This window comes from Polyangiaceae bacterium (genome assembly GCA_016715885.1).
Lineage (GTDB): Bacteria > Myxococcota_A > Polyangia > Polyangiales > Polyangiaceae > Polyangium.
The window spans coordinates 242438-357780 of the sequence record JADJXL010000016.1 but is presented as its reverse complement, the minus strand read 5'-3'; the positions used below and the strand labels follow the sequence as shown (position 1 = coordinate 357780).

The 115343-nt window shown below is 60.2% G+C and carries 90 protein-coding genes (1 of these 90 cut by a window edge); 44 read left to right on the top strand and 46 right to left on the bottom strand.

What is annotated here, in order from left to right; translation table 11 throughout:
- Window positions 1-658 carry the 3' portion of a hypothetical protein gene (locus tag IPM54_19005; GenBank protein MBK9261879.1) on the top strand. 92 nt of this gene lie to the left of the window's left edge, so 658 of the gene's 750 nt are visible here — the last part of the coding sequence; its start codon lies beyond the left edge, outside the window; its stop codon occupies window positions 656-658.
- Between the two features lie 451 nt (window positions 659-1109).
- Window positions 1110-1643 carry a hypothetical protein gene (locus IPM54_19000; GenBank protein ID MBK9261878.1) on the top strand — a complete coding sequence of 178 codons (534 nt, stop codon included), beginning with the start codon at window positions 1110-1112 and terminating at the stop codon, window positions 1641-1643.
- A 237-nt stretch (window positions 1644-1880) separates the two neighbouring features.
- Here the strand turns inward: IPM54_19000 and IPM54_18995 are convergent, their stop codons facing one another.
- The 3 genes from IPM54_18995 to IPM54_18985 form a co-directional block, all read right to left on the bottom strand.
- Window positions 1881-3473 carry a L,D-transpeptidase gene (locus IPM54_18995; protein ID MBK9261877.1) on the bottom strand — a complete coding sequence of 531 codons (1593 nt, stop codon included), beginning with the start codon at window positions 3471-3473 and terminating at the stop codon, window positions 1881-1883.
- Window positions 3474-3621: 148 nt separating this feature from the next.
- Window positions 3622-4035: a CBS domain-containing protein gene (locus tag IPM54_18990; GenBank protein ID MBK9261876.1), complete on the bottom strand. Its 414-nt coding sequence runs from the start codon at window positions 4033-4035 to the stop codon at window positions 3622-3624.
- Window positions 4036-4100: 65 nt separating this feature from the next.
- Entirely contained in the window at window positions 4101-4943 is an 843-nt protein-coding gene (locus tag IPM54_18985; protein MBK9261875.1) for an SDR family oxidoreductase, read from the bottom strand.
- A gap of 18 nt (window positions 4944-4961) precedes the next feature.
- Between IPM54_18985 and IPM54_18980 the strand changes: the two genes are divergently transcribed.
- Together IPM54_18980 and IPM54_18975 are read left to right on the top strand one after the other, a co-directional pair.
- A complete protein-coding gene (locus tag IPM54_18980) occupies window positions 4962-5468 on the top strand; it encodes a hypothetical protein (protein ID MBK9261874.1) in 507 nt (168 codons plus the stop codon).
- Between the two features lie 113 nt (window positions 5469-5581).
- Window positions 5582-6661: a DUF4215 domain-containing protein gene (locus tag IPM54_18975; GenBank protein MBK9261873.1), complete on the top strand. Its 1080-nt coding sequence runs from the start codon at window positions 5582-5584 to the stop codon at window positions 6659-6661.
- 12 nt (window positions 6662-6673) lie between these two features.
- Here IPM54_18975 and IPM54_18970 read toward each other — a convergent pair whose 3' ends face one another.
- The 6 genes from IPM54_18970 to IPM54_18945 all read right to left on the bottom strand — a co-directional run bounded on the left by IPM54_18970 (window position 6674) and on the right by IPM54_18945 (window position 23457).
- Complete coding sequence (locus IPM54_18970; protein ID MBK9261872.1) at window positions 6674-10087, bottom strand: DUF1998 domain-containing protein; 3414 nt, start codon at window positions 10085-10087, stop codon at window positions 6674-6676.
- The gene (locus tag IPM54_18965) at window positions 10084-12405 is read right to left on the bottom strand and encodes a hypothetical protein (protein MBK9261871.1); all 2322 of its coding nucleotides are present in this window, start codon (window positions 12403-12405) and stop codon (window positions 10084-10086) included. The genes IPM54_18970 and IPM54_18965 overlap by 4 nt, the downstream gene beginning before the upstream one ends.
- A gap of 73 nt (window positions 12406-12478) precedes the next feature.
- Entirely contained in the window at window positions 12479-15697 is a 3219-nt protein-coding gene (locus IPM54_18960) for a hypothetical protein (protein ID MBK9261870.1), read from the bottom strand.
- Between the two features lie 53 nt (window positions 15698-15750).
- A complete protein-coding gene (locus tag IPM54_18955) occupies window positions 15751-17865 on the bottom strand; it encodes a VWA domain-containing protein (protein ID MBK9261869.1) in 2115 nt (704 codons plus the stop codon).
- 21 nt (window positions 17866-17886) lie between these two features.
- Entirely contained in the window at window positions 17887-20127 is a 2241-nt protein-coding gene (locus IPM54_18950; GenBank protein ID MBK9261868.1) for an SLC26A/SulP transporter family protein, read from the bottom strand.
- Between the two features lie 174 nt (window positions 20128-20301).
- Window positions 20302-23457, bottom strand: a complete 3156-nt coding sequence (locus tag IPM54_18945) for a tetratricopeptide repeat protein (protein ID MBK9261867.1) — start codon at window positions 23455-23457, stop codon at window positions 20302-20304.
- 335 nt (window positions 23458-23792) lie between these two features.
- Between IPM54_18945 and IPM54_18940 the strand changes: the two genes are divergently transcribed.
- Window positions 23793-24434, top strand: coding sequence for a hypothetical protein (locus IPM54_18940; protein ID MBK9261866.1), 642 nt, complete (start codon window positions 23793-23795; stop codon window positions 24432-24434).
- Here IPM54_18940 and IPM54_18935 read toward each other — a convergent pair.
- Window positions 24431-25426, bottom strand: coding sequence for an ABC transporter ATP-binding protein (locus tag IPM54_18935; protein MBK9261865.1), 996 nt, complete (start codon window positions 25424-25426; stop codon window positions 24431-24433). The two genes, IPM54_18940 and IPM54_18935, sit on opposite strands and share 4 nt — an antisense overlap.
- The gene (locus tag IPM54_18930; protein ID MBK9261864.1) at window positions 25423-26823 is read right to left on the bottom strand and encodes a sigma-54-dependent Fis family transcriptional regulator; all 1401 of its coding nucleotides are present in this window, start codon (window positions 26821-26823) and stop codon (window positions 25423-25425) included. Before IPM54_18930 ends, IPM54_18935 begins: the two co-directional genes overlap by 4 nt.
- 144 nt (window positions 26824-26967) lie before the next feature.
- Here IPM54_18930 and IPM54_18925 point away from each other — a divergent pair, with 144 nt between their 5' ends.
- The 3 genes from IPM54_18925 (at window position 26968) to IPM54_18915 (ending at window position 31070) form a co-directional block, all read left to right on the top strand.
- The gene (locus IPM54_18925) at window positions 26968-29751 is read left to right on the top strand and encodes an OmpA family protein (GenBank protein MBK9261863.1); all 2784 of its coding nucleotides are present in this window, start codon (window positions 26968-26970) and stop codon (window positions 29749-29751) included.
- Entirely contained in the window at window positions 29748-30512 is a 765-nt protein-coding gene (locus tag IPM54_18920) for a hypothetical protein (protein MBK9261862.1), read from the top strand. Before IPM54_18925 ends, IPM54_18920 begins: the two co-directional genes overlap by 4 nt.
- A 240-nt stretch (window positions 30513-30752) precedes the next feature.
- Window positions 30753-31070 carry a hypothetical protein gene (locus tag IPM54_18915; GenBank protein MBK9261861.1) on the top strand — a complete coding sequence of 106 codons (318 nt, stop codon included), beginning with the start codon at window positions 30753-30755 and terminating at the stop codon, window positions 31068-31070.
- Between the two features lie 93 nt (window positions 31071-31163).
- On the opposite strand, the gene IPM54_18910 is transcribed toward IPM54_18915, so the two are convergent.
- A complete protein-coding gene (locus tag IPM54_18910; protein ID MBK9261860.1) occupies window positions 31164-32438 on the bottom strand; it encodes a hypothetical protein in 1275 nt (424 codons plus the stop codon).
- A 242-nt stretch (window positions 32439-32680) separates the two neighbouring features.
- On the opposite strand from IPM54_18910, the gene IPM54_18905 reads away from it, so the two are divergent.
- Window positions 32681-33400: an alpha/beta hydrolase gene (locus IPM54_18905; GenBank protein ID MBK9261859.1), complete on the top strand. Its 720-nt coding sequence runs from the start codon at window positions 32681-32683 to the stop codon at window positions 33398-33400.
- A gap of 71 nt (window positions 33401-33471) precedes the next feature.
- Window positions 33472-33867, top strand: coding sequence for a hypothetical protein (locus IPM54_18900; GenBank protein MBK9261858.1), 396 nt, complete (start codon window positions 33472-33474; stop codon window positions 33865-33867).
- A 29-nt stretch (window positions 33868-33896) separates the two neighbouring features.
- Here the strand turns inward: IPM54_18900 and IPM54_18895 are convergent, their stop codons facing one another.
- The gene (locus tag IPM54_18895; GenBank protein MBK9261857.1) at window positions 33897-34937 is read right to left on the bottom strand and encodes a DUF2786 domain-containing protein; all 1041 of its coding nucleotides are present in this window, start codon (window positions 34935-34937) and stop codon (window positions 33897-33899) included.
- A 226-nt stretch (window positions 34938-35163) separates the two neighbouring features.
- On the opposite strand from IPM54_18895, the gene IPM54_18890 reads away from it, so the two are divergent.
- The 5 genes from IPM54_18890 (at window position 35164) to IPM54_18870 (ending at window position 44929) form a co-directional block, all read left to right on the top strand.
- Entirely contained in the window at window positions 35164-37125 is a 1962-nt protein-coding gene (locus IPM54_18890) for a sulfatase-like hydrolase/transferase (GenBank protein ID MBK9261856.1), read from the top strand.
- Window positions 37122-39083, top strand: a complete 1962-nt coding sequence (locus IPM54_18885) for a sulfatase-like hydrolase/transferase (GenBank protein ID MBK9261855.1) — start codon at window positions 37122-37124, stop codon at window positions 39081-39083. The genes IPM54_18890 and IPM54_18885 overlap by 4 nt, the downstream gene beginning before the upstream one ends.
- Window positions 39084-39095: 12 nt before the next feature.
- Window positions 39096-40223 (top strand): formimidoylglutamate deiminase, encoded by a 1128-nt coding sequence (locus tag IPM54_18880; GenBank protein MBK9261854.1) that lies wholly within the window; start codon window positions 39096-39098, stop codon window positions 40221-40223.
- Window positions 40224-40356: 133 nt separating this feature from the next.
- Window positions 40357-41277 (top strand): zinc metalloprotease, encoded by a 921-nt coding sequence (locus tag IPM54_18875; GenBank protein MBK9261853.1) that lies wholly within the window; start codon window positions 40357-40359, stop codon window positions 41275-41277.
- A 250-nt stretch (window positions 41278-41527) separates the two neighbouring features.
- Complete coding sequence (locus IPM54_18870) at window positions 41528-44929, top strand: serine/threonine protein kinase (GenBank protein MBK9261852.1); 3402 nt, start codon at window positions 41528-41530, stop codon at window positions 44927-44929.
- 28 nt (window positions 44930-44957) lie between these two features.
- Here IPM54_18870 and IPM54_18865 read toward each other — a convergent pair whose 3' ends face one another.
- From IPM54_18865 to IPM54_18840, 6 genes are all read right to left on the bottom strand, one after another.
- Complete coding sequence (locus IPM54_18865) at window positions 44958-45608, bottom strand: TIGR02646 family protein (GenBank protein MBK9261851.1); 651 nt, start codon at window positions 45606-45608, stop codon at window positions 44958-44960.
- 4 nt (window positions 45609-45612) lie between these two features.
- Window positions 45613-47226 (bottom strand): AAA family ATPase, encoded by a 1614-nt coding sequence (locus IPM54_18860; GenBank protein MBK9261850.1) that lies wholly within the window; start codon window positions 47224-47226, stop codon window positions 45613-45615.
- A 199-nt stretch (window positions 47227-47425) separates the two neighbouring features.
- Window positions 47426-48199, bottom strand: coding sequence for a hypothetical protein (locus tag IPM54_18855; protein MBK9261849.1), 774 nt, complete (start codon window positions 48197-48199; stop codon window positions 47426-47428).
- Between the two features lie 456 nt (window positions 48200-48655).
- Complete coding sequence (locus IPM54_18850; GenBank protein MBK9261848.1) at window positions 48656-50539, bottom strand: DUF262 domain-containing protein; 1884 nt, start codon at window positions 50537-50539, stop codon at window positions 48656-48658.
- A 63-nt stretch (window positions 50540-50602) separates the two neighbouring features.
- On the bottom strand, window positions 50603-52693 hold the full coding sequence (locus IPM54_18845; GenBank protein MBK9261847.1) for a tetratricopeptide repeat protein: 2091 nt from the start codon (window positions 52691-52693) through the stop codon (window positions 50603-50605).
- A 145-nt stretch (window positions 52694-52838) separates the two neighbouring features.
- Window positions 52839-53645 (bottom strand): SDR family oxidoreductase, encoded by an 807-nt coding sequence (locus tag IPM54_18840; GenBank protein MBK9261846.1) that lies wholly within the window; start codon window positions 53643-53645, stop codon window positions 52839-52841.
- Window positions 53646-53740: 95 nt separating this feature from the next.
- Here IPM54_18840 and IPM54_18835 point away from each other — a divergent pair, with 95 nt between their 5' ends.
- The 3 genes from IPM54_18835 to IPM54_18825 are packed head-to-tail and all read left to right on the top strand — an operon-like array spanning window position 53741 to window position 57418.
- Window positions 53741-54490, top strand: coding sequence for a ribonuclease HI (locus IPM54_18835; protein MBK9261845.1), 750 nt, complete (start codon window positions 53741-53743; stop codon window positions 54488-54490).
- A 15-nt stretch (window positions 54491-54505) separates the two neighbouring features.
- Window positions 54506-56068, top strand: coding sequence for a 2,3-bisphosphoglycerate-independent phosphoglycerate mutase (locus IPM54_18830; GenBank protein ID MBK9261844.1), 1563 nt, complete (start codon window positions 54506-54508; stop codon window positions 56066-56068).
- A 12-nt stretch (window positions 56069-56080) separates the two neighbouring features.
- Window positions 56081-57418 (top strand): serine/threonine protein kinase, encoded by a 1338-nt coding sequence (locus IPM54_18825; GenBank protein MBK9261843.1) that lies wholly within the window; start codon window positions 56081-56083, stop codon window positions 57416-57418.
- A gap of 172 nt (window positions 57419-57590) precedes the next feature.
- On the opposite strand, the gene IPM54_18820 is transcribed toward IPM54_18825, so the two are convergent.
- The 3 genes from IPM54_18820 to IPM54_18810 form a co-directional block, all read right to left on the bottom strand.
- Window positions 57591-57941, bottom strand: coding sequence for a YkgJ family cysteine cluster protein (locus IPM54_18820; GenBank protein ID MBK9261842.1), 351 nt, complete (start codon window positions 57939-57941; stop codon window positions 57591-57593).
- An 18-nt stretch (window positions 57942-57959) separates the two neighbouring features.
- Complete coding sequence (locus IPM54_18815) at window positions 57960-58934, bottom strand: hypothetical protein (protein MBK9261841.1); 975 nt, start codon at window positions 58932-58934, stop codon at window positions 57960-57962.
- A 172-nt stretch (window positions 58935-59106) separates the two neighbouring features.
- Window positions 59107-60180: a hypothetical protein gene (locus tag IPM54_18810; protein ID MBK9261840.1), complete on the bottom strand. Its 1074-nt coding sequence runs from the start codon at window positions 60178-60180 to the stop codon at window positions 59107-59109.
- Window positions 60181-60485: 305 nt separating this feature from the next.
- On the opposite strand from IPM54_18810, the gene IPM54_18805 reads away from it, so the two are divergent.
- Window positions 60486-60974: a peroxiredoxin gene (locus IPM54_18805; protein ID MBK9261839.1), complete on the top strand. Its 489-nt coding sequence runs from the start codon at window positions 60486-60488 to the stop codon at window positions 60972-60974.
- A gap of 6 nt (window positions 60975-60980) precedes the next feature.
- On the opposite strand, the gene IPM54_18800 is transcribed toward IPM54_18805, so the two are convergent.
- The gene (locus IPM54_18800) at window positions 60981-61925 is read right to left on the bottom strand and encodes a metallophosphoesterase (protein MBK9261838.1); all 945 of its coding nucleotides are present in this window, start codon (window positions 61923-61925) and stop codon (window positions 60981-60983) included.
- Window positions 61926-62151: 226 nt separating this feature from the next.
- Between IPM54_18800 and IPM54_18795 the strand changes: the two genes are divergently transcribed.
- The 3 genes from IPM54_18795 (at window position 62152) to IPM54_18785 (ending at window position 67291) form a co-directional block, all read left to right on the top strand.
- The gene (locus IPM54_18795; protein ID MBK9261837.1) at window positions 62152-64146 is read left to right on the top strand and encodes a hypothetical protein; all 1995 of its coding nucleotides are present in this window, start codon (window positions 62152-62154) and stop codon (window positions 64144-64146) included.
- A gap of 71 nt (window positions 64147-64217) precedes the next feature.
- Window positions 64218-66260 (top strand): response regulator, encoded by a 2043-nt coding sequence (locus tag IPM54_18790; protein MBK9261836.1) that lies wholly within the window; start codon window positions 64218-64220, stop codon window positions 66258-66260.
- A 44-nt stretch (window positions 66261-66304) separates the two neighbouring features.
- Window positions 66305-67291, top strand: coding sequence for a flippase-like domain-containing protein (locus tag IPM54_18785; GenBank protein MBK9261835.1), 987 nt, complete (start codon window positions 66305-66307; stop codon window positions 67289-67291).
- A 109-nt stretch (window positions 67292-67400) separates the two neighbouring features.
- Here the strand turns inward: IPM54_18785 and IPM54_18780 are convergent, their stop codons facing one another.
- The 3 genes from IPM54_18780 to IPM54_18770 all read right to left on the bottom strand — a co-directional run bounded on the left by IPM54_18780 (window position 67401) and on the right by IPM54_18770 (window position 70014).
- On the bottom strand, window positions 67401-68423 hold the full coding sequence (locus IPM54_18780) for an NAD-dependent epimerase/dehydratase family protein (GenBank protein ID MBK9261834.1): 1023 nt from the start codon (window positions 68421-68423) through the stop codon (window positions 67401-67403).
- 51 nt (window positions 68424-68474) lie between these two features.
- On the bottom strand, window positions 68475-69182 hold the full coding sequence (locus IPM54_18775; protein MBK9261833.1) for a hypothetical protein: 708 nt from the start codon (window positions 69180-69182) through the stop codon (window positions 68475-68477).
- Between the two features lie 172 nt (window positions 69183-69354).
- Window positions 69355-70014, bottom strand: a complete 660-nt coding sequence (locus IPM54_18770; GenBank protein ID MBK9261832.1) for a hypothetical protein — start codon at window positions 70012-70014, stop codon at window positions 69355-69357.
- A 181-nt stretch (window positions 70015-70195) separates the two neighbouring features.
- Here IPM54_18770 and IPM54_18765 point away from each other — a divergent pair, with 181 nt between their 5' ends.
- From IPM54_18765 to IPM54_18755, 3 genes are read left to right on the top strand one after another with little or no spacing between them, the layout of a single operon-like run.
- A complete protein-coding gene (locus tag IPM54_18765; protein ID MBK9261831.1) occupies window positions 70196-70837 on the top strand; it encodes a class I SAM-dependent methyltransferase in 642 nt (213 codons plus the stop codon).
- Window positions 70838-70864: 27 nt separating this feature from the next.
- Window positions 70865-71668, top strand: a complete 804-nt coding sequence (locus IPM54_18760) for a type III pantothenate kinase (protein MBK9261830.1) — start codon at window positions 70865-70867, stop codon at window positions 71666-71668.
- The gene (locus tag IPM54_18755; protein MBK9261829.1) at window positions 71644-72648 is read left to right on the top strand and encodes an iron ABC transporter permease; all 1005 of its coding nucleotides are present in this window, start codon (window positions 71644-71646) and stop codon (window positions 72646-72648) included. Before IPM54_18760 ends, IPM54_18755 begins: the two co-directional genes overlap by 25 nt.
- A gap of 2 nt (window positions 72649-72650) precedes the next feature.
- Here the strand turns inward: IPM54_18755 and IPM54_18750 are convergent, their stop codons facing one another.
- The 7 genes from IPM54_18750 to IPM54_18720 all read right to left on the bottom strand — a co-directional run bounded on the left by IPM54_18750 (window position 72651) and on the right by IPM54_18720 (window position 79301).
- Window positions 72651-73241 (bottom strand): glutathione S-transferase family protein, encoded by a 591-nt coding sequence (locus IPM54_18750; protein ID MBK9261828.1) that lies wholly within the window; start codon window positions 73239-73241, stop codon window positions 72651-72653.
- Between the two features lie 94 nt (window positions 73242-73335).
- The gene (locus tag IPM54_18745; GenBank protein ID MBK9261827.1) at window positions 73336-74232 is read right to left on the bottom strand and encodes a hypothetical protein; all 897 of its coding nucleotides are present in this window, start codon (window positions 74230-74232) and stop codon (window positions 73336-73338) included.
- Complete coding sequence (locus tag IPM54_18740) at window positions 74232-76199, bottom strand: cytochrome C peroxidase (GenBank protein ID MBK9261826.1); 1968 nt, start codon at window positions 76197-76199, stop codon at window positions 74232-74234. Before IPM54_18740 ends, IPM54_18745 begins: the two co-directional genes overlap by 1 nt.
- A gap of 175 nt (window positions 76200-76374) precedes the next feature.
- Window positions 76375-76773 carry a (deoxy)nucleoside triphosphate pyrophosphohydrolase gene (locus tag IPM54_18735; GenBank protein ID MBK9261825.1) on the bottom strand — a complete coding sequence of 133 codons (399 nt, stop codon included), beginning with the start codon at window positions 76771-76773 and terminating at the stop codon, window positions 76375-76377.
- A gap of 61 nt (window positions 76774-76834) precedes the next feature.
- Window positions 76835-77965 (bottom strand): FHA domain-containing protein, encoded by a 1131-nt coding sequence (locus tag IPM54_18730; GenBank protein MBK9261824.1) that lies wholly within the window; start codon window positions 77963-77965, stop codon window positions 76835-76837.
- 188 nt (window positions 77966-78153) lie between these two features.
- The gene (gene ruvA, locus IPM54_18725; protein MBK9261823.1) at window positions 78154-78768 is read right to left on the bottom strand and encodes a Holliday junction branch migration protein RuvA; all 615 of its coding nucleotides are present in this window, start codon (window positions 78766-78768) and stop codon (window positions 78154-78156) included.
- A complete protein-coding gene (locus IPM54_18720) occupies window positions 78765-79301 on the bottom strand; it encodes a hypothetical protein (GenBank protein MBK9261822.1) in 537 nt (178 codons plus the stop codon). Before IPM54_18720 ends, ruvA begins: the two co-directional genes overlap by 4 nt.
- Before the next feature lie 123 nt (window positions 79302-79424).
- On the opposite strand from IPM54_18720, the gene IPM54_18715 reads away from it, so the two are divergent.
- A complete protein-coding gene (locus tag IPM54_18715) occupies window positions 79425-79883 on the top strand; it encodes a hypothetical protein (GenBank protein MBK9261821.1) in 459 nt (152 codons plus the stop codon).
- Window positions 79880-81202 carry a LysM peptidoglycan-binding domain-containing protein gene (locus IPM54_18710; GenBank protein MBK9261820.1) on the top strand — a complete coding sequence of 441 codons (1323 nt, stop codon included), beginning with the start codon at window positions 79880-79882 and terminating at the stop codon, window positions 81200-81202. Before IPM54_18715 ends, IPM54_18710 begins: the two co-directional genes overlap by 4 nt.
- Here IPM54_18710 and IPM54_18705 read toward each other — a convergent pair.
- The 5 genes from IPM54_18705 to lnt are packed head-to-tail and all read right to left on the bottom strand — an operon-like array spanning window position 81196 to window position 85506.
- Complete coding sequence (locus tag IPM54_18705; protein MBK9261819.1) at window positions 81196-81621, bottom strand: hypothetical protein; 426 nt, start codon at window positions 81619-81621, stop codon at window positions 81196-81198. The two genes, IPM54_18710 and IPM54_18705, sit on opposite strands and share 7 nt — an antisense overlap.
- A 10-nt stretch (window positions 81622-81631) precedes the next feature.
- Entirely contained in the window at window positions 81632-82048 is a 417-nt protein-coding gene (locus IPM54_18700; GenBank protein MBK9261818.1) for a hypothetical protein, read from the bottom strand.
- Complete coding sequence (locus IPM54_18695; protein MBK9261817.1) at window positions 82045-82542, bottom strand: hypothetical protein; 498 nt, start codon at window positions 82540-82542, stop codon at window positions 82045-82047. The genes IPM54_18700 and IPM54_18695 overlap by 4 nt, the downstream gene beginning before the upstream one ends.
- Window positions 82539-83750 carry a radical SAM protein gene (locus IPM54_18690; GenBank protein ID MBK9261816.1) on the bottom strand — a complete coding sequence of 404 codons (1212 nt, stop codon included), beginning with the start codon at window positions 83748-83750 and terminating at the stop codon, window positions 82539-82541. Before IPM54_18690 ends, IPM54_18695 begins: the two co-directional genes overlap by 4 nt.
- Window positions 83734-85506, bottom strand: a complete 1773-nt coding sequence (gene lnt, locus IPM54_18685) for an apolipoprotein N-acyltransferase (GenBank protein ID MBK9261815.1) — start codon at window positions 85504-85506, stop codon at window positions 83734-83736. Before lnt ends, IPM54_18690 begins: the two co-directional genes overlap by 17 nt.
- A gap of 120 nt (window positions 85507-85626) precedes the next feature.
- Between lnt and IPM54_18680 the strand changes: the two genes are divergently transcribed.
- The 7 genes from IPM54_18680 to IPM54_18650 all read left to right on the top strand — a co-directional run bounded on the left by IPM54_18680 (window position 85627) and on the right by IPM54_18650 (window position 94048).
- Window positions 85627-86397 carry a 1-acyl-sn-glycerol-3-phosphate acyltransferase gene (locus tag IPM54_18680; GenBank protein ID MBK9261814.1) on the top strand — a complete coding sequence of 257 codons (771 nt, stop codon included), beginning with the start codon at window positions 85627-85629 and terminating at the stop codon, window positions 86395-86397.
- A 690-nt stretch (window positions 86398-87087) separates the two neighbouring features.
- Window positions 87088-88959 carry a lytic transglycosylase domain-containing protein gene (locus IPM54_18675; protein MBK9261813.1) on the top strand — a complete coding sequence of 624 codons (1872 nt, stop codon included), beginning with the start codon at window positions 87088-87090 and terminating at the stop codon, window positions 88957-88959.
- A gap of 36 nt (window positions 88960-88995) precedes the next feature.
- Entirely contained in the window at window positions 88996-90327 is a 1332-nt protein-coding gene (locus tag IPM54_18670; protein MBK9261812.1) for a protein kinase, read from the top strand.
- On the top strand, window positions 90324-91367 hold the full coding sequence (locus IPM54_18665) for a membrane dipeptidase (protein ID MBK9261811.1): 1044 nt from the start codon (window positions 90324-90326) through the stop codon (window positions 91365-91367). Before IPM54_18670 ends, IPM54_18665 begins: the two co-directional genes overlap by 4 nt.
- A gap of 60 nt (window positions 91368-91427) precedes the next feature.
- On the top strand, window positions 91428-91973 hold the full coding sequence (locus IPM54_18660) for a DUF1232 domain-containing protein (protein MBK9261810.1): 546 nt from the start codon (window positions 91428-91430) through the stop codon (window positions 91971-91973).
- Between the two features lie 14 nt (window positions 91974-91987).
- Complete coding sequence (locus tag IPM54_18655; GenBank protein ID MBK9261809.1) at window positions 91988-93037, top strand: aldo/keto reductase; 1050 nt, start codon at window positions 91988-91990, stop codon at window positions 93035-93037.
- Window positions 93038-93055: 18 nt separating this feature from the next.
- On the top strand, window positions 93056-94048 hold the full coding sequence (locus IPM54_18650; GenBank protein ID MBK9261808.1) for a YdcF family protein: 993 nt from the start codon (window positions 93056-93058) through the stop codon (window positions 94046-94048).
- On the opposite strand, the gene IPM54_18645 is transcribed toward IPM54_18650, so the two are convergent.
- Window positions 94042-95526 (bottom strand): glutamate--cysteine ligase, encoded by a 1485-nt coding sequence (locus IPM54_18645; GenBank protein MBK9261807.1) that lies wholly within the window; start codon window positions 95524-95526, stop codon window positions 94042-94044. The genes IPM54_18650 and IPM54_18645 overlap by 7 nt on opposite strands.
- Before the next feature lie 448 nt (window positions 95527-95974).
- On the opposite strand from IPM54_18645, the gene IPM54_18640 reads away from it, so the two are divergent.
- Together IPM54_18640 and IPM54_18635 are read left to right on the top strand one after the other, a co-directional pair.
- Entirely contained in the window at window positions 95975-96970 is a 996-nt protein-coding gene (locus IPM54_18640; GenBank protein MBK9261806.1) for a sterol desaturase family protein, read from the top strand.
- A 16-nt stretch (window positions 96971-96986) separates the two neighbouring features.
- Window positions 96987-97775, top strand: a complete 789-nt coding sequence (locus IPM54_18635) for an SDR family oxidoreductase (protein ID MBK9261805.1) — start codon at window positions 96987-96989, stop codon at window positions 97773-97775.
- A 4-nt stretch (window positions 97776-97779) separates the two neighbouring features.
- Here the strand turns inward: IPM54_18635 and IPM54_18630 are convergent, their stop codons facing one another.
- The 3 genes from IPM54_18630 to IPM54_18620 form a co-directional block, all read right to left on the bottom strand.
- Window positions 97780-98868, bottom strand: coding sequence for an STAS domain-containing protein (locus IPM54_18630; protein ID MBK9261804.1), 1089 nt, complete (start codon window positions 98866-98868; stop codon window positions 97780-97782).
- A 179-nt stretch (window positions 98869-99047) separates the two neighbouring features.
- Window positions 99048-100163, bottom strand: a complete 1116-nt coding sequence (locus IPM54_18625) for a hypothetical protein (GenBank protein ID MBK9261803.1) — start codon at window positions 100161-100163, stop codon at window positions 99048-99050.
- A gap of 51 nt (window positions 100164-100214) precedes the next feature.
- On the bottom strand, window positions 100215-103433 hold the full coding sequence (locus IPM54_18620; protein MBK9261802.1) for a DUF3516 domain-containing protein: 3219 nt from the start codon (window positions 103431-103433) through the stop codon (window positions 100215-100217).
- Here IPM54_18620 and IPM54_18615 point away from each other — a divergent pair.
- The 7 genes from IPM54_18615 (at window position 103424) to IPM54_18585 (ending at window position 109785) form a co-directional block, all read left to right on the top strand.
- Entirely contained in the window at window positions 103424-103888 is a 465-nt protein-coding gene (locus IPM54_18615; protein MBK9261801.1) for a hypothetical protein, read from the top strand. The two genes, IPM54_18620 and IPM54_18615, sit on opposite strands and share 10 nt — an antisense overlap.
- A gap of 12 nt (window positions 103889-103900) precedes the next feature.
- Window positions 103901-104854, top strand: coding sequence for a PEGA domain-containing protein (locus IPM54_18610; protein ID MBK9261800.1), 954 nt, complete (start codon window positions 103901-103903; stop codon window positions 104852-104854).
- 67 nt (window positions 104855-104921) lie between these two features.
- Window positions 104922-106481, top strand: a complete 1560-nt coding sequence (locus tag IPM54_18605; protein MBK9261799.1) for a hypothetical protein — start codon at window positions 104922-104924, stop codon at window positions 106479-106481.
- Window positions 106482-106556: 75 nt separating this feature from the next.
- On the top strand, window positions 106557-107057 hold the full coding sequence (locus IPM54_18600; GenBank protein MBK9261798.1) for a hypothetical protein: 501 nt from the start codon (window positions 106557-106559) through the stop codon (window positions 107055-107057).
- An 18-nt stretch (window positions 107058-107075) separates the two neighbouring features.
- The gene (locus tag IPM54_18595; protein ID MBK9261797.1) at window positions 107076-108278 is read left to right on the top strand and encodes an FIST C-terminal domain-containing protein; all 1203 of its coding nucleotides are present in this window, start codon (window positions 107076-107078) and stop codon (window positions 108276-108278) included.
- Between the two features lie 12 nt (window positions 108279-108290).
- Window positions 108291-108593, top strand: a complete 303-nt coding sequence (locus IPM54_18590) for an antibiotic biosynthesis monooxygenase (GenBank protein MBK9261796.1) — start codon at window positions 108291-108293, stop codon at window positions 108591-108593.
- A gap of 7 nt (window positions 108594-108600) precedes the next feature.
- On the top strand, window positions 108601-109785 hold the full coding sequence (locus tag IPM54_18585) for an iron-containing alcohol dehydrogenase (GenBank protein MBK9261795.1): 1185 nt from the start codon (window positions 108601-108603) through the stop codon (window positions 109783-109785).
- On the opposite strand, the gene IPM54_18580 is transcribed toward IPM54_18585, so the two are convergent.
- Entirely contained in the window at window positions 109777-110826 is a 1050-nt protein-coding gene (locus IPM54_18580; GenBank protein MBK9261794.1) for an agmatinase family protein, read from the bottom strand. The two genes, IPM54_18585 and IPM54_18580, sit on opposite strands and share 9 nt — an antisense overlap.
- Before the next feature lie 93 nt (window positions 110827-110919).
- Between IPM54_18580 and IPM54_18575 the strand changes: the two genes are divergently transcribed.
- The gene (locus tag IPM54_18575) at window positions 110920-111945 is read left to right on the top strand and encodes a hypothetical protein (protein MBK9261793.1); all 1026 of its coding nucleotides are present in this window, start codon (window positions 110920-110922) and stop codon (window positions 111943-111945) included.
- 12 nt (window positions 111946-111957) lie between these two features.
- Here the strand turns inward: IPM54_18575 and IPM54_18570 are convergent, their stop codons facing one another.
- Genes IPM54_18570 through IPM54_18560 form a run of 3 tightly spaced genes read right to left on the bottom strand, consistent with a single transcriptional unit; the run spans window position 111958 to window position 115259 of the window.
- Window positions 111958-112896: a penicillin-insensitive murein endopeptidase gene (locus IPM54_18570; GenBank protein MBK9261792.1), complete on the bottom strand. Its 939-nt coding sequence runs from the start codon at window positions 112894-112896 to the stop codon at window positions 111958-111960.
- A 12-nt stretch (window positions 112897-112908) separates the two neighbouring features.
- Window positions 112909-113649, bottom strand: a complete 741-nt coding sequence (locus IPM54_18565) for an SDR family NAD(P)-dependent oxidoreductase (protein ID MBK9261791.1) — start codon at window positions 113647-113649, stop codon at window positions 112909-112911.
- Window positions 113646-115259 carry a radical SAM protein gene (locus IPM54_18560; protein MBK9261790.1) on the bottom strand — a complete coding sequence of 538 codons (1614 nt, stop codon included), beginning with the start codon at window positions 115257-115259 and terminating at the stop codon, window positions 113646-113648. Before IPM54_18560 ends, IPM54_18565 begins: the two co-directional genes overlap by 4 nt.
- Window positions 115260-115343: the final 84 nt, after the last annotated feature.

Below are 115343 nucleotides of genomic sequence, written 5' to 3'. Positions count from 1 at the left end.
GCTGTATGCCCCCAAGCTTGCCAAGCAGCAAACGCAGCTCGAAGCCGTGCCCGAAGCCATGCGCGGAGGGCGCCCGCTCGCACAAGAGCTCGCTGTCAAAGACGAGCACCACGACGGATTCGGCGAAGCCATTCACTATTATACGGAGGCGATCATTCGTTTGCCGTCGGCACCCCAAGGATTGAAGGACGCGGCAATTCGCGTACGCGACGCTTTCGTCCCGAAGCTCGGCGTGCTGCGCGCTTCGTATGCCAATGAAGCAGCCACCGCCATGCGCAAACGGCCGCTGCTCGATTCGCTCAAAGCCGACCTCCAAGCCATTGCCGTGCCTCATCCCGCCGGCGCGACGATGCTCGATTGGGCCACTGCATTCATCGATGCCGGGGACGATATCGACAAATTGCTGAACGACCGATCGCTCGTGGGTACCGACACGCTTGGCACGCCAGTGCTGAAAATCCGCACGACGACGCTAGGGTTGTTGTCGCGTTTTCGCGCAGCGCTCATCGATGAAATCGAAGAAGACACGTCCCTTCCCCGAGACCTCGAAGCGCGTGTTTTCAGCTACTTCGATCAACTCCAAAAAACGCGCGACGAAGCCGCCGCTCGCCGGAACAAGTCCGAACCTGCGCCCACGGCCGAAACGCCCGGACGCTGACGCTTCGCCAAGGTCGCGACACGCGTCGCCCCTCGCGCTCCACGCTTCGCGCGTCTCCCGATACGGCGACGAGCCTCGCACTCCACGCTTCGCGCGTCTCCCGATACGGCGACGAGCCTCGCGCCCCACGCTTCGTCCGTCTCTCGATACGGCGACGCCCGCGCCCGCGCTCGTCCGTCCCGCCCCGAGCCCTGGCCCCGACCCGGTTGCGGCGGCAAAGGATATCACGGGGTCGCTCGATAAATGGAAAGAGGCAAAACGAATATGTCACGTACACTATGTGGCATGTCTGGAAAGCCCGCTTGCCGATGAGCCCGGAAGCGTGTACGACGCGACGCGATGCGATTGGTGTCGAGAAGCATGCGTACGCAGTGGGGGGATATGGCCACCACGAGCCCCAGCGACAAGGGGCACGGTATCGTGCAAGTATTAGCCAACCGGAAGGTACTGCATGGCGGAAGCAAACATCAAGACGAAAGCAGCCGATATCATGCAAGATGACGGATTGCCGGACTCGAGGAGTCGGGACCTGGCAAAAGCGATAGCCAAAACGCGCGTGGCCACATTCGATAGCGACTTTGGTGCAATCGAAGTCGCATACCGAACGGTCGAGCGCGAATTCATTGCTCGCGCAGGTAACGATGAGATCGCCGTGCTTGAAACGAAACGACGCATCGCGGAAGCTGTTCTCATGGCCGCCGTCGAGAACTGTCAACCGTTCGATACATGTCGAAAGTGCTGGGACGATATGCTTCGTCTGGGGTTCACCAACATCGATCGAACCTGCACCATGACGTGGTATTACGCCGAATGCTGTCGACAAAACGAGCAGCCCAGCATCGGGCTTGGTGTGCTCGAGCCCGTCATCAACGACCTGCACCGACTGCTCGCCGAACCGGGCGTCACGGAAAGCGCCGCCGAATATTATCGACATGAGCTCGACAATCTGGGAGCGCTGCTGGACAAGCTGAAAACGGCCACCTAGCGCCAGCCATGCCAAAGCTACCCGGCGAAGCCACCCCGCCATCGCAAGCAACCTCCACCCCAGCGCACGCATCGGCGCCGCAGGCAGGCTACAGCGTGGAATTGCTAAAGGTCAAGCAGGTAGCGCGAAGCACAGGTACGCTCGCTATTTCGAGGAATGGCCGGGGGTCGAGTGCGACAGGACGTGGGTGAGGACGTGATTTCGTATAAGTCGACGATCACGTCGAATTGGGCACCATCACGGATGAATGTAAATGAGCGTGCCGCCAGCGGGTGTCATGGCGCCATGCCATTCAGCGGGCACGCGAGGATCGGTGAACTCGAAGAGCCACGCAGCATCTGCAGGGGAAACGTTCACGCATCCATTGCTCTTCGTCTTGCCGAATTGATCGTGCCAATAGGCTCCGTGAATCGCGTAATTCTGATGAAAATATTGCACGTACGGCACGTCGTGTAATTCGCGCGCCGTTTCGTCTTGAGGATCGCCATCCATCGTCGCAGACACGTGCTTCGATTGCACGAAAAACGTCCCTTGCACCGTGGCGCTCGTCGTTTGCGGATCCGAAAGGCCACCTCGGCCCGTCGATACGAGCGTCGCAAAGACGGGACGCGTGCCCTCGTACGCAATGAGCATCTGCCGCTCGATGGATACGTCGATCCAACGTTTGCCGCGTTTGGCATGACCCCACAAATCGGTCCCCAATCGGCCAATGCGCAAGCTCGATGCAGGAAGCCAAACCCCTTCGGCCGTCTCCAAAAACGCCGCCAATGCTTCGCCGGGTTTTCCCTGAATACGATGCGTCCCGCCACTCGACGCTCCACCCGTGAGCGAATAACCCGATCGAAATGGAACCAATTCCGCTTCGCGCAGTTTCCCTTCGGGATCCGGGCGCAGCGCATGCAAACCGTGATGCGTGACGAACGCGGGCACGAATTCCTCGCCGGCCATTTTGATGCCACGCATCGATGAAAGACGAACGAGGCGCGTGCGATCGATCGGCACGAGGTCGAGCTCGGTGGTGAGGCCAAAACGGCGGTTCGTCCAATCGAACGTCGCAATGAGGCCGAACGCCGATCGAGGTTTGGCGCGGCCACGGTGCGCTGGAAATCGCATGCGCTCCTGCGCCCCTGCCGGTTTGGGCAAATCTTTTCCGCTTGCAAGAAATGCCGAAAGCGCATCCGGCTCCCCCACGGTCTCTGCGATTTCTCGCAATACCCACGGATTCATCGGTGGCGAATCGACCGGCCTGCCCTCGACATCGTACTGCTCTTGGGGCGTCGGCAAGTGAACATAAAGATGCGGCGTCGGCACGCGTGAAATGACGTAATGGTACGGGAATGGCTCACCTCGACGAGGCCCGCGATAGGCCGCAAGCGCCACGGGATGGTCCACATCGAGCGACGCACCGATGCCCGCGCAGACGTAGCCGCGCGGATGAATTCGATAAAACCCAGCTTTGCAACGTTTGAACCCCGCCGGCACGGCCGCACGATCGACAATGGCGCCCGCTCGCAAATAACCGAGCCGCGTCGATTGATAATCTGGCGCAATGTAGATGTAATTGCGCATCGCAATGCTTGCGAGCTTGTGACCATGCCCGGGCTCGAGATCATGGGCAGTCGGTTCGGTGATTTCAATCTCCGGTAAAGCCGCATCCGGCGGGAGCGGCAGAGAGCTCGCCGAAGGGTGCGTAACGACAAACGCTTGCGGCTCGGTTGCCTCGACGCTGCGTCCAGGAGGTTCTTCAGGCGCGCTGCATGCCGCGACGAGCAGCGCGACGAGCCCGCGCACGACGAACCGACGCGCCAAAGGTCGTATGCATGCGGTCAGTGTGTCGGCAGAACCGTCGCCCACTGACGCGAGAATACCCGATCAGCGAGAGAGCACGAAGAACCTGGCACATTTATGCCAAGGAGCTTCTCGCGCGTTCCGAGACAAACTCGACGTCCGAAACGCGTAGGCGGCGGATGTCAGGGCTTTATTCGGCGCCTTCGAGCTCGTCGAGGACCGACGAGAGGGCACGGAGGGCATTGACGGTGGTGAACATGCCGACGACACGATCGCCTTCGACGACGACGGCCGATCCGTGCTTGTTTTCGGCCATCGCCTGCGTGACTTCGCGCAACGTAGTGTCTGGCGAGACGGCATAGGGCGGGCCGAGGATGAAGTCTTCGACGCACGCCATGCCAGCATCGACGACACGCATGTTCTCGACGATCTTCAGCTCGCGCTCGGACAAACACCCGACGAGCTTTCCGGCGTCGTCGATGATGGGCAGGTGCCTGAAGCCGTGTTCGTCGAGCACTTTCATCGCGCGCGCCATGGTCGTCGTGCGCGTGACGGTGACAGGACTCGGGGTCATGTACTTGCGGATCGTTCGGCGATTCGGCATGGGGGCAACGGGTAGTCGTTCGCGCCGTTTTGTGCAAGCTGTGAAAGCAGCAGGGCGCCTCGCACCTACCAGAGCACACGGCCTTCCATGCCTCCCGCGACGAGAAGCGATTCGCCCGTGACGTGGCGCGACATTGCAGGCGACGCCAAGAACAAGATGGCGCGCGCAACATCCAACGGCGCTGCGAGCTGCCGTAGCGACATGGTGCGCATGGTCCTTTCGAGCACGCCGTGGCGTTCGAGATATTCTTGGATCGTCGGCGTCACGGTCCAACCTGGCTCGACGAGATTGACGCGGCCGTGCGGGTCGAGCAGCACGATCTCGTTTTTGAGCGACGCGGTGAGGCCTCGAAGAGCCGACTTGCTCGCAGCGTATTCGCTGTGTCCACGTTCGCCGAAGTGCCCTGCCGTCGAACCGACGAAGACGATGCTCGAGCCGCGCGCATCCGTACGTGGCCCCGTCCGTTCGAGCGATGCGAGAAATGCGCGCGCGGTCCACATCGATCCGAGTAGGTTCGTCTCGACAACCTCACGCACGCGTGCCGGGTCGATCTGGTGCAGCATGACCGGCTGGGGAGGCCATAATCCGGCGCCCGCGACGCACACATCGACGCGACCGAATCGTTTCTCCGTTTCGCGCATCGCTGCGTCGATGGATTCGACATCGCGCACGTCGCCGATGAGCGACAACGTGCGTTCGCGATCTCCCTCGGGCATGCCGCGCCGGGAGAATGCGGCGACGAGGGCTCCCTCATCGAGAAACGCGCGGCAGATCTCGTTGCCAATGGTGCCCGATGCGCCCGTCACGAAAACGACAGTGCCTTGAAGGTCGAGGTCCACGACGAGACGCATAAGACGAACGCGCGCGGGCGACAAGGGCGCGTGAGGCTTCCCTCGCACGATGCGCATGAGTTACCCTCGCGGCCGATGAACAAGGTGATGGGTACGGCGGCAAGCAAACGCCTCGCATTGGGAGCGGTGCTCAGCGTGGCCCTCGGGCTCGCCTGCGCATGTGGTGGGAGCGCTGCGAGTACAGAAGGACAAACGCCCAAAACGCCCGCAGCGCCGGCTCTGCCTGCTTGCGAGGCGTCCGACGTGTGTACGGATCTCGCGACGTGTCTTTTGACGTCAAAAGAACACCTCGACGCGTTCAACTGTCGCGCATGTTCGGATGAAGCGGTGAAGGCGTGCGAGGATCCGACGACGTGTCCGATCCGCGACGCGAGCTCGGTGGAGGCGCTGGTTTGTCGCGCCATACGCAAAGAGATGGCTTGCAAGGACGCGACGGCCGTGGCGCTCGAAGCGTGGCGGAAAGATGGTGAGCCGCCATTTTTGGACGAAGGTATTCTCCGCAAGGCGGTGAGCGAACGTTATGCGCGCCAAGCGAAGCCGGCGCTTGGTTGTCCTGCCGAACCTGTCAAAGCCAATCCTTGAAACATTCGTCCGGGTGACGTTCGAGTCATCTGATAGGCCGGCACGATTGGGGGATTCGCATGCATCATCCCGCCGTAGCTCATCGCGCTAAACATCGTATACGTTCTTTGTTCATGCTTGCGCTCGTCGCGGGTGCTTGCGGGCGTACGCCACTCGATGTTCCCGAATCAGAATCGCTCGGTCCTGGTTGTGGCGACGGTGTGGTGGACCCCGGGGAAATGTGTGACGACCGCAATTCCATCAGCACGGATGCGTGTCTTTCGGCATGTGTCTTTGCACGATGCGGCGACGGAATCGTGCATGCCGGCGTGGAAGCATGCGACGACAACAATTCCGTGCCCGGTGACGGCTGTACCAACGATTGCGCTTTGCCAAGCTGCGGCAATGGCATTGTCGAAGCGGGCGAGCTGTGTGACGACGGCAATGGCATCGATACGGACGCTTGTCCTTCGCGTTGTTTGCCGGCAATCTGTGGCGACGGCTTCGTTCACGCGGGATTCGAGCAATGCGACGGAGGCGTCTTGAATGCCGATCGCCCTGCGTTTTTGCTCGTGCAAGGAGACCTCGTGCGTCCCATCGAGCCCGTGGAGCGAGACGAATCCGTCAATTCATTTTACAATTACTTCTCGGCGAGCGCACACACGGGTTTCGAAGAGGTAGGTACGAGCAACCTCTTCTTGTATCGTGATATTGGCCCAGAAGGACGATTGGGGCTCGTGACGATTCACGGTGCCGACAAAGGGACGTCACCAGAAACTCAGCCCGATTCCAAGGTGATTCAATCCATGTCGGGATTGCCATCGGGCACGTTCGTTGCCATCACCGACGATGGGAAAAAGGAATTTTTCTTGACGGAGCCTACGGCAGCGCTCGGTGAGTGGACCTTCAACGACAACAGCGACGGTGGGGCTCTTTCGGGTTTGCCGGCCCCCGGGGCGTTCGTCATCGAAATCGCTTCGCAATTTGCATCGGGGATCTCGACGTGGGAATACGTCGACGGAGACGGCGAACGAATCGCGCTCGTCGCGAATCAACCAGCCAAAATCATTTCGCTCGACGTCCCGTCCGAATGCCGTCTCGATTGCACGATACCTCGGTGCGGCGACGACATTTTGGACGCGGGAGAAGTGTGCGACGACGGCAATACATCGAGTGGAGATGGTTGCGCCGCGGATTGTAAAAGCACGAATTGATGTCGATGCACGTCACGTTGCGACAGGTTCCACCTTCAGCATCTTCCGCAATAGTTCCGCGACACCCTGTTTGTCGAGCAATGCCATTTCATGCTGTTCGGCGTGACAATTCACGATCCGCACGCACCGGGAACACCCCGACGCATCCTTGCAACGCATCGGGCACCGCTCGACGATGGCCAATGAAAAACCTACCATCACGCGGAGAACATCCAGCGTAACCGCTTCGGAAAAACCCACGCCGCCCGGATGCGCGTCGACGAATGCAATACCGGATTGTAAAGACGATCCCACGTCTTTTGCCCGCACCACCAGCAGGTCCTCTTCGCGGTGAGCAACGAAAGCCGAGAGCGTGACACGAAATAGATGCGTTAGCGCATGCAATGCCGCGGGGGAAATCTCACCGAAGGTTTCCTTGGGGAATCCAAGAAGCGTTGCTTTCGATGAATATCGGTGCACGATGGGCTCGGCGTACATCGTCGTATCCCGCTCGCGTCCATCCGGACCATATCGACGAACGCCCAAAACGGTCTCTTCGATGTCGACCAATCGCCGCTCGAAGTAAAACGCGGCACCGCCAATCGAGCGTGTTGGCTCTGCGCGCCGTTCGGCATTACCGGCGCGCGCCGCATTGCCACTCACGCGCCTTTCAATGGGTTTGCAATCGACGACGCGAATGGGGCTCGTGACGAGCCATCGTTCTTCGCGCTCGCATGCGACGCGCCCCTGCTCGATGCCGTCCTGCTCCTCCAATGGTTTGACCACATAACGCCCACCCCGCAAAACGAAAATGCGACCAGGGTAAGCCGCGGACAACATACGCGCTCGTTCGACGCCGAAAAGCACGTCCCCTGTATGCCGATCCACGACTTCCGCAGGTTCACCGGCCACGTCGAAGCGCATGGCCTCCGGCGGCTCGCCGAGCGATAGCGAAAACATGGAAACGTCTTGACGCGTTCCTCGCGCTGAATCGAGCACGATACGCGTTTCTTCACGCAAACTCGTCGATGACGCTTCGCCGGCATTGCGCATTGCATCGATTTCGGCTCGAACCACGGGACGCGAGAAATCTTGCACGAGCTCTTCCATGCTCCAAGCTGCCTCGGCGAGCGCCGCATGCAAATGCACGCGCTGAATCGCGTCCGCGAGGGGATCGACGACAATGGTTTGTCCGAGCGCGAAATCGGGATGGTCGAAGGGCGGCCGTTCGTGAGCAAGGAGCGCCGAAAGTGGATCGGGATCGGGCTGCCACAGCACGAGCACTTTACGCTCGACCTCTTGCGCCGCAATGCCTTCCGCGTTGAGCTGACCTTGCAATTCAGTTTGACCTTCGCCAATTTGCGGTTTGTCCGCGGATGGTTCTTCGGCCACGGGCATACGCGGAAGGATCGCTTTGCCAACGCGTTCGCCCGCGCCGAGCGACGCCATGCGCGCATCCGGAATGGTGGCCGCTCGAAACCCCACATGCGCCACGAGCGTTTGGCTGAGCGCATAACGATCGGCGCGCAATCGAGCAATCACGACTTCGGCGCCTGCAAGGGCCGCATTGGCTTCGTCACGTTCCGCGGCAAACGATCGGCCGCGCGTCGCTACCCCGCGACCCAAGCTCCATTCGTTTGCCCGAGCGACATCAGCTCGCGAAAGCACGTCTTCATAGCCGAACAATTCTGCAGAAAACCCATGCGCCAACGCTTCACCCAAAATGCGTACTGCCGGGTGATAATCACGATCCGGTCGCGCCGCGGGCGGAAGGCAATACGATACCGCAGGAGGACGCGGCGCCGCAGAAACTTCGGGGCCAAGCTGCAAGACGGGCCGACCGATGATGCGTTCTGCAAATTGGCCGAGGTCCCGAAATACGGGATCGGCCGTCATCAAACATCGAATGCGTTCCCCCGGAGGCTTGGCTCCGGGCGGAACCGGTGCACAACGGGAAACGGCGCGACGCAAACGACGCAAGAGCAGCGAAAGATGGGCCCCGGAAGGTCCCTGCCATTCATCGAGGTCGGGCACGATGACGAGGCCGAGGCCGCCAAGGAATCCCGACCATTCCTGCTGACGACCACACAGCTCGCGATGAATTCCCGCAGGGTCCGCGAAAATGAGCGCAGGGTTTCCGTGGGTAGGATCGACCGTCCCTTTGCTCACGGCCAGATTGGCCGAATGCACGTTCCATTTCCAGCGCAATGCTTCGGCGCGAGCGAGCACGCGACGCTCGGCAATGGCAGCCTCCGCTGCAGAAGGCGCAATCCACAGAACGGCTTCGGCGTCGACGAGCAGCGAATAGAACAAAAGCAGCTCGAGTGTCGTCGTTTTTCCGGACAAGGGAGGCGTGGACAGAAGAATATTTTTGCGCGCCGCGAATGCATCCCCCGTCAAACCTTGATGCACGTAGAGCCCTCGGAGGGCGCCCAATTCTCGCGCGAGATCGTCGAGCATACGTTTGGCTCGAAGATCGGTTCCTGGAGACAATTGGCCCGGTGCTGCTTCCGGCTGCTTCGGCGGCAAGAGGAGCGGTCCTTCCGCTTCGTGCACGGCCAAAATGAGCGGCTGAATGGGAGGGCGCTGCGTCTTTTCCGGTGCTGCAGGCTCAGCCGGGGGTTTTGCCGGGGGCTTCGTGGGTGTCGCGAGATTGCGCCGAAGGCCATCGAGCAAAATGGCCGAGCCTACCCAAAGCGGCGCCGAGAGATGGCCACCGAGAGCCGACGGCAAGGCGAGAAGCAATAAACCCGTCACCGAAAAGACGAGCGGCCCTTGCCAGCGCAAGAAGCGATCCTCGACGAATTCGACGCTGGTCCAATGCCCGAGCATTTTGAACACTCGCCCGAATCGATCATCGGCCAGCGGAATGCTCGATGCCGGTGCAGTTGGCAATGGCCGGCCTTCCGCAATCGCTTTTTTGATTTTCTTCTCTTCTTCGGCCCGCTCCTTGGCCAGCACATCGTCCGGCTTTTGCTCGATGCTGGCCATTTCCTCGAGCGTCCGAGCCGCCCAAAACACGATGCCGATATACAAGATTCCAGCGAAAAATAACGACAGCGGGACGTGTACGGAGCCGGGAAGAATGAATCGTCCGCCCTCGAGAATACCCAATAAACGCCGCAATTCTTCGTAAGCAGCTTGCCCTTCGCCAGGGGCAAAAAACAACAAAATGCGCTCCTCGACGAGAGGCATGTCTTGCCAAGCCAAAATGGCATCAGCGAGCGCCACGACGGCGCCGAGCGCGAAGACGATGACGCCGGCCAATGCAAAAAGAGGGCCCGTCGATACGCGCATGGCTCGCAGCTCGAATCGTGATCGGGCAATTGCGGCGAGATACGCAATGACGACGAATGCCGCGAGCGCTCCCAAAAGGCCCGAGCGCCAGGGCATCGCGCGGCCCGTGCGAGACCACGCAACGAGGATGTCCAGAATGACGTCCCTCATGGTTCCTCCGGACGCGCCAATGCAATCGCTTCGAGCGGCAAACCGCTACGCGCGACGACCAGCACAATGGCATGACGATCCGGCGACAAACCTCGCACGTCCCAACCGCTCTCGAATCCACCGTCCGAAAGTACGGCATCGATGAGCTTTCGAGCTTCGGGAGGGGCGAAGAGCACGCGCGAGGGCGCAGCAGCCGAAGGCGCATGTTTGGACGCCAATTCCAGCGGCGCAGAGAGCTTCAAAAAGAGCCGGCGCAAGAATCGCCGAACGGTATCGTCCGCCGCTCGATGCAGCGCCGATTCACCTTGCTCGAATGGCGATACGTCCTCGAGCGACGAAAGCTCGCGACGGCAAAATTCGAGCAATGGTGGTACCGCGCCAAACGGCGCTTCGACCCAAGGATGTTCCGACAAACTTTCCTGCACCCACCGTTCGGCCGCCGCACGAGGTTCGGGCGGACGAACATCGGCATACACGTCGTCGACATCGTCCGGGCGAACGATGGCCCCATGCAATGCCGATGAAATGAGCATGCCCCCTGCGGAGAGCGCGCGATGCCCATCGGCTTCCTCGAACCGCAATGAACGATCCGCCTCGGCAAGCACCGCGCGAATTGCTTCGAGTGTGCTAATCGATTCTTCGATGTGACCAATGAGCCGGCTCAAAATGCGCTGCACCCAAAGCAGTCGTGCATGATGAAGTCGCCGCTCGTAATGGCTCATCAAGTCTTCGCGCACGTGACGTTCGAGAGCTTGCGCCAAGTCGTCACGCGCCTGAACGACCCAATTGTGGTGTCGTTTGCGGTGTTTCCACAATCGATAATTCGTCGAAGGTACGCTGACGGCCGCGCCGAGCAAAAATGGAATGGGCGGAACGAGGGCAATCCCCAGCGGTCCATTCGGCACTTCGAGGAGCGGAGCAAAAAATGGCTGATAAGGAAGGGCAAATATGCGTAGTGCCGTGACGATCATTCCACCGATGACGATGGCCGAGACGACGCTTGCCGCTGCGCCCAATACTTTCATTCGCAGCGGCCTGGGCCGAAGACGCGCGGCTTCCGCGAGCGCCGCCAATTTGGCTGATAGCGGTGACGTCGGACGTTCGGACAGCTCCGGCGCTTCGACGGCGCGCACGACGTCGTCATAGTGGCCTCGAGCCCGCGTACGCGCATCACGCAATGCGAGCAACGCGCGCGCGTGGCCGGTTGGTCCTGCTGCAACCAATTGCGCGACGCGTTCGGAGAGCTCGGCAAGGACGCGCTCCATACACGCTTTTCCTCGCTGCTCGAGCGCGGCAGATAGTTTGTCCATCTGAAACCGCTCGACCTCGTCCTCGAACGTGCCAAGTAATGCCTCCGTACGCGCTCGAAAGATGGATCCGAACTTGCGCTCGACGATGCTTTCTGGGTCGTCATCCCAATCGATCGTTGGAACGTCAATTTTGGGTGGCGAAAGAAACTCGACGAGCGGTATGGGCTCCGCCAAATCCGCTTCGAGACGCGCTCGGTCGGGAACGAGCGGCGCGGCGAGCGATGCGATATCGATGGCTGCGGGATCGACCGGAGACCGCATGAGGTCGAGGATTTCGCGGCCGAACCGTGCAGCGGCGAGACGCCCGAGCGCAATGTAATCGAAAGACAAACTTGCGCACGCAAACGTCGAAAAAGCGGGGCTATCCGAATCGTCCTCGACGAGCGTCCGGGCACCGCGATCGTCGTCCCGCATGGCCGGTAAAACCAACGCTGAAAGAAAAGCAGCAAACGATCGCACCAATTCCGCGCGCGACAAAATGTATTTACCGCTTTGATCCTCGACGAGGTAAACGCGGCCGCCCAATCGTGCCGAAGGGCTCCGATTGCGAGCGACATCGGCAAGAGCCGCGAGCGCTCGAGCCATGATGACGCGATCACCGGAACGAGGACAAACCAGTACGGGACAAACCACGAGGGCTCCGTCGCCCGACCGCAAAATGGGGGAAAACGAGCGTCGCAACGACGTTGCCAAGGCGGCCGAAAGAGGCGCGACGATGGGCCCGATGCCAGGTTCGGACAGATCGGCCACGACAAACACATCGCAACGTGGACCTCGAGGATCCGTGGGCGATGAAGATTCCAGGTAACGCGTGACGTCGAGCAGGCTCGATAACTCGCGTTCGCACGCGGATACGATGTCGCGGAACGGTTCTTTGGAATCGGCTGCGGGTTTGGTCTCCGCGTCGACGATTGCATCGACGTGCACGAAACGCGCGCCTGCCGCTGCACGGGCGACGTCCTTGCCAAACGCCCCGACGCTGACGAGAAGCGCGGGGCTCGGCTGCACAATGGGTCGAGCGCGAGGCGCTGCGGCGCTCAGCGAAGCCCCTCCCTAGTCAAATGAACAAACCACCCCCATTTCATCGAGCGAGCTCCTTGCGGAAAGCGATGAAGCATTCGAGCTCACGACGAAGGTGATCGATCTCCGGGCTCGAACCGTCGCCATCGGCAAGTTTGACGAGCTTTTCAATGTCCGTCACGTGAGCGTCGAGCAATGCCACGAGGCTGCCAAATTCGCGATTCTCCAAAAACTCGGAGAGCTTGGTTTGGGCCGCGCGACGAATCCATGTTTTTTGCGCATCGATACGACGGCCGAAATTCTCGAACGCTTGATCGCGGAATTTGCCGAGCTTGCGCTTGTCTTCCGGCAAATCCGGATCCTCGATCAAGTATCCATGTTCGATTCGGCGAATGATTCCGAGCGCCACGGCAACGGTGAAGTCTCGTAAGTCATCGGTTCGAGCTTGTTCTTCGCCCGCCTTTTGCTTCCGTTTGCCCATGCGTTCATTGAACGCAAGCTTGGAATCGTTCTCGCGAACACCCTCGATGGAGACGCGAAAGAGGCGCGTGTCGGGTTCGGGAGCACCTTCCCAATTGCGATCGATGTGCAGCGGAATTTGCGGCACGCCTTTGGGCAAACCCGGCACCTTGGCACCTTCGGCAAGCTCTTTGTCTTTGACGGCGCGATAACGCCTTTCGTACTCTGACAAACTCTTGACCGCGTGCAACGGGCAGCCGAGCCGCGCCAGGTAAAAGATGACCTCGAATGGATTGTCGGCTGAAACGAGCTGTGACCGATCGATGCGGAGCGTCGCGAGATGCGACAAAAACGGCCCCAGCGTTCGCTCGTAATCCGAATGCATCACGGCATACGCCTTGTCGGGCAAAAGCGGCGCGCCCGCACCAAGCGTAATGAACGGAGCGCACTTGGCCGCCGCAAACTCGAGTTTGTCTTTGATGTATGCGTGAATTTCTTCGTCGGACGTGCGACGCGCTTCATCGGCCCATTGCGGATCGGAATCGGGCGGCAGCGGTCCTCCGCGGCGTTCGAGCCTCCGGCGCGCAGACACGAGCGCCGCTTCGAAACGCAATTCTTCATCGACGCGCAAGCCTCGTTCTTCGAGACTTCCACCAATACGCCCTCGCAGCGACGAAGCGGCCAATTGGACGAGATCATCGATGATCCGCCGTTCGATGTCCTGCTCGGCACCACCTTGACTGGCCACTTGCGCAAGGCGCGCCAATGCGCCGGACAAGTGCATGTCGCTCGGACGCACGAGCCGCGTGTATAGGTGTTCCCAAAGCCGTTTTCCCGTGCGGTGGTCCTGTAAAACCTCCACATCGAGCACGTAACGATTCGCATCCCCGCCGTCATTGCGACGACCACCTGCTGCGACGAGACGCGAAGCGCGTTCTTCGAGGCGCCGATGAATGCGATCGACCCGAGCGAAAAAGTGGAAACTCGAAAGCCTGCGCCGATCGATTTCTTGCAAGACGGCCGCAAAAAATTCGATCATGGCATTGGCACGAATGCGCGCACGCAATCCATCGAGGATGTCTCGATACCATCCGGCGAAGCCTGCAGCGACCTCGAAATAATCGTTTTCTCGTCCGGGAAGTTTTTCGAGGAGCGTTTCGGGCGCCGCAATGGCCATTTCTTCGACGCGGCGCTTGAAATCGTCGACGAGCCGCGGATCGGTGAGCACCAATCCGCGTTCGTACGCTTTTCGAGCAGCATCTTGTTCCGCCGCGACGGCTTGCCTGAGCAGCACGAGGAAATACCGAGCTTCCGTCGGCCCTTTGCCTTTTGCAAGCTCGGTCAGCGACAATTCGCCCGCTTCGGCAGCGACACGTTGCGCCGCTTCGCGTGCTTTGTCGCGCGCCGCGTCTTCGCTCTTGCTCACCTGCGACTTCAATGCACCAAACGCTTGCGCCGTCTCCGAACGAACGCGTTCGGGATCGCGCTCGAATGCCGACAGCTCGGCTTCGTCCCAGCCGCGCAATTTGATGGTTTCGTCGACTCGCTTCGCGACGTCTTCACGGCAACGTCGAATGAATGCGCCAATCGCTCCCTCGCCGCCGCTGCCGCCTCCACGCGCCCATTCCACGGTGCGTTTATGAGGTTCGGCATCCTCGTCGCGACTTTCGGCTTTTCCTTCGAGGCCCCGGACGAATGCAAGATCGGCCGCGTCGAGATCCGCGCCGTCTCCAAGTGCCGCGCTTCCGCCGGGAACCGCTGCCAATAGCAATTCAGCACCGAGACGCACGGCGGTATATTCCAAAATATCCGCAACGGGCAAAACGAGCGCGCCGATTCCGAACGAACCGAAGGACTTCGTGAAAGCTTGCTCGTCGAGCTGCATCAGCTCACGCGTGTCGTTGTCGAGCGTCGAACCTTCGCGGTCGAGAATGGACGAGAAGATTTGCGCGTGCGCCGCATCGGCGACCGCCGGATAGATCTCGTTCGAATCGGCGATGACGACGCCCGATTCCGTCTTTTCTTCAACGAGGTAAATTTGGTCGAACGGCGGACGGTCGAAGTAGACTCGTTCCGGATTGCCCGGATCGTAGTGGAATTCGATGGGCAACGCAGGCCCCGCGCTTTGCAGCCATTCCAGCTCCATTAGCGCGGCGTAACCATTCGCCATGATCTTGTCGAATTGATTTGGCGGCAAACCTTTGCTGCGAAATACGTTTGGCAAAACGAACGTGCCGATGATGCGATGCCCTCGTTGACCTCCGAGCAAGCGGCGCACGGTCAAGGCCATCGTGGAAAAACCGCCCGATCCGGTCCCTCCGGCGAGCGAAGCGTAAATGTGAATCTTCGCAGCCTTGTTGGCGCGGAATGGATTGTGAACGTCGTACGCTCGACGAATGGCCTTTTCGAGCGTTTCGACGATTTTTGCGCGATCGTCTTCGAGGTGATGGTACAATGACAAACGGCTCTCGATGCGGATTTGACCGGCGCCCTTGCCGCGTTGCGCTCGCGGGCGATACCAATCGGGCCACCATTGTTGAAAAAGCGGATCGGCCTTGGCGTGGAGATTGCCCTGTTTCAAATCGACGTATTCAGGTTTGTCGAAGTCCGATAGGACGAACTTGTGGGCTGCATCGATCCACACGAGACGCGAGAGATCGTCGGCATCCGTGTCGAGCGCGAAGAAGTGGATGAGGTCCTTGTAAAGTTCGAACGAGTCGTTCTGTTTGACCTTGCGCGCGAGGTCGTCGACGATGGCGCCACCGGCACCTCCAAGACCAATGAAAAATGCGGGCGCAATCTTCTTTTCTCTGAGCGGCATGCCTCGATCCCCTCCCCCGCAACCGCGGGGAGCGCGAGTCTACCAGATCAGCGCTAGCGAATGGACCAGAAAAAAACGAGCCCCGTACCGTCGATTTCGTACTTCACGCCCGGGGACACTCGAAACCAGCCTTTGACGAGCTGCAGCTCGCGAGGTTCCGCCCCACCAAATTCCGTGTCACGCGGCAGTTCCTTTGCTTTGCGGCCCCCAAGCGGCTGCGCAAAAACCGCCCCGCCAGGTCCCGCACGCAGCTCGACCACGCCCGCCTTGCGCACAGGTCCGGCCGGTCCGAGCATGATTTTTGCGGATCGATAGAGGCCAGCGCGCGCCTTGGCACCCAGCGGGAATTTCGCCTCTCGCGGCATGTCGGGATCGCGCCTGTCTTCATAATGCAAAATGGCCGTGCGCCGAAAACGCGCAGGGACGATCAGCCCCAAAAGGAGCACCAAACCGAAGAGCGCGCCCAGTCCGATTTGGATGTTGCGACCATATCGCTCCCAAAACGAGAGCGGCACGACGGAGACCGGAATCGTCACGGAAACGGCACGATCCGCGAAGCCCGATGGATTCAATGGCACGATGCGCACGCCAATTTCCCGCGGGCCCGGCGGTGAGTCTCGACCGACGCCAAGCGATACCTTGAACGTCCTCGGCCCACCAGGAGCAATCTCGAAATTGCGATGGGAAAACGACATGCCATCACCGAGACCGGTGATTTCGAGTCCCGCAATCATCGATTCGCCCACTTCGCTGCCATCGAGGGAAATCGTCGCGCTGCCTTGCTGTTCTTGTTTTACTTGACCAAACGGCGCCGCGACGGACGCCTTCAAATGAATGGGCGGCACCACGCGTACGGTGCGCGAACGAACCTCGCGCGTGAGCACGCCACTTTCCCCCGGCGCCATACGACCAACGAGGCACAATGCGCCCTTTTTCATCGGGATCATCGTGGCTTCGTGCGTTCCATCGGGGCGCATTCGAATGGCCACGGGAACCGCTGCAGCGAATGCAGCATCGTCACACGCTGCGGCGCCTTCGGTCGCCAAAAGGGAAAACGAATGCCTTGCCGAAAATGCAGCCGGGCTCGCTTTTCCGCCGGGCGTCGCCAAACGCAAGGTCACTGGTAATGGCTTGCCTACTTCGACGAGCTCGGGCAGACCAGGAAAGTCGAGCGTAAGATCGAAGTTTTGCAAAACGGCATAACGGCCGCCTTTTCCATCGGCGCCGACATCCAATCGATAAGCACCAGCGGACGGTTTGTCGATGCGGAACATTCTATACGCTGGACCATCCGAAAAGTAGACGGCTTCGGGGCGAGCATTTCCCTTGTCGACTTCGGTGCCAGAGGGATCGAATAGGCGCATGCCGAGCTTGGGAGGGCCAACCAATACGACGTCGACGGACGAAGCGCCTTCGTCGACCGTCACGGAAATGGTCGATGCCGCAGGACCTTCGACGAGGCGTCCACCGAAAAGACGCGCGTAGATATCGGCAAAAAGGTGGGGCAATTCATCGGCACGATCGGTCGCGACACCAATTCCGCCCGTCCGTCGCCCGAGTTCTTCTAGAAAAACGCGCGGTGCGCTCTTCGATAGCCCAACGGCGTAAACGCGCGCTTTGCCCAGACCAGGGATTTGTTCATCGAATACGCGCTGTTGGCACACCTCTTCGACCTTGGATTTGCCACCTCCAAGCGTTTTCGCAGCTTCGACGATGGGACCGCGCGGGTCGGGATCGCAACGACCATCGGTCAAGAAAAGGACGAGATCCTGGTCACCCGGTCCTCGTGGCGTGGCCGCGAGAATGCGACGAGCCCCATCGAATCCAGCCGTGAAGTCTGTCCAGTTTCCGTCATTGCCGACCGCACGAATGGCTCGCTTGACCGCGTCGCGATCAAATGGACCACGAATCGTGACGAGCGCGGGCATTGCATCGCGCGAAGCGCCATCGAATCCGACGACGGCCAGTTGATCGCCATCACGCGTGAGGTCGACGAATAACTCCGCAGCGACTTTGCGCAGTTCCTTCGGATCCGTGGCGCGCATCGACGACGACGCATCGATCACGAGCACCGTGCGCAAAGCTCCATCGGCCAATGCTGAATTGGGCACCGTAGCGATGGCTGCCCCGATTGCTACGCCCGCCAGAAGCCTCGGAATCATTGCCATGACAACCCCGATGCAGCAGCGTCAATTGAAGAGCGACTTGGAAGCTCCCGTCGCGAGCACCAATCGTTCGGCGAGCAGGCGAACGACGAATTGATGGAACGCCGCGGCCAGGTGCGGCGATTCGTGGGTGATGCGTTCGAGCGAATCGATCGACAAGCGATAAAGCACGGCTGGCGTTACGCTGACGACGGTGGCCGAACGCTTGGCTCCCAGATAAAGTCCGGATTCGCCCACCACGGTGCCCGGCCCCATCGTGCGCAAACGCTTCGTCTTGCCGCCGGACAGCTCGAGCCACGCGGCAAGCTCGCCCGTTTCGATGAGATAAAGGTCCTTGGAGACGTCACCCTGGCGATAAATACGATACCCCGAAGGAGCTTCGACTTTTTCCAAGTATTCGAGGAACTTGGAGACGAGCTCGCGCGAACCAAACACGTTTTCCAGCTCGTCGAGCAATTTGGTGGGCGGGAGCATGCTGGGCGGAGCGCCCTGAAGAATCTTGTTTTCGCACCATTCGAGGCCGTGATCGAGGTCGGGGAAAAACCGGACGCGTTTGCTGTCGTCAGAAAAACCGCCACGATCGAGCTGCTTTTTGACGGCCGGAGGCAAATCCGTGAGAACGAGCGTGACGCCATGCGATTCGGCGAGCTTGCGCATGCGCACGAAACTCAAAATAGCGGACGAATCGATGCCGTCGACGTGACGAAAATCAAGGAGCACGAAACGAGTCGGCCCGGAATCCTCGCTGAGCATGCGTTGATGCACGCGCTTCAGCAATGTGTACGACGTGCCGAAGAAAATGTATCCTTGAAGCTGGAGTATGTAGAGCTCTTTGCCTCGATCCTCGAGCGTGAGCTCGTCGCCTGCGCTTCGTTCGACGTTGCTCCTCACTTCGCCGCCGATGAGCGCCCGCTTGATGACATCGATGCGGCTGTAATTGACGGCAAAGAGGACCGAGGAAACGACGATGCCAACACCAATGCCTTCGAGAAAGCCTGCGAGCGCAATGACGACGAGAATGGTGACGACGAGGCCGTACTCGAGACGTGGAAGCCTGAACCAGGAATCATAAAGGGTTTCGACGAGAAACCCGAGGCCAAGAAAAACAAGCAATCCGCCGAGAACCGGCTTGGGGAAATACGAAAATACCGAAGCTCCGAAAAGCAGCGCTGCTCCACAAATGCCGGCGGAAACGATACCCGCCAAACGACTCTCGGCGCCTGCTTTGTGGTTCAACGTGGATTCGCTGAGCGACAAATAGCCGACCATGCCAAACCCGAGGCCCGCTGCCAGATTGGCCACGCCGGTCGCTCGAAGCTCGCGGTCGAGGTCGATTTCACGCTCGGTGGCAATCTCGAGACCGGAAGCATTCAGCAGAATCGAAATGGTCGCGAGCATGATGATGGCAAACAGGTTGCCCGAATTCGCCAAAACTTCGGACCACGCGACCTTCGATATCTCGGAGGTGGCCATCGGCGGCCAAAGCGCGCCTCCGTGAAAAGGCCCAAGAAGCATTCCGCGCGCGCTCGCTTCTTGGATATTTCCAAAACCGAGATAAATGATGGCGTAAAAAAGCCCAATGGCCGCGACGAGCAGCCCCGGAAGAAGCAAAAAGTGATGATAACGGCGAATGAGGAGCGTGAGAACAACGCCGAGCGCGAGACCGGGAAGCCAATTGATCAGCGCGCCCATCTTCAAAAGCGCGCCCAAATTTCCGAGCGTCAATGGCGCGTCGATCATGACGGAGATCGACCCGGTGAGCAATAACCACCCCGTACCCGCCAAAAAGCCACCTACGACGGGATAAGGAATGAAACGAACGATCGTCCCGAGCCTTAGAACGCCGAGGAGAAGAAAAACACCACCGGTCACCAAAGCACTGAGAATGAAAACCGCGACAATGGTGGGAAATGGATCGCCTCCCCCACGCGCAGCCATGTTCGTGCCGATCGCAGACGCGACGAGCGCAAGGACAACCGCGGTGTTTTCTTGCGGCGCGGCAATCGCAGGGCGAAACGAGCTCCCCAGCGAAACGATCACGCCAACGATGGCCGACCCAGCCAAGGCCATGCCGATGCCGCGGCTCAAGTACTGCGTGAGGTTTCCCGAAAAAATGAGCGCGGCAAGCGTGATGCTGAACGTGGCAACGAGCGTGCCCGACATCGCTCCGGCAAAAAGCCCCGAAAGCCAACGCGAACCGCGAATCCCACGCGCAGCGCTGGGCACCGGTATCGAACTCAGCGGCGCACTGTCCTGCCCTTGCATCGTCGTCCGAAAGCCCAGCCTTCACCGCGTCCTGCGGTCGGACCACCCCGAGGACCCGCTTTCACGCGCCCTCTTCAACACGAAAATTTCTTCGCAAGGTGCATCTTCGACCAACTCGACCACCGGAGGCAAGCGTGAGCGGCCAGGAAGGGTCGTAATGCAATTTTTATTACGTCATCCACCAAGATCTCGCGCGATCGCTCGTGCCTGCTCTTTCAGCGCAATGGCCTCGCGAAGGTGGCCTTGTTGTTCGTGTAACCCAGCGAGATCATTGAGGATCATGCTCTCGTCATGACGGTTGCCTACCTTGCGCGAGATGCCCAAGGCCTGCTCGAAAAACGACCGCGCCAAGTCGTAGCGACCTTGATCCTTGTGCAAACCCGCAAGGCTCTTCAGCGCGAGTCCCTCGTTCCACAAACTGCCCGCTTCACGTGCGGTCGTCAGGGCTTGTTCGTAGAACGCACGCGCACTTTCGACGCGACCCGTAGCCCAGTTGACGCGACCAAGACCCAAAAGACCAAGCGCTTCCGAGGCGCGATCGCCGAGCTTTTGCGCTTCGTCGAGCACACGCACGTGCTCCTGCATCGCTTCTTCGTAACGCCCCTGAAGCTCGAGCACATCGCGCGCAAACTCGTAACGAACGACGATGCTCTCATCGGTCGGTTCCGTGGTGAGCTTGAAGTACGCGCGATAGAGACGCTTGGCTTCGCCGTGCGCATATCGTTCGGCAGCCTTGCGAGCGCCTGCGAGGAAGTACCAACGCGCGCGATTCGATTGCCCTGCGCGCTGCCAGTGTCGACCAAGCGCCGTGACCTGACTGCCGAGATCCTCGACGTGAATTTCCTCGATCGCCTCGGCAGCACGACGATGCAGGTCCTGCAGCCGAGCACGCGACTGCATCTCATAGGCGGCGTTGCGCAGAAGAACGTTTCCAAAGCGGTAACGCCCTTTCGTCATGGGAAGCCAAATGCGCTGCTCTTCGCCGACGCGGACAAACTCTTCGAGGCGAATGTCGTCATCCATCATGCGAGAAAGAATGCGCAGGTCGAACTCGCGACCGAGCACCGACGCTGCTTGAACGACGCGTTTGACCTTGGGCTCGAGACGATCGAGGCGTGCGATGAGCAAGCTGTTGACGTCGTTCGGGAGGAGAAAAATGCTCGGTGTCGAAACGCCGGTGTCCTCCTTGTCCTTCTTCTTGCCCGTGAGCTGATTGGCCTCGAGCCAGAACGTCATGATCTCTTGGGCGAAGTAAGGATTGCCGTTCGCATTTTCAGCGAGGAAAACCGCGAGAATGTCAGCGACGGGGCCACCCATGAGCCCTGTCGCAAGCTCGACGATCTTCTCCTTCGGCAGCGGACCGAGCGTGACGGCATGTTCGGGCACGCCTTCGTCGAGCTCGATGCGAAAGGTCGAACCGTCGTCGTTGTTGCGACAAGTGCAGATGATCGCGACGGGGCAGTCGCGCACGGCGCTCGTGACGTGACGGATGGCTTCGAGCGAGTCGCCATCGGCCCAGTGAGCATCTTCGATGTGAAGGATGACGGGCTGCAAGTGGCTCTCGGCTTCGAGCCAGAGCGAGATGGCGCTGAGCGTACTCGCAAAACGAAGCTTGGGATCCATGCGTTCGTACACGGATCCGTCCCAGCGAATGCCGATGATGGCGCCGAACGTGCTGCGGGCAAGCTCGAGCTCGCGAGCGAGCGTCGATGCCGATTCGGGAAGGCGATCGATGAGTTTGTCCAGGGCTTCGTCGAAGGCGGCGTGCTTTTGTTCGCGGGTATTTGCCGACGCTTGGCCGAAGTATTCCTTGAGCGCGTATTCGAACGGATTGAGGCTCGATCGCAGCGTCTGATCGCACCGTGCGTCGATCCAGATGGGGGTTGCTTCGTTGCGGCTGTCCTCGATGCCGCGACGAAATGTTTCGACCAGAAAGCTTTTGCCAAGACCAGGCTCGCCGTCGACGTAGATGATTCCGGCGGCACGTTGATCGATGATGCCTGTGACGTATCGCGAGAGATCGGAGAGCTCTTTTTCGCGGCCGATGAGACCCCGCGCGAGAAATTCGCGCTGCGCGGCGATGCGTTTGCCTTCGAGCAAATACGCATCGACGGGCTGCTCGAAGCCTTTGAACGAATGCTCGCCGAGCCGCTTGAAGTGATGCGTGCCCTGGCCTCGATCGTAAACGCTCGCGTCGACCCAGACTTCGCGCCAAGGCGCTTTCATCATGAGCCGTGCGGCGAGGTTGGTGGCGCGGCCCAGACAAGCGAACTCGCGGCGCTCGGTCCCACCGTTGAAGCCCGCGTAGCGATCGTCGTAGGTGACGCCGCCACGAATGAGCATGCCTTTCGGTGCGGCTTTGCGAAGACCGAGGACGAAGTCGAGCGCGCGCTCGAGATCGTTTTCGTGCGTGATCGGTGCGCCGAAGTGGATCAAGCAGTTGATGCCCTTGTCGCCCGAATCGACGCCCGTGAAGGTGCCGCCGTACTTGTTGGCGTGTTCGTGCAAGAGCTTGATGAGCTCCTCGAAGCTCGGGATCACGTCGAATGCCAAGAAGACACTGGTGACGCGACGGAATTCGCCTTGCGGGGGCATGTCGCGAACGCCGGGCGGGACGAAATGATTGCCATCGCCGGGAGGATTGATGCGAGCGACGGGGGGCAGCGGAATGTCCTGCAAATCGAGCAGCTTGAAGACGCCCTCGGCACCCGCGATGGGCGCGACACGCTTGGTGGGAACGCGCTGGTGAAACGCGGCGTCCATCAAGATGTCGCCTTTCTCGGCGTGGTGCTCGATGCCGCTGCATTTGTCGATCGCAGGGCCGCGGAAATAAAAATAGGCGCGCTCGGCCGAGACGCGAACGATGCCCCATTCGACCGCGCCCCAGGACAAACCCACCTTGTACGAGAAGGGGAATTTGCCAAATCGAGTCGTGAGCTCGGGTTGCTTCAGGAAAAACCTACGCATCCGAAGCGCCGCCGCGAGCGCGTGTTCGCCTGCGTTTCGGCCTGGTGCGTGAGGGAAAACCGCCGTGAAGGCGTCCCCGGCAAACCCGATGACGACGCCACCGAGCTCATGGACGGCTTGGATCAGTGGGTCGAAGTAGAGACGCAGAGCACTGGCGAGAATCTCTTCGGCCGCTTCGTCCACGAGGTTGGGAACGAGCTTGTCGTCCTTGGCGTTTTCGACGCGATCTTCGTGGTGCGCGAGCTGCTCGGTGAGGCGCGTGAAGCCGGGAATGTCGACAAAAAGCGCCGCTGCCGCGAAGTTGCCTTCGGTCCTTCCCCGAGTTTCCTGCATCAGGATGAAGTCGGGGACGAGCGGGTTCATGTCGTGGGTTTCTGACGCTCCGGACGCGCCGATAGCGTGGATCTGCTCGAAGCGAGCACCACATCGAGCGCCCATGGGCATCGACGTGGACGTTGAAAGGCAGATTGAAGGTGATGCTCCGAAAAATCAACGAAAGTCGAACGGCCCGACCGCGTGACGACGGGCGTCTGCGAGCCGACATTCTGCGACGCGCAAATGGCTCGTCTTTCGTCGAAAAAAAGCGCCGCGCCTGATACCCCCTTGGCGCCCCGAACCGCCTACGATACCCCAAGAACGTCGTCCTTACCGAGGGCTCGCTCGGTCCAAGCCCCGGGGCGCACGCTCGGAACTCCGAGTTGAAGCTGCCGTTTCCATCGTGGATCGTAACGGGCAAACCATCCATGAAGCGGAGAAGAAACGGGGATTCCGAGTTCGACGGTGACCTCGTCGATCCATCGCTGGGCAGCGCAGAGCCGCCCAATGCAGCGGCCGCAGATGCGGCTCACGCGAGCTCCCACAGTCAGGTTTTCGTGGGCGGTGGTGAACGAGAAGCTCGGGCTTACGTGCCGCCGACGTCGCTGCCTGCGATCGCGGCACCGAAACAAACAGCGGACAAAGTCGCCATTGCGAGCAGCGTCGATCCGCGACGAATGCAGACCATGCGTCTTGCACCCGGACGACCTCGACCACCACTGACGCCCGAGGAACTGCAAGAGCAACGACCGGATCAACTGGCGGAAGAGGTCGGCGCGCCTTCGAGTCGGTATCCGACGTCGGGTTCGCATGTCAGTCAGCGAGCGCCGAAGTCGGCGATGGCCGCAACGGTCGTTCGTGCACCTCCGTCGGCAGCGCCTCCAACCAGCGGGCCGCCGACGATCGTCTGGGTACTCGCCGTCGCGCTTGCCGCGTTGATTGGCGCAGGAACGGCGCTCTGGCTGCGCAGAAGCACCGCGGCACCACCACAGACGCCCGCACCAACTGCTCCGGCCAATCGTTAAAGAGCGCGACGCAAGAAGAGATCTTCCAGCGTTTCTCGACGCGGCGCGACCTCGATGACCTGTGCGCCTGCATCGAGTGCGGCACGAAGTGCATCACCCACCTGCTTCTCGCCTTCGATCTCGACCACCACGACATCGGCCCGCGGCTCGACTCGGTAACCAGACTCTTCGAAAACACGTCGCAGTGAATCCGATACGCCGGCGAGCGTGATGTCCGTGCGCAAGACGTCGCCACGCAAGAGCTTGCGCAACGCTCCGCTCACGACCGCTTTGCCTTCGCGAAGAATCGTGACGCGATCGCACATCGTTTCGACGTCGCTGAGAATGTGTGTCGAGAAAAAGATGGTGCGTCCGGACGAACGCTCCTCGAGAATGATGTCGCGAACCTCTTTGCGACCCACGGGATCGAGGCCGCTCATCGGTTCGTCGAGGATGAGCAGCTCGGGGTCGGAGACCAGCGCAGCGGCGAGCCCCGTGCGCTGGAGCATGCCTTTCGAGAGGCGACGAACGGGCCTGTCCGCTGCGTAGGCGATGCCGACTTTGCCGAGCATGGACGCAGCGCGATCGGCCAGGGTTTTTCCGGATAGTCCGGACAAACGGCCGCAGAGTGAAACGAATTCGCGCGGCGTCAGGTACGGATACACGTACGGGTTTTCCGGGAGAAACCCTATGCGCCTCCGAGCTTCTGCGCTCGGAACGCGTGCACCGAACAAGAAGGCTTCGCCTGCCGTGGGCTTGATGAGCCCCGTGAGCATCTTGATCGTGGTGGTCTTGCCCGCGCCATTGGGTCCGAGGAAGCCAAAGATTTCGCCCCGACGAACCTCGAACGACACGCCTTTGACCGCCTCGACCCGGCGACCCAAAAGCCCAATCCGAAACGTCTTGCGCAGGTCTCGAACTTGGATGAGCTCCTCGCCGCGGCTCTGCTTGTCATCGCTTGCGACGTCGTCGGAAGCGGATTCTTCGAGCGTGGAATCCTGCACTTCGCTCACACGCTCTCCTCGACGATGGGCTCGCCATCGCGAGCAACGGATCCCGACGAACTGGCGTATTCGTGCAACTTGTACTGGATCTTGCGTGGGCTGATCCCGAGGATCGACGCCGCTTTGGACGTGGAGCCTTTGCAAGCCTCGAGCGTCTTCAAGATGGCGAATCGTTCGAGATCGTAGATCGTGCTTCCGGGAATCGGCGGAGCCGTCACCTGCGATGCCATGGCATCGAGCGATGCAGGCAAGTGTCGAGGTTCGACGCGGGGCGTGTCGCAAAGAACGACCGCACGCTCGATGACGTTTTCGAGCTCGCGGACGTTGCCTGGCCACGTGTGAGCCGTGAGCGCAGAGAGCGCCTCGTCGGTGAAACCTTCGATTCGCTTGCCATTTTCCTCGGCGTACCGGCCCAAGAAGAACATCGCAAGCTCGGGGATGTCGCTCGCGCGCTGCCGAAGCGGCGGGATCTCGAGCGTGACGACGTTGAGTCGATAGTAGAGATCTTCGCGGAATGCGCCGTCGTTGATGCGCTGGCGAAGATCACGGTTTGTCGCAGCGATCACGCGGACATCGACTTTCAGCGTTTCGTTGCCCCCGACGCGCTCGAACGTTCGTTCTTGAAGGAATCGGAGCAGCTTGATCTGGATCGAAGGCGGGATCTCGCTGACTTCGTCGAGGAACAACGTGCCGCCGCTGGCGAGTTCGAAACGTCCTTCGCGTCGTCCGACGGCGCCGGTGAACGCGCCGCGCTCGTGCCCGAAGAGCTCGCTTTCGAGCAGCGATTCGCTGAGCGCGGCGCAGTTGAGCCGAACGAGCGGCGCCTTCGCTCGAGGGCTGTTGCGATGGATCATTTCAGCGATGAGCTCTTTGCCGGTGCCGGTCTCACCGACGATGAGCACGCTTGCGCGGCTCGGGGCGACTTGTTCCACGAGGCGCAGCAGCTTGACCATGCTCGGGTGGTTCGCGATGACGTGACCAAACGCGTTGCGTTCACGCAATTTTTGCCTGAGGCGGGAATTTTCTTGCAGCAGGCGAGCTCGTTCGACGGCGCGCTCGACGACGGCATCGAGCACTTGGAAGTCGAGCGGTTTGGTCAGGTAGTGATAGGCGCCCTTTTTGACGGCTTCGACGGCGCTGGAGATGGTGCCGAACGCGGTCATGACGACGAACGTTGCGGCGATCCGCGCCTCCTGGGCCTTTTCCATGAGGCCTATTCCATCGAGGCCAGGCATCTTGAGGTCCGTCAAGACGACGTCGGGGGCAAACTCTTCGAGCTTGCCGAGAGCTTTGAAGCCATCGGCCGCCGTCTCTGTGGTGTACCCCTCTTCGCGCAGGATCTCGGCTAGAGCCGCCCGCGCGTTCGCCTCGTCGTCGACAATTAGAATTCGGCCGCGCGCCGCCATGGTGAGGCTTTTCCTAGCATGGGGAGAGATCGAACCCTACGGGACGTTGAAGGATAGTTTCTGCTTTTTCGAGCAGAATGATACAAGGACCCTGAGCAAGGTCGGTCCCGTGGGGGGACCCCTTCTTTCGCCGTTCGAGGGTCGATGCGTACGCTTGAGAACCTCCGCTTTGCCGAGCCCACGCGGCTCGTGGCGCTCACCGCGCTTCCTGTGGCCTTTTGCCTCGCGATCTCCGCGGATGCCGCCGCGCAGCAGCCGCCCTTCGGCCCTCAGCCGCCGGGGCCGTTCGGGCAGCAACCAGCGCCAGGAGCGTTCGGGCAGCCTGCGCCTGCACCTGGTCAACCTGCACCTGCGCCGGGTGGATTTCAGCCAGCACCGGGTGGATTCGGTCAACCGGCACCGGGCGGATTCGGTCAACCGGCGCCAGGTGGATTCGGTCAACCCGCACCGGGCGGGTTCGGTCAACCCGCACCAGGTGGATTCGGTCAACCCGCGCCGATGGGACAATTCGGGCAGCAACCAACGGATCCGTTCGGGATGCAGCCGCCGGCGACGACGCCGAATGTCAAACCTGCCGCGCCGATCGACGAAGCAGAGGAACGCGCACGCACGCTCATCAATCAACCGAACACGTTTGGATCGACGGGCCTTTTGCGCACGTCGCATGCAGCATCGGGCGCGGCGGGAACGTTCCGCGTGTCGTTCCTGAGCGACTTCTTCTTCACGAACAACTTCCTGTGTGATCCCGATCTTTCAACGGCTGCAGGGCAACCGATCACGTGCTCACGCGACAACAAGGGAGACTCGGCCAATCACGTCGGAGCGTTCTTCAGCGTGAGCGCTACGCCGGTCTCGTTCCTCGAAGCGTTTGCCACGATTCGTACGTACGCAAATTATAACGATCAGGGCAAACCCAAGCTTTTGCAAGTGCTTGGTGACACAACGTTTGGCCTCAAAGGATTTACGCCCAAGGTCGGCAACTACTTTTCGTTTGGTGCCGAAGCGCATCTGATGTTGCTCAACGGTGCCGGTGCCGTCGGCCCGCTCGGCGCGAGCACGAGCGCCTTTTTCCGAGGCCTCATCACGGCGGATTTCCGCAAGCCCGGTGGCGCCGGCGTTCCGCTGCGCATCAACGTCAACGCGAGCTACAAGCTCGACAATTCAGGTCAGATCGTGAACGAGGTCGAGACCGAGCGTGCGAAGGAGTTCCGTGACGGACGCGACAGGCAACCGATCACGCGCATCGAGCGTTACGGGCTCGGGATCAACCGCGTCGATACGTTCCAACCGGCCATCGGCATCGAAGCTCCCTTCCGATACTTGCAGCCCTACGCCGAATATTCGGTGGACGTGCCGGTCAATCGGCAAGGCTACGAATGCCACACGGGCCGCATTTCACGCGGCGACGTGTGCCTTGGGCTTGCCGACTTCGGCGCGGCAGATCCGCAAACTGCGGGCGGTCCTGGCTACGCAGGCATCCCGTCGCGCGTGAGCCTCGGCGTTCGCGTCACGCCCTTCAGCAACGCGTTCCGAGGTTTGTCGGGGCACGCCGGTGTGGACATCGGTTTGTCGGGAACATCGGTCTTCATCGAAGAGGTCACGCCGCAAGCTCCGTGGACCGTCTACTTGGGCCTCGCGTATGCCTACGACGGCAAGGTTGCCAAGGCCGCGCCTCCGCCGCCTCCACCGCCTCCGCCGCCGGAGAAGATCACGGTGCCCGCACCGCAGACGTTCGTGCGCGGCACGGTGCATGAAACGAACAAGCCCGACGCTGTCGTCGCAGATGCCATCGTGACGCTCGAAGGCAGCGCGGATCCGCCGTACGCGACCAATGCCGCGGGCAAGTTCCTCACGCGACACCTCGAACCCGGGAGCTACACGTTCGCGATCAAGGCGCCCGGCTACAAGCCTGGAACGTGCCAAGCGACGGTCATGGCTGCGGGTTCGCCCATGGCACCGGCGTTCGGCAGGGGAACGACGTTGCCAGGACAAACGCCGTTCGGCGCGCCTGGACAACCTGGTGCAGCGCCTGCACCTGCGCCTGCCGCTCCGCCGCCGGCAGCACCGGCGAATCCGTTCGGAGGTAACCCGTTCGCAGGCAATCCGTTCGCCGGGACGAACCCGTTTGGCCCGCCCGGAGCAGCGCCAGGAGCCGCGCCAGGAACAACGCCGCCCGGACAAACCGCTCCGACGGGCCTGCCAGGCACGTCGCCGGCGCTTCCACCAGCTCCGCAAGGCACGACGTACGTCGATGTCGATTGCAGCGTGGAAGCCTTGCCAAAGGTCGGTTCGGTCCAAGCGAAGGTGAAGGATGCCGAAACGGGCGCCGCGATCCCCGGAGCGATCGTGAAGGCCACCGACTCGGCGGGCAAAGAGCGTTCAGCGACGGCCGATGGCAGCGGCACGGTCACCTTCAAGGATCTCCCGCCCGGTGCGTTGAAGATCCGCGCCGAATCCGGAGGCTTCATGAACACTGTCGGTGAGGCCGACGTGCGCGCGAACGACGAGGCCAAGGTGACGCTCGCCATGAGCAAACGTCCCGCGCCGCGAAACTCGCTCGTGAAGCTGACCAACAACGAAATCAAAATCTTGAAGCAGGTCCACTTCGAGGTCGACTCGGCCAAGATCCTCGGCGACTCGAACGCACTGCTCGAAGAAGTCGCCGACGTGCTCCAGCGCAACCCGAACATCCGCCGCGTGGAAGTGCAAGGCCACACGGACAACACGGGCACGCGCGAGCACAATCAGACGCTGAGCGAGCAGCGCGCACTCGCCGTCCGTAACTGGCTCATCGCGGCCGGTGTCGACGCCTCGCGCCTCATGTCGCGTGGCTACGGTCAAGACAAACCTCTCGCGCCGAACGTCACCGCTTTGCAGAAGGCGAAGAACCGGCGCGTCCAGTTCATCATTCTCGAAAAGACCCGGTGACTCCGATTCCCACGCGTCTCGAGCGTGCAGCGACGGTCGCATCATCGCGCGCCGTCGCTGCACTCCTTCCACTCGTCACGCTCGCTCTTGCGTGTACCAACTCGGCCCCGCACGCCGATCCTGGAGCTCGCTTGACGTCGAGTGCTGCATCGAGCTCGTCCGAGCGAGTTGCGTCGAATGTGCCGGATGCGTCGGCACCACAGGACGCGTCCGATGCATCCGACGCATCTGTGCTGATCGACGCTTCAGCGGACGGCGATGCGGTCGACGCGGCAGTCCCCGAAGCTCGAGCGCCCGCTGCCGCGCGTCCGTTTGCCAAGGACAACAAGATCTTGCCACCGCTCGAAAGCGAAGAGCTCACGGCGCGTGCCAAGCAGTTGTTCGAGGCCATCGTTCACGACGACCCGGCGCTCGGCGAGAGTTTTTGGTTCCCCAAGGAACCGTTCATCCCGCTGAAGGATGTGAAGGGCCCGGACAAGTACTGGAACAACCTGCATGCTACGTATGCGCGAGACATCCACGCCCTGCATCGCAAGCGCAAGTCGTGGGATGGCGCGACGTTCGTCGGATTCAAAGTCGGGTCGACGCCGAAGTGGGTTCCTCCCGGCGACGAAGCGAACAAGATTGGCTACTACCGATCGTTTCGCGGCAAGCTCACGTACCGTATCGACGACAAGAATTCGACGATCGACGTGCACACCATCATCTCGTGGCAGGGAGAGTGGTTCATCACGCATCTGAGCAAGTGGAAGAAGAAGTAATTGTTTGCTTCGGCAGCGTTCGGGCGACGCTCCATGACCACGCTCGAACGATTTGTCGTGCTAAGCTCCGGGCTCGTTCGGGGTTTGGGGCCAAGGACGCCGCAGGCGATCCGTAGCTTCAATGTTCAACCCGGGTCCGGCGGAGGTCACGAGGTGTTCGATATCAGGGTCGACCCCACACATGCGATCATCGAGTTCATCGTCGACGGTGCTGTGGACGAGGGTGACGCTGCCGAGCTTCTGGGAAAGCTCGAGGCTGCGAGGAGTGGTTTGTCGGGGCGCGAGCTTCGGATCAAGGCCGACATCCGCGGGCGCGATCATGCAACTGGCGTCATCGGACCGATGGTGCGCACGTTGCATGCGTTCGCCAAGCAAGCCGGAGTGCAGCGTCTTGCGGAAATCGTGGAGAGTGATGTCGTGGCGCTCGAGTTGAATCGAGCAGCCAAGGAGCTCGGCACGGACAAGATCTTACGGCGCTTCTGGGAAGACGATTCGGCACACGAATGGCTCATCTACGGCGACTTGTCCCCTAGTTCGATCGGCGCTCGCTGGCGTTGACGCGGACACGCGTCGTCCGCTCGAGACAAACCCTGAGCGACACGCGCATCGTGCAGCGCTTGCGACGCGTCGCGTGGGCCTCGTCGGTGCATCTTATGATGCGCGCGCGCGAAGGACGCCGAGCAGGTTGACGTTGCGGAAGCTGAGGCGGCAGGCCTGACCGTCACTGACGACGGTAAAACCCGCGGGAGCAGCGGAAGGTGCAACGAGCTCGGGTGGCGTGTCGACCGTCCATCCAGCGCCCGATAGTCGTTCGATCCAGCGGCCCGTTTCTTCATGCCGTTCGACACGGCGCGGGCCATCGTGCGAGACGACGTTGCGTACTTCCTGCGCGAAAAACTCGCTCCACACGAGTGACGCGTCGCCACGCGACAGCATCGAGTAGAGGCTTCGAGCAAGCGTCCCGTAATGACGATAAGCGTGCAGGAAGCGCAGTGAAAGATCGTCGACGAAGTGGTTCGAGTCTGGTTCCACGAGGACCAGCTTGGAAAAACCCGCCTCGCGGATCATGGCCAAGAGGTCGTCACGGCCTGCACGTGCACCATGGTCGGGCAAACCGACATGGTGCAAGCTCAAGCAACAGTTGGCGAGCATGAGGCCACGGGGCTCGGCTTGTTCGATGTCGTCGATCTGAAGGTCGTCGCCGAGCTTGGGGATACCGCAAAACGTCACGGGAATGCCTACTTCGGCGGCCGTGCGAAGTACGTTTTCCTCGGCAAACTCGAGCGCTCCGCCCACCGCATCCGACGAGTCGGGCTCGACTCCGATCACGTGAAGCGACTTGAAGAGACGTCGCGCGCTTGGATTTTTCAAGAGCGCTCGTAGCTGCCCCGCTCGACCAATGCCGACGTCGAGAAGCGTGACGTCACGAGGCTCTGCAACGGCATCGAGCAGAGCACGGTTTGCCGCGGCGTAACCGAAGGGAATGAGCGGCGTACGAAGGCGCAACAGCTCGAACGCGCGCATCTGCGCACCCGGGGGACGGGCCGTCAGATACAAGTTTCCGCCCGACCCTGCGAGCTTGTAGACGCGAGCGCGCAGAGCTTCTGCAAACGTTCGAACGACGACGGCCCCGTGTCCGTCTTCTTCGTCGGGCATGCTGCGAATGAGCGACTCGGTTTCGATCGCAGCTTCGTCACCTTGATCGTTCACGAGCGCGCGCAGCGCCCCCCACAACCGTCCCAAACGTTGCCGCTCGGTCTCCCCAATGTTGAGGAAAAAGTCTGCAAAACCGGGCGTATGCTTGAGATTGTCGCCATCGGTCTTGATGTAGCGCTCGAGATCCTCCCAAGTGAAGACGAGCAACGCGCCGTAGCTTCGGCGCTTGCGAAGGCTCATCGGACCTTGGGAGTGATAAGACGACGCCATGCAACGGGCCTCCTGTCGATGTCCCGCACATACGCGATTACATTAGGGTTTCGCGCATTGCGGGTCGGTCCGGCGCCATGGCGCCTGAGACACCAGCATTGTCCCTATCAACAACGGGAAGTGACAACTATTGTGATGACCAAATCTCGACAGTACACACGTGTGCACGTCGCTTTTCGAGACTATCGTTTCTTCTTATGATGCCCGAAATAAAGCGAGCGTTGGTTGAGGAGAATTGAAGCATGGGCAAACACTTCGTCTTGATTCACGGGGCTTGGCACGGTGGCTGGGCATGGGAAGGCGTCATCCGCAGCCTAACCGAGGCAGGTCACACCGCAGAGGCTCCCACCTTGCCCGGGCACAGTCCCGACGATGATCGCTCGCGAATCACGTTCGAATCGTACGTTGAAAAAATCACGGAAGTTCTTTGGCGTCAAACGAACCCGGTGGTTTTGGTCGGTCATTCGAGCGCCGGATTCCTGCTGCAATCCGCCGCTCCCATGGTCCGTCGCAAAATCGAGCGCCTCGTGTTCCTGAACGCCTGGATCCTCCCCAGCAACACCGCCCAGTTCGACCTCGTGCCCCCCACGAGCGCTCGACAACTGACCGCAACCGCTCACGCCTCTCCCGACAAAAGCGTCCCCGTCATCGACGAGTTCGTCCGGAACATCCTCATGGCCGGCGAAGACAAAGACGCTCAGGACAAAGTCATCAGCCGACTTACACCACAGCCGCTTGCCCTCTTCACTACGCCGGTCAACGTTGAAGCCTTCAATGAGCTCGACGTTCCCAAGTCCGTCGTCTACTGCCGCGACGACACGTCCCTCCCTCCGGGAACGTTCCTGCGCATGGCCGAGGGGCTTGGGCGCTTCGATCTCGTCGAGATCGAAGGCGGTCACGAAGCACTCGTCACCCACCCCGCTCGCGTCGCAGATGCACTCGTGCGTGCCGCCGTGCGCTGAGGTTTTGTGAGACAAACAGATCGATGCTCAATGTTTGAGTTCAAAGTGGTTCAGGTCGGAGGTCGCACGACATGTTCCAAATAAAAATCGACAAGGTGTCTGCCATCATCGAGTTCCACCTCGAAGGTATCTTCCAGATGGACGAGATGACGCAGTTCGTGGATCAGCTCAAAGCGGCCACACTGTCGCTCAAGGGCAACCAGATCAAAATCAAAGCCGACCTGCGTCGCTTCAAACCATCATCGCCCGCGGTGGCGGACATGATCCGCCAAGTGCAAGAGTTCGGACTCAGCAATGGAGTCATCCGCGTCGCCGAAATGGTCGAAAGCGAAGTGCTCGCTCTCCAGCTCAACCGCGTCGCGCGTGAAAGCGGAACGCACAAGATCCTGCATCGATTTGCCGACGAACAAGAAGCACGCGAATGGCTCGTCCTCGGCGAAGTCGCCCGCAAGAGCCAGCGCTTCTAAGCTCGCTCGCCCTCCGTTTCACTCACCCATCACGACTTCGGCGGCAGCAACCTCGAACCCATGCTCGGGCCTTGTGTCACCGGCTTGTGGAGCACGATGCGACGCCCCGCCGCGCGACCTTCCGCATGAGCCTCCGAACGAGTGCTCCCTGTGTACCTGACGTTCCGAATGCGTGGATGCCGCACCCGATAGAACCTCCCTAGATCCGCATCGCGTACCCACACGAGCCCTTCGCTCCGGTTCGTCTCGCGTTGCGTCGACAGCTTGTCGTCGAACCCCGCCATCACGCCCGCCATGAACGTGCGCCGATCACGATCACTACGCTGCCCCGTCGCGCGCTTGTGCGCAGTCCAAAGATCTCGCGCCGTCCGCATCAAAAATGCATGCACGTACGACGCCATCTCGAGGTTCGCGTGAGAGCCGCAAATCTCGAGCACATGACCTCGTTTCCCCTCGAGCGGCCTGAACGCCGGTACCCAAATCACCTCGACGAAAAAATGCTTCGAGAGAATTGACGCAAGCCGTCGTTCCGCTTCGCTCACCCGACCCGTCGGCGTACCGAGGTGCCGAAAGCCGTAACCTTGTCGCTGGCCGTGTGCGACGTGATCGATGTTGTACTTCAGCATCAAACGCTGCGCGGCATTCATCGCCGCTTGCGCTTCGTTCATGTTCGAACTTTCTGCGAGCGCTAGGAGCTTGGAGATGCGTTCGAGCACACGCGCACTTTCATCGTCGCTTTCGACGGATGGAACATCCGGCAACCCCGCAGCCGCAGCATCGATCCCGAGCTTCTGACACACGCCGCGAAATGCCGGGCCGTGTGCGCTTTGATCGATCACGCCCAGCACTTCGTGCACGTACTGATGCGCCATCTCGTGCTTCAGCACTTCCACCACGATCCCCCACGATCGTTCGAGCACCAAGCGTCGGCTCACTTCGATCGATCGCGTCTCGCGATGCCACCTTCCCAAGTACCGCTCCGCATCCCCGAGCTCGATCGTCGCTCCCTTCAAGCCTCGGTGAAAATACGTCGCGTTGATGTCTTGGTAAACCGAACGCAGCTCGCGCAAGAGGGCCGTTTCGAGCTCCATCGTGAGGCGCTCATGCGGATTCGGTTCATGAGATTCGTGCGTCGCGTTCATTCGTCCTGGCCGAGTGTAGAACGAAAGGCCATAAGGGCTCGTCGTAGGCGCGGTGAGCGAGACGACGACTGTGCGTCGATGTTCGCGTTGCCATCATCGGCATGTCACCGATTCGTCGACTGCCCGCAACATAAGCTAGGATTCCAACGCTGGCGTGTCTGCGACAAACTACCCTCTCGATACCGGCGCAACGAGCGCCAAGGCGACTGCCCCCGCGAGCTCCCGAGCGAAGGTGCAGCGCCTTCGTCATTTTTCGCGTCTGCGGAAAAGTTTTTCCTGGGCCGTGCTGCTCGCACCACCGGTGCTCGTTCTGGCCGTGGACGTGGCCATTCGCGGCAGCAGGCTGATCGACCTGCGCGGCAAGTACATCGGCAGCTACCTCGGAGCGCTCGTCGAAAGCACCTTGCTTTGGGGGCTGCTTTTGTTCGCGTCGGCCGCACGTCGTGGACTGCTTCGCTGGATCGCTGCCGTGCTCTTCGTGGCGCTCGCGACGATCACCGTCGGCTGCCAAATCTACTTTCAGCGCGTTTATTCGACCTACGTGAACCTCGACGCGCTGCTCTTCGCAACGACGTTCTCGGAAAGCCTCTTCGGTCACTTGCGCGCCGACGGCTTGAACCTACTCACCGCCGTCGGCCCGCCCCTCGTCTGCGCCATCGCGCTCGTCTGGATCGCGCGTCTCGTCGTGCGTCCCAAGCGGACGGCCAAGAGCCGTTTCGCGCAATTCCTCGCGCCCTTCGCCATCCTCGCCGGGCTCACGATCCCTTGTTCGTACCGAACGGTGCAAGCATCGACACCCGACGTGATCTACCTGCACGCGATGGGTGGCGTCGTGAAACAAATCACGGGCATCACGCCTCCCGCGCACGTTCGTCCGGGCCTACGTACGCCGCCCGCGCTTGCGGCGGTCGTGCCCCAATCGAGTGGTGCGAAGGTTGATCGACCGAACGTGCTTTTCATCATCACGGAGAGCGTTCGCGCGGATGCGCATTGCAGCGCGCCCGTAGCGGATTGTGCGATTTCACCTGCGACGAACGCGGCGGTTCCCCATCGCATGCCGCTGCTTCAGATGCGCTCGAATGCCTCGACGACCGCGATCTCGCTCGCCGTGCTCTGGTCGGGTTTGCCTCCGACCGCGTCACGTCACGACCTGCACGCGTCGCCGCTGCTCTTCGACTACGCGCATGCCGCTGGTTACGACACGGCGTACTGGACGAGCCATCACATGATGTTCGCCAACTCGAGGCTCTACGTGCAGGACTTGCCGACGTCGCATCAGACGGGAGCGACGGATCTCGATCCGCTCGCAGACATGGACCTCGGCGCGCGTGACGATCTGCTCACGGAGCGGATCCGGCAGGACTTTGCGTCGATGCGCGAGCCGTTTTTCGCCGTCGCGCATTACGGCAACACGCACATTCCGTACCTCGTCGACAAGGCCGACGCGCCCTTTCAACCCGCAGCGGACAGCAAAGCGCCCGAGGACAACGAGGCGTACCGCAACTACTTCCTGAATGCGGTCCACCTACAGGACAAGACGATCGGCGACATGATCCGGTTCGTCCGATCTCAATCCTTTGGAGCACGAACGATCATCATTTTCACGTCCGACCACGGCGAGGCGTTTCGTGAACACGGCCAACTCGGACACACGAGCTCGATCCTCGAAGAAGAAATCCACGTCCCTGGATGGATCGATGCGCCCGAAGGAACGCTGACGGACAGCGAACGAAAAGCACTCGAGTCGCATCGTTCGTCGCTCGTGTTCCACGTCGATATCGCCCCGACGATCCTCGACATGCTGGGCCTCGAGGACGAACCGAGCTTTGCCGACCATTACGCGCCGATGGTGGGACGAAGTTTGCTGCGACCGATCGAGCGAACGGAGCCGATTGCGCTGACGAACTGCGCTGGGGTGTGGGGCTGCGCGTTTCGCAATTGGGGCATGATGAGTGGCAGTCGAAAATTGGAGGCGCGCGAGTGGGACACGGCGTGGCACTGCTATGACGTGCTCGATGATCCGCGTGAACAAAACGATCTCGGCCCGAGGGCGTGTGGCGATCTCGCCTCGCGCGCCGAAGCGCTGCATGGTGGACTTCCAGGTTTCGCTCGATGAGTGATGATGTCGAGGCGACGGACGACGCTGCACGTGTCGTCGTGGGAACGTCGAACGCTCGGCGAAATGCGTTGCGGCGTCGTCGAAGGCTCGTTGGGTTCGTCGTGCTGCTGGGCCCCTTCTTGTGGGTGCTTGCGACGGACTTCTTTCGGCGCAGCGGGCACATCCTGCGCTTCGATCGCTTGCACGCGTACGGCTACGCGGCGGGGCTCGGCGAGAGCCTGCTCTTTTGGATGATTCTGCTTTATGCCGCCTCGCGACGACGCGGCTTCGCCAGCGATGTCGCGGGCGTGCTGTTCGTCGCGCTCTTCACGTTGAGCGTGGGCGTTCAAGGCGCGTTTCACCGCATGTGGAACACGTACTTGTCGCTCGATGCGCAGATTTATTCGAGGTTCGTGCTGGAAGCGATGTTCGGCGCGGTGCCTCTCGGGCAGCCGTATGTCCTTGCCGAGATTGCGCTCGCGTTTGTCGTGGCCGTGACGCTGCTTCTCTTGGCGCGCGCGTTCGTGAGGCCTCGCCGAATTCCGCGACGCATCGTGCCGGTGTTTGTCGTGCCCGCACTAGCTGCCGTCGCGATGGTGCCCGTGAGCTACCGCGTGTGGCAGTCGACGCCGCCGGACATGATTTACTTTCACGGCATCGCGGGCATGATCAAAGAGAATGCGAACTTCACGAATGCCGCGCCGGATTTGCGTGTTCGCCGACGAACTCCAGAACCCGTCCCGCCATTGACGGCCAAGCCTGCGCGACGCCGTAATGTTCTTTTGATCCTTCAAGAGAGTCAGCGCGCGGATGTCACGTGTGTCGCGTACGATCCCGATTGCGCGGAGGCGACGCCGTTCTCCAACAAGGCAGTGCCGAATCGAATGCCGCTTTTGGAAATGCATTCGCTCGATTCGACGACGGCCGTTTCGCTGTCGAATATTCTGTCGGGCCTGTTGCCCACCGAGCCGCGAGAGTTATTGCACAATGCGCCGCTCATGTGGGAATACGCCAAAGCAGCGGGATGGGACACGGCGTATTGGACGAGCCAGAATCTGATGTTCGGCAATTCGCGGCTCTACATGCAGGACATTCCGGCGCGGCATTTCGCCATCGGCACGCACCTCGATTCGATGGCGGATCTCGATGCGGGTGCATACGACCGGCTCGTGACGGATCGAGTCATCCGTGATTGGGACAAACTCGAAGAGCCATTTTTCGCGGTCGTTCATTATTCGAATGTTCACTTCCCGCACGTCTACGATCCGGAGCATGCGCCGTTTCAGCCGGCGAGCTTCGATCTGAAGCCCAACAACAACGCGCAGTGGCTGAATTACTACAAAGATGTCGTGTACTTGTCCGACATGGCGGTGGGCCGATTGCTCGAACACGTGCGAGCGACGGAGACGGGCCAGCGCACGGTCATCGTGTACACGTCGGATCACGGTGAGGGATTTCGTGATCATGGGCAGCTTGGGCACACGACTTCGCTGTACGAGGAAGAGATTCGAGTGCCCACATGGATCGACGCGCCGAAAGACACGCTTTCTCCAGAAGAAGAAGCGAACATTCGCAGTGCGGAGAACGAATATGTTTACCACATCGATCTCGGGACGACGCTGCTCGATTTGATGGGCGTTTGGGACGACCCTGCAATGGTACCGTTTCGTCGCCGGATGGTGGGTCACCCGCTCACGCGCCCCGAACGCACGCTTCAGGCCGTGCCTCTTGCGAATTGCACGGGCGTTTGGGATGGCCAGTTTCGCAATTGGGGCATGATGCAGGGGCCGCTGAAGGTGGTCGCGCGTGAATGGGACGGCGAGTTTCACTGTTTCGATTTGCGTTACGATCCAGAGGAAACGAACGACCTCGGGGAACCGGCGTGTGGGGCGCTGCCGCTCCTTGCGCGTTCGCTTTTTCACGTGATGCCCAACGTAAAGCCGCCGCAGAATCCGAAGTTCAACTGGGGTGATTGAGAAAGAAGGTGGCTGGTGAGCGACAAACTCGAATTGCCAGCGCTTGCAACGGCACATTCGCATGCATTCCAGCGGGCCATGCGCGGTGATGCCCAGCGCGGCTCCGGCGCGACGAACGACGACTTTTGGTCGTGGCGCACGGCCATGTACACGCTCGCCGATTCGCTCGACCCGCAATCCATTTACGACATCTCGCGCGTTGCCTATCGCGAGCTGTACCGAGCGGGCGTACGCACCGTCGGCGAGTTTCACTATGTGCATCATCAGCCCGGAGGCAATCCCTACGACGATCGCACGGTGATGGCGGATCAGGTGATTCGCGCGGCGCGGGCGGAAAAGCTGCGCATAGGTCTGTTTCGCGTCGTGTATGCGCGTGCGGGCGCAGGGCGCAGCCCAGAAGGCGCGCAGCGGAGGTTTTGCGATCCAAACCTCGACGATGCGCTCGCGGACATCGAGACGCTGGCGACGACGTGGGCATCGGATTCGAGCGTGCGTATTGGCGTCGCGGCGCATAGCGTGCGAGCCGTACCGCCTTCGTACTGGCGCCCAATCGCCGAGTTTGCGGCTGCGAGGGGGATGGTCTTTCATGCGCACGTAGCCGAGCAGCCGGCGGAAATTCAGGCATGTCTCGGCGAAACGGGACGGCGTCCCGTCGAGCTTCTAGCGGACCATGGAGCGCTTGGTCCAAAGTTTGTCGCGGTACATGCAACGCACCTCGAGCTGCATGAAGCGTCCCTTTTGGGTCAGGCGAATGCGATGGCGTGCTTGTGTCCAACGACCGAACGCGACTTGGGGGATGGTTTGCCCAATGTCACGGCGCTTCGAGACGCAGGGGTGCGCCTTTGTGCAGGTGTCGACAGCCATGTGATGACCGACCCGCTCGAGGACCTGCGTGCGATCGATCTGGGCGAGCGTTTGCGCACGGGCAAGCGCCTCGTGGTTCGAGCGGACAAACGCACGCCTGCCGAGGAGCTACTGCACATGGGTACCGTGCTCGGGGCCGAGGCATGTGGTTTTTCCGATCCGGGCGGGTTCGTCGAAGTCGATCTCGATGCCCCCGAGCTTGCTCTGGTGCGCAAGGACCAATTGCTCGACGCAATCATTTACAGCGGGAGCACTAGAATATTCCGTCAGCATTGATGGATATCGGTGCACGAATACGACTCGTGCGGTAGCGTGATTACATTTTAATCATTTTTCGCTTGAATTGCAGAAGCATGGCGAATACTCTGCGGTGGTCACTTTTCCTACAGGAAATCAAAAGGAGAGCCGCATGCGCAAGCTTCAGCATTGGGTAGTTCTCGGGGGCCTTTTTGCCGCAGCGTCGGCATTGGGCGTTGGCTGCAGCGTCGATTCGACGGAGGTCGGCGAGGGCCTGGACGTGGGCGCCGAACCCGAGGCTGCGGCGCCGGTCGTGCGCACCTGCGGCACCAAGGACCTGACGGACGACGAGTTTGCAAAGGTCGAAGCCGAATTCGAGGCGCTCGCTCCTTGGAAAGACAATTTCAACGCCGGTGGAGGTGCCGTCATCAACACGTACTTCCACGTCATCAACAAGGGCACGGGCGTCTCCAATGGCGACATCACGACGCAGATGATCAACGATCAGATGAACGTGCTCAATGCGGCTTATGCGGGCACGGGATTCTCGTTCAACCTCGTGTCGGTCGATCGCACGACGAATGCGACGTGGTACACGGCTGCCTATGGATCGAGCGCCGAATCGCAAATCAAGAATGCATTGCGTCAGGGCAGCGCGGATGATTTGAACATCTACACGTGGAATCCTGGCGGCGGATTGCTCGGTTGGGCAACGTTCCCGAATAGCTACAATTCGCAGCCCAAGATGGACGGCGTCGTTCTCTTGTATTCGTCGCTGCCCGGTGGTTCGGCCGCTCCTTACAACGAGGGTGACACCGGCACGCACGAAGTTGGCCACTGGATGGGCCTGTATCACACGTTCCAGGGAGGTTGTTCCAAGAGCGGCGATGGCGTGAGCGACACGCCCGCGGAAAAGTCGGCCGCTTACGGGTGTCCCACGGGTCGCAATTCGTGCACGGGAAGCAAGTGGCCCGGCAGCGACCCGATCACCAACTTCATGGACTACACGGACGATTACTGCATGTTCCAGTTCACGGCGGGTCAAACCAGCCGCATGCAGTCGTGGTGGAGCACGTATCGCTCCGGCAAGTGACGTTTGCCCCGGAGACCGGCGTAAAACCCGGTCTCCTCCCTCCCCCCGCGGCGCATCCGCTTGCGCCGACAACAACGTAATCGTGTAGCTTCATACGCTCGAGCACACCCAAGGCTTGGGTGGCCCACAGCGTGGTTCGCCATTTCAGCCTCAACGGAACCACCTGCGGACGTCTCGGCAGGAAAACGGCACTATTTTTGTTGTAAAATTGGCGGAATGAACGCCTAACTTTCGGGGGTTCATTCGAACAATGTCATACGACAGCGATACCGTTCCCGCCGAAAGCTCCTCGACGCACACCGGATCGCTCGACACGCCGCCAAACGTCGAAATTGTCGCGCGAGATCGGTACGCCATCGGCGACGAAATCGCACAAGGCGGCATTGGTCGCATTCTGCGTGCCAGCGACAAACGCCTCGAACGGCAGGTCGCCCTCAAAGAGCTGCTCGATCCGAGCCCCGAGCACGAGGCTCGCTTTCTCCGCGAAGCTTTGGTCACGGCCAAGCTTCAGCACCCGGCCATCGTTCCGGTCTACGACGTAGGACGATTTCCCGACGGCGAAATTTTTTATGCAATGAAGCTCGTGTCCGGCCGATCGCTCGGCGAGGTCGTCGACGAAGCCCGCACGCTCGACAAACGTCTGGCGCTTTTGCCGCACGTCATTGCGGTGGCCGAAGCCATTGCGTACGCGCACAGCGAGCATATCGTGCACCGCGACCTAAAGCCGGCCAATGTGCTGATTGGTCCGTTTGGCGAAACCGTGGTCATTGATTGGGGCATTGCCAAGGATTTGCGTGAAATCGAGGCGGTCAAAGCCGCAACGACGTCGCCGGTACATTCCGACAAGGCCCCTGACAGCACGAGCTCGCTGACCATGGCGGGCGCCGTATTGGGCACGCCCGGGTACATGCCGCCCGAGCAAGCGGCGGGTGATCCCGTGGACGAGCGTGCCGACGTGTATGCGCTCGGGGCCATTCTTTATCATGTGCTCGCCGGCGTGGCCCCGTACGAGGGGAAAAACGCCATGGAGGTGCTGGCCAAGGTCCTGACCGAGCCGCCTTTGCCGCTTTCTGCGCGTGAGCGTGGCGTGCCGCGTGATTTGCTCGCAATCGTCAGCAAAGCGATGGCGCGGGATCCTGCCGAGCGATATCCGACGGCAAATGAATTCGCGCACGACTTGCGCCGTTTTCAAACGGGGCAGATCGTCGGAGCGTACAATTATTCTCGCCGCGAACGTGCATTCAAGTTCGTTCAGCGACACCGCGGCGTCGTCGCCGCTGCCCTCTTTGGCCTCGCCATTACGAGCGTGGTGGGTTTCACGAGTTTGTCACGTGTGCTCGCAGCGCGCCGGGTCGCCGAAGTGGAACGGGACCGGGCGAACGAAGAACGAGCGCGTGCGCAGCAAAAGCAATCGGAGGCCGAAGCTGCGCAATGGGAGACGATGCAACAATCGGACGAGCTCATGCTCATCCAGGCGCGCGCCGCCGCTCGGCACGACCCCAACGAAGCGATTGCATGGCTGTCGACTCTTTGTGGAGCATTCAATCGCTGGGGCGAAGCGCGGCTCATTGCCGCCGATGCCCAGGCATATGGCATTGCGAAGGTTTTACGCGGTCATACCGGGCCACTCAATACGGCCGAATATTCTCCCGACGGGAGCATGATTGCGACGTGCAGTGACGATCGTACGGTTCGCACCTGGAGCGCAGAAACCGGCGAGCTTTTGCGCACGTTCTCGGGGCATACGGACGAGGTGTGGCGTACCGTTTTCACACGTGATGGCAAGCGGCTCATGTCGGGAAGCAAGGACGGCACCGTCCGCATTTGGGATATCGATACTGGTAAAACCGTACACGTCGTGCGGACCACCGGCCAGGCGCTTTATTGGAACCAATATCTCGGCGACGAGAATCACATCGCGCTATTGAGCTGTGCAAGCAAACGCATAGAGATACACGATCTGACCACAGGCAGCGTCGATCGATTGCCTGGCGAAGTGGATTGTCCCGGCATGTTCACCGTATCGGCCGATTACAAATACGTCGCATATACGGCCGACGGCACCCTTCGCGTGATGAACCTCGAAACCCGTCAGCATCGCGATTTCCAAAATGAGCGTGGACGCTGCAGCTTTGCATTCATAAGTCCGGATAGTAAATATGTGGCATGTGCCGGAACGGGACTGTACACGTCGCTTTGGGATATCAATGGAAAGCAACTCGAATACCATCCGCCCGATATCCGGCCCGACTACGGCACCGCTGCTTTCTCGAAAGACAGCAAATACTTCGCATTCGGCGTGGGCCATGCCCTGCATGTCCGCAACCTCGAACGAGAATCCACACGCGTATTCCACGATCATCGCGGGACAATCTTCACGCTTTGGCCCTCGGACGATGGCCAATGGATCGCGACCGCAAGCCACGATCGAACCGTCGTCGTCCGCAATCTCGAAACGGAAATCGCTCGAACGCATTACGGTTTTCTAGATTCGACCTATTTCGTAGCCTTTTCGCCCAATAGGCAAGAGGCGGTCGCCACGAGCTGGGACCATACCGCGCGAGTTTTTCCCATCGTCGCGTCGCGGGACCGCATCTTGTCGCGTGATTCCGCTCCTCTGGTTGTGGCACGTTTTGCCGCTCGAGGAGACGCAGTGATGTCGATCGCGCAAAATGGAAACTTGCGTATCGAGCCCATGGATCCAAAGCTTGGTAAAACCACGACGACGGTCCTCGACGGCGAGCGATTTACGATGTCGTTCGATGGCACAATGGTCGCTCATGCCGACAAAAATGGTACGATATTCGTTCGTTCGCTCGACGACTCGTCGAACGTTCGCGAATTTGCAGCGCACGACGGTCCCGTGGCGTGGCTTCGCTTTTCACCCAAGGGTGATCGGCTGGTGTCCGTCGGCGCAGACGATACCGTGCGGCTTTGGGATGTAGCGTCTGGGCAAGGTCAGCTCATTTTCACGGCCAAGCAAGGCGTAAAGTCATTCGCAATCTCGCCCGACGCATCGAACGTAGCGATTGGAGACAGGCAGGGCGGCCTTCAGGTGATCTCGGTGAACGGCGGCCCAGAACGTTCGCTCGTGGGCCACGTCGGCGACGTCAATGTCGTGTTGTTTCTGCCCGACGGAAAGCGCCTCGTTTCCGGCGGAAAAGACCATACCGTGCGCATTTGGGACCTTGCTACGGGGAAAGCTCGCACCATCGATGCAAGCGGGGTAGGCATCATCAACGTCATTGCATCGAGCGACGGGAAAACCTTGTATTCGCTTGGAAGCGAACCAGCGATCCGCAGGTGGGAAGTCGAAACGGGCAAAGCTTTACCCATTTTGCGCGGACACGATGCCATGGTGCTGAACATCGCGCTTTCACCTGACAACACGCGACTCTTGTCCGGCGACGTCGATGGCAGCCTACGTTTATGGGATCTCGCCTCCGGACAAAGCCGGTCGCTCGAGGGGCACAAGGGCGTGATCAGAGCGTTCGTTTTTTCCCCCAAAGGCGACAAACTCGTTTCCGCCGGCACGGACGGCACGGTGCGCATTTGGTACGACGATTTGCCCCACGATGGAGATGGATTGCGCGCGTGGATGTCACACGTGATCCCCTCACACATGAAGACGCCCATCATGGGGGGTCACTGATTCAATCGACGCTCTGCGCGGCCTCGCGTCAGGTGGCTCGTTTGCGCCTACGAAGTTGCTTTTCGAGCCAGTATATTGCAACCTGACAATACTCGCGAAACATGCCCTGCTTGTCGCGTTGTTCCCACTTTTTGAGCTCTTGCTCGAAAACCTCGGGAGGCCAGTGCCCCCCTCCAGGAACACATTTTTCGAGGCGGGTGCGCAGCGCATCCAGAATGGCTCGGCGACGCCTCTTCAGGTATTCGTTGTTCAAGTTGAGTGTTTCGTCGAGATCCGCGTGGATTGCGGGATCCATCGAGCCAATATGGCCGTCCGCTCCGTATTGAATGAGTCGTTCGCACCGCTGCGTCCGGTCGGCCGGATTGACCTTGATGGGCTTGTTTCCTTGGGCCGTATCGCAATGTTTGACGGCGTGACGCTCACGATCACCGCCAAGACACGCTCCCATTACATTGCCCCAATCCATCGTCCGGCCTTTACTCGAGCTTTGCGGATCCCAGTGCGCAATTTTCATATTGCGCAGATTGATTCGCTGCATGCAAAAACAACAGAGATTCCCCTGTTCACGCAGCAACGCGTTCCGAGCTTCGTCAAGCTCCTTGTAGTCCTTGTAAGCGCCGCTTTTTTGTGCGTGCCTCCGCCAGCTCAACGGAGCTTCTTCCTTCTCGATCGTTCGCATGGAATCAAGCCTCGTCATCCATGAATGACATGAGCGTTCGAATGCGAACCACCATATGATCGTCGTCGCCCACGATTGACGCGAGCTTTTCCAAAGCTGCTTTCGCGTCATCGAGTCGCTCTTCTTCGACGAGCTGAGAAGTCGTGCGGATCAGGTCGTCGATGTCTTTGGGGCGTTCGGGCACCCCCATTACCTCGCCAAGAATGGAATTGGCGTCCCGACCATATGTGTGTGGCCTCGTCTGCAGCAACTCGAAGTTCTCGAGAATGAAGATATTGCCTCTTTGCGATTGACCGAGCACTTGCGGCGAATGTGTCGTGACGATGAATTGCACGGCCGGAAAAGCTCGCTGTAAATCTCCTATCACACGTCGTTGCCATGCCGGGTGAAGGTGCTGATCCACTTCGTCGATGAGTACGATGCCAGGCGTCTTGCGAACAGCATCTACGCCTAGGTGTGGATTGAGGTTTGCCGCGCGATATGCCATATCAGCGACCATGCCCAACACATTTTTCTGACCATCGCTCAACTGATCAAACCCAAGCGCGAGTCCGGTTGACCTCGAACGCGCGGCAAGATCGTCGAGACGTGCATCGTAACGCACGAGGTCAAAGCCATCCAAGCACTCTGCAATTGCCTCTTTGCTTGCGGTGAGCACTGGCGGCGTGATTCCCTCTTGTAAAGCAAGCAGCTCGATACGGCGAAACCATGCGCGTGTACCTGAAAGATTCGTCAATGGGTTCAGGCAATCCCGATAAGCTGCAAAACGAGAGGTCTCGCCGATGCTCGTCGAGCGCTCTGGCTTGGAGCCGAACGAACGACGAGACCCGTAGTATGCGACCAACGGCAACGTCACGTCGAAGCCGCCTTGTACAAACCAGCTAATCAGATCGATATAATCAAATGGCGCAATGAATCGCCCAGAACCGACGCCAAGCCCGTCCCCAAATCGCTCAATCACAGCCCCCGGCTGAATGCGCTCCCCACATAGCCGCATCTCCACATCGACTCTCGTGGGCAGTTGTCGCTCGAATTGAGTGATTCCGCCTTTGTCCACTCGTGCCATGCGCACGTCTTCAGGCCGGGCCGCCGCAAAGGAATCCCCAAACTGCGGATGAAATGCATGCAACCCGTTGTGCAACCCCAGCGCGAGCGCATCTAGAATCGTTGTTTTTCCCGTTCCATTTTGGCCAATCAAGATATTGAAATCGGGCTGAAACGAGATGCGTAGATGACCGAACCCACGGAAATTCTCGAGCACCAAGCTGTGCACCAGACTGGCAGCGTCATCGTGCCGCGGCTCCCGGCGCCAAGACGTCACCGGCTCACAGCCAAAGCCGCTCGGCAAAGCCGATTTTCCTTGTCGCGCCAGCGCCCAGATTGATCGAGGTACGAGCCAAAGATCGAGATGAATTGCTGCGTGCTTGAGGAGCCGAGGAGTTGTTGCCCCCTCGTCCATCACTGCAACGAGATACCGATGCGCTAGAACGTCTTCCGTGTCTGCTGGTTTAGCAGGTGTTTCATGGATTTCGGCCGCGTCAGCGCACGCACGAAACAACCAGTCGATCAGAATGTCCGGTGGTACTGTCTTCGCATCCAATGTGCCACAGCTATACACGGACTACGCGTAGACGGCAACTTCTCGTCGATGGCCGGCCACGAACAACTGCTACGTGCGGCTCGACTCGGCCTTACGTTCGCGATGTGCATGTCCTGATTGACGTACTGGACAAGGAATCTGCGGAAATGGGAGCCATCATAGGACCGAGATCGAGATGATTCACATCCATGTCTCGACGACTGCCGTTACCAAGGTGCTATTCGGTCGTAGTGGCTTGCTCGGATGCATTCCGTCGACGCGTGGCACGAGCGGCCGCCTGAGCCTTCATTTTCGCCAGCGTATCCAAAAGCGGCGCGAGCAATGTTTTTCCCTCTTGAACTCGAACCGTGTCGGAACGCTTCGCTCGACTGGCTACATATCGTCGCAATCGCACGAAAAGCTCGACCCATTCGGCCTCCGCATCCCGCCCCGCATTCACGCTCGACTGCTTGTCCATATGCGCAGCCTCGACATCCTTGAATGCCGCATCACTTTCGTTTAGTGCTGTTTCCCACCGGTCCAGCCAAACCGTCGGCAATTCGATTGCTTGAATCGTCGCCGCATGCTCGTCTGAGCGGAGCGTCATGAGTGCCTTGCGGCAAATTCGATTTTCATCCGCAACGGGGTCATCGACATGCGCAAGACCATCCGGAAATGCCGCCTCGTGCAATGCCGCAGCCTCCGCAACATGAGGGCCCAACTTGCGCCCCGCCTCGATGCCGACGTAGCTCTCGATATGCCGATACCAAGTATCCACAGCAACATCCGCCGCGGCGAGACGTGCCAATCGTGCCGCACGCTTCGCGTCGGCAACCATGCTTGCCGTCACATGGGTCGCAAGTGCCCCCGTAATGTCCGTCAGCTCCGGGATGTACGCATCCAGCGCAGGCTCCGCTGGCCCCTGCACCGCACGAGCCTGCAAATTGGCGAGGACGCCCGCTGCGATCTCACGCTTCTCCACGCGAGAGATGTTGTTCAAATTGACAGCCATATCACCTCCAGACGGTGTTCTGAACGCAATCGTACATCATCCACCACACCCATCCAAGCATTATTCATCCCAGATTCGTATCGCAACGCGTTACAAAATGTATAGAAGGGCGAGGAGAACGTTCCTTGCTGCGTCAACGCCTGGCGTGGAGGGCAAGGTAAACGTTCCCTGTGGCTTTAGCGTATGTTGCGAAGGGCGAAGGAAACGTTTCCTCGGATGCACACGTATATCGCGAAGCACTCGGGGAACGTTCCTATGCGTCGACATCACGCACGGGAAGGCGGAAATAGCGGATTCCGAAGGCAATCGTCACAGGCGTGGGGCACGGTGGAAACGTTTCCGGCGCTCGACTGCAGATGCGCGAAAGCTGCGGGGAAGGTTTTCAATGGTTCGAGCGCGTGGCGTGAAGGATGTCGGACCTGGTGGCCACTGCAAAAACGCATGAGCTGATGCTCTCTATCCTATCGCTTCCTCGTCCTCGTCCGCCTCGTCCACTGCTTCGTCGGCCAGGTTCGAGGGGGGATCGACTTTCCAGCGCTCGCACGCCCATGCACTCATTTCGCCCCGCCGATGGAGAATCGCTTGCTCGTTCCAATCTTTATGCTGGGCGAGCACGCGTTCCATGACGAGATCGGCAGTCGCATAACAAGGTGGATCCATCTGACCATGCGTGCCCTTTTTATTGGGAAATGACTTGTTACGATAACTGCCATTGTTGATCGTCAAGCAAAGATTGCCGAGGTCGTGCATGTACGTCTTGCGCTGTTCTGCGGTGAACTTCGTTTGCCAATATGGGTCGCTCGGCGTTTGCGGCAAAATATGCTCGACCGAATCTTCCCGTTTGCGGTTTTGAACTTTCGCCCATTCGACGACCCGCACCTTGTTTTTATGCGCGAGATGCTCCTCGTATTCATACAGAAAATACTTGAGTGCCGACCATTTATTGTACCAATCGCCAATGCTGGCCATGTTGTCTTTGAATTCCTGGTCGGAGCAGTAAAGCAACGCGCCCCCGCGAATCGAGTCCGATACCTCCGACCGCCCCTTGGAGCTCGTGAACAGTTCGTGCGCAAGTGAGAACAGCCAGCTTTGACCCGCGTTTGCTCTTTTTTCGAGCAATCCGTAGACTCGGAAGGCGAATACCTCGGCGAGACGTACAATTTCGAGATAATCAACGGCTTCATTGGCTGTCGAGAAACGCGAACGGGCTGCCATGAGCAATGGGACGAAGGACGCCATGTTCCCAAGACGACGCAGCTTCTCGCTCGCAGATTGAATGTCCGCACATTCCTTGGGTTTCGTGCGATATGAGGTGAATGAATTCGATCGCGACGGCATCATGATATCGCAGAACGCAAGCGACCCGTCACGTAGCGTCGTCGCGTATCGAATGATGGCCGCGATGAGCGCCTTGTGATTCCCTTGGTACGCCCTGAGCCCCAGCTTATCCTTGACCGACTTGCTTTGATTCCACTCCTTCGCCCGGGGGTTGTATGCCATTAACCAATGGGCGCGCAGGAGCTGATCTTCGGCGTCGGAGAGGCCCGCGGACATGAGATTTTTGAAAATGGTGGCCCAGGCTTCATTGATCGTGTCTCGAAGATTTGGACTCGGAATGTCGAGCTTCGTCGTCAGGTACAGTAGATAATTTTTGACCTTTTCTAACTCTGCAAGCTGCTTTCCGCGATTGTTCATCGTCTCGAAAACGACTCCAACGTCCGCCGCATCGTCGACGACATAGAGAACGAGCCTCAACTGTTGTGTAATTTTGCTCCGAAGCTCGAGCAGCCAATCTCTAAAATGCACGCCAAGCGCGACGCGTTTTTCCGACAGATGCCGCTCGAATCGAGCTCGTGCGTCACGCAATCGCTCGTGAGAGTAAATGGCCGGCCCGTCGGGACTTGGATTGTCTGCAAGGACATTGCGAATAAAATATCCATGACAATCCGAATTCAAGACGAGCTTGTGCATCGGCTGCCCGTCAATCCCCGTTGTGTGGATGTATGTCCGCCGAATGCCTTCAGCGAGTTTTGTAAGACCTTGCGAATTCAATTCACGACGTATGACATCGAGGAGGACGACGATGGTCGTCATCCGCTGTTGACCATCGACGATATCGTGGCAACGATAACTCCGCCCCTCATCGTCGACGCGAGGTGGCTCGTTAAGGGCATGGAGCACGAGCGTGCCTGTATAGTGATGCTTGCCTACTCCAAGCAATTCGAGGTCTTCGAGGAACTCCGTCAGATGTTCCTCTTTCCAGGCATAACCGCGCTGATAATCCGGAACTCGTAGCAATCGTTCCGTAAATACCTGTTCAACAGACAGAACATGATTCATGACGCTCTCCTCCCATGGCATCGCTCGCAACATGGTTATCGTGGCGCGCGAACGAACGCCTTTTCAATCGACGCTCTCTTTGGGCCCTTCGTTGTACGACCGCGGTCGATACTTGGGATCCACCCCGCCGTGCTTTTCGCCGTTATCGAGCGTATCGATGCCGAGGTACGCAATCCACGTTCCCGGATGCTCGGCCGCAATCTCGCGAAGCTCGTCCGCGTGATCGAAAAGCTTCTTTTCGTCGTACAAACATTGCAGAGCCAGCGCAATCAAACCCGGCTCGTTCGGACCAAGGGCAAACCCACTCGCGTAGAGCGGCCACGCCTCGTCCGCTCGATGCATCCGGCAAAGCGTATCGCCCGTGTAAATGTGCGCCATGGGCCATTTGGGCGCAAGCTCCAGCGCTATGCGGCTTTCGTGAAGGCGCGTTTCCATATCCGCACGAGCGCCTTTCATGACGGAGTAATTGAGGTGCGCTTTGGCCGATTGCGGAACGGCATCTTTCGTCGCTTCCCAGAACGTCAGGTCGGATCGATAGTCCCGCGCATGCATGTACGCCTTGGTGCATTGAAACGCGAAAAAACCACCGAGTAGCGCCGGAACGAGCATCCCGAGCTTGCCTTTGTTTTTCAATGCTTCGTGAAGCGCAACGAATGCAAATGCCAACACCATCGACGTGCCAATGACAGGGAAATACCAAAATCGTTCGGCACGCACCGTCGGCAATACGACGGGAATGTTGGAATGAGGGAAATAGCTGACGACGAGCCATACGAGGCCCAAGGAAACGAGCGCCAAACCAGCTCGACCGAGCGGCCTTGGGCCGTGATGACCAGCGTCCGGATCGACGACCGCACGCCCTGATTCAGCGAACAAACCGAATGAGAGAGCGAGCAGCGGTACGGCAATGATCGCCCAGGAAAAACCTCGTATCGTCAAAAAGATCCCGCGCGGCCGCAGAAGGAATACCTCGATGGCGACGAGCAGCGGGGCCAATGCAAATAGAAACGACGCGACGACGGCCATACGCATTCTGGCTTTGCCAGCGGGTTTCCACCCGAGCAGCGCGGCGTCCGTCCGCGCTTTCGACTCGCGTCGCATTGCCGAAATCCACGCCCAAACCCCAACGAGAATGGGCCCTACCATGAAGAATGCACCGAGCACGCTTTCCACGAAAATGGGGTGCTCGGGGGCAGGCTCTTGCGGAAACGAATAGTCACCGCTCAACGTTTTGGGAAAAACGACTTGCCCCAAACCTCGCAAATAAACGCGCAGTGCACCCGCGACACGAAGCGGCGTCTCGACATTGGCAAGCGGATTGTTGAGCGGATCGCGAGGTAATGGAGCTTGGTGAAACCACAAGAGAAATGCCCTTGCAGCGCGCGTCAGAGCCGATGCCTGTTCCGGCAATGGTTCGAGCAATTCTTCCGGCGTTGGCGACAAGAACCATCGGCGTCGCAGCTCGACGTAAAGCACGAACGCCGCCACGGAGCCCACCGCGGCAGCGCACGTACGAAGCACGCGTTGCGGCCTTTCGGGGTGCAAAAGAGGCGCCGTGACGAGCGCTGCAAAGGGCACGAGCGGAACGCAAACGATGGCGCTCTCTTTGCTGAATAATCCAAACAAAAGAGCGAAAAATACGCCAATGGGCATGGCCCAACCTGGCAAGACGAGCGCATAGAGGGCGAAAAGCGCGCCCATGCCACCGAAAACATCGGCGATGCCAACGATGCCGCTCACGGCTTCCGTTAGGACGGCACTACAAACGAAAATGGCTCCGGCTAGGTAACTCGTGCCGCGCCGACGTGTCGCGTGAAAAACGAACATCGACAGCATTGCGCCATTGATGGCATGAAAAACGACATTGTAAAAATGGTGAAAAAACGGCTGTTTCGATATGATCCAAAGCGCTCGCCAAAGAAAGTTGGGCAAGGGTCGATAAGATCCGACGCTACGATCCGCAGGCAGGCCCCAAAAGTCGCGATGGATGGCATCGATGAACTTCAAGCCCCCCGTCGCATTGACGTAAGGGTTGGCAAGCAGCGCCTCCTGCTCGTCGAAAATGTAGTTTGTCGTGGGATATCGCGTGAACAGGATCATGCTGAGCACGATGAAGGGCGCGAGTACCCAGAAAAACCCTGGGTCGTATCCCATGACATAATCACGCGCCCATTCAGCTGCCCCGCGCAGACGACTCTTCACCGCCTGCAAAAAGGGCGTGCGAGCTTGTACAGGCGGCTGCGATGCGGCGGGAACTTCGCCGCTCGGCGGGGGCGGAGGCGTCTCGTGCTGCGTCACGCTACGGTTCGGGAATGGGCCAGATGTCACCCCAGAGCGAGCCTGCTCCGTCGATGGGAACGATGGCACCGGTGATGAAATCATTCATGTCGCTGGCGAGAAATACGACGACGCGAGCGACTTCTTCCACGGTGCCCCACCGCTTGAGTGGAATGGCCTTGCGAGCGGTTTCGAGCAATTCGTCGCCGTATTGGCTGGTGCCGGATGATTTGATGGTCCCCGGTGCAACGGCATTGACGCGAATGCCGTGTTGCGCCCACTCGACCGCGAGCGTGCGGGTGATGTTTTCGACGCCCGCGCGCGCAGCGCCCGTGTGCACCATTCCGGGAAAACCGCGAAAAACCTGAGCGGTGATGTTGACGATGCGCCCGCGCTTCTGAGGAATCATCGCCGCATTCGCAACTTCACGCGTCATGTAAAACGTGCCGTTCAAGTTGTTGCGAATGACCGCCTCGAACCCTTTCGGCGGTATGTGCTCGGCGGGGCTCGGAAACTGCCCACCCGCGTTGTTCACGAGGATATCGATGCGGCCGAATCGAGCACGCACGGCGCGCACGAAGGCTTCGATCTGAAGCACATCGCGAATGTCGCACGGCGCTCCGAAGAGACGCTCGTCGGACAAACCCGCGTCGCGAAGCGTCGTCAACGCGGCTTCGATTTTGTCCGCCTTGCGCCCGCAAATCGCAACGCTCGCGCCAAGCTGCCCGAGCTCACGCGCGACCTCGAGACCGATACCACTGCCACCTCCAGTGACGATGGCGACCTGCCCCTTGAAGAGATCGGGGGCGAAGAAGGAACGGGGGTTCACATGCGGCGTTTACAACGAAGGCGGGCTCCTGTCACGGGGGAAGCTCGCGCTACGCGGGGGGTGGCTTCTGCAAACGTTCGTGGCAAGGTGCGCCCGTGCCCTGGGTACGCGCATTGTTACGAGGTCAAAAGGTGTTTGCTCGAGCCGACGAAGCGGGAAGGCTCGTTGCAGACGGGGGCCGTGTCGAAGTTCGGTACAAACCGAACGACGGGCGGAAATACGGAGCTCGGGAGGACAACCTGAGCGTCATCGCGGGCGAGGTCTTGCCCGACGACGCATGTGGACCGGCCGAAACCGTTGAAAAAAAGGAAACGTCGGCGAAGACGACGAAGGCCGGAGGGGCTGCGTCGACGTCGGAAGAAAGAAAAGCAGCGGCGAAAGCAGCGCACGAAAACGCTCCACCACCACCCGCTGGGCAAGTGATCGCGTACGCCGATGGCGCTTGCACGGGCAATCCTGGCCCCGCAGGGCTCGGCGTCATGATCGTCGATGGGCCGAGGCGGATCGAGCTGAGCGAGTACCTTGGCGAAGGAACGAACAACATCGCCGAGCTCACGGCGATCTTGCGGGCCGTGGGTGAAGTTCCCGCCGAGACGCCGATGACTGTCTACACCGACAGTCAATACGCCATCGGCGTGCTCCAAAAAGGCTGGAAAGCAAAGGCAAATCAGGAGCTCGTGGCGAGCGTGAAACGAGCTCTCTCCGAACGCAAAAAGACGAAGCTCGTGTACGTTCCTGGGCATTCTGGTGTTTCGGGAAATGAACGCGCCGACGAGCTGGCCCGAGAAGCCATACGCTCGCGGCGCAAGACTCGCCGCGAGACGGGCGGTGAAGCGAGCGCGTAGGGAGAAGGGCAAGACATGGACGCACCGCGAAAAACAGGCCCCGTGGTTTTGTGCTTGCTCGATGGAGTAGGTGATCGGGACGAGGCGGAAGGCAACGCGGTTCGTCTCGCGAAAACGCCGCACCTCGATGGTCTCGCGCAACGGTTTGCTCGGACGAACCTTTCCGCAAGCGGCGAAGCCGTGGGGTTTGCAGCGGACAAACCGGGCACGGGGGCGCTCGGGTGCGAAGCGATTGGTACGGGTCGAGTGCCTCGTCCGGCTTCAGCGGAGATCGATCGGGTCATCGCGAGCAAGAAGTTCGGCGAGAACAAGATCATCGAACGGGCGATGTGGATCGCGGCCGATCGGAAGTGTCGCCTGCACTTGTTCATGCCGCTCTCGGATGCGAGCGCTCATGCGTCGATGAGCCACCTGCACACGCTCTTGCGTGTGTGCGAGGCGAACGATGCGCGCGTGTGTGTGCACGTGTTTCTGGAAGAGCGGCCGAGTGCTCCGAAGAGCGCGACGCGGCTGCTCGATTCGCTGCTGTTTTCACTCGAGGAACGCGGCACGATCGGCACCATCTCGGGAGCATCGTTCGCGATGGATCGCAGCGGTGATTGGGAAGCGACGAAGCGCGTCTACGAGGCGATCGTGCGCGGGTCCGTGGACACGAAAGAGACAGTGCACGATGCGCTGCGCGCGGCGTACGACAAGAAGCGCACCGATGGGACGATCGAGCCGGTACGCATCGGGGACTACGAGGGCATGAAGGGCGACTACATGGCGGACTTCACTGCCGACAAACTGGTCTGGCAGTGGATCGGCGAAGAAGCGGGCATGTTCCTGTTTCACCGGCCAGACCGCGCGCGTCAGCTCGCGTCGATGTTCGTCCGTCAGAACATCCCGGAGGACGTCGTCGAGTTCCTGACGGAGCGGGGCAAACCCGTACGAGCTTTCGACGAATTTGGACTGCTCTCGCTGACCGAAATCGACCCTGCACTCGAGCATGTGCTGGCGGCATTTCCGCGCCAGCCGATGAGCGGCACGCTCGGTGAAGCGACGAGCGGTGCGAGTTTGTCCGGGCTGCGTATCGCAACGGCCGATCGTGCGATGCACGTGTCGCGCTTCTTCGATGGAGGCGTGCGTTCGAACGACGCGGTGACGATCGTGGCAGAGGGTGAACAAGCTGCGGCAGCGGAGCGAGCGCTCCGTGAAGGGACGCATGCGTTTGTCGTGGTGAACTTTGGTGCGGCGGATCGTGCTGCGCGTCGAGGTGATCTTGGCGCAGCGATCGAGGCGATCGAAGCGATCGACGCGGCGATCGGGACGATTGCGAGCGCTGCGGAAGCGGCTGGTGGCGTGCTCTTCGTCGTCGGCACGCATGGGGCAGCGGAAGAGATGATCGACGCCGAGGGCAAACCTCGAGGTTTACACACGACAAACCCGACGCCGTTTTTCTATGCAAACCCATCCGACACAGGCGCGTCGCTCGTGTCCGGCGGACAGCTTGCAGACGTGGCTCCGACGGTGCTCGACGTGCTTGGAATTGCCAAACCCGAGGCCATGACGGGGCGGTCGCTACGCTCGGCGCGATAAGGGGAGCTCCTTGTGCCGGCGCACGTGGGACCTTATCGAATTCGGGAGCGATTGGCAGAAGGTAGCATTGCGTCGCTTCATCGTGCCGAACATGAGCGGCTGGGGCGCATCGTTCTTTTAAAAACATTGAAAACGAGCCTTGCAGAAGGCTCGCCGCTCGCAGCCACGCTTGGCCGTGAAGCGAAGATACTGAGCCGCTTGGCGCATGTTTCCATTCCGCGCCTGCTCGACGTGTCGTCCGATTCCGATCCGACATGGGTGGCGCTCGAATATGTCGATGGCCCGTCGCTCGCTGCCATTCTCCAGCAGTCCCGGAGGCTCGAAGTGCCGACTGCCGTCGCCATTGCGCTCGAAGTTGCGCATGGACTCGGTCATGCGCACGCGCGACGCATCGTGCATCGAAATGTGGAGCCGCGCGGAATCGTGATTTCGCCGGACGGACGCGTCGTTCTTTTGGATTTTGAAGCGGCCGAAGAATTGGGGGGTTCCGCGGAGCGTTTCGAGCGCACCGAAGTGATTCATGGGCATCGATACATGTCCCCCGAGCGGATCATGGGGGAGCCCGCGACGCCGCAATCGGATGTTTTTTCTTTGGGTGTCGTCCTGTATGAAATGCTTTGCGGACAGGGGCCATGGGATGATGGAAAACCGTCGCCCACCGAGCTTTCGCGCCGAATTCGCAGCGAGGAGCCGTCGCCATTTTCAGCTCACGGGGTAAAAATTCCCGAAGTGCTTTCGCACGCTGTTTTTCGTTGTCTTGCCAAACGCCCCGAGGAACGCTTCGACGACGGCGAAGCATTGGCGACGGCGCTCGACGAAGCACTCGATGCATTATCGAATTCACCATTGCCGGTTCTCGTGACGCGAGCGCTCGCGCAGGCAAATCTTGGGGAGATGCTGGTCGAGGACAAGGTCCGGCGGCATCGAAAAAAAGCGGCGTCCCGATTGGCACTACGCCCGTTGGCATGGCAGCTCGGAGGGCTCTTTTTGCTCGTCATCGTAGGAGCCGTGGCCATCGAGGTCGCTTCTGGCGGTGGGGAGATTTCACGTATTGCCGAAGAAAACATGCATGAATCGGAGCGGGGATTTTTACGCGTATTGGCGCGACCGTGGGCAGAAGTGGTCGTGGATGGCCGCACGGTGGACGTGACGCCAATGGCCAAGCCGATCGTCGTTTCTGCGGGGCGTCATTACGTGACGTTCAAGCATCCGAATGCGCCCGACGAAAAACGCGAAATTATGGTTGCACCAGGACAAACTGTGTTGGTGGATGTGACGATGCGTGTCGAGCGTCGCGCGCCCGCGGCAAACGTGGATGCAGGTGTGGACGCAGCCCCTTCCTCGCCGTGAATCCGGGCCAGAATTTGCACGCTCGCTTCGCGCGCGTGGGACGCGCGCCGCGCGAGGCTTGGTTAACGTTGGGGGGCCGAGGCTCGCCTCCCGGTGCTTTTGCTTCGCAAAAGCACGGCGAGGCTCGGCCCCCCAAACCCCCGATTTTGCTTTGTTCAAATTGAACGGCGCTTTACTTGCGACTGCGCAAGAGCGCCTCGAGCGCGAGCAGGGGTCGTTCGCGTTTGTCAATCAATTCTCCAGCGCAAGCGCCCGACCCGCGTTCGAGCGACCGACAAACGTCTGGCCGCATCGGGTAGATGCGACAAACGAAGCGGCCGCTCGATTCGATGGCCAATGCAGCGCAGTGTCCTTCGTGAATTTGCATGAAGCAGCGATTGCCGATGAAATGCGTGAAGGACTTCGCTTCGTCGTCCATGCGATCGTAATCGACGCCGAAGACGCGGATGTATTCGGGCAGAGTGGAGAAGCAGCACGTCCCGCAGAGCAGGCAATCGGTGGGGATGGGGACGCTACGCGGCATGGAGGGTCGAGGTTGGAATTACGGGCAGGGCGTCGGGCAGGCTCCGCCGCAATCGATGCCGCCCTCGTCGGCGTTTTGCACAGCATCGGTGCAGGTCGGGGGAATGCACACACCGGCTTTGCACACACCGCTTTGACAATCGTTCGGCGTGACGCATCCTTCGTTGTCGGCGCATTTGTTGCAATCGGCACCGCCGCAGTCGAAGCCGGTTTCGTTGCCGTTTTTGAAGGCATCGGAGCAGCTTGGTGCCGCGCACATGCCATTCGTGCACACGCTGCTCGCGCATTGCGTGAAATTCGTGCATTTTAGCCCGTCCGCGCACGGCAAGCAGCCGACAGCACCGCAATCGACGTCACTTTCGCCGGGATCTTGAATGGTATTGGTGCATTTCATGTTGACGCACGTATTCATTTGGCACACGAACGAGCCCGTGCAGCTTTGAACGCCGTCGAGGCACGTCACGCAGGCGCCGGTTCCGTCACAAATACCCTGAGCACCGGTGGGCTGCGTGCAGAGAGTTCCTTGCGCGACGGGTTCATGGGAAAGCACGCCATTGGTGCAGACGTCGGTGGTGCATTCTTTGGCGTCGTCGTAAACGTCGTCTGCCGCGACCTCGGCAATGTTGAACGAGCTGTCGCATTGCCGTTCGAGGCAATCGCCATAGAGCTGCGACGGCAATGGAGTACCGGGGGCTTGCAATCCTTTGCGGCCGCATTTGCCATCGGAGCATTCGGGTTCGCCGCAAAAGTCCGCCGTGCCGTGATTCGTGCAATCGGCGGCCGTCGTGCACTCTGGCGGCATGCCGCTGCTGGAGCTGGACCCGCCGCCGGCGCCGCCTCCGCCCGAACCACCGGCGCCACCGTCGCCGCTGCTGCTGCCGGAAGACGAACTGGTTGGCGGAGTCGTGACCTCAGGGGGATCACTGCATCCCACGAAATGCGCGGCAACGACACCGAAGCATGCAACAAAGAACCAAGCCCGTTCGATTTTCATGACAAGGATTCCTCCCGTACCGCGACAGGCGCGGTGAGTTGTTCACTCGCGTTCATTCGACCGTGGGTATCGCGCAGTTTTCGATGCAGCGCCCCACATTGACAATCATCGGAGAGTCAGGCGTTTTCACGTGAGATGACGGCGCTTCTGACGCAGGAGCGCACCGGCTCGATTACTGGCAAGGCGCACAGGAGCCACCACAATCGACATTCGTCTCGCTGCCGTTTTGCGTCAAATCAAAGCAGGTCGGCTCTTGACACGCTCCCTTGAAACACACGCCGCTTTCGCAATCGGTGGGGAACAGGCACTTGAAGAACGCGGGGCATTTCTTGGGGGGCATTTCCGAGGCACATGCGCCTCCACAATCGCGATCCGTTTCGTCGTTGTTGAGCTTGCCATCGGAACACGAGGGGGCCAGACACTTGCTCACCAACGTGTCGCAAACGCCCTCGCAATCGTCGGAGGTGTTGCACCCCTCGCCTTCACCGCAAGGCTGGCACTCGGGCCCACCGCAATCGGTACCGGTCTCTGGGCCAGGCAGGCCACCGCCCATGCCGCCCGCGCCGCCCATACCGCCCGCGCCGCCCATGCCGCCCATGCCGCCCGCGCCGCCCGCGCCGCCCGCGCCGCCCATGCCATTCAGCAGCCCGTCGCCGCAGCTTACCGGGACGCACCGGCCATTCTGGCACGTTTCAGTCATCCCGCATTCGGACTCCTGCGTGCATTCGACGCATTTGAAATTATTGCATGTACCTGCAGGATTGCCCCACGGAGTCTCACACGTGACGCCGTCATTGGCCATGGCCTTGTCGTAGTCTTTTCCGCAGGCGCTCGTGTAACACGGGTTTGCCCATACGTACTTGTCTTTCGTCTCGTCACCACTGACATCCGTGAAGTCACCGGCCCCATCGCACACTCGATCCAAGCAATCGCCATAGAGTTGCGAGGCCGACTTGGTGCCATTCGCAGCGAAATCCCATTTGCAAGTGCCCATTTCGCACGCGATCGCAGTCTTGCATGCATTGCCAATGCAATCCTCGACCATTTTGCAGTCACCGCCGCTGCTGCTCGACGAGGTCGTCATGCCGCCAGAACCGGTGCTCGAACCACCCATGCCACCCGTACCGCCGCCACCTGGGCCGGTCGGGTCGAGGGAGTACGTATCGAATTCGACACACGCCATGGGCGCGGCAACGGCGGCAGCAAGCGCAAGCGGAACGATCAAGAGCCAAGAAGTTCGCTTCATCGAAAGCTTCTCCCTACCCTGCTCGGCGCATCACAGCGCACGGAGGGCTTGTCCGGGCATGAACCGTTGAAACCGTATCCCAACGAAAGACACGACAGCCACGAGTGGCCGCCGTACTCTGAGCTTGCCCGGGCAGTTCGTCGGAACACGCGTGCGATGATGGTAGCGAACCCCGCGAGAAAACGCGAGTTTCTAGGGCACGCGCACGCGAGGATCGTCTCGCACCGGATGCGCCCAATCTGCCGACCCTCGCAAACAGAACGCTGACGCCGCCGCTGTCCGAAGCTACCATGGAGCCGATCTAGATGAGCTCGCTGAAAGTGGGTGATCGGGCACCCGAGATCTCCGCCCAGACAAACAATGGAACGCCGTTCGTCCTGTCCGAGCAAACCGGCCTGTGTACGGTCGTCTACTTCTTTCCCAAAGCCTTCACCCCTCACTGCACCAAAGAAACTCGAACGTTCACCGACAACTTCAACGAGCTGCTTCTTGCCGGCGCAAATCTGGTCGGCGTAAGCACCGACGAGTTCGATACGCAATGTCGCTTTGCGGGCGAGCTTCGCGTGCCCTTTCCGCTGATTGCGGACGCGGACAAACGCATCGCGAAAGCCTACGGCGTGCTCTGGCCCATCGTAGGTCTGGCACGGCGATACACGTTCGTGATCGGACCCGACATGACCATCGAGGCGATCTTTCACCACGAGCTCGACGTGCAGCAGCACCGCGACGACGTGCTTCTCTTCGTTCACGACAAGTTCGAGGCGCAGAGGCCGCCAGTCATTCCGCAGGCATGAACGCCATCACGGGTTTCGCCCGGCTTTTCGCTCGCGCTTTTCACGCTTCTCGATGACCGCCGCAGCTCGCTTGGCCATCACCCGCGCCGACGGCGGACGGCCTGGCAAAGGCGCTTGCTCGGCGTGATGCTCTTCGATGGTCCCCGGTTCGTATCCCAGCTCGAAAATCGCCACTTCGCGCTGGCCTCGCTCACCTAGCCGAAGCGGCATCACCGACGCGCCGATACCCGCGCCAACGTACACCGCTCCCGGGTGATCACCGCCGTTTTTCCGGCTCCCATACAAGCCGTGAACGTACCTGTGCCCCGCCAACTTCCCGAGCGCGAGCTCATGCAAACGCGCCAGCGTGATCTGACCAGCATGGGTGTGTCCGGACAATACGAGCGGCACCCCGTGAAACCACAGTCCATCCGCTTCTTCTGCGATGTGCGACATCGCTATCGAGGGAAGGTCCTTGCGTAGTCCCTTGAGTGCTTCGTCCCGACGCGCGTGACCCGTGTACGCATCATCCAAGCCGACGACCTGCAACATCTGATGGCGCAGACCGATGAGCGTGTGTCGATTGTCCAGCACCTCGGCACCACCACGACGCAGCGCCAGACGAACTTCATCCGCGCCCGACCAATAGTCGTGATTGCCGAGCACCGCCATGACGGGCACCTGAAAACGCGAAATGAGGTACTCGAGGCGATCGAGATATTCCTGGCTGTGACAAACGAAGTCACCCGTCAGCAGCACCAAGTCCGGCTTCTCTTCGTTCGTCAAATCGACGGCTGCGAGTTGAACGGCCCACGGCGTCACTCGGCCGACATGCAAGTCCGTCAAGTGTGCGATGCGCAAATGCGAGAGCTGCTCGGCGTACGCCACTGGCCCTGCAAAACGACGCACTTGTATACGACTCCGTGCACGAACGATGGCACCTGCGGAGGGACCATCGTCGTCACCTGGCATGCGCTCACGACTGCTCGTCTTTTTGACGAGGTCACTCGGGGGAGAACCTGTCGACACCGTCCAAAGTATAGAGCGCCGCTTTGCATGAGCTACTGCGGTTTGCTGGCCGAGCGCGCCTGTTCGCGCACCATCGAGCAACCTCGACTGCCAAGTTCGTGGCGCTCTCGGTAACGTCCCACATGTGACACCTTCGGCGTCGACGACCTGGCGACGTGTACTGTTTGCGATGTTCGCGCTCGTCGCAGCCACGATCCTGCTTTGGCCCGATGCCGCGAAGCCTCGCTCGGCGACGTGGGAAGAGCTCATGCTGCCACTCGTACCGGGCGGGCACATCACGCGTGGCTATTACCTGTCGTCACCACGCCGCGGTGAAGAGCGCGACGTGGTCTTCACGGCTCGTCGAGACGACGCGACACACGGGCCGCCCGGCCGCATCGAAGTGCACATCGTCGACAAGGGGCAGTGGCCGGGAATTCGCGAGACCACGAATTTCGGGGTGGCTTATGAAACGCCGAGATCCGCTGCATCGAACGAAGATCTCGAAGCCGTCACCGAAGCGATCGCAATTCATTTGAGAGCAAACGATCATGGTCTCGGCAGTGTCTCGTCCATCCCTCTCGAAGCCGAACCGTCTCCGCCGTGGATGACACGCGCGTTCGAGCGTGCAGCTGGATTGCGTGGAGCACTCATCGTGCTGCTCGTGGCGACGGCGCTAGGGTTTGTCGCATCGCTACCTCGTCATGGTGATGCTCTGGCTGCTGCCCTGCTTTTCTGTCTTGGCCTGGGCCTGCGTCTGCCGCACCTCGATCTACCGTTCACCCACGATCAAGACGTGCAGCGTTTCTTCACGGGACAACTCCCGCTCGGTGAAATCCTGACGGGCAAAGGGCTCGAAGACCGACATCCGCCCTTGTGGTTCGTCGTGCTTCATGTGGCTGGTTTCTTTGGACAAACCGAGACGATCGCTCGGCTTCCAGCGGCCATTTCAGGCGCGCTCATCGGACCGGCGATCATCTGGGGAGCACGTCTCGTTCGACGGCGCGCGGGCCCATCGAGCGCCTTGTGCGGGCTCATCGTCACCATCAGCCCCGAGCTCGTGAGGCGTTCGCGTGAAGTCAGCGAAATCCCCTTCTTCGCATTGCTCGTCATCGCAGCCGTTGCGCTCTCCGTGCGGCTGTCGAGCTCAGCGTCCATCCATGTGAAGCGATCACTCGCCCTCGTGATCGCCCTTCTTGCGTGGACGTATTACCTCGCGCCGCTCGTGATCCTCGGCATCGTCGTGACGCTCGCTGCGACGCGCACGTTGCGCAAGGACACCCTTGTTGCGCTAGGTCTGGGCGCCGTAGCGGGATCGCCCGCGCTGGTACTTGGTGCATGGACGATCCTTCGAGATCACGGTGCGCGCTCGGTTGCAGCGAGTTTTCCTGGACTCGCCTGGGGACAGCGCTCGCCCGTGGAAACCTTGTCGGAGCTCGTGACGCAAGCCTCCGCATCCGTTGGAGCTACAACCATTTGTGCTGCAACGTTCGTGGCGATCGCTGCGTGGCTCTTCCGGCGTGATGGAGCGTCTCTCGTTGCGTTTGGCGTGACGATCACGACGGCGCTCGGCATCGCACTCGCCTCACAATTCGCGCGCGTTCAGCCGTATTATCTCGTTGCGATCGTCCCTGCCTTGTCGCTTGCGCTGGCACTGGGCCCGTCCGCACGCGGCCGTGCAAAGCGTGCATGGGTCTTGGTTTGCGGGGCGATTCTCTTGGTCTTCGCGCGCGGGTCTCTGCCCGGGGCGGGCCTTGCGTATCTGCCGGACACCGATGCATTCATGCCGCGTTTCGCATCGTTTGCGCTCGAACGATCGGAGTCGCGGATCGTCGTCGTGGCGCACTACGATGCAACGCTCTTGGCGTACTACATCGAGCGAGCGGCGGGCGGACAGGCGATGTGGCCCGATGTCGAGCAATCGGGCGAGTTTGTTTTGCGAGCGTCACGACGACGCGTGCTCTCGCTAGCCCATTCGCATTCTCTCGACGAAACGTCTGGTGCCGATGCACGAGTAGCATTGCGTGCGGCACTTGATGAAGGACCTGCGCTCGTCATCGAACGCGATGCATTCGTCTTGGCAGAAGTGCATGACGAGCTCGCTCGTTGTGACGTTCTCCTCACCGCTCCATCAGCACGTCTGCTTCGTTGCGACGCTCGTTCGTTGCGTCGAGTCCCACAATGAAGTCGAGTTCGTCCGGTCCTGATTGATCCGAACTCGAAACAATGCGATCGGATTGAGACCGAGCGGCTTTCATGCTCACGGAGTGGCACTATGAACGCCAAGAAATGATCGGGTTTCTCGATCGTGGAGAGGACGGAACGACACCCAAGCGAACCTTTTGGAGGCTCTCGCGCGGTGGAGTGCTGTTGGTGGTCGCGTGCGTCGCAGCAACCGTGCTGCTGCGCATGGCGTTTCAGGACCTACTGCGGGAAACGTCGCCACTGGTAGCGTTTGTCCTTCCAGTGACGATCTGCGCGGCACTCGGCGGCTTTTGGGTCGGTGTGCTGGCAACGCTCTTCAGTACCGTAGTGGGTACGTACTTCTTCATCGAGCCGCAGTTTGACTCGACTATTTCTGACGACGTCGCTCGAATCGTCCTGTTCGTTTTGATCGGCCTCGTCATCAGTGGCGTCAGCGGAAGGATGCACAGCGAGATCGCACGCACGGTCGAGGCCGAGCGGCGGGTTGCTGCGCGAGAAGCGTTGCTGCGCGAAGCCAACGCTCGCATGGAGTTGACCCTCGATGCGGCGGGCGCCGGTACGTGGGACTGGGATGTCATCCGCGACAAACTGGTCTGGTCGAAGACGAACTACGCGCTCTACGGGCTGGATCCAGAGACGACGTCGATCACGAGTCTTCGCGATTGGCTCGACACGTTGTTGCAGGACGACCGAGCCGCGCAGGAAGCTCAAGTGCAGCAGCTCCTCCAGCCGAGTCGACAGGACCTCTACCGCACCGAGTTTCGGATTCTTCATCCACGAAAAGGTGAGCGTTGGATCCTGAGGCTGGGGCGGATCGATCGTGATGAACGGGGACGTCCAACGCGTCTGCACGGAATCAACATCGACATCACCGATCGCAAACGCGCGGAAGAAAGCGAGCGTGCAGCGAGATCGGAAGCGGAGCGGCTGAACCGCATGAAGGACGAGTTTGTCGCGACGATCTCCCACGAGTTGCGCACACCGCTGACGGCCATTCTTGGCTGGGTTCAGATCCTGAAGCGTCCGCAGCGTGACCCGGACAAACTCGATCGAGGCTTGACCATCATCGAACGAAACGCGCGCACGCTCACGCAGCTCGTTGCCGATCTTCTCGATGTGGGACGCATCGTCACCGGCAAACTACGACTTGAAACTTCGCCGATCGATCTTGGTGCTGTCACGTCGACCGCCGTCGAAACGGTTCGGCCGGTGGCTCAAGCGAAAGGGGTTCGGCTGAACACGCACATTTCACCGATCGACGAGCCGTTGGTCGGTGATCCCGCGCGTGTCGAGCAGATCGTGTGGAACCTCGTTTCGAACGCGATCAAGTTCACGCCACGCGACGGCACGGTCGAAGTGCGGGTGGAAGCGCGAGACGGGTGGGCGCACATCATCGTTCGCGATACCGGCGAAGGCATTTCGCCTGAGTTCTTGCCTCATCTTTTCACGCGCTTTCGACAGCAAGAAGGCACCGCGGCATCGCGCAAGCACGGAGGCCTGGGCTTGGGCCTGGCGATCGTCAAGCACTTGGCCGAGCTTCACGGCGGACGCGTGCGCGCCGAGAGTGCAGGACTGGGACGTGGGTCGACGTTCACGGTCGAGCTGCCGCTCGCATCGAAGCCAGAGCGAGTGCTTGGCGCAGGAGCAGAATCGTCGAAGGCGGCAGCGGAAGGCACGATGCTGGGAGGCGTGCGCGTTTTGCTGGTCGAGGACGAAAGCGACACGCGTGAATTCGTGCAGCGCGTCCTCGAGGAATCGTCGGCGGAGGTGGTGAGCGCGGCATCGGCGGCCGAGGCGCTTGCGGTCATCGACGAGGCGCGACCGGACGTGCTCGTCAGTGACGTCGGCATGCCGGGCATGGACGGTTATGCGCTCGTGCGTGAGCTGCGTTCGCGAGAAGCGTCGTGCAACGAGTTGCCGGTGCCCGCGGTGGCGCTGACGGCGTTCGCGCGCAGCGAGGATCGGGAGCGTGCGTTCGATGCTGGATTTACCGAGCATCTGACCAAACCGATCGATCCGGCGACGCTCGTGACGGCCGTAGCGCGCCTCAGCCGCAAGAGGAACGTCGCGGTTGCGGCGTCGCACGGTCGCTGACTGCGATTTCTCTGGCTTGCTTTTCTGCTACGGTCCCCCGCGCGATGGCTGAAGCTTCAACGTCAAGTCCAGCAGTATCTTCTTCGGGCACGAGCGCGCGTCGGCGCGTTTGGCGCACCATACTGCCGTTCGTCGTCGCGCTGGGGCTCGTCGGCTTCGTCCTGTCGCGGCTCGATTTGCATGCTTTTCTCGGGCATCTGAAGCGGGTTTCGTCGCCGTTCTTTTTCCCGGCAGTCATTCTTTTCGTGGTTGGCCTTTGCGCTGCCGACAGCTTGGCAACGGTGCTCATTTATCGAGCATCCGTGGCGAACATTCGATTTCGTGATTTTTTCATTTTGCGCGGCGCTTCGTATCTGCCGTCGATTTTGAATCACCACCTCGGTCAAGCATTCATTACGTTGGCTCTTTCGCGCATTCATGGCGCTCCGCTGGCGCGCGTCGCGGGGGCAACGCTGCTCGTTTATGCATCCTGGATGGGTTGCATTTTGGGGCTTGCATGTGTGGCCATTCTTCTCGTGGGAAAACCAATGGTGTGGCTTGCGCTGCCGCTCGGCGCAGGCATCGTGTATCTCGTCGTTCTCGCATTGCGCCCGGCGCCTCTCGTGCGAATACGCCTTTTGGCTCCGCTCTTCGAGGCTGGTGTCACGGGTCATCTCCGCGCGCTCGTGGCTCGATTGCCGCACCTTGCCGTGCTCTTTCTGGGCACGTGGCTCCCATTTTGGTTTTTCGACGTCCGCATTCCGGTCGAAGCGGCGTTCACGTATGTGCCGATTGTGATGGTGGCGGTCACGCTGCCGCTCACGCCGCAAGGTTTCGGCACGCGCGACGTGCTCGCAGCGACGTTTTTCGAGCAATACGCGCCGCATCCAACGTCGGCCGATCGATTGGCAGCGATTGCCGCATGCACGACGGCTTGGGGCATTGCCATTACGCTCGTCGATATCATCTTCGCGTTGGCATTGCTCCGCCTTTTGCCCATGCGCTTGACGGATGTGAACGCCGAAGCGCCCCCTGGAGAGCAATCAGGTTGAATCCGGGCCAGGATTTGCGCGCTCGCTTCGCGCGCGTGGGACGCGCGCTACGCGAGGCTCGGCCCCCCCATACCCCCCGATCTACCTTCTTCTAAACACGCAACGAGATTCAGCCTTTGGAACGGTCGTGCGGGCTGGTAATGCCACCCAAGAGCGCCGCGAAACGAGCAACTCCGGCGAGTGACGTCATTCGCGGCGTAAAACCCAATTCGGCCGCCGCTTTCGACGAATCATAGATGACGTCGCGCGTCAGAATTTTAACGACGAATGGAGTAAACGGTGGCGTCTTTTTGGATTTTGCGGCGGAATATCCCCATTCGAGCGTTTTTGCCAATGCCATCGCCGCTGAATACGGCAGCCGAATTCGCGGTGGCGGAAGCTCGGCCGCTCTCGCAATCGTCTCGAAAACCTCCCGTACACTCGGCGGTCGCTCGTCGACTTGGTCCATCACGTTGAACGCTTCGCCACCCAGATCTCGCCGCGCCGCTGCAGCAAGCACGACGTCGATCACGTGATCGACCCACACCAGGTTGAGCGGCGCTCGACCGCCATCGATCAAAAGAACCATACGACGCTTCAACATCGAGAGCGCTCGAGGCATGAAGTTTCGATCATAAGGTCCGTAAATGATCGGCGGGCGAATGGCGACCACGGACAAACCCAGCTCGCGCCCGCGCTCGAACGCAATTCGCTCGGCTAGGGCTTTCGTGTCTTCGTAAGGCATTCCAATGAGACGCGTTGGCCACGCCTCCGTCACTCGACCGCGATCCGGACGGCCATAAACCGCCGTCGACGAGAGGTACACGACATGCGCCACGCGAGCTTCGGCCGCGGCTTCGATGACGACACGCGTTCCGTCGACGTTCACCCGCTGCATCTCCGCAGGATCGACGCCGTCTCCAACGGCCGCTGCCGCATGCACGAGCACATCCGCTCCACGCGCAACTTCGGCGACGGCCCGTGCGTCACACACGTCCCCCGCAACGATGCGCACGCCGAGGCGCTCGAGACTCCTTGCGTCGAGCCGATTCGGATCACGCACGAGTCCGGTGATTTCGTCGCCACGTTCCCGCGCGATCTCGCAAAGGCGCCTGCCGACACTGCTGGTGATTCCCGTCGCCGCGATCTTCATCGAGGCCAGCGTGCCATAGGCTGCCCCCAACCTGCTACTCGGTTGGGCCGCTCAGTGCGTTCGAGGCGGTCGAGCAGGCGGCGGAAGCGGCAGAGACGAAGGCCGGTCTTCGGGATTCGGAAGCTGCGATATACGCTCGGCCGGCTGCGGCGGCACCGTCGACATTCGATCACGCCCCGCCGATTGCGCATTCGGACGCTCGGAAGGCATCGGAGGAAGCGACGAATGCCTTTCAGTACGCGCACCAGCCGTGGCAGACACTCGTTCGATTGCCTGCAACTGCGCCGTGGACATTCTGTCGCCGCGTGCATTCGTCGGGACCGACCGCTCGCCAGGAGGAATGGGCGTGGGACGACGCGACATCACACCTGCCGAACCACGCAAATAATCCAGCGCCTCGGATTCGTCCTGAAACACCTCGCCCACGAAACTCGCTTCGCGAAAGAGGCGCTTGACTTGCAACGCTCCAACGGCGGACCTGGCGATCACCGCGACAGCTCGATAACCGCGGACCATACGAGGAATCGTGCGTCGAATGGTGTCCTCGAATGGAGTGTCGTTGCGCAACGGCCCTTCGCGCCAATCGATGCAAAGGCCCTTGCGATCGCGTCCGAGGCGATCGAGAGCGACGATAATCGCGTCCATGTCGCGCTCCATCGTCGCGATATCGGGAAACTCGAGTCCGGTCCTTTGGACGCGGACGACGAAGCCCGCACCATCCGAGTGGACGATGAAATAAGGGGTCTGGTGCGAAATCATGCCGCGGGACGCAGCATGGCATGCGCAGGCGGCAAGGGCGACTTTCTGCAAACAAAACCGCGAGAAGCGGCAGTGCACTCAGGGGACGAGCCGTCTGTACGGATCCGTCACGAGAACCACGAACGACAATGTCGGATACTTGCTCGATTCGATTTCCTGGACAAACGACATCTCAGGGCGGCGTGACACATATGCACATGTCGCCAATGCACGTGCCGATTTTCATTTGAATGATGCAGCTTGCGGTGCACGCGAACGGGTCACACGTACCACCGCCACCCGAGCACGTGCCGCCCATACAGGTTTGTCCGGAAGGACAATCGGCGTTTTGACAACAAGCAGCCGAGCAGGTGCACACATTGCCGAGCTTTTGGTACCCCGAGTTGCAGCTCACGTCGCAAATGCCTTGCGCGGAGCAGGTCGGCACACCGTTCTGAACTTGCGGACACGGCGTGCACGTTTGCGAAGTGAAGCATCCCGTTTCGGGCGAGTTGGGGGCGCAGATGCCCGAACACAGGTGCTCGGAAGGTCCACACATGGGGCCGCCGGAACTGCTGCTCGATGAGCTGCTGCTCGATGCACTGCTGCTCGATGAGCTGCTGCTCGATGAGCTTGCACTCGACGAGCTACTCGACACTCCGCCGCTCGACGAACTGCTCGACACGCCAGCGCCACCCATGCCGCTGGACATGCCACCCTCTCCCCCTTCTCCGCCTTCACCACCTTCTCCACCAGCGCCATTGTTCTGGTTGAAGCCGGGGCCCGTCGGGGTTGCGCATGCGCCGACAAACCCAAGCACGAGTGCTGCAAAGCCAAGCCTCTTGGTGCTCACGCTACCCTCCATCACACGAACGTCACGAAGGGGATCTTCCCCCGTTTATGCGCGAAGGGAAAGGACTCGTTCGATCCTGGCACTGCTGGAACAAGAGACGCAACGCATCGTGCGTCACACCCGACCCAGACGAATCAAGGTGGTAGGCTCGACGCGAAATCCAACACGAAGGCGGGACATCATGACGGACATCGTACTACCGGGACTCGATGCGTACGTCGAAGCCCACACCCAACCTCGTCCCGAGATCTTCGACGAGTTGCGCACGGTGACGTACGGCTCGATGAAGTCTCCTCACATGCAGGTGGGGCGCGTCGAAGGGACGTTTCTCGAGATGCTCTGCGCGCTGATGGGAGCGCGCCGGGTTTTGGAGATCGGAACGTTCACGGGCTATTCGGCACTGTGCATGGCGCGAGCGCTGCCCGACGATGGAGAGCTCGTCACGCTCGACATCGATCCCGAAGCGACGCGTATTGCGCAATCGTTTTTCGATCGAGTTTCATATGGAAAGAAAATTCGCATCGTGCTTGGCGATGCCTTGACGTCGCTGCGAGCGCTCCCCACGACGGAGCCGTTCGATCTCGTGTTCTTGGACGCCGACAAAGAGCGGTACGTCGATTATTACGAGCTCGTACTACCCATGCTGCGGAAGGGCGGACTGCTCGTCGCGGACAACACGCTTTGGAGCGGCCGCGTGCTGGCTCCGGTTGCACCGTCGGATATCGCCATCACGCGTTTCAACGACGCGGTGACTGCCGATGCTCGCGTCCAGAATGTTTTGTTGTCCGTACGCGACGGCATGATGCTCGCGCGCAAGTTGTAGACTGCTGCAAAAATTGAAGAGGGACCGATGCTGCTCGTGGTCGATGTCGGCAATACGAACATTTCGTTCGGCGTTTTCGAGGGGACGGTGCTGCGCGAACATGTGCGATGCGAGAGCGCACGCAATCGTACGGCGGATGAATATGCGGTCCTCGTCAGGCAGATGCTCGCGCTCCGAGGGCTCGATCACGCGCGTATCGAGAACGCCATCATTGCGAGCGTGGTGCCCGCACTGACGGACACGACCGTCGAAGTCGTCAGGCGTGGGTTTGGCCGAGAACCTCTCGTGGTGGGTCCCGGCATCAAGACGGGCATGGCGATACTTTACGAGAACCCGCGCGAAGTAGGCGCTGACCGCATCGTGAACGCGGTCGCCGCGTATGAATGGGCCAAAGGCGGAGTCATCGTCGTCGACTTTGGCACGGCAACGACGTTCGACTGCGTCACGCCCAAGGGCGAGTACCTGGGAGGTGTCATCACGCCCGGCGTGCAAATCAGCGCCGATGCTCTGTTCTCGAGAGCAGCAAGGCTGTCGCGCGTGGAGATTGCGCTTCCACCCAAGGTTGTCGGAAGAAACCCCGTGCACAGCATGCAATCGGGCATCGTCTACGGCTACGCAGGGCTCGTAGATGGACTCTGCACGAGGCTCATCCGCGAGCTCGACTACCCCTGTCGCGTCATCGCCACCGGCGGGCTTGCGCGGCTCATTGCACCTCAAACGACCAGCATCGAAGAGACGGATGACGACCTGACGCTGACGGGACTTCGCTTGCTGTTCGAACGAAACAATTCGAACACCAAAGCTGCATCTCGTGGAGGCACCGACGTTTGATTCGACGTCCGATCGCCTTTGCAACGCTACTGCTCGTCGTCACTGTCGTCCTTGCGCTCGCCACAGGCACGGAATCGATATCGCTCGAACGCGCGTTTGGCGAAGATGGTCTCGATCGGACCATCCTGGTCGACGTGCGCCTTCCGCGTGTCGCGCTAGCCGCGTTGGCTGGTGCGGGTCTGAGCGCAGTTGGTGCTGCGTTTCAAGCGCTACTACGCAACCCGCTTGCCGAACCATACATCCTCGGTGTCTCGGGCGGAGCCGCGTTCGGCGCGACGACGGCCATCGCGCTGGGCCTTGGCACCGCAACGTTACTTGGTGCGGCCCTGCTTCCCGTCGCGTCGTTCGTCGGCGGGCTGGTTGCGACGTCGCTCGTCTATGGGATTGCGCGCAATGCCCGCGGAGGAACATCGAGCACATCGATTCTTTTGGCGGGCGTGATGGTCAACTCGATCGCCGCTTCGCTCATCACGTTTCAAAAAGCACTGGTGCCGCCATCGCGCGCACAACAGCTCCTGCGATGGCTCGTGGGCTTCGTGGATCTTCCACATCTGCCATCCCTGCTTGCGGGAACTGTCTACGTGGCTCTTGGATGTGCCGTGCTGCTCCACGACGCAGCACGGCTCAACGTGCTCTCGCTGGGTGACGAAACGGCCGGAACGCTCGGCGTCGATGTGCGGAGACTCGAGCGCCGAATCTTCTTCGCGTCGTCATTTGTCGTCGGAGCGATCGTCAGCATGACGGGACTCATCGGCTTCGTGGGGCTCGTGGTGCCACATGCGGTGCGCCGGCTGATTGGATACGACCAAAGGCGCGTGATGCCGGTGTCCATGCTGGGCGGAGCCGTCATGGTCGTGGGTTGTGATCTCGTCGCGCGCCTTGCGTTTCGTACGCTCGGCACGGAGCCCCCCGTGGGCGCGGTCACCGCACTCATTGGAGGACCAACGTTTTTGGTTCTGCTTCGTAGGAATGCAGGTTGAGCTCAGCCCATCATCGCTCGCCCGAGCGCGGGACGGCTCATACATCGACCAACCCACGCATTGATGTTCGTGAAGGCGCCAGTCTCGATTCCGACGCGCGCCAGGAAGGGGACGAGCGCAGCGAGGGAAACATCAACGAGCGAGAACGAATCGCCGAGCACGTAGGGTTTGTCAGCGAGCTCTTTGTCGAGGATGCCGAGCGCCGCTTGAATGTCACTCTTCGCCGTTTCGGCAGCCTTGGCGTTGCGTTCTTCTGCGGGAAAACGATCGGCGGTGTTGCGCAGATATCGCGTCACTGCCTCGCCCAGCGTGACGGTGCTCCATGCCATCCACTTGAACGCGACGGCTCGCGTAGGACTCGGCGTAGGAAAGAGGCCCTTGTCCACGCCAAACCGCTCGCCGAGGTACAGCAGGATCGCGAGCGATTCGAAGATGGGTTCGCCCTCGGCAACGAGAAGCGGAACTTTTCCGTTTGGATTGAGCGCTAGAAACTCGGGCTTCTTCTGATCACCGGCTTCGAAATCGATGCGCACTTTTTCATAGGGAACGCCGAGCTCTTCGAGCGCCCAGTGCACACGAATCGCGCTCGTCATGGGTGTGTAGTAAAATTTGAGGTCGCTCACGAAAACCTTCCTTGTTCGAGTGGGTCGAGATTGTCCGACTCGACCGCGTCCCGCAAGAGAAGGCTCAGTCTCGGTCGATCGGTACGGGCATCGGCATATCGTCGAGGTGTTGCGAAAACTCCTCTTCGATCGCTGCGGCCATGACTGGTGCGGGCACGTCGTCTTCGCTCCAGCCAACGGTCACGCTGAGGAGGGGTTCCTTGTCGCGTTTCGTTCGGCTGACGCTGACGCTCGCTTCGATGCCGCGAAACGTGGGGGGTTGAGCCATCTGTCGTGAATTGACGCTCGGGGTTTTCGTCGCCGGTTTGGATTCGAGCGTCCCTGCAACACGTACGATCGATCCAGCGTTCGCTGCGGGATCGAGCACGAGGCGCGCGTGACCACAACCCGCAAAGCCAACTTTGCCGAACGCATCGACGAAGACGAAGCGTTGTGGTGTCGGGAATACGACGTGGAGCTTGTTGTCGCTGCGAAAGCCGTACACGACGTACCCAGCGGGTCCTTTACCAAGGGGCACGAGTGAAACGCGCGTCGTGCGCTCGGCGCGCAGGCCGCTCGTCGTCATGTCGACCCAGGCATCGATGATTTCGAGCTCGGGTTTACCTGAATTCGATCCGACAAACCGCTCCATTCGGAGTGGCAACGCGCTCGACGACGCCCGAATCATGGCGCTGACGTTGCCTGAAGGAACCGCACCAGGCGCGACGGCACCAATGGTCACGCACCGACCTTCCATTCCCATGACGCTGCCGAATTGACGCTCCTTCGCAGTTGTTACGCGAAGTCCTGTGATGCTCTCGTCCGCCGCAACCGTCAGCGGAGAATCTTTGGGGTGCAACATTTCGGGCAAACGCGCTTCGGGCAAAGAAGCGACGCTCGGTGCGCTTGCCGCACCGGCGACCGACGGGGCAAGTGCCGACAGGACAAACACTGTGGCGAGGGGGGTGATGAGCGTACGCATCACAGACTCCTCAGGTACGCCTCGAGCGCGACGAGGTCATCTTGCGCCAGGTGCTTGGTGTGTCCCATTTTGCCGTCCGAATCGAGCAAGAGGGCACGCAGGGTCGAGTATCGCCCATCGTGGAAGTAGGGCGCGGTGCCACCAACGAACTTGAGCGAAGGCGTATCGAAGGATGCCGCCGCGTCCGCGTCAGCCTTGCTCTTCACGTCGTACGCCTGCCGATCGGTGAAAGCATCGGATTCACGATGGCAGCTCGCGCACCCGGCCTTGGCTGAATGAAAAACGTCACGACCACGATCCACGAGAACCTTGTCGGTCGAAGAGTTTGTCATGACAGGTGCGTCGAGGTTCGTTGCGAACGCGATGAGCGCATCGAGCTCGCGACGCTCGAGACCGGTTCCACCGAGGCGGGCAAACGTTTGCGATAGATGTCCTTCGACGCTGTCCGTCGACCCGAGCCAACCGTAGGGCGCCGTTCGAGCGAGCCGGCCGGCAAGCATCGGAGTTTGTCGCGGTCCCTCGGGCGTAGCCCACGTGAGGGCATCGTCGCGACCATCCGGATGGCAACTTGCGCATGCGCGACCATCTCGGGAAATGCGCGGGTCGTTCGTGGCGTGAAAGAGACGACGACCAAGTTCGCGGTCGACGCCTGTGACTGCTTTCGCCTTGCGCGACAGCGCCACGCGCATGCCCGTCGCGTCGTCGTCGCTCGCCGTTTCGGATTTGCCATCGAGCGGAACGACATGAAGCGTGCGGTCGAATTGAGAGAACACGACGAGTCGCCGTGCTTCGGTATCCACGGCGAGACCGGTTGGTCCTGCAGCAACCGGAATTCGCCGGCGCTCGGAATGTTCGGGATCAGCCGACGCGGCGTCGTATTCGACGACGGCGTCGAGACCCATGCACGCAACGAAGAGCCCGCGTGACGGACCATCGACCACGGCGGCACGTGGCAATAGGCAAGCCGGACGGGGCTTGCGCATGCCCGCCATCGTTCGCACGTCTTGCTCGACCGACAGCGACTCTGCGATGGGCTCGGCCGTGTCTTCGTCGATGACCGCGACTGCCGCAACTTCGGGAGCACTCGCGCTGCTGTCGCCATATCCTTCGGACCGCTCGTCCGCACGACCCGGGTCGACGAGAACTTGAGGAGCGAAGATGCGTCCTGCGAGCTCGGTCGACTTAGCCAGCGCATATCCCTGACAGCCTCGTCGTTCGACGACGCTTCGACTGCTACCAAAAAGTCTGTGTCGCCGGCCAAACTCGGCTTCTTCCGTTCCACCGACGTTCATCGACACGGCAGAGCGTTTGTCCAAGTCGACCACGCTCATTCGTGAACCAACGACATGCGTGACGAATGCGCGTTTGCCATCGTCGGAAACGACGACGGCGCGAGGCTCGCGAGGAAGCGGGACCTCGTACCTGCGGGCCAAACTCGCAGCGTCGTAGGCCGTCAGTGCGGCGCCCCAACCGCTCGAAACGAGGAGCGTTTTTTCGTCGGGCGTCGTCGCGAGAGCGACAGGTTCGGCGGGCGTGGGAACGACACAAAGCGACTCGAGCGGCTCTTCGGCTTTGGCAGTCGGTTCGAGCACTTGAACGACGCTGCGATCGCGAAGAGCAACGACCACGCGACCGTCGGCAGCAACGATGAGTTGTGAGGGAGAGCCTGCAACGGACGTCGTGGCGATCTCCTCGCCCGTCGCAACATCGACCGTGTGTACCGTTCCATCGTCGGCATCAGCGACGTATGCAATCGACCGCTTGCCGTGTTGAGCGATGGCGACGGTCGAGCCTTGGTGCATGACCTGCTTCGGCAGTGCCCCCACACCAGGCCGAACGCGACCGCATCCTTGGTCGCTCACGCCGCCTGCGTGAACCCCCTTGTTGTTTCCTGCTCCGCCGCACCCAATGGCGAATGCCGAAGCAGCAATCACCATCGACCCCAATATCAGGACGTTTGTTCGCATGGCGCCTCTTCAACGCTACAACCGTGCGCGTCTCTTCCCAACCCGCAAGACGCGACGGGCCACAGACGCGCTGCATCGACAATCGATTCACCACGATCTGGGCTTTTGCACGGTGCGCGAGACGAGACGCAGTGAGTTGGGATGACTTTTGCGCGGACGGACGACTTTTCCGCGCTCAGCCGACGCCCAGAAGCTTGCTCATGCTCGCTTCATCCGCAGGCGTGAACGGGTACTGATCGAACTCGGCACTCGTCACCCACTTGAATGCGTTGACGGCGAGAGGCGCAAGCTCGCCGGACATAATGCGACACTCGTAGAGATAGAGGTCCACGACGTATCGTTCGTACGGATGGCTCACGAACGAAATGAGTTGCCCCGGTACGACTTCGACCCCGAGGCGATGGAACACTTCACGTTTCAACGCGTTGGCATCCGTTTCGCCATCTTCGACACGTCCCCCAGGAAACTCCCACAAGAGCGGCAGTAGGGCTGTAGGACGACGTTGTGTAATGAGGTACTTGCCGTCTTGATCAATGACGGCAGCGACGACGCGAATCGTGCGCGGCGAGTTCATGCCATCCTCTCCCCTCTCCCTCGATGCGAGTCACGTGCGGCGGCCGCAGCGCGTGCGGGCGTCAGGAGCGAATGTTCACGCGGAAGAGCTGCTGTCCCATGAGGAGGACGTCGTTGTCGACGAGCTCGGTCTCCGCACCCAAGCGGACGAACGTTCCGTTGGAGCTCCCAAGGTCTGTCAGGACAATATGATCTTTCTCCCATGCGAGGCGGCAATGCAATCCCGAGACGTAGCCGTCTTCGGGGAACAGGATGTCGCCTCGTTCGCGGCCGAGATGAAGCCCAGCCTCGGGAATGGGGAACGCGTTTCCAGACGTATCGCGACCCGTGATGAGCGCTAGACGAGCGACGTACCCTTTCGATGGACTGCCAAGTCGTTCGACTCCATCGGCGGTCGCGGGGACGGTCGTCAGCGTCTCGATTCGCATGATCTCTTGACCGATGCGGAAGACATCTCCGAACGCAAGCACGATCGGATCATCGCGCCTCAACTTGCGATAGATGCCGTTGAGCGAGCTTTCGTCTCGAATGGTGAGTTTGGTGCCCTTCACGCTGAAGGTCGCATGCCGCGGGGAGAGGTAGCTGTCGCCAGCGAAAATGGCACCGGTATCGCGACCGATGATCGTCGTCGGAGCGGACGGCAAGTTGTACGAACCAGCTTCGGATCCGTCGGCGCGCAGAGCCGTCAGAACGACCATCGTCGTGGCCGGAGCCGGTGCGGCTGCAGGAGCCGGAGCGGCTGCGGCTGCGGGGGCTGCTGCAGGCTTCGCGAGCTTCGCACCACACGACGCGCAGAATCGATTGGTCGCTGCATTCGCATGACTGCAGTCACCGCAGATGACGGCACCGGCTGGCGACGAGGCTGCTGCTGCCGCAACGGGAGGCAACACCGGCGCTGGTGCAACGACGGGAGCTGGTGCTGCGGGGGCCGCGGATGGAGCAAGCGCCACGGCAGGAACCGCGGGCGACGAGGCTGCCGATGAACGCGTGGTCGGCACGGCCGCTTGCGCGCTTTCTTTTTCCTTGTCGACCTTCTCGACGACAGCCGGCTTGACCGCTGCAACTCCGTGCGGCGGCGTTCCTCCTGCTGCGAACTTTTTCGGCGCCGCGTCTCGCGGCAACTCCGCCCCACAACCAAGGCAAAACTTGTAGTGATCCTGGTTATCCTTGCTGCACTTCGGACACGTAATCACGGCGCCTCCTCGGGCATAACCATCCAAGCCAGCCCGATCGCGCGTGCAGCATATTCGCGTAGGCCGTCCGCCGTCCATGTTCTTGATGGCCGTTTGCTCCATCGAACATGCGCCTGTGCACGGGAGCGCGGAAGAACTGGGCTGCTCGGTGGTGCAGCGCGCCACTCCTGGACGGACGTTGGTCGCAGCTACTTCTTCGAAAGAACGGCAAGCGCGTCTCGAACGAGATCTCCGAGAGGCTCGGTCTTCACACGGGCACCGAGCGCCGTCACGGCGCGTTCCGCTTCCGCAGGCCGGAATCCCATGCGCGTGAGAGCGCCCGCAAGCAGTTCGGCTTGGCCTTCCGGAGCCGGCGGGGCCGCCTGAGCCGCAGCCTTGCCTGCGGCAACGGGAGCAGCTTGGAGTTTTCCTTTGAGCTCCAAGATGAGCCGCTCCGCAGTTTTCTTGCCGATTCCAGGAACGGCAACGAGACGCGCAACTTCTCCGCGAGCAATCACCGAAGCGAGCTCGCCCGCGGACAAACCTCCGAGAATTGCCATGGCAATCTTCGGGCCGACGTTCGAGACGCCAATGAGCTCACGGAATGCAGCGCGATCGTCGCGCGAAGGAAACCCGTAGAGGGCGAACGTGTCTTCTCGAACGTGCGTGTGCACGTAGAGCGTGACGATGCCGCTGTCGTCACGCGAAGCTCGTCCAAGCGCACCGAGGGGCACGCTGACCTCGTAGCCGACCCCCCCGACGTCGATGACGACGACGCCCTCGGCCGAGTCCTCGACGATGTGTCCGGACAAACGCCCGATCAATCTTTCTTCGCTCCCTGCGCGATCCAAAGACGCACGGTCTCGCGATCTTTGTCGCCGAGGATCGGGTTGGCGAGCGGCATCGAGCCACCACATCCCGCCTCGCACTTGACGTCGGCACACTTGAGAGTGTTGTCCATCTTGTGCATGAGGAAGCTCGTCTCGGGGCTGCCTGGATCCACGATCTTCATCGTTGCAGCCTTCGTCGAATTCACGCCGACGTTTTGCGTGAAGATCGCATCGATCTGCGCTTGCGTCGCCATGCCATCAATCGAGGGCGGCCCGAGGTACGACTGACCCGCAGGTCCTGATTCACTGCCGTGACACGCGGCGGACAAACCACACGAGTTGCGGAAAACGGGGAGCACGTCGGTCTGGAACGAAACGGTGCGCGAGTCGCTCTTGAAGCTCGCGTAATCGAAACAGCCATCATCCATGGCTTCTTCGCCACAGCCCGGAACGAAAGACACGAGAGCCACGGCGGCAGCCAAAGTAGCAAGCGAGACGGAGAAGAGTTTGTTGAGTTGCTTCGGCATGATCCTCATCCTCGAACGGCGACCCTACCAGAAGTTGCCCCCCGCCCGTCAAAGCCCGTCCACCAGACGCTCATTTGCCGTAGTTTTGGCCACCCGCTCAGCGACGAAGTAGCATCGTATCGAATGCGAATTCTCGTCTGCACTCTCGCCGTTGCGACCGCGTCCGTGGGATGCGCCAAAGATGGCAGCCCCACGCGCAAAGAGCTTTCGGCGATCCAGCAAGAGCTCGTGCGAATGCGGGCAGAGAACGCGATCTTGATGGCGCGCGTCGAAGCCCTCGAAACAACGCGCACGCCCAAAGCGGCGCCCGAGTCCGCACCCAAGGCCGCCGTCTCAGCAGACGAAGATCGCCCGAAACTAGACGTCCTGCGCTTGACGCCAACCCCCGAAACATCGCCACAAGCGGACAAACCCGCTGCGTCCAAAGACGAAACATCGACTGCCAGTGAGGTCGACCAAGACGAACCTCGCCCGGTGCTTCGATCCACCGGACGAGGCGAAGTGGTTGCGCAGTCCCCGCGCACATCGAAACCACCCGTGCAACCGCGGCCCGCGAAGACTGGATCAGGAACGCCACGATGAAGCAACGACAGGCCCTCACAGCGACCCTTCTCGCCATCCTTTCACTGGCCGCGTTCGATTCGAGCGCCCAAGACACGGCCCCTGGCGCAACACCCGCTGGTGCACCTCAAGTCACCATCGTGCAGGCGCCCGCGCCGCCGCCGACGCAAGTGGTCGTTCCGGGCTATCCGCAACCGGGTTTCAATCCCGACGGGCACCTGCCTTCGAGCTCGCGATCATCGATCGACACGTCACGCTCGACCGACGGCTTCGACTTGCTTCCGGATCCAGGAGCGAGCGAGACCGTGCGAGGTGGTGAGAACAGCGGCTACGTCATCGAAGGCCAGATCGTGCCCGAGATGCACACGGTTCGTTCGGGCGACACGCTGTGGGACATCTCGGGGCGCTACTACCGCAATCCCTACGGCTGGCCGCGGCTGTGGGCGCAGAACGCGCAAATCCAGAACCCGCACTGGATCTATCCCGGCGATCAGGTCCGACTTCGCGATGCGTCCGATACGGGCCCTGCCGCAATGAACCTCGGGCTGCGCAAGGGCGCGCGCGTTCCGCCGCAAACCGTCTTTCTGCGCGACGTGGGCTGGCTCGACGACAAGACCGACGACGTGTGGGGCGAAGTCGTCGGAAGCCCATCGGAAAAGATGATGCTCAGCGAAGGCGACGACGTGTACGTCAAGCTGGGCAAGGACAAAGACGGCAAAGAGCGCGAGGTTGCACAGGGACAAACCTTGGTCCTCTTCCGGCCTCTCGTAACGAGCGGTGCGGCAGCCGAAAAAGGTACCCTCGTGTCCATTCGCGGCACCGTGCGCATCGATCGCATCAACAAAGACGAACGCATGGCGCGCGGGCGCATCATCGAATCGATCGACGTCATCGAACGAGGTGCGAAGGCTGGTCCCGTCGATCGCAGCTTCTTGATCGTTCCACCCGTCAAGAGCGACAAGGACCTGCAGGCTCGCATCATCGCAGCTCTTTATCCGCATGCGTTTTACGGCACGCACCAAGTGGTTTTTCTCGACAAAGGCAAAGAGGAGGGCGTCGTCCCCGGCATGCGCTTTTTCGGTTTGCGACGTGGTGATCGCTGGCGCTTCTCGGTGCGCGGCGCTGGAAAGTTCGCCACCGTGAGACCCGTCATCGAGGATGATCGTCCCGCCAAGACCGAAGACATTGCCGCCACTGGCGACGACAAGGCATTCCCCGACGAAACGTACGCCGAAGTCCGTGTTCTGCGCGTCCGCGAGCACACGTCCACGGCCGTCGTGACGGCGTCTTCGCACGAGATCGAACGCAACGCGTACGTCGTTGCACGACGCGGCTACTGACGCAGTTCGACAGGAGCGCCCGGTCCACCCAGCCACGTCGGCACGAACTGCGGCGACGCGATGGCGAGGATGAGCGCCGCCGCAGCAAGCACCGCACCACCATGAAGCAGCGCCAGACCAAGCGCTTCAGCGCGTGAAGGCTTCGGCTTGCCCGCGGCCGACAGCACCGCAAGCGCGTTTGCCAACGGGATGGAAAACGCGAGCCACATGAGAGGCGATGTCGTTTCACCCGGCGACTTTGGCGTCACGAGCGCGGCGATGAGCAGATAGGCCGCAAACAGGTAAATCGTAGGGCTTTTCAGCCGCGTCATCGCGAGCCGCAAACGACCTTCCTTTGCCCCGCGCACGCCACGAATCGCCGCCGTCATCGTCGCAACGGCGATCCACAAGGCACACACGACGATGGCGACGGGATGCACGATGCTCGACTCACCGCGGACAATACCACGCGGGCAACGGCCACGGATCGGGCGTCTGGGTCATGAGCGCCCAACCGAAGTAGACGAAGTCGAGCACGAGCACGAGGCCGCCTGCACGCGCTACGGAGAGCACGACGTTTGGCTTGGAGAGCCACGTCGATCGCCCAGACAAACCATACGCCAAGAGACCCACGGCAAGCGCCGCGAAAAGCCCCAGCGCCGTTCGCCCGTACCAGTCCATGCCTAGCCCCTCCGGGCGTGACGCAAAGACAAACCGGCGCTCGAGCGGCATGTACCAAGGCACGGGAGACTTGCGCATCGCGCTCACCAAGAAGGCCAACCCATACGCAAGACGAGCCGCAAGAAACGCGACGAAAAGCCGCGCCGACGGTGAAGGACGGCTTGTGGAGATCGATGCATCCATCATCCGATCCCCCGTACGGACGTGACCAGCAGTCCGAGCACGACGTTGAGCCAAACGACACCGCACACGAGGAAGCTCATCACGGCATACACGCGCACGAGCCACCGCTCTTCGGCAGGACGCAGGGCAAATGCGAGCGCTCCGAGGCCCACCGCGACGACCAACGTGAGCGATGCGTACACTTCTTTGACGTCAAACAATCCGGCGTACGTCGGGGCAAACCGGTCGAGGTACAGGCCTCGCACGTGGTAGCGATACGTCGGATACAAAAGCGCCCCGATGACGAACGTGAAGACGTACGCAACTGCTACGACCTTTGCCCACAGTTTTTCCTGCGCCACGCGGACAAACTTGTGTCGAAGATAGTACCGCATGTGCAGCGCATGATGCGTCGATGCCCCGACGAGCACGATGCTTCCCGCTGCATGGAGCACGAGGAGCAGGCGCCTTGCGCCATAAAGAAAAATGGCATCATCCGGAGCGCACGGATCCATCACGTAGAAGCCCCGGAAGCGCGTTTGCGCCGCACACGCGGGCATTCTGGATCCGGCCCGAATGCGCCTTCACCAGCATGACGCGAAACGACTTGGCATCCGCCACGACAAACAGGAAACAGAATACACGATCGACATGGTTCGTCCGGCGAAACATGGTATTGACGAAATCGCTTTAGGTCCTCGTCGTTTGCCCATGCGTTCGCAACGTCGCTCGATGCGCCCGTCGAGGCATGAGAAAAGCTGCACGCGGAAAAACGCCCATGCGCATCGACGGCCCCGAGATTCCGCCCGGCTTCACAACCAAAAACGCCGAGTGACGACAGCGTTTGCGCCGGATCCGGAAGCTCGCAGAGCGCCTCGGACAAGAGCGGTACGAGCGCACAATCGATTCGCACGGAAAGCCTTCGCTCGCCAATGATGTCCGCAATGACGGCCCATAAATCGCGCACCTGGGCCGGCGCCAATCGTTTCTCCAGGTACGCCAAGCGCGCCGCTCGCCCTTGAGGTTTGAACCGCAAAAGCTGCATTTCCCCTGCGCCGAGGTCTGCGACGCGTTTCGCCGTTTGTCGCAGTTGTTCGAATGATTCGCGCGTGACCACCACGTTCGCTCCTACGGCAATACCGGCGCGCGAGAGCAGCTCCATTGCGCGTTCTGCCGCGCGAGATCCGTCGAAACCTCGCACGGACGCGTAAGCACCACCCACGCCGTCGTGGCTTATGTTGATTTGCGCAAACGCCCGGAGCTCGGCGACACGCGCCTCGGACAAACCAAGCCCACTCGTCGTCATCACGGGGACCATTCCCAACGAGCGAGCAAATGCTGCGAGATCCCCGAGATCATTCCGCAAGAGCGGTTCACCCCCGCCAAACGCAATGGTCGATGCCCCGAGATCGCGCAATGCCACTATTCTTTCGCGCAGTTCTTCGTGCGATGGCATGTATCCATCGGGCTTTGCGTCCAAGTAGCAATCGGTACAGGGCGCAAAACAGCGGGACGTGACGGATACGTGCGCTTCGAGCGGGCCGTTCGGGCATTTCGCAGAATTGGTTTTTCCTAGCGGTACGCCGAGACGCCCCGCCAAGCCGTGATCGACCGCGACGAGCGTTCGATCGTCCAGACGAACCCACGCACCAAAGGGCTCTTCACGAAACCAGGGGAGCCTTGGTTTGTCGGAAGTGGCTATTGGCTTTTCACGATCGAGCGGCATTGGTACCCTTGCGCTTGCGGAACGCGGCGATCCCCACGAGCAAGGACAGGGTCCACCAGGGTGCGTCGCCAATGCGTGAATACACGGTGCGCTCGCGCAAGAATCGCGCTTCGCCAATGATGCTTTCTTTCGTGTAGACGCCCCCGTGAACCGTGACGCGTCCGTTGGGATCGACGATGGCGGACACGCCGCTGTTGGTCACGCGGATCAAATACAATCGATGCTCGATCGACCGGAATTTTGCGAGCGCCAAGTGAATCCATGGCTCGGTCGTATTGCCGAACCACGTGTCGTTCGTGAGATTCACGAATAAGTCGGGATCACCGGCCGCGACGAGTTTGTTGACGAAACTCGGCAAAATATCTTCGTAACAGATCATCGTGGAGATGCGATGACCCTTCCATTCGAGCGGCGCGAAGGACGTGCCCGGCGTGAATTTGCTCGAATTGGGCGACCATTTGTACATGATGGGGAACACGTCGCCAAACGGCAAATATTCCCCGAACATGAGCAAAAATTGTTTGTCGTAACGACCGATGATGTTTCCTTTTTCATCGGCCATGAGCGCCACGTTGAAGAAGTCACGCTTGGCCGTCGGGTCTTTCGTGCGATCGGGCTGGCGCACGAGCAATGCGCCGACGATGCTGGGCACGCCGAGTTTGCCAGTCACGTCGAACTTCACCATTTGTTTGTAACGTTCTTCCGAAAATGCGCGACCGAGCGGCGCTTCGCTCCATACGACGAGATCGACGGGCTCTTTCTTTTGAAGCTCTTTCGTCATGTCGAGGTGCGTGCGCAAGGCATCCCGTCGATTGAACAAATCGTTGTAGGGCTGCACCATGCCGACACGAATTTTTTCGGCATTCGCGACTTTCGCATCGATGGAGCTCATGCGAATTTTGCCGTAGAGCGCCGCAATCACGGGAACGGCAAATCCAACCGCCATCGTGACTCGATTGGCAGGCATGCGCCGATAAACTTCGATCAATTCGGCAATGGCCAAGTTCGAGCCCATCAGCATGACGCTCACGGCAAAAGGTCCGCCGAGGTCCGCGACCTGCATCATGATGGGCCAGTCGTGCATCGTGACGCCGGCATACCAGGGAAATAGAAGCGGATAAACGAGCTCGCCGGCGACGAACGCGGCGATGAACACGGGGGCATGCGGCCATCCACGCTCGGTTGCGCGGCCGTAGAGCCATCCGGTGACGGCCATGCGACCGGACTGGTACACGTTGAGGATCGCGGCGAAAAGCACGCACAAGGGCAGCGGGAAGCCGCTGAAGACCTCGAGCATGTTCACGAGCCAGTAGAACCCGCACGAGGCGCCGACGAACATCATGAGCCAGCTCATTTTGAGGGCCATGCGTGGGGTTTGTCCGCGGATGGCGTAGAGCCACGGCACGAAGGCGAAGAACGCGACGAATGCAAACGGGCGCGCTGCCGTCCCGGGAAACGCGAGAAAGTAGAGCAACGCCGTCAGCACGCTCAGCGCGTAGCCCACCCTTGGCGTCACGACGGGACGCGGATTCCAAGCTGATTTCTGCGCAGAGCGGTCGGACGATGGCGCCTTGTTTTCACCTGCGGCCGCCTTCTCGTCGCTCGCCGGAGCATCGCTTTCAGCTTCGTTTTCCGCATCGGATGCGCCTTCGGATTCGCTCGCCGCATCGCTCTCGGCCTCGTTCTTCACGGCCTCGGATTCACTCGCTTCGCGCTCTTCGCCGCGCGAACTTTCGTCCCGCTCGTCGTTCTTCATGCTGGCCGGGACATATCATGTTCCGCAGCGATCGGGGACATCTGCACGCAGCGCACGTGCACATGCGGCCTTCCTTGACGCGAAAGTTCCGATGGACTACCCCGAGACGGACGGCTTCGGATGCGCCTTGCCCAGATTCTATTCTCCACGTTTTTCTGGTGCTTCTTCGTCGTCACCGCGTCCGCGGGGTTCGTCGTGGGCGCTTCGATCCACCTGCTGCTCGATCTGCTCGGCATCGATCGCGAGCGGCGTTTCATGCACTGGTACATCAACGGGTGGATGTTCAACTACCTGCGGATGAACCCGTGGTGGAAGATCGAGTTCGTCGGACGGGAACGCATTCCGAAGGGTGGTTCGGTATTCGTGGCGAACCATCAATCGCTTGCAGACATTCTCGTTTCGTTCGGTCTTGCGACGCAATATCGATTCGTCTCGAAAGCAATTCTTTTCAAGACGCCGCTGGTCGGCTGGTCGATGAAGCTTTGCGGGTACATTCCGCTGGTTCGCGGAGATTCGGCGTCGGCCCGCGAGATGATGGATCGATGTAGGTATTGGATCCGAAAGGGAATTCCCGTCTACATTTACCCCGAAGGCACGTTCAACAAAGGCGACAGGCTGCTTCCGTTTCGTCGAGGCGCGTTTGTCTTGGCCATTGAAGAAAAGGTACCCATCGTGCCGATAGCGATCACGGGCACATCGGGCCTCGTGTTCGAAGATAGTCCGCTTTTGTCGTTCAGGGCGCGTATTCGCGTGGAGATCCTGGAACCGATCATGCCGGAAACGTTCGGCGATGATCCGGTCGCTCTGGGTGCGCGGGCGCGGGAACAAATTTCCGCGGCTCTGGGGATGCCCATCGAGGAAGAACCGAAGCTCGCCAAGATCGCGGATTGATCGTTCTTTTGGGCAATCCGCGCATTTCGCGCTAAGCTTCCGTTCGTGCGTCGTCCTTCGTTCCCACTTCACTTCCACCGCCGCTCGGTGGTCTGGGCGCTTCCTGCGCTGGTCCTCGTTGCGCTCGGATGCGCAGCCGTGTCGGCCCCGTACCTCGGCAGTGGAGCATCCGCGGGAAACCCAGCCGCATCGGCGTCCGTCGCGGCGGCCGCCACGACGCTCGCCGCAGCGCCGTCTGCAGCCGCGCCTCAGGCGGCTCCGGGGGAAGCCGTCGAATTCGATCCGGGCCGTCTCGCGCCGGTGCTCGACGACCCGCGTCTATCGGCCGTCAAAGCTGCGTTCACACGTGAAGCGTATGTCGAAGCAGGCAAGGCGCTCGAGGCGGTGCTTTATGCCGAGCCGCGTCCGTCGATGGACGACGAGCGCGCGTTTCGTTATCAACTCGGCCTCATTCGCTCGCTCGCAGGCGATCCGCTCGGTGCGGCGCGCGCTTTCGAATCCGCGGCGGCGCTCGGCGGAGCGCTCGAAGGTTACGCTCGTTTTCAGGCGGCGGATCTTTTGGTTCGCGCGGAAAAACCTGCCGAAGCGTTGCCGCACATCGAAAAGATTCCTGCCGAATTGCCGATTACGCAATCGTTGACGCTCCTTCGAGCCGACGCACTCCTCGGCAAAGGCGACCTGGATGCCGCGATGCCTCATTATCGTGCGTACCTCGGCAAGCATGGACATCCCGCGCGCTGGGTCGAAGTGACGCTGAAAGTCGCTCGGGCGCTCTTACAAAAACCTTCCGAAGAACACGCGGAAGAAGCAATTGGTTTGGCGCGCAGGGTCATTTACGAAGGTCCCTCGGGCGCCGGCCATGCCGAGGCGAAAGCGATTGAAAACGATGCGCTGGGCAGCCTTCCTTTTCCAAGGCGCAAAGCCTTCGAATCACCCACGCAAGACGAACTTTTCGCGCGCGCCAAAGCCCAGCTCGATGCGGGACAAAGCCGCGAAGCTTTACGCACGACCGATGCGCTCGTGGCCGATCCGCTCGCGGCCAATCCTGGCGATTTCGCGTGCAACGTGTGGATCACGCGTGCCGAAGCCATGGTTCGCCTGCGCAAGAGAAACGAAGGCTCGGATGCGTATGGTACCGCCATTGAACGATGCGCCGGAGCAAGTCGCCGGGTGGAAGCATTGTGGCATGCAGGAAAAGCGGCTGCTCGAGCGGGACGTCATGCGGACGCCGCGCAGCGTTATGGAATGCTCGAACAAGAATTCCGGACGCATCGATTGGCCGACGATGCTCGATTGAAAGGAGCCTATGCCGTCCGCGAGCTCGGAGACGATGTCCGATTTTCCCAAATGCTGACATCGATGCCGGACGATTATCCCGAAGGGGACATGGTCGAGGACGGTTTGTTTCAATTGGCTCTTTCGCGGATGGTGAAACGTGATTGGGCCGGTGCCATTGCGCCGCTCGAAAAAGCGCTGGCCAGAGCCCCGCATGAGCGAGCGTATCATTCGGCAGGGCGCCTGCCGTATTACTTGGGGCGAGCACGCATCGAGACGGGAGCCATCGAGCAAGGAAAAACCCTGCTCGCGAACGTCATCAACGAATACCCGCTGTCGTTTTACATGGCGCTCGCGTACGCGCGTTTGAGCGACCAAAATGGTGCAGCGGCGAAAAAAATATTGGCGGATGCTTTGGCGCGCGATGGGCAAGCGGGGGCGCCAGCCGTGCCGAAGAGCCCCGTTTTTGGAAAGGGCGAGTTTGTCCGAGCCGTGGAATTGGCGCGCCAGGGAGAAGCACGATTTGCGCGCTACGAGCTCGATCGCCTCGGCGTGGGCGCTCGCACGGCACCGCCCGAAGTGCTCTGGGCCGCGGCGCTTCTTTTTTCACGCGTCGGTTCGCCGAAAGAAGCGCACCAGATTCTTCGATCGGCCACGGCTACGCAATCGCCCACTCGGGCCGAATTCACGGATTGGACGGACCATTATCCCGCCGGATCGTGGCGGAGCGCATGGGAAATCGCTTTTCCAAGGCCGTATTTGCCCTCCGTCACGGCGGAGACGACGCGTAGTGGCATCCCGGAAGCGCTCGCATACGCCATCATGCGCGAAGAAAGCGCTTTCGATCCGCGCGTCGTTTCGAGCGCCAATGCAGTGGGATTGATGCAGCTCATCGTCCCCACAGCCAAGCGCATGGCCAAACCTCTGCGTTTGCCGGGTGATGCGCAATCTTTGAAGCGCCCTGAAATCAACATCGCGCTCGGATGCAGATATTTGTCCGTGCTGCGCAACATGTTTCCCGACAATCCGCTGCTCGCCATTCCTGGTTACAATGCGGGCGGAGGCAAGCCGAAAGATTGGATTGCCGAGCGCCCGAACGAGGACTTCGATCTTTGGGTCGAACAAATTCCGTATGAAGAAACGCGCAATTACACCAAGCGCGTCATGACCAGCCTTGCGGCCTATGAAGTCCTTTACGGCAATGGCTCGCCGGGAGAAGCGCTCGCAGCGCCGCTTGCTGCAAGCCCGAACGCACGCAAGTCTGCCGTCGCATCCGCGTCGCCTTGAATCCACCCCAACTGCTTCTGATAGAGTTTCCGCCCCATGGCCATGCAAAGCCCCGCCGAACAACTCGTTGGCGCCGTTCTCAACCGACGCTTTCGTCTCGTCAAACTTCTGGGCGAGGGCGGCATGGGCGCCGTGTACGAAGCCGACTGCGCCGAAGGCAAACGCGCCGTCAAGGTACTGCACGAAGAATTCAAGAAGATGGAGGAAGTGCGGCAGAGGTTTTTCGCGGAAGCACAAGCGACGCAGAACCTTGCGCATCCGAACATCGTCTCGGTGATCGAGTCCGCCGTTGCGGAAGATGGTTCGCCGTACATGGTGATGGAGCTGCTTCACGGCCAGTCGCTCGGAGATCGCCTCGATGGAGGACAAACCATGAGTGCCGAGGAAGCGTGGCCGATCATGAGCCAAGTGCTTTCGGCGCTGGGCGCCGCGCATGCAGCTCGGATCGTTCATCGAGATCTGAAGCCCGACAACGTTTTCATCTCCAAAGATCCGAGCGGAAACGATTTCGTGCGCCTGCTCGATTTCGGGATCGCAAAGATCATGGATGCAGCGGGCGGGATGGGGTCGAAAACACGCACCGGAGCACTCATCGGCACAGCGGGATACATGAGTCCCGAGCAGATCAAGAGCGCCAAGTCGGTGGATCATCGCGCCGATCTCTGGGCGATGGGCACGATGCTTTATCAAATGCTCACGGGCGCGCTCCCGTTCCGAGGTGATGACGACTTCACGCGCCTCACGGCAGTCATCGTCGGCTCGCCGGTGCCCATCGAGAGCATTGCGCCCGAGCACGCGCGCTTTTCGGCGTTTTTCGAGCGCGCTTTCGCCAAGGACGTGAACGCGCGGTACCAGACCGCAGATGAAATGACACGTGCGCTCGCAGCGATCATGAGCGCCAATGCATCACAAGCGGCTTATGGAGCAACGTCGCTGGCGATGCCCGTCATGGATGTCGCGCCTGCTGCCGGTGCGCCGAGAACGTCCCAACAGGGCACGTCGATCATGCAGGCGTCGGCGTTCGTGGCTCCCACGGGAGCCGCAGTATCCGCTCCAGCGGGCTCCATGGCCGTCGCCGATACGACGCCCGCAAGTGCCAACGCCAGGCCGCAACTGAATCCGCTCACGACGACCGCTCGCGCGCAATACGCGCCTGCGGGGCACACGCGCGTGAGTGGTGGAGCCGACGCCGTCGTAGCGGTTGTTGCGCCGCAAGTTCAGGTGCTCCACTCGCCAGTTCCACCAGGACGAACGCTGCCGGAGGAAAGCTCGGCGCGCTCGGGAGCGCCATGGTGGCTCGTGGCCGTGATCGCGGCGGTTTGTCTTGGCATCGGTTTCGTCGCAGGATTTCTTGCAGGCGGACGATGAAACGCGTCACGGCCTTCGCTTTCGGTGTGCTCGTTTCAATGCTCGCTCCGGTCGCTTTTGCAGCCGAGCCCGACGTAACGTTCATGGTCGTCGATCTGCATGCCGACGTGCCTTGGCAGGTGCGCGATCGTGGGCGATCGCCGAAGCTCGTCGAAGGGCAATTACGCATCGACGCGATCAAGGCTGGGAACTACGGCGGCATCGTGCTGCCGATCTACATCTCGGACAAGATCAAGGGTGGGCCGAAGATCGCCGATGCCGAAGCGCTCTACGATGCTGCTCGAAGCGTCGTCGATGCGAGCAGCCTGTTTCTCCCGCTCGGGTCGCGATTGGCCGATCCAAGGCGAATATCGACGTTTTTGGCGATCGAAGGAGCTGGTGCGTTTGCCGATGACATCACGGCGATCGATCGGTTCATCGATCGCGGCGTGCGCCTCGTGAGTCTCGCTCATGCGCGCAACAACAAGCTTGCTTCGGCGGCGACGGGGCAGCGTGCCAAGTTTGGATTGACAGACCTCGGCAAGGACTTTGCCAAGCGCGTCTATGAAAAGGGCGCGCTCGTCGATGTTTCTCACCTCTCCGATGCAGGCTTCACGGACCTCGTCCCCATCGCGGATTCGTACGGAGCACCGATTGTCGCGACGCACTCGAACGCCCGATCTCTGTGCAAAGTTTCGCGCAACTTGACGGACGATCAACTGCGCCACATCGGCCGAACGGGAGGTGTCGCGGGCCTGAACTTTCACGCCCCGTTTGTCTGTTCAAACTCTACGAAGGCGAAGCTGACCGACGTGATCAAGCAGCTCGACTACATGGTGAAGCTTGCGGGGATCGATCATGTTGCGATCGGCAGTGACTTCGATGGGGACATCGATCCTGCCGAGGGACTCGAGGATGCATCTCGTCTGCCCGCGCTCGCGACGGAGCTGCGGCGACGCGGGTGGACGAACGACGACATCCTGAAGGTTTTTTCGATGAACGCGCTTCGTGTTCTGAGCTATCGGCCGCAGAAGCCAGCGCTTCGCGTCGCTACGCCTTGAACGCGGACGGCAAGCGAGCGACCATCGCGCCGGGCGACTACGACGAGGAGACACTCCATGCTGACGGATCTGGAAACGCGTTGCTTGAACTCATTCCCCGACTGGCTTCGCACGCTCGGCGCAGATGCGGCCGACATGTCGAAGATCTTGGCGTCGGCGTCGGCATCGCTTTCGGTCAAGAAGTACGCGGCGGGAGCGTTGAACTACCTGTTCAAGTCGTTGGATCTGATTCCGGACGGCGTCGAGGACCTCGGGTTTTTGGATGATGCTTTCGTCCTGCGCGTGGCGGCATCGCTGATTGTCACCGAATCGCAAGACATGCGGAACGAAGCGCCGGTGCTCACGCGGCTCGCTGCGGACAAGCCGCTGATCGCGGAGCTTTTGGGCAAGGATTACTCGCGGCTCGAACGGTACGTGCGGGAATTGACGAAAGGAGCTGCGCGAGGGCGAACGGTGGACGAAATCGTCGACGACGATGCCGTGCGGAATAATTTCATCAATGAAGTAACGAATTGGTCGCAGATGTACACGGCGCCATCGTTTACGCGGGACGAGAAGAACGTCATTAAGTTGCAATCGTTCTTGTCGGCCAAACTTCCGACGTGAAAAAGGGGATGACGATGCGTTACAAACTCTTGGGCAATACGGGAATCAAAGTCTCCGAATTGTGCCTCGGCACGATGACGTTCGGCGACAGGTGGGGCAATGGGGCAAACGAGGCCGAATCGCTCGAAGTCGCCGCAGCATACGCCGAAGCCGGCGGGAACTTTCTGGATACGGCCAACAAATACCACGAAGGGCAATCCGAAGAGATTTGCGGCAAGATCATTGCCGGCAATCGCAATCGGTGGGTGCTCGCGACGAAGTTCACCCTCGCAATGGCTTCTGGAGATCCCAATGCTTGCGGCAATTCGCGCAAGAATATGATGCAATCGGTCCATGCGAGCCTCAAACGACTCGGGACCGATTACATCGATCTCTTTTGGGTGCACGCGTGGGACTTCACGACGGGCGTCGACGAGGTCATGCGGGGGCTCGACGATCTCGTGCGTTCGGGCAAAGTACTTGCCGTCGGCGTGTCGGACGTCCCGGCATGGGTCGTGTCGCAAGCGAATACCATTGCGAATTTTCGCGGGTGGTCGCCATTTGCCGCGTTGCAGATCGAATACAGCCTGATCGAACGAACGGTGGAGCGGGACTTGATACCGATGGCGCGCGCATTCGGCTTGACGGTCACGCCTTGGGGACCCCTCGGCGGCGGCGTGCTCACGGGCAAGTATTCGCGAACGGGCGGCAAGCCCGAGGATTCCAAACGCGCCGCTGGCAATGCGAGTCGTTTGTCCGAGCGGAACATGAACATCGCCCGCGAGGTCGACAAGATTGCCGACGAGCTTGGCAAGACGTCGACGCAAGTCGCGACGAACTGGGTGCGTGGCCAAGGTCCGGACATTCTGCCCATTTTTGGCGCACGCAAAGTATCGCAAATTCAGGACGTGATTGGCGCGCTCGATTTCACCCTTGCGCCCGAACACGTCGAACGTCTGAACAATGCGAGCCGTGTCGACCTTGGATTCCCGCATCAATTCTTGAACGTGGAATTCATCCGCAACATCGTCTACGGCGATCGCGTTGCTCACATCGATTTGCCCCCTGGCGCTCGCCCGCGCTGAGCTTCCTTCAATCCACCGATGCGCCCCCTTTCCAACGTGCTGCGTTCGCTCCTTCGCGATGCGGGCGCAGCCGTTGGCGTGTTCGGCCTCGTCAACGTGCTCGGCGAGCTCTTGCGCGGACCGTTTGACGTCATACGATCGTTCGTCGGTGTACCTGAATCATTGCATGTTTTTGCGCTGCCGTTCGAAGCGCTTGTCGCAGTGGTGCTCGTTCTCAATCGCGTAAAACCGTTCGAAACGCAGCGATTTCGCAGCATTGCGGCCGTGCTCGTGGGCACGGTAGCGCTTCTTTCGGCCGCGGATATCATCATTTTTTACTGCGTCGTCTTTTCGGGTCACGTTCAGACGTCCTTTCCCATTCCAAGCTCCATAGTGGTATGCGCGTTCTTTGCGGCGCTCACGTATGACATGGCTCGTGGTCGTTCGAAAGATGCCTGGACGTGGAAACGAGCGCTCCAATTTTTTTCAATTTCATGTGTCGTCGCGGCAGCGCTACCGCTTTTGTTGATGTTTACGTTTGGCCCAACGAACTACGCTCGGGAAGCCGATTGTGCAGTCGTTTTCGGTGCCCGCGTATGGGATGACGGCACGCCATCGCTTGCGCTGTCCGATCGCGTCGATGAAGGAATTCGTTTGTATCAAAAAGGACTCATCAAAAAACTCGTCATGAGTGGTGCGATAGACCAGGGAAATGGGTATTCCGAGCCGGAGGTCATGAAAAAGCGCGCGGTGGAAGCGGGTGTACCGGCTGCTGACATTTTGCTCGACGAAGCAGGAATCGACACGTCGTCGACGGTACGCAATACCGCGGAGCTCATGCAGCGCGAAGGATTTTCGAAGGCCCTTGCGGTGAGCCATTATTATCACGAACCGCGTGTAAAAATGCTTTTTTCGCGGGCGCGCGTGCGTGTGTACACGGTGCCTGCGAAGATGACGCGAAGGCTACTGAAAGAGCCCGTATTCATCGTCCGCGAGATACTCGCGTATTACCATTCTTGGCTATTTCAATGAATGGGCCACTCGTGAACGGGTGCGCCACCGCCAGAAAGAGTTTCGTACTGGCGAAGAAGCGCTTGCAAAGCATCTTGAAGCGGCATGTTGCGGAGCAATTCCGAAAGCATTCGGCGCTGCCACGATGCACCTGTGCGGCGCGTATCGACGCGTGAAGCGAAAATCGAGAGATAATGGTCGGCTTCTTCTGCGTCGACGCCGGCATCGACGAGGCCCCTACGTGCAATGGGCAGGAGCTGCAAACATAGGGCTCGAGCATTGATGTCACGAGGCGATGGCGGAGCATCGGTTGGCCACGGGAAAACGGCATCGAGCCCCGATTGAGCCGCTCGGTAAAACGCATATTGAGCGAGCGGAAATGGGTACGCCGCCAGAATTCGATCCACGTCCGGCGCCAATCCGAGCGTCAGCCCTAGCATGAAGGCTGCATTGGCCACCATGTCCACGGTCGTAGGACCTGCAGGCAGCGCGCGGAATTCGATGCGAAAATGGCCCCCATCCGCGGGATCGTAGACCGCGCGATTCCACCGCCACACAGTGCCATGATGCAATCGAAGCTCGGCAAGCGATGGCACTTGACCACGACGGGCAGCTTCGAGCGGGTTTTCCTCGCCAAGAACGGGCAAGAGCGGAACATGCAATGCCACGCTCTCCGCAAATGCCTCGACGACACTCTTTCGCATCCAGCCATGACCAAACGCGACGCGCGGCGGAGGATGCCAGCCGGGATGTTCCGCGCGATCGTCGACGGATTGTTTGAACAATGCAATTCGTGTTTCTTCCCAGAGACGGTGCCCCACGAGAATGGGAGAATTGCCCGATGCAGCCAGCGTAGGAATCGTGGCCAACTGTGCTGCGTTGTAGTATCGCACGAAGTTCGCGGGCGAAACGCGCAAATGAATTTGAAAGGAGGTACACGCTCCTTCCATCGCCACGTCGTCCGTATCGAGCGCCAGTGGATCGACGCCGTTGATTCGCAAATGAAAGGGTCCACCACGGAGCCGTCGCACGCCCTTCGATAAAGCGACGTAGCGGGGAATGTCGGTCATTTTTTCGAGGACGAGGTCTTCGCGACGCAGCGTCGGCAAAATGCCAATATGCACGATACGTCCGGAGCATTCGCGCGCGGCTCGCGATATTTCCGCAATGGCACCATTTATTTCCGTCGTCAGCGCCGAAAATGGCCGCCCAGCAAGCAACCCGGGCCGAGCATTGAATTCGAGGTTGAAGCGGTCCATCTCGACAGTGAATCGAGGATCGACCGTTCGCGCCAAGACGTCGCGGTTGGCCGGCAGCGGCAGCCCAGCGTCATCGACGATAAAAAGTTCGAGCTCGGCACCAATCGTCGTTTCGCCCTCGCCAAACCCAGGCCTATTTCGCACGAGTGATTCGAGGGCCTCGAGGCTAGCCCGAAGCCGCTCTGAAAAACGATCGTACTCGTGCTCGTCAAAGGTGTCGCGTGCGATGAGCAGGCCCATGAGGATCGAGCTTAGAGAATGAGATTGCAAAAATCGAGTCGAACCGTAGCGTCGCTGCGCACTTTCGACGAGCCGACTTCGGCAACCGAGCGTCGAATTTTGTTGATTTTCACGAATTTACACGGTCGAGCGGCGCTCGATCGCTCGCTTCATGGCGGCGCGTACGCGTTTGTCACGCCGATACGGGCGTTTTCGCGCTCCCTTCGAAACTTCAAAATCACGGCAGTGATGATCGTATTTTCCAACGTCATCATAACGAAGGCCGGAAACTGTGAGGTCGAATGCGGCATTGAATCAAGATTTCATCATGAGCAGTCACGAATTCATGCAGTGGTTCGCCGCAAGCTTGACGCGAGAAAGTAGCTACGGTAGACGGATCATTGCGCCGCGTTTCGTAGAAACGCTTCACGACGCCCAAACGCACGCCTTAACGCTACGGAACGACGACATGGCCCAACGGATTCAGATCTCCCAATCGATCGATGCTGCACCGGAGCCCGAAAAAAGGGGCATCGCGGGTCGCATGACGGCCATGAAGTACGATCAGCTTGCGATTCCCGACATCCCGAAAGAGGAACGGGGCAACGTGTGGTTCGGGATATTTGGCCATTTGGGATCGCCGATTGCGTACGTCGTCGTGCTGGCCATCGTTGGCGTCACGCTATGGAACACCATCTGGGCGTTCTTTGCGGTATCGTTTTTCTTCATTCCATTTACGTTGGTTTGCGAAAAGTTTTGGCCGGCGCTCGGGATTCCCAAAGCCACGCCGAGGGAAATCTTCGACGGGCTGTTCATGGTATTCATCAAGGGCGTGGCGATTGGCGGCGGATTCGTCGCTGCGGGCTGGTACGTCGTTTCGCACTTTCCGCTCTACGGCAAACTCTACAACAATTGGTGGCTCATTGCTGCCGCGACGGTCCTTTGTGACTTCGCCTATTATCTGATTCATCAGTTCATGAGTCACAGCCGAGGCCCCAACCGGATTCTTAGATATTACCGCAAAAAGCACGCGGCTCATCATTCGGTAACCGAGCTGGATTTCCTCCGCGGCAATCAATCGTCGCTCGTCGATACGTCGCTCGGGCAATTCCAACCGGCGCTCATCATCATTTCGTGGCTGCTCGGAATGGATCTGGCCCCGACCCTCGTCGCTTACGGGCTCATCCTGCTGCTCCAAGCCACCGACCATACGAACATCACGTTCAACATCGGGTGGCTCAGCTACATCTTCATGGACAATCACGCGCACAAGCTGCACCATTGCAAGCGAGGCAATCTTATCAACCATGCAGCAGGGTTTTCGTTCTTCGACCGCTTGTTCGGCACGTATTACGAAGACTGGCGGCTTTCGTCGAATTACCTGCATCACCATGGCATTCCGCTACCCATCAAACGAGCCGACGAAAAGAAAAAACCGAGCTCGCGTGATGCCGACTCGGAATGAACGCGGCTAGCCTCGTATGAAGAAAGATTACGCGCTCATCACCGGCGCCAGCAGCGGTATTGGGCTCGCCATGGCCCACGAGCTGGCCGATCAGGGCTATCCCCTCATTCTCGTCGCTCGTCGTATCGATCGCTTGGAATCGCTCGCTGCCGACATTCGTAAACGCACGAACGTCGACGTCTGCGTGATTCCACTGGATCTGTCGGAGCCCGACGCTGCCGAGCGCCTGCGCGAAGAGACGGCTCGAAGGAAGCTGCATACCGAAATCCTGATCAACAATGCGGGATATGGCATGCAGGGCAAGTTCATCGAAATGGACACGCGCAAAATGGCCGCGATGTTCCGGCTCAACATCGACGCTTTGACATTCCTGTGTCGCGAATTCGCGCCGGCCATGGTCGAGCGAAAACACGGCTACATCCTCAATGTCGCGTCGGCTTCTGCTTTTTTGCCTTCACCCTATGTCGCGGCCTATGCGGCAAGCCAAGCGTTCGTGGGGCAATTTTCGGAAGCTTTGCGCTTCGAGCTCGAGGGAACCGGCGTGAGTGTCACGACGCTTTACCCAGGCGTCACGACGACCGAATTCAACGACGTCGCGGGGGCAAAACATCCGCCCCTCATGAATGCGTCGGTTCTCACGGCCGCGCAGGTTGCACGCATCAGCTTACGCGCAATGTTTCGCAGAAAACGCAGCATCGTGCCGGGCATCATCAACAAAATCAATGCATTTTTCAGTCAGGTCTTCCACCGCGGAATCATTACGTACGTGGCCGGAACGCTGCTGAAAAAAGCCAACGGTCATTGACGCATCAAGCTCGCTCGCGTTTTGCAGCCGCGGCGATTCCGTCACGCAGACTCCGCAAGAGAAGCACGTCGCCCATATCCACGCCTGCCATGACGAGCGTCCGCGCGAGCGCTGGCGCGATGCCTGTCACGATGGTGCGCGCGCCGAGAAGCCGAATCGCACGGCCAAGACGGGCCACTTGTTCGGCCGTCTGAGCGGTCGTCAACGCGTCGGCACCGGTCAAATCCAAGATGACGCATTCTGCCCCGCGATTCGACACGACCGCTAAAACGCGCTCCTCGAGCGCATTCGCTCGCGCTGAATCGAGTGTACCGATGATGGGCAATGCAATCGTGCGAGCAGACACTTCGAGCATGGGCGCGGACAGGGCCAAAATCTCCGCTTTTTGCTTCTCCACGAGCGCCAGCGTTCCACGCAATTCGGCCGCGAGCCGACCTTCGTCCTGTGCACGCCGCTCGGCTTGATAGCGCGCAGTTTCGTCCGTGTGCTGCACCAAAATGACGGTCTTGCCCGTTGCAGGATCCGGCAATGTTCGCGCCTCGATCGCGTGCCAATTGTCGCCAGTCTCCGCTCGCACGAGCGTCTCGAGCTCGAAGACTTCGCCCGCACGCGCCGACGCAAAAATCGCTTCGGATATCGCGTCATCGGTGAATCGAGAAGCAAACGAATTCTCCGCCCCGAACGCTCGAATGGCTGCCGGGTTTTGCAGGACAATCTTCCCCTCCATGTCGAGCAGCGTCACCATCAAGGACGTGTGCCTCAGCGCTTCGATGCTGCGCACGAGATCCGGCGTGGGCCCTTTTTCCTTCACGAATGCCTGAATGAGCACGCCCGTGCGATCGTCGTCGAGCTGCACACCCGACATGAAGAGCTTCATCGTCACGGGTTCGCCTTTTGGATACAGCGTCCATTCCTCTTCAGCGCTGCGCCCAAAGCGAAAGCTCTCGATGTACCCCTGCATTCTCGCGCGCGTGGATGCGGTCATGTCCGAGTAATCGCGGGCGTAGAGCTCTTCGCGCGTTTTCGCGCGCCAGATCTCCAAAGCAGCATGATTTGCCCAACGCTGACGAAAAAACCCGCGTCGAATACCCACGTCGGCACCGGAGAAAGATCCAGTGCCGCAAGCCGTTCGTGAAGCTTCATCAACTGCACCGCCACGAAATTTGAAACGAGGCACCGTCTAGGACGAATCGCGCATTTTGTCCACCCCCGAATGCATTCTATTTGTTCGGAATATGCTGGATTTCCACATTCGAGCAGACAAGTGCCACATCACCGCAATGCATCCAGCGATTCGAGCACACATTCCAGCGTCCGGCGGCCAAACGAGCGCGCTCGGTCGGGAGAAAATCCATCTGCTGGCGCAACATCTTTGAAGGGCATTTCAATGGTCATGGACAAGCAATCGAAGCGTTCGCCGACCCAATTGTTGGCAATTCGCAAGTCGCCTTTGCCAGGATCGTTCGGTCCATAATCGTGCTCGGGGGAAAAACCGCGATCACATTTCACAAGGCCCCCGGCAAACCGCCTTTCGAGCCAATGAAGCCGGTCCGAATATCGAGGGTTCCCCGCGCAACCAACGGCGAAAATGCACGGTTCGGTTTCGTCGCCGTGAATGTCGAGATAGAGATCCACACCCGCTTCTTCCATGGCGGATCGAACGGCGAGCACTTCAGGGCTCGCTTCGGCGTTGGGAAATGCCCATTCGCGATTGAGGTCCCGCCCAGCCGCATTCGTACGGAAATTGCCTCGGGCACTGCCATCCGGATTGACGTTGGGCACAATGAAAATCACGCAATCGTCGAGCAAGGCGCGGGTGACTTCGTCATCGCCATCGAGCAACCTTTCGATGACGCCTTCCGCAAAGAATGCCGCCATCGTTTCCCCGGAATGCTGCCTGGCTGAAATCCATATTCGCCGTTTGCCCGGACCATCATTGCCAAACGATACGAGATCAATCGAGCGGCCTTCGATGCTTCGTCCAATCGAATCGACGCGCATCCACGGCACACTCGATGCGCGTGTCAAAAGCGTTCGTTGCCGGTCGAGAGGATATGCTCCAAAATAGGAATAATGCACGACGTCGTCTTCAGGTCGATGCCGAAGAACGAGCTTTCGTCCGTCGAAATGCGTGTCGATGCGAAACCATCGTTCGAGGTCGTACGAAGCGAGCGCGCGGTAATGGTAGTAGCCGTGAGGATAACTGGCCTCACCTGCATTGACGATCGACAATTCGAGGTGCGACCCTTGAGCGCCTCGCACGCGGAAGTGGAACCATTGGCGGATGGGCGACGCGCTGTCGTGCTGAAGCGTAAGCTCCGCCGATCCGCCGTGATGCTTGCGAACGAGATGAATGTTTCCGCCGCAAAGATCGGCATCGATCCACATGTCACCATCATCGCACGACACGAGGCTTGCGAAAATAGCTCGTGTAAATTTCTACCCCGCAATCCTCCGTAGCGTTATCACCGGCTTATTTGCTTCCCGCGACTTGTCGATATCGATGACGCCTTCCAGCACCCAATCGCCTTCGCCCGATTCGTCGACCAAAATCTGCGTAAATTCCCACACGAACGGCCATTGACGCACCTGCGTATGGCTCGGATTGCGAGCCGCAGGATCCGTCCGAATTTCCGGGTGCTCCTCCCAATACGCGGCCAATGCCTCGTCGAATCGCCGCGGCGTCCATTCTTCGCCACCAGCCTGCACAATCGCCGAGGCCTCTTCGTAATCGCGTTTCGACAGCGCACGCACGAGCGAAAACAGTTCGTTGCGCAAAAGCGCGACGAACGCACGCGTGTCGGTCGTGATGTCGAACGCCTCCTTCTCCTCGGTTTGTCTTTCTACAACCTTCACCGCACGCGATGGATCGCGCATCCGCTCCCACTCTTCGAGCAGCGACGAGTCCACCTGACGCACGATCGCTCCGAGAAAAATCTCCACGTCGTCGATCTCGTCGGTTTTCACGCTGTCCGGCACCGTCTGCACGAGCGCCTTGTACACGTCCGACAAGTACCGCAACAAAAGCCCTTCGCTGCGCTGAAGCTCGTACTCGCGGATGTAGTCGCTGAACGAGTACAGGTTCTCGTACATCTCACGCGCGATCGACTTCGGCCGAATGTTCTCGCGTCCGACCCACGGATGATGCCTCGCGAACTCGTTGAACGTGCCGTACACGAACTCCGCTTGCGGCTTCGGATACTCCATCTTGTCGAGCTCCGCGACGCGATCCTCGAACTCCATGCCCGCTTGTTTCAGCTCGATCATCTTCAGCCGCTTCAACTTGTCGAGCTGCTTTTGCAGGATGAGATCCGGGTTTTCGAGGATGCTTTCGACGAGCGTCAGGACATCGAGCTGGTGCGTCGCCGATTCCGGATCGAGCTTGTGAACGGTGTCGACGAGCCACAAACCAAGGGCGTGATTGATGGAAAAGTCTTCTTGCAAGTCGACGTTCACGCGCACTTTGCGGCCCGATTCGTGATGAAACGGGAGCAGTTCCACGATGCCTCCGCGCACGAGCGAGCGGAACATTTGCAGCGCCGTCTTCTTGTGAATCCGCCGCTGCGCGGGCGTTTCGTGCACGCTCGAGAGCAGCTTCTTCATCGCGCGACAACCGTCACCTTCGCGGCCGAGCACGTTCAGGAGCATCCCGTGTGACACGGAAAAACGCGACACGAGGGGCTCGGGATCGGACGCGATGAGCTTTTCGAACGTGGCTCGATCGAAGTGCACGTAGCCTTTTTCAGGCGGTTTTTTGCGTACGATGCGCTTCTTCTTGACGGGATCGCTTCCGGCTTTCGCTTCGAGTCTCAAGTTCTCGATGACGTGCTCGGGTGCTTGCGCAACCACGGTGCCTCGATCGTCGAAGCCTTTTCTTCCTGCGCGTCCCGAGATCTGTTGAAAGTCGCGCACGCTGAGGATCGCCGTCTTTTGTCCGTCGAACTTGCACAGTTTCGTAAAAAGCACCGTGCGAATCGGGATGTTCACGCCGACGCCGAGCGTGTCCGTTCCACAGATGACCTTGAGCAAACCCTTTTGCGCGAGTTTTTCGACGAGCAAGCGATACTTCGGCAACAGGCCCGCGTGATGCAGTCCGACGCCGTGGCGCAGAAAGCGCTGCAAATCCTTGCCGTAGGGACTATCGAACCGCGCGCCGGAGAGCACGTTGGCGATTGCGCGTTTGTCTTCCTTCGACGCGTAGTCGAGGCTCATCAAGTTTTGCGCTTCTTCGGCGGCTGCGCGCTGCGTGAAGCAAACGATGTAGACCGGTGCTCGATCTTTTTGCACCAGATCGTGGACGGTCTCGTGCAGCGCCGTTTCGCGGTATTCGAAATCGAGCGGCACGGGCCTTTCGCGCGAGCGCACGAGCGCCGTTTCTTTGCCCGTCAAGTCCGTGAGGATCTTGGAGAATTTTTCGGTGTCGCCGAGCGTTGCCGACATGAGCAAGAACGTCGCGTTCGGCATCGTGAGCAGCGGAACTTGCCATGCGACGCCGCGATCGCGATCGGCGTAGTAATGAAACTCGTCCATGATCACGTAGTCGATCCCCGAGCTGTCGCCTTCACGCAGCGCGATGTTCGAGAGGATCTCCGCGGTGCAGCAGACGATGGGTGCGTCCCGGTTGACCGATGCATCGCCGGTCATCATGCCGACGTTGTCGGGTCCGAAATCTCGACACAGAGCAAAAAACTTTTCGCTCACGAGAGCCTTGATGGGGCAGGTGTAAAAGGATCGCTTGCCCTTCGACATGGCCAGAAAGTGCATCGCCGTGGCGACGAGCGATTTGCCTGATCCGGTCGGCGTATTGAGGATCAAGTTCTTGCCGGCGCAGATCTCGAGCAGGGCTTCTTCTTGTGCGGGGTAAAGCTCGAGGTTTTTCTCGTACACATAGTCGAGAAATCGATCGAAGATGTCGTCGGCCGATGTGTCTTCGTCTGGCCGAGGGAGACGTCGAGCGAGAGGTGCGGAGGTCGAGTCGGAGGGAAGCACGGCCCGGTCATGCCATGAAACGGGGCCTTCGGGGACGGATGCGCGTCGGAAAAAGTACAAGCTCGGGGTCAGGGTGTGGACGGATGAAGTTCCCCCTTTGCCGCGGCGATGTGGTTGCGCTAGTGCGGAGGGGCGAAGGTGCTTACGAGGGAGCGGATGAAAGGGTGCAGTTCGTTGAACCAGCAACGGGCTGCTAGCGCGCGAGAGGCAATCCGGGGCATGATGGTCTCGCAGAGCGCGCTTGTGGCATGCGCGGGAGAGAAGGCGTGAGCGCGGACAACTCCAACCCAAGCGACCAACCCGACGAAGCAGCCGATGCGTCGAACGCAGCTCCGCAGAGCAAGCGCGGTGGCGTGGTCGCCTCGCATGGCGAGCGTGAAAAGCGCGCGTACGTTGCCCCGGTCGAAGTGCCACGACGTCATCAACGCATGGCGACGATCGACATGTCCAAGGTGCGAATTGCGCCGGACATGAAGGTTCAGACGGTCGATCCGCGGCACATGCCGACGCAGAAGATGGACCTACCGCCGGGCGGACTACGTCCACCGCCGCCACCGGCGAACGTGGAAGTTGCCGACGCGCAATCGCAGCCGCAGCCGCAGCTTCAACCGGGCGCAGCAGCAAGTCCGTGGTCGCAAAACGCAGGCATCGATCGATCGATGTTGCCATCGGCCGCGATGGCGCCGCCTGCCCCCGCACAAGCAGCACGTCTTCCTTCCATGCCTCCAACGGGCGGCAAAGCGCAGACCAATTTTGGCCCTGCGATTTGGATCGCCGTCATCGTCGTCGCCGCACTCATTGGTGGGGGCGTCGCATATGTGCTGCGCAGCGGAGGGGCCAGCGGCGGAACCGATGGAGTCTCATCGAGCGCGCCGATCGCGATCTCCGTACCGGGCGTAGCGCCTGCGGCAACAAGTACGACATCGCCTGCCGACTCCGAGGAGGTCGTCGAAATGGAAGAGCCCGACGCGACGGAAGATGCTGGGGCAGCGTCCCCCGCGACGAAATCTCAAACTCCGCGCACGGCACCACGACGACCTTCGACAACGACCAAACCAACCGCTACGACCACGGCTCCAGCGCCGACCACAACGTCGACGGCGCGACCGCGACTGTTCGATTGACCGGGGGAAAGCATGCGACAACGCGCGTTCATCGCAGCAGCGCTCGTGGCGATGTCGTTTGGCACGTCAGCACGTGCCGACGACACGGCGCGCGCCAAAGAGCTCTACGAGATGGGCAACAAGCTCTACGACGAGCAAAAGTGGGCCGAAGCGGAAGCGGCGTATCAATCTGCGTGGAATCTCCGTCAGAGCCATGATCTGGCGGGCAACCTCGGTGCTGTCGAGATGCAGCTCGGCCAGTATCGTGACGCTGCCGAGCATCTTTCGTACGCGTACGATGGTTTCCCTGCCGGGGGAAAACCCGAAGTGCGCGCGGCGCTCGCCAAGAGCATCGAAGAAGCGAAGCAACACATTGGCGTGCTTCGCATCAAGACGAACGTCATTGGCGCGAGGCTCTATGTCGATGGCAAACTCGTCGGACAATCGCCGCTCGAAAAAGGGGTCTTCGTCGACGTAGGTCAGCGCGTCATCGAAGGGCGCATGGATGGTCACGACGATGTGCTGCGCACGGTCGTCGTTGCCAAGGGCTCGACGCAGGATCTCGATCTGCAGCTCGTGCCCAAAGTCGGCGGCGCGAGCGCGGGCGGCAATGCGAAGCGCACGGTGATCATTGCGGTCGGCGCAGGTCTCGCCGCAGCGGGGCTTGGAGTGGGCATTGGATTTTGGGCGGCTGGTTCAGGCAAGACGTCGGATGCGGAGGGCATTCGCGGAGGTCTGAAGGTGGGAGATTGCCCCGGAACGACGCCTGAAATCATTGCCAAGTGCACGTCGTTGAAATCCACGCTCGAAGACCACGACACGTACGTGAACGTGGGCACGGGGATGTTCGTGACGGGTCTGATCCTCGGTGCAGGCACGGTCGGATACGCGGTGATGACGAGGAAGAAGTCGAGCACGATGGGGTTCGAAATGACTCCGGTCGTCGCACCGACCTTTGCCGGTGTATCCTTGTCGGGTCGGTTCTGAACGACTCACTTCCGCTGCAAGATCAATTTGGACACGAGCTTGTTGCTTGCCAATAAGGAGGCTTCTCATGCGCAATTTGCAAAAAACGTTGGCGCTGTTCGGAATGATGGTGACCGGGAGCATTGCGCAACTGGCTGGCTGCGCAAACGATGCACAAGATTGCACGTTGAATTATGAAGCATGCTCCACGAGTGGCAGCAGCAGCAGCAGCGGCGTGATCCCACCGCCACCCGAGTGTGCTGCTTTACCAAGCGAGAAGCCCGAGGTAATTCGCGACACGTGCGCATATTTCGTTGGTGGTGCCAAAGCGAGCGACGATGGTGATGGCAATGAATTGACTCCGCTGAAATCGCTGCAGAAGGCCGTCGAGCTTGCAGCAGCGGACAAAACGGGTCGTTCGCGCGTGTATGTGTGTGGAAGCGTCTCGGAACGAATCGAGATGACGGCAGGTGTTTCGGTGTTTGGCGGATTCGATTGTGCCGGCGACGAATGGCAATACGATCCGAATCAGCGCGCTACCATTGCGCCGGCTGCGCCCCTTGCCGATGCCGAGTTTCAGGCGTCGGTGCGTATTCGCGGCAATGGTACGACGAACATTGAAGATGTGAACATCGAAGCTGCAGCAGCGGTGATTGACGGAGGTTCGTCGATTGCCGTCATCGTCGATCAGGCGACGGTCCATTTCGCTCGAGCAAACCTGACGGCTGGCGATGCGAAGGGTGGGGCGACGGGAGCGACGCCGAGCGACGACATCGGGCCGGACAATGCAGACGACATGGCGATCAAAGGCAACAATGGCGCGACGGCATGCATGGGCGGAGGTTCGGGTAATCCCGGCGGTGCCGCCAAGTCGAATTCGTCATGTGCTGAAACGGTGGGGGGCAAAGGCGGCAACGGTCAGGACCTGATCGCAGCCAATGCGGGTGATCCAGGATTACCGATGGTCATTGGTTTTGGCGACGGAGGAGCGGGCGAAGATGCCATGCAATGCAAGCCCGGCGACGACGGAGCGTATGGCGAAAATGGTGCGGACGCCACGGGCGCGACCGGCATCGGCGAAATCAGCGCCACGGGATACATTGGAATGGACGGAGCAACCGGCACCAAAGGCACGGCTGGTCAAGGCGGCGGTGGCGGGGGTGGTGCCAAAGGGAAAACCAATTGTAATGGTGCCAGCGGCGGCAGCGGCGGAGCTGGAGGGTGTGGAGGAAACGGTGGTTTTGGCGGCCGATTTGGCGGATCGAGCATCGCCATCGTTTTGCTAGAAGGTGCGGTGCCGAAATTCGACAGTGTAACGATTGCAACCGGCAATGGCGGCGCGGGCGGGCCGGGTGGAATTGGCCAATTCGGAGCTGTTGGTGGCAATCCTGGTACCGGCGGGTCGGGCAACATGGGCACGAAGGCAGCGTGTAATGGTGGCCGTGGTGGTCAAGGTGGAAACGGTGGTCAAGGAGGAGGAGGGCTTGGTGGTCACTCCATCGGCATTGCCTACAAAAAGGGAGCCACAGCTCCCGACACCGCGGGTGCCGACATCCAAACCGGCACGGCGGGCAATGGCGGCGCCGGCGCAGATGCGGCTGGCAACGGCGGAAACGGTGTCAAGGACAACACGCACGAGTTGAATTGACGTAGCCCCGCAACCCGACACGTCCGTGCGACATTTGATATGGACACGCGCAAGTGATCATGGAATAACCGCCGCGTGTCGAATTTCCGCCAACCTCCGACCGGTCCAACCTCTGGGTCGGAGTCTTCGCCCGAAATAGAATCGAGCTTTCCTGCGGAATCCGTTCGGTATGGATCCTACAAGCCGGCGGCCGGTGCGCTCCATGATATCGCGCCCACGTCGACGCGCGCCGAAAGACCACCGGGTTACCCGCAACGAATCTCTTCTCTTCCACCTCCCACTTCGTCGGCATTTCGAGCGCCCGCTCCTGCCGCCAACAGCACCGCAGGACAGCCGCAACGATGCGGCAAGGGAGGCATTTACCAGGCCGTACGACTCCTCGAGAGAAAACACGGAGCATTTTTCATTTCTCGCCTCATTCTCGCGTCTGGAATCAACCTGCGCGGCTTCGATGCCAGCACGTACGACGATCCGGTCGCGGTAAACAAATTCATCAAGACATTACGAACCATGCTTTCCCCATCCGATATGGCAGGCCTTTTGTCTCAAGCCCCATCACTCATCCACATGAAGTAGAAAAACGAGGGAGGAACCGTGAGTTTTTTCATGACGAGCGCTGGATACAGCGCTGCCGAAGATGCCTCGAGCGGTGTGCAAGAAGCCATTGCTGCGGCCAAAGAAGGTCTTTCTGGGAATGCACCGAAACTGTGCATTCTTGCCGCCACGATGGATCACGACGCGGCCCAAATTCACAAAGCGGTTCGAACTGCTTTGCCCGGTGTACCCATTCATGGAGCGACCACGTCGCTCGGCGTCCTCGGCCGCTCGGGTGTCGTCATGGGTTCGAACGGCGGCATTGGCGTGCTTCTTTTCGCATCGAGCGACGATGCGGCGTTTGCCACGGGCAGCGCTGATTTCGCGGATGGCCCGAAAGCCGCCGGTCACAAAGCTGCCGCGCAAATCGTCGCCAATGGTCCTTCCGGAAAAACCCCACGACTGCTCTTCATCGCCGCCACGCCCGGGAAAGAAGAACAAGTCCTCGAGGGCATCCACGAAGTATTGCCAGGCGTGCCCATATTCGGTGGCAGCGCCGCCGACCACGCGATTCAGGGCGACTGGAGCATTTTCACGAGCAGCGATACCAAACGCGAAGGCGTGACGCTCGCCGCCATCTTTGGCGACGACATTCGCGTCGGCGCTGCCATCGAAGGTCCTTATGAACCGACGGCCAACAAGGCGCGCGTGACGTCCGCCAATGGCCGCACCGTCAAAGCGCTCGACAATCGCCCCGCAACGGAAGTCCTCCATGCATGGATTGGCGACGCCATTTCCGACCAAGTGCGCGAAGGTGGCAATCTCCTCATGCAAACCGCGCTCAATCCCATCGGTATTGCCCGAGGCGGCCGCGAAGACAAACCATTTCACGTGCTCCTTCACCCAGCTCACGCCCACCCCGAAGGCAACATCGATCTTTTCGCCGAAGCCCCCGAAGGCTCGACCGTATGCCTCATGTCCGGCACCGGCGACAGCCTCGTCGGTATCGTCGACCGCCTCGTCGATCGCTGCCTCGATACATCGAAGCTCGGCGTCCAAGACGCTCGCGGCGCATTTTTGATCTATTGTGCCGGATGCGCCGGAGCGCTCGGAAATCGCATCGACGAAGTCCTCTCGCGCCTATCGTCGCGCCTTCCCAATGTGCCGCTGCTCGGGTTCTGCACGTTCGGCGAACAAGGCCACGTGCCCGAAATCGGCAATGTCCACACCAACCTGTCGGTAGCGCTCGTCGTCGTCGGATGATATAGGTGCCCCATGTACGTCGTCTGCGTCCGCATCCAAGTTTTGCCTGAACGCGTCGAAGAATTCATCGAAGCCACGAAAGGCAACTACGAAGGAACTCGCACCGAACCGGGCAACGTCCGTTTCGATGTCCTTCGCGGCGCAGACGACCCGTACCGGTTTTTCCTGTACGAAGTTTATCGTGACGAAACCGACTTCAAAGCGCACCAGCAAACCCCGCACTATCTGAAATGGCGAGAAACCGTGGCGCCGATGATGGCCGTGCCGCGCATTGGCGAAAAATACGCCAATCTCTTCCCGGATCCCTGGGGCTGAATTCGCCGTGCAGTTCTCATTTCGGACCACTCCCGAAATTCTGTTTGGCGCAGGCACGCTCGCCGAAGCCCCCGCCATCGTCGCTCGCACCGGTAAACGTTGCTTGCTCGTCACGGGAAAACACTCGCTCGCGCGCTCCGGACACCTGCAAAAGCTGGAAGCAGCCCTGGAAGCACGTGGCGTCGCATTCGGGCACTTCACGGTCGACGGCGAACCGGACATCGCCGTCGCCGACGACAGCGCACGATTCGCTCGCGAAGGCGGCTACGACGTCGTCCTTGCCGTCGGCGGAGGCAGCGTCATCGACGCCGCCAAAGCCGCCGCTGCGCTTGCCACGAACGACGGCGTCGCCATGGATTACATCGAAGCCGTCGGCGCCGGCCGCTCCATCGACAAAGTCCCCCTACCCCTCATTGCAGTCCCGACGACAGCCGGAAGCGGCTCCGAAGTAACCAAAAACAGCGTTCTCCGTATCCCCGACTTACAGGTAAAACGAAGCATCCGCAGCGATCTCATGATTCCGCGCGTAGCGATCATCGATCCGGCCCTCATTGCAACGACACCTCGTTCGGTCGCAGCATCCTCGGGTCTCGATGCTCTCACGCACCTCATCGAGGCATATCTTTCCAAAGGTGCGCAGCCCATGACCGATGCGCTCGTGGTTCCGGGCATTTCAATGGCATATCGCGCGCTCGTATTGCTCGCACGTGGCCAAGCGAATGGTGAATCGCATGCGTCGATGGCATTGGCAGCGCTATGGGGAGGCATTGCGCTTGCCAATGCGGGGCTCGGTGCAGTCCATGGTCTCGTCGCGCCGCTCGGTGGGCTTTGCTCGGTGCCGCATGGAGCTGGTTGCGGCTGTTTGCTTCCGGCTACATTTGCGGCCAATGTGCATGCGCTTCGCTCGCGTGCACCGAATGGCCCGGCCCTTGCACGAGCCGACGAGGTGGCGCGAATCATCGTTCCGGAAAATGAAGCCGATCGCAGCCCTGAACGAGCCGCCATGGCGCTCGATGAATTGCGTCATGCTCTCGCCGTGCCGCCGCTCGCCGATTATGGAGTTACCGAAAAGGACCTTGCCGGCATCATTGCGGGCTCGCGAGCTGGCAGTATGCGGCACAATCCCATCGAATTGACCGACGAAGAGCTCGACGGCATATTGCGCAAATCACTCGCGCAGTCATCACAGTAATTTCGCTTTGCCTTGACTCGCCAGCGTAAACCCGATCAATTTGTAAAGCAGCCTCGCGCCCACGTTTCCGTCCCATTCGTCGCCTTCGGGTCCCGGCGCCACTTCGTTCAAATCGAATCCGACGATGGTTTTTCCGGCGCGCACCACTTCGCCCATGACGAACACCGCTTCGGCATAATCGATTCCTCCGGGCACGGGCGTACCCGTATGCGGGCAAAAGCGCGGATCGAGCCCATCGATGTCGAACGAGATCCACACGTCGTTCGGAAGAGCTGCTACCATTTCTCGAGCAATCGACGCGAATGATTCTCCCATCATCTTTCGCCGAGATATCGTGCGATCGAAAAACACGCTCACGCGGTCGCCCTGGCTCTTGCAGTATTCGATTTCGTCTTCGCACACGTCTCGAATACCCACTTGCACCAATTTTTTGACGTTGGCCACCCGCTCGAGCACGTTGTGCATGATCGATGCGTGCGAAAACGTAAAACCTTCGTACGCTTGCCGAGTATCCGAATGAGCGTCGAAATGCAAAACGCCGATTCCGTTCGGTCGACTTTGCGCCACGACTTCGATGGCTCCAAGAGGCACGGAATGGTCGCCTCCAACGATTCCCACGATTTTGCCCGCGCGGAGCAATCGTTCGGTCTCGGCGTGCACGAACGCATTGAGTTTGCCGCTCAATTCATTGACACGAGCGAGCGCTGCCGCAGCATCGGGGCCGTCCACGACGCCTCCCGCATCGATGATGACGCTCGCCAATTTACGGCCTTCTTCGTTCCAGCTCCCCACGCGTTCGTCTTCGGGCAACATGAAAATCCCAGGAAGGTAGGGTTTTTCCACGTCGAGGTCGTACAGATCGACTTGGCGGCTCGCTTCTAAAATCGCACGAGGCCCGTGGGCCGTTCCTCCACCGTACGATGTCGTCACTTCCCAAGGAACGGGCACGAGCACCACGGTCGCATCGGATTCGGTGAACGGCAAACCATAGATGCCGGAATCGACGGCGGCCGGCGCGTTGGGATCGAACGAGGTGTTCATGGCGCGGGGCGTATAGCACGCGCAGTCGCAGATGTCTCGACGCACGTTCACCGAACGCCTTGGCCTGGCATCGGAATGAAGTAGAATCGATGAATGATCACCCAACGCCTTCTGCTCAAAGTCATCGCATCCGTCCTTCTCTTGCCTGCCGCAATCATTTCCGCCTGTACCCCCGAAGAACGCCAATACGGCAGCGGCGGTTCGAGCAGCTCGAGCAGTTCGAGCTCCGGTGGAATGCAGTGCGCATCCGACACCGACTGCGGCGCGAGCAGCGAGTGTCAAACGTTTGCCTGCGTCAACGGCCAGTGCAACGTCACGTTCACGTCGATGGGGACTCCCGTCGCCGTCCAAGAAATCGGCGATTGCCAAAGCAACGTTTGCGATGGCAAAGGTTACATCGTGAAGGTCGAGGATCTTGCCGATCCTACGGACGACGGTATTACCTGCACGCTCGATGCATGCGTCGGAACCGAAACGCAACACGGATTTCTCGCAGCGGGAACGGCGTGCAACGGTTCTCAATACTGCGACGGATTCGGCATGTGCGTCGAATGTCTCGAGGGTTCTCATTGCGCGAGCAGCATTTGCTCGGGAGGATTTTGTGCAACGGCCGAATGCACCGACACGGTCAAAAATGGGATCGAAACGGACGTCGATTGCGGCGGACTTCAATGCCCCAGGTGTTCGGCGGGCGCGACGTGCACGGTTGACCAGGATTGCAAGAGCCTGATTTGCAGCGGCGGAATTTGCACCGAGGCTACGTGCGAAGATGCCGTGATGAATGGGCAAGAAACGGATATCGATTGCGGCGGACCCGATTGCAAGCCGTGCCCGACGGGGAAGGTATGCAATGCCGGGCTGGACTGCACCAGCAAGGTATGTAAAGGAAACATTTGCCAAGATCCGTCGTGCAACGACCAAGTCAAGAACGGCTACGAGACCGATGTCGATTGTGGTGGCGGCGTGCCGTGCACCAAGTGCTCCCTTGGACAATCGTGCTACGTTGGGAAAGATTGTTTGAGCGGCAACTGCTGCGTGCCCGAATTCGGAATGCTTGGAACCTGTCTCGTTTATGGCGAAACGTGCGCGCTCCGAGTGCGTAGCGAGATATCACAATGACGAGCGCCGCGACTACTTGCGTCTCGTTTTCCGAATGCGCGGCAGCATTGGCTTGATGCGCTCCCCGAGCGCTACCGCATCCGGATCCCGAAATCGCACGTGAAAGTGCGTCATGTGTCCCCATGCATGCCGAATGGCCGTGTCCCTTTTCGTAGGGTTTTGAAACCATTCCTCGGTCGGTTGCTCTTCTTTCGGTAATGTCGCGACATACGCTTTGACGACGCGCTGCACCGTCAGGTCCATGAATATCGTATCGACGTTGCCGCCTTCGATGAAAGCTCGCACGAGCGCCCACGTGCGCGGGAGATCCAAGTTTTTGGCTGTCGCTTTTTCATACCAACGAGCATTCGTACGGTAAAAATAACCTACGTCCACATCGAGCCCCGATTGATGACTCGCATGCGGCCTGAGCCAGCCACCTTTTTCCCGCGAAATATCCCCGACATAAAGCTTTGGCGTATCGGAAAAACATCGCCGAACCTCACGCACGGCGCGCTCGACGGACCGGATGACGAGCTCCGTTCCCCACGCATACCCACCTGCGTGCTCGATTCCGTCGGACTCCTTCAATTCGACACCCCCGAACAGCGATCCGCGCGTCGGTTTGCCGACCGACGCCGAACCGAGCGCCTCGGGATTTTCTTGAAGAGCTCGGAATAGCTCTGCATTCGATTGCGGTATTTCTCGACGCGGTAGTTCGATTTTTGGTTCCGGTGGGCACCGCGTAGGTTTTTCCGGTACAGGTTCGGCACTTGGAACTGCACTCGCAGGCGGCGCCAATTGTTCCGCCACCACGGGTGCCGCGGATGTTTGCATAACGGTGGAGCTTGCACTCGGCGTGGGTGGTGAAGCTTTTGGCAATGAAGTGCCACTTCGCCAAACGGCAAGAAACGAGCCTACGCCTACGAAAACGACGACCGTGCTCAGAAGTCCAAAACGCGCAGGTTTCACGACGCCACGCTGCTACACCGCGCCATCGACGAGAATCGTCGCTCCATTCACGTACGAGCTCCGATCCGACACCAAGAACGCCGCCACTTCGGCCGCTTCTTGAAACGTTCCCAATCGGCCGAGCGCCGTGTGGCGAATGTATTCGTCGAGCCGTCCTTTTGGCAAATTCACGCTCACGCCGCCTTCGAGAACGCCCGGGGCCAAATTGTTCACCGTAATGCCATAGCGCCCGATTTCTTTGGCCAGCGATTCGGTAAAACCCTTGATGGCAGCTTTTGCCGTCGAATAATGCACCGGCGCCTGCATCATTTTCACGCCCGCCAGCGACCCGATGTTCAGAATGCGCCCGCGCTTCAACCGCACCATCCCGCGCAATACCGCACGCGTCGTCAAAAACGTCCCTTTCACGTTCGTATCGAGCACCCGGTCCCAGTCTTCTTCCTCCATCAGCGCGAGCGGCACGACGTCGCTCACGCCCGCATTGTTCACCAAAATGTCGATCGTTCCGATGTTTTTTTCCATCGTCCGCACGAGGTCATCGAGCCCCTGTTTGTCGAGAACGCTCGTACGGAAAGAAAAACCCTGTACGCCGTGCGATTGAATTTCAGCGAGCGTCTCCTGCGCTTCGGCTTCGGATTTGGTCCAATTGAATGCCACGTGCGCGCCTTCGCGAGCGAGCGTGGTCGCAATGGCGCGCCCGAGCCCTTTGGAACCGCCGGTGACGAGTGCGATGTGTCCTTCGCAAAGCTTCATGGATTCACGATGGACAGGCGGGTCGTGCCGTTTTCCTTGACCCAGGGCTTTTTGCCCCACGAAGGCGTCGTCGTGCCCGCGCCTTTCGCTGCGCCTCGATGGAACATATTGAATCCGCAAGCGGGCATGATGCGCCCATCGGTCTGCGGATAATGGTGACAACACTTTCGTAGCCGCTCCAAATCGAAATCGTGCCGATCCATGTAATGGTGCAAAAAGATCGACTTGGCTTGCTGTTCACCAATCAGCAAACTCTCCTTTTCCGTGAGCGGTCTGTCCGGGAACATCACGCGAATCGTACGCTTGAGCGCCGCGAGAATTTCCGTGCCGCGATCGATTTCGTCTTGATGGGCGTACACCTCGTAAAGCACGTCTTGGAGCGTCTTTTCCATTTCGGGCGTCGCCGGAAGCGTCGCGCTCGAACGCAAGAGCGATCCGTGTTTCGTGAAGTCCACGAACCTCGAAAACGGAATGAATGAGCCGTCTTCGAGTCGCAAAAGGTAGGTGAGGGAAACACATTGCGGATGCGAGCACGGCAAGGGGAAAAAGTCGCTCGTTCGCAGTTTGCCCGCCGTTTGCTCTTCGACGCGCCGCACGACGCCGGGAATGGTCAATCGATCCATGGGATCGTGCACGAACACGCCGCCTCCTTGGCCCGTGTATGCCGCCGGCTGGAAATTCAGCGACAAGAAGTGATCCTCCGAAAGAAACAGCTCGACCACCCGGCCAATTTGATCGTCGTTCGCTCCGCGCGTCGCGACGAAAATAATTTGCGTCGGGATTTTGAATTCTTTTAGCGTCGCGAGCGCCGCTTCTTTTTCTTTGACCAAATCTTTTCCACGAATTTTCTCGTGGGTGTCCGCCGTGAAGCCATCGAGCTGGAGGCCCACGTACGCGCCGCTTTCTTTGAGCGCTCGGGCAAACTCGCGATCTTTACCGAGACGAATGCCGTTCGTAATCACCACGACGCGGCCAATCTCCGGACGACTCGCAATACGCACCAGGTCCAAAATCTTCGGATGACTCGTCGGCTCGCCGCCCGAAAGAGCCACCGATTCGCATTGCCCCTCGTTTCGCACGAGCGTATCGATCATCTTCTCGAAGACGTCGAGCTCGATGTGGTTCGAATATTGATTGTCGACGATGCAGATTGGACATTCCAAATTGCAATGGTCGGTCACTTCGATGATCGGCAAACACGTATGCTGTTCGTGATCGTTGCACGTTCCGCAATCCGTCGGACAACCATGCTCGACCTTTGTCGCAAAGACGAGCGGTTCGGTGCCCGCCCGTGCAAAAGCATAAGCACGCACGTAATACTTCGCGTCTTCGCTCACCAGCGCTTCGGACGGGCCGCACGTCGTACAGTTTTTCTTGAAATACACCCGCCCGCCGCGAATGACCACCTTGGCCGGCAAAAGCGTCAAACACGTAGGACACGTCGATGTGGTTTCCTTGAATTCAACTTCGCCCTCGAACCCTTCAGGAACTTCCCCGCGCGCCAGAAATCGCTCGACATAACTCGTCGCCGTTCCGTCGAGCGTTTGCTCGGACGGTCCGCACGTCGAACAAAGGAGGAGCCGCACGGGTTTGTCATCCCGTAACACCACCCGTCCCTCATGCTCTGCGCCGCAAGATGGGCACGCCGCGCGTTCATGGTGGAAAAACGTATGCGGTCGGTCTTGTCGAATCGG

Coding starts and splice junctions, on each gene's coding strand:
- IPM54_19000 (MBK9261878.1), top strand. CDS start 1,110: ATGGCGGAAGCAAACATCAAGACGAAAGCAGCCGATATCATGCAAGAT.
- IPM54_18990 (MBK9261876.1), bottom strand. CDS start 4,035: ATGCCGAATCGCCGAACGATCCGCAAGTACATGACCCCGAGTCCTGTC.
- IPM54_18985 (MBK9261875.1), bottom strand. CDS start 4,943: ATGCGCATCGTGCGAGGGAAGCCTCACGCGCCCTTGTCGCCCGCGCGC.
- IPM54_18980 (MBK9261874.1), top strand. CDS start 4,962: ATGAACAAGGTGATGGGTACGGCGGCAAGCAAACGCCTCGCATTGGGA.
- IPM54_18975 (MBK9261873.1), top strand. CDS start 5,582: ATGCTTGCGCTCGTCGCGGGTGCTTGCGGGCGTACGCCACTCGATGTT.
- IPM54_18970 (MBK9261872.1), bottom strand. CDS start 10,087: ATGAGGGACGTCATTCTGGACATCCTCGTTGCGTGGTCTCGCACGGGC.
- IPM54_18960 (MBK9261870.1), bottom strand. CDS start 15,697: ATGCCGCTCAGAGAAAAGAAGATTGCGCCCGCATTTTTCATTGGTCTT.
- IPM54_18955 (MBK9261869.1), bottom strand. CDS start 17,865: ATGGCAATGATTCCGAGGCTTCTGGCGGGCGTAGCAATCGGGGCAGCC.
- IPM54_18950 (MBK9261868.1), bottom strand. CDS start 20,127: ATGCAAGGGCAGGACAGTGCGCCGCTGAGTTCGATACCGGTGCCCAGC.
- IPM54_18945 (MBK9261867.1), bottom strand. CDS start 23,457: ATGAACCCGCTCGTCCCCGACTTCATCCTGATGCAGGAAACTCGGGGA.
- IPM54_18930 (MBK9261864.1), bottom strand. CDS start 26,823: ATGGCGGCGCGCGGCCGAATTCTAATTGTCGACGACGAGGCGAACGCG.
- IPM54_18925 (MBK9261863.1), top strand. CDS start 26,968: ATGCGTACGCTTGAGAACCTCCGCTTTGCCGAGCCCACGCGGCTCGTG.
- IPM54_18910 (MBK9261860.1), bottom strand. CDS start 32,438: ATGGCGTCGTCTTATCACTCCCAAGGTCCGATGAGCCTTCGCAAGCGC.
- IPM54_18905 (MBK9261859.1), top strand. CDS start 32,681: ATGGGCAAACACTTCGTCTTGATTCACGGGGCTTGGCACGGTGGCTGG.
- IPM54_18900 (MBK9261858.1), top strand. CDS start 33,472: ATGTTCCAAATAAAAATCGACAAGGTGTCTGCCATCATCGAGTTCCAC.
- IPM54_18885 (MBK9261855.1), top strand. CDS start 37,122: ATGAGTGATGATGTCGAGGCGACGGACGACGCTGCACGTGTCGTCGTG.
- IPM54_18875 (MBK9261853.1), top strand. CDS start 40,357: ATGCGCAAGCTTCAGCATTGGGTAGTTCTCGGGGGCCTTTTTGCCGCA.
- IPM54_18870 (MBK9261852.1), top strand. CDS start 41,528: ATGTCATACGACAGCGATACCGTTCCCGCCGAAAGCTCCTCGACGCAC.
- IPM54_18865 (MBK9261851.1), bottom strand. CDS start 45,608: ATGCGAACGATCGAGAAGGAAGAAGCTCCGTTGAGCTGGCGGAGGCAC.
- IPM54_18855 (MBK9261849.1), bottom strand. CDS start 48,199: ATGGCTGTCAATTTGAACAACATCTCTCGCGTGGAGAAGCGTGAGATC.
- IPM54_18850 (MBK9261848.1), bottom strand. CDS start 50,539: ATGAATCATGTTCTGTCTGTTGAACAGGTATTTACGGAACGATTGCTA.
- IPM54_18845 (MBK9261847.1), bottom strand. CDS start 52,693: ATGGGATACGACCCAGGGTTTTTCTGGGTACTCGCGCCCTTCATCGTG.
- IPM54_18830 (MBK9261844.1), top strand. CDS start 54,506: ATGGACGCACCGCGAAAAACAGGCCCCGTGGTTTTGTGCTTGCTCGAT.
- IPM54_18820 (MBK9261842.1), bottom strand. CDS start 57,941: ATGCCGCGTAGCGTCCCCATCCCCACCGATTGCCTGCTCTGCGGGACG.
- IPM54_18815 (MBK9261841.1), bottom strand. CDS start 58,934: ATGAAAATCGAACGGGCTTGGTTCTTTGTTGCATGCTTCGGTGTCGTT.
- IPM54_18810 (MBK9261840.1), bottom strand. CDS start 60,180: ATGAAGCGAACTTCTTGGCTCTTGATCGTTCCGCTTGCGCTTGCTGCC.
- IPM54_18805 (MBK9261839.1), top strand. CDS start 60,486: ATGAGCTCGCTGAAAGTGGGTGATCGGGCACCCGAGATCTCCGCCCAG.
- IPM54_18800 (MBK9261838.1), bottom strand. CDS start 61,925: ATGCCAGGTGACGACGATGGTCCCTCCGCAGGTGCCATCGTTCGTGCA.
- IPM54_18795 (MBK9261837.1), top strand. CDS start 62,152: ATGTTCGCGCTCGTCGCAGCCACGATCCTGCTTTGGCCCGATGCCGCG.
- IPM54_18790 (MBK9261836.1), top strand. CDS start 64,218: ATGCTCACGGAGTGGCACTATGAACGCCAAGAAATGATCGGGTTTCTC.
- IPM54_18785 (MBK9261835.1), top strand. CDS start 66,305: ATGGCTGAAGCTTCAACGTCAAGTCCAGCAGTATCTTCTTCGGGCACG.
- IPM54_18780 (MBK9261834.1), bottom strand. CDS start 68,423: ATGAAGATCGCGGCGACGGGAATCACCAGCAGTGTCGGCAGGCGCCTT.
- IPM54_18775 (MBK9261833.1), bottom strand. CDS start 69,182: ATGATTTCGCACCAGACCCCTTATTTCATCGTCCACTCGGATGGTGCG.
- IPM54_18765 (MBK9261831.1), top strand. CDS start 70,196: ATGACGGACATCGTACTACCGGGACTCGATGCGTACGTCGAAGCCCAC.
- IPM54_18760 (MBK9261830.1), top strand. CDS start 70,865: ATGCTGCTCGTGGTCGATGTCGGCAATACGAACATTTCGTTCGGCGTT.
- IPM54_18750 (MBK9261828.1), bottom strand. CDS start 73,241: ATGACGAGCGCGATTCGTGTGCACTGGGCGCTCGAAGAGCTCGGCGTT.
- IPM54_18745 (MBK9261827.1), bottom strand. CDS start 74,232: ATGCGTACGCTCATCACCCCCCTCGCCACAGTGTTTGTCCTGTCGGCA.
- IPM54_18740 (MBK9261826.1), bottom strand. CDS start 76,199: ATGCGAACAAACGTCCTGATATTGGGGTCGATGGTGATTGCTGCTTCG.
- IPM54_18735 (MBK9261825.1), bottom strand. CDS start 76,773: ATGAACTCGCCGCGCACGATTCGCGTCGTCGCTGCCGTCATTGATCAA.
- IPM54_18720 (MBK9261822.1), bottom strand. CDS start 79,301: ATGCCGAAGCAACTCAACAAACTCTTCTCCGTCTCGCTTGCTACTTTG.
- IPM54_18715 (MBK9261821.1), top strand. CDS start 79,425: ATGCGAATTCTCGTCTGCACTCTCGCCGTTGCGACCGCGTCCGTGGGA.
- IPM54_18710 (MBK9261820.1), top strand. CDS start 79,880: ATGAAGCAACGACAGGCCCTCACAGCGACCCTTCTCGCCATCCTTTCA.
- IPM54_18700 (MBK9261818.1), bottom strand. CDS start 82,048: ATGATGGATGCATCGATCTCCACAAGCCGTCCTTCACCGTCGGCGCGG.
- IPM54_18690 (MBK9261816.1), bottom strand. CDS start 83,750: ATGCCGCTCGATCGTGAAAAGCCAATAGCCACTTCCGACAAACCAAGG.
- lnt (MBK9261815.1), bottom strand. CDS start 85,506: ATGAAGAACGACGAGCGGGACGAAAGTTCGCGCGGCGAAGAGCGCGAA.
- IPM54_18680 (MBK9261814.1), top strand. CDS start 85,627: ATGCGCCTTGCCCAGATTCTATTCTCCACGTTTTTCTGGTGCTTCTTC.
- IPM54_18675 (MBK9261813.1), top strand. CDS start 87,088: ATGCCTCATTATCGTGCGTACCTCGGCAAGCATGGACATCCCGCGCGC.
- IPM54_18670 (MBK9261812.1), top strand. CDS start 88,996: ATGGCCATGCAAAGCCCCGCCGAACAACTCGTTGGCGCCGTTCTCAAC.
- IPM54_18665 (MBK9261811.1), top strand. CDS start 90,324: ATGAAACGCGTCACGGCCTTCGCTTTCGGTGTGCTCGTTTCAATGCTC.
- IPM54_18655 (MBK9261809.1), top strand. CDS start 91,988: ATGCGTTACAAACTCTTGGGCAATACGGGAATCAAAGTCTCCGAATTG.
- IPM54_18650 (MBK9261808.1), top strand. CDS start 93,056: ATGCGCCCCCTTTCCAACGTGCTGCGTTCGCTCCTTCGCGATGCGGGC.
- IPM54_18645 (MBK9261807.1), bottom strand. CDS start 95,526: ATGGGCCTGCTCATCGCACGCGACACCTTTGACGAGCACGAGTACGAT.
- IPM54_18640 (MBK9261806.1), top strand. CDS start 95,975: ATGGCCCAACGGATTCAGATCTCCCAATCGATCGATGCTGCACCGGAG.
- IPM54_18635 (MBK9261805.1), top strand. CDS start 96,987: ATGAAGAAAGATTACGCGCTCATCACCGGCGCCAGCAGCGGTATTGGG.
- IPM54_18625 (MBK9261803.1), bottom strand. CDS start 100,163: ATGTGGATCGATGCCGATCTTTGCGGCGGAAACATTCATCTCGTTCGC.
- IPM54_18615 (MBK9261801.1), top strand. CDS start 103,424: ATGTTGCCATCGGCCGCGATGGCGCCGCCTGCCCCCGCACAAGCAGCA.
- IPM54_18620 (MBK9261802.1), bottom strand. CDS start 103,433: ATGGCAACATCGATCGATCGATGCCTGCGTTTTGCGACCACGGACTTG.
- IPM54_18610 (MBK9261800.1), top strand. CDS start 103,901: ATGCGACAACGCGCGTTCATCGCAGCAGCGCTCGTGGCGATGTCGTTT.
- IPM54_18605 (MBK9261799.1), top strand. CDS start 104,922: ATGCGCAATTTGCAAAAAACGTTGGCGCTGTTCGGAATGATGGTGACC.
- IPM54_18590 (MBK9261796.1), top strand. CDS start 108,291: ATGTACGTCGTCTGCGTCCGCATCCAAGTTTTGCCTGAACGCGTCGAA.
- IPM54_18580 (MBK9261794.1), bottom strand. CDS start 110,826: ATGAACACCTCGTTCGATCCCAACGCGCCGGCCGCCGTCGATTCCGGC.
- IPM54_18575 (MBK9261793.1), top strand. CDS start 110,920: ATGATCACCCAACGCCTTCTGCTCAAAGTCATCGCATCCGTCCTTCTC.
- IPM54_18565 (MBK9261791.1), bottom strand. CDS start 113,649: ATGAAGCTTTGCGAAGGACACATCGCACTCGTCACCGGCGGTTCCAAA.